The organism is Halopseudomonas salina (assembly GCF_008641105.1).
Genome location: NZ_VTTI01000001.1, coordinates 656,898 through 752,206 on the forward strand (window position 1 = coordinate 656,898; position 95,309 = coordinate 752,206).

Genomic DNA, 95,309 nt, shown 5'->3' on the forward strand with positions numbered 1-95,309 from the left:
GGTCGATTTCCAGACCATAACCGGTGACCTTGCGGTGGTCGGACAGATAACGCAGGAGCTCACCGTCACCGCAGCCCAGATCCAACAGACGACTGCCAGGCTTGATCCATTCCTGGATGATTTCCAGGTCCGCGCGCATAGTCATCAAGCCACCTCGATCTGGTTCATATAGGCCTTGAAGGCCTGGACGTAGCGGGGGATCGGCAGCAGGAAGGCGTCGTGTCCCTGGGCTGCTTCGATTTCCAGATAACTGACCTGCTTGCCCGCTGCAAAAAGAGCGTCCACCAGCTCACGGGAGCGGGCAGGTGAGAAGCGCCAGTCAGTCGTGAACGACATCACCATGCAGCGTGCCTTGATGCCTTCGAGACTGCTGGCCAGATTGCCGGAGTGGGCACCCGCCGGGTCGAAGTAGTCCAGCGCCTTGGTCATCAATAGGTAGGTATTGGCGTCAAAGCGCTCGGAAAACTCCTGGCCCTGATAACGCAGATAGCTTTCTACCTGGAATTCGACACTGGTGAAATCGTAGTTGAGCACGTCGGTACGCAGCTCACGGCCGAATTTCTCGCCCATGGAATCATCCGACAGATAGGTGATGTGCCCGACCATGCGGGCCAGCATCAGACCGCGCTTGGGGATCACGCCGAAGGCTGCGTAGTCGCCATTATGAAAATCTGGATCATTGATGATCGCCTGGCGCGCGACTTCATTGAAGGCGATGTTCTGCGCAGAGAGCTTGGGCGCAGTGGCAATCGCCAGACAGTGTCGAATGCGGTCGGGGTAGCTGATGGCCCACTGTAGGGCCTGCATGCCACCGAGGCTGCCGCCCACGACGGCAGCCCAGCACGCAATCCCCAGTCGGTCGGCGAGCAGTGCCTGGCTGTGGACCCAGTCTTCGACGGTGAGCACCGGAAAATGCGCGCCGTAGGATTTACCCGTGGCTGGGTCGATGCTTGAGGGGCCGGTTGAGCCATGGCAGCCGCCCAGGTTATTCAGGCTGACGACAAAGAAGCGGTTGGTGTCGATCGCCTTTCCAGGTCCGATACACGCATCCCACCATCCGGGCTTGCGTTCGTCTACCTTGTGAAAGCCCGCTGCGTGATGGTGGCCGGACAGCGCGTGGCAGATGAGCACTGCGTTGCTGTGGTTGGCGTTCAGCTCCCCATAGGTCTCATATACCAGTTCGAACTGGTTCAACGCCTTGCCGCAAGCCAATTGCAACGGCTCGGAAAACGCCTGGCGCTGAGGTGTCACCAGACCGACAGAATCGGCGGGGAATCTGGACATGGATATACTGTTCCTGTGTGGTCAGGCGGTAGCCCGCTGCGGCCTCGCCAACAGACGAGGCGCCAGTCTAAAGAGCGTCGGAGTCCGGCGCAATATCTGCGCTGCAGCCCGGCAAGCGTGGCTTGCGCTGTGGTTGCCGGGAGCTTTATGGATGGTGCTGTCGGCCAGGCGCTGTGGTTACAACGCCAGGGTCAGGCCTCTGGGCATACCGGTGGCAGCTGCGATGTTGGCAATCACCAGCATGTCGATCAGACGCAGAGCAATAAAGGCAAAGATGGGCGACAGGTCCAGACCGCCCATCGACGGCAGTATCGCACGCACGGGGGTCAGCACCGGTTCGCACAACTGATGCACCAGGATAGCCGCAGGGTTGCCGCTTTGTGGCGCGACCCAGGACAGAATTACACTGATGATCAGGGCGAAGAAGAATATCTTCAGAAACAGCGCAGTCACGGCGATCAGGGACCAGACCAGAATCTGCAGAATGTTCGGCAGGGCCGCGCCCATCAACTTGATGATGATGGTCATCAGGATCATTTGCAGGATCAGGGCCAGCACCAGGGAGGCGAAATCAATCCCCCCGTAGCCTGGAATCACCCGACGCAGGGGCATCAGCAGCGGCTTGGTGGCCGTGACGATGAACTGCGAAATCGGGTTATAGAAGTCGGCCTTGACCAGTTGCAGAATGAAGCGCATCAGGACGATGACCAGGTACAGGCTGCCCAGAGTTTGCACCAGGTAGATCGCGGCCATATTCAGGTTGTTCATGTGGCCTCCTCAGGCGAGTTCTTTGGTCATTTCAGCGCCGCGGGCGGCAGCGGCTCGCATCGCGCGCTCAACGATAGCGGGCAGATCGTCGCTGGCAAAGCTGTTGATCGCCTGTTCGGTGGTGCCGCCGGGGGAGCAGACGCGGCGGCGCAGCTCGGCGGCGTCTACATCGCTGTGCACGGCCATATCGGCCGCGCCCAGGGCGGTAAAGAGCGTCAGGCGTTCAGCCGTATCGCGGGGCAGGCCGAGCTTTTCGCCGGCGGCGGTCATGGCCTCCATCATGTAGAAGAAGTATGCAGGGCCGCTACCGGACACCGCGGTGACAGCATCGATCAGCTCTTCCTGATCCAGCCACAGGCTGATACCCACGGCGTTGAGAATATTCTCCGCCTGCTCCTTTTGAGCCTCGGTAACTGAGGCGTTGGCGAACAGACCGCTCACGCCCTGGCGCCGTAGCGAGGGGGTGTTGGGCATGCAGCGTACGATCGCCGTGCCCTCACCCAGCCATTGCTCCAGGCTGGCGCAACTGATGCCGGCGGCGATCGAGACGATCAATTGGCCGGTTTTGCGCTCGCGGGGCAGGTCGCGGCATACCGCCTGCATGACCTGAGGCTTGACCGCCAGCACCAGTACATCGCACTCGTTGGCGAGCACCGCGTTATCCAGACTGGTGCCAATCCCGAACTGCTTGACCAGGCGTTCGCACTGCTCGGCGGTGCGGTCGCTGGCAATGATCTGCGCGGGCTTTATGTTCTGCTGCAGCATGCCGCCGATCAGGCTGGTAGCCATGTTGCCTGCGCCGATAAAACCAATAATGGGGGCGGTCATGGGGTGTCCTCTGTCTTGGTGTGGGTGGCGGGTGGTGTGGCAGGGTCGTCAGTCTTCTCGCGTTGCCCGAACAGCGCAGTGCCTACGCGCACCATGGTGGCACCTTCCTGCACAGCTTCGCCTAGGTCGTCACTCATGCCCATGGACAATGTATCGAGCTGCATAGGCAGGCTCTGCAGGCATTCATGCAGCGCTCGCAGGGGCTGGCGCCGTGATTCGCTGTCCTCTGCGGGTGCCGGGATGGCCATGAGGCCGCGCAGTTTCAAACGCGGCAATGCCGCTACTGCGGTAGCCAGTTCGGCAACGTCTTCGGGCAGTACGCCCGACTTGCTCGGCTCACGGCTGATATTCACCTGCAGGCAGATGTTCAGCGGCCCGAGTTCCGCCGGGCGTTGCTCGGACAGGCGTTTGGCAATCTTTAACCGATCGACACCGTGCACCCAGTCGAAATGCTCGGCTATCGGTCGCGTCTTGTTCGACTGAATCGGGCCGATAAAGTGCCAGGTAAGGGGGAGTTCGGATAGCGCCTCGATTTTCTCCAGGGCTTCCTGTAGATAATTTTCGCCGAAGTCCCGCAAACCCGCGGCACAGGCGTCACGTACTGCGCTGGCAGGCCGTGTCTTGCTGACCGCAATGAGGGTGATTTCGGAGGGATCGCGGGCAGCACTGACTGCCGAGCGCGCAATACGTTCACGAACGTTTGCAATATTCTCTGCTATCGTAGACATTACCAAGATAACTACCTAGCCAATATCGGAAAAGACCTTCAGGCATTCTACATGCTTGCCGGTTGCAATGGGGAACCCAATGGATATAACCGAGCTGTTAGCCTTCAGCGCCAAGCAGGGCGCGTCGGACTTGCACCTGTCGGCAGGATTGCCGCCCATGATTCGAGTCGATGGCGATGTGCGTCGTATCAACGTACCGGCAATGGACCACAAGATGGTGCATGGCCTTATCTACGACATCATGAACGACAAGCAGCGCAAGGATTTCGAAGAATTCCTGGAGACTGACTTTTCCTTCGAGGTGCCTGGTGTGGCCCGCTTTCGGGTCAACGCATTCAATCAGAACCGGGGTGCCGGTGCGGTATTCCGTACCATTCCGTCCAAGGTTCTGAGTATGGAAGATCTTGGCATGGGCGACGTGTTCAAGAAGATCTCCGATGTGCCGCGTGGCCTGGTACTGGTGACCGGCCCGACCGGCTCGGGCAAGTCCACTACCCTGGCGGCGATGCTCGACTACTTGAACTGCACCAAATATCAGCACGTGCTGACCATCGAGGACCCGATCGAATTCGTTCACGAATCGAAGAAGTGCCTGGTCAACCAGCGTGAAGTACACCGCGACACTCTCGGCTTTGCCGAAGCTCTGCGCTCGGCGCTACGCGAAGACCCGGACATCATTCTGGTCGGCGAGATGCGCGACCTGGAAACCATACGCCTGGCCCTGACTGCTGCAGAAACCGGTCACCTGGTGTTCGGTACCCTGCACACGACCTCGGCAGCCAAGACCATCGACCGTGTTGTCGACGTATTCCCTGCAGAAGAGAAATCCATGGTCCGCTCGATGCTTTCCGAGTCGCTGACCGCGGTAATCTCGCAGACCCTTTTGAAGAAGATCGGCGGTGGTCGTGTGGCTGCCCATGAAATCATGATCGGCACGCCAGCTATTCGTAACCTGATTCGCGAGGACAAGGTGGCGCAGATGTACTCGGCGATCCAGACCGGTGGCAATCTGGGTATGCAGACACTGGACATGTGCCTCAAGGGCCTGGCTGCGAAGGGTATCATCACTAAGGAAAGCGCCAGAGAGAAGGCCAAATCGGCCGACTCTATCTGATCTAGAAGAGAGGCATCATGGAGTTCGAGAAACTGTTACGGCTGATGGTCGAGAAAGGCGCCTCGGACCTTTTCATCACCGCGGGCGTAGCCCCCAGTATGAAGATGCACGGCAAAATCCTGCCCGTGACCAAGACCGCGCTATCTCCGGAGCAGACCCGCGAGACCGTGCTGGGCGTGATGACCGAGGCCCAGCGCAGGGAGTTTGCCGAGAACCGTGAATGCAACTTCGCGATCAGCGCCCGTGGTATCGGCCGCTTCCGGGTCAGTGCGTTTTACCAGCGCAACCTGGTGGGGATGGTGCTACGCCGTATCGAGATCAATATCCCGACAATGGAAGAGCTGCGGCTGCCGGAGATTCTCAAGAAGCTGTCCATGACCAAGCGGGGTCTGGTGATGTTTGTCGGCGCCACGGGTACTGGTAAGTCCACGTCACTGGCGTCGATGATTGGTTACCGTAACAAGAATTCCAGCGGCCACATCATCACCATCGAAGACCCGATCGAATTTATTCACCAGCACCAGAACTGCATCGTGACCCAGCGCGAGGTGGGCATCGATACCGACTCCTTCGAGGTGGCGCTGAAAAATACTCTGCGTCAGGCTCCCGATGTGATCCTGATTGGTGAGGTGCGGACCAGGGAAACCATGGACCACGCGGTGGCGTTCGCCGAAACCGGTCACCTCTGTCTGGCTACCCTGCACGCGAACAACGCCAACCAGGCGCTGGACCGTATCATTCACTTCTTCCCTACCGAAATGCATCAGCAGGTGTGGATGGATCTGTCGCTCAACCTGAAAGCGATCGTTGCTCAGCAGTTGATTCCGACCCCTGACGGCAAGGGGCGTCGCGCGGCTATCGAAGTGCTGCTCAATACGCCCTTGGCTGCAGACATGATTCGCAAGGGTGAAGTGCACGAGCTCAAGCCGTTGATGGCGCGCTCCAACGAGCTGGGTATGCAGACTTTCGACCAGTCGCTTTACAAGCTCTACAGCCAGGGCGAGATCACCTATGAAGATGCGCTGGCCCACGCCGACTCGGCCAACGACCTGCGTCTGCTGATCAAGTTGGGCTCGGAAACCGATGGCAAGACGCTGATGATGGGTGGAAAGAACGATTTTGCTCTGGAAGGCAGCGACGAGGATCACAGGCGCTGAGCAAGGCTCAGTCAGTGCCTATCTCATCGGCGCGTGCCAGACGGTTACGCCCTGATCTTTTGGCGGTCAGCAGGGCCCAGTCAGCCTGGTTGATCGTGTCGGAGTAGGTGTCTGCATCCCTGTGGGACGCTACGCCAATACTTGCTGTGACGGTTATGGACTCATCACCAACGCGCATACGCAACGCCGCTATTGCTTCCCGAACCCGATCCAGCACCTGACAGGCGCTGGAGATATTGGTCTCGGGCAGGATAATCAGAAACTCTTCCCCGCCCCAGCGTCCGCACATATCCTGATCACGAATCTGTGCGTCCATGACCCGCGATACTTCCATCAGCACCTGGTCGCCCAGCTCATGACCGTGGTCGTCATTGACGCGCTTGAAGTAGTCTATATCGAGCATGGCGATGCTCAAGGGTCGGGCATAACGATGCGAACGATCAGTCTCCTCTTTCAGACGCTCGAGCAACAGTCGCCGATTGCCCAGGCCGGTAAGCGGGTCATGGGTGGATGCCTCGCGAAGGGCAAGGTTCAGGTCGTGCATCATCTTCTGGTAATGGTCGGAGATGCGTGCGACCTTGCTTAGCTGGCGCAATTGCTTGTCCAGCCGCTTGGTCAGATGCTTTTCATTTTCCTTGGTGAGGCTCTGATAGGCATCGGATATGCGGCTGATACGCTCGATGCGGCGTGCGAGATCCCTGTGTGCCGCCCACAATTCTTCGAGGGGCTGAAACAAGGGGTCGTCGCGCAGCGAATCGTTCTCCAGCAACTGCTCGATACGTTCTTCGAGGGGCTCGTCCGGCGCGCCCATGGTCAGGTGCCCAGAATGTTGAACGGAAAGCTGCAGTCTTCCTTGAACTCTTCGGCCAGCTCTGCGACGCGCTCATTGCGCTTGTCGTAGTGCCAATCAACGCTGACCGCCTTGCCTTCGGCGTGAGCGGCTTCCAGTACATCAAATATGTCCATCATGGCTTTGATGCTGCTGGTGTTGAGGTAAAGCAGTTGTAGATCGAGCTTCAATGCTCTATCTGCTTCACGCAGGAACGTCTCGATCCATTCCACTACCTGATTGAACAGCTCGTAGGAGTTTTCTGGATAGGAGTCGCCCTGCAGGTGCAGAATGCCGTTGACCCAGTCACTGCGGATCTCTGGGGTGGACTGGGTACCTGCAATGGAAAAATCAGTCATATCAGTCTGGCTCATGAGTCGTTCAGATAACGGCGCGCAAGCTGAAAAAGCTGCGGTCGTCGCTTATGGGCTGGAGGTGGGCACGCAGAGGCTGGCTGGCCTTGCGGGCGATGTCGATCAGGCCGAGGCCCGCGCCACTGGTTTTTTCTGCGTCGCGGGGCTTGCGCAACTGCTCCTTGTAGGCGGCCTTGAGCTGAGCCTTGTCCAGACCGGCAAGGCTGTCTACGGCCTCGAGCAGGCGCTGACCGTCACTCTCCAGAATGATATTGCCCGCCGATACCACGTAGTGCCCGTCGTTATCGCGTGAGACTACGACGGTCGCCCCCGATTCCTGCTCGCTCCAGCCATGGGTCCGCGTGTAGTGACTGATGTTCTGGGTCATCTCGATGTAAACCGCAAATACGTCCATGGCCGCCGAGGGATGGGCATGGTCAGCGGACAGATAATTGCGCAGGGCGTTGCCTATTTCCTCGATCAGGCTGCGGGAGATCGGCCCGTTGAAACACAGCATGATCTGCTGACTGTTGAAACGCTCGCGCATGGCGAATAGATCGATGGATTCCATTACAGCTCCTGTCAGCGGTCGTGACCGCTGGAGTTGACCGCACAGGGCGGGTTCAGTCGAAACGAAAGCTTAACATCGTGATGTCGTCGCGCTGAGGATACGTCCCCTGATAGGCGGCCAGCGTGTCGCTGAAAGCGCGACTCTGTTCCTGCAGGGGCAAACGGGCATGATCGCGTAGCATCTGGCCAAACCGGCTGTTGCCGAAGCCGAAGCCCTCATCGCCTCCCGCCTGATCAAGGAAACCATCCGTGCACAGGTAAAAGGTATTCTGGCCCAGCGCCACTTGCCGGTTGTGATACTCACCGATCTTTCTGTCGCCCAGGGCACGCTTGCCGCCAGGTACATGGTCTACCTGCACACCATCGCTGAAGTACAGGGCAATCTTCGCACCGGAGAAGGTCACCTGTCGCTGATCGAGGTCAATATACGCGAGTCCGACATCCATATTAGTGGCCAGCGATTTGCTTTCACCCGAATTGCCGAGCATGTTGCGCAGTATATGGTCGGTGCGCGTAAGTACCGCCGCGGGGTCATGCATTCCGCAGTCGGTAATTGCCTGGTCCAGTGCGGCGTGGGCGAGCATGGTCATCAGGGCCCCGGGAACGCCGTGGCCCGCGCAATCCACTACCCCCAGCAGGCAGCGTCGGCCCTCGCTGCGAAATACGTAAAAGTCGCCGCCTACTACATCCCGCGGGCGCCAGAGCACCGAGTGATGCTCCCCCAGTACGCTGAGTAGCTCGCGGTCGGGCAGAATCGAGCGCTGGATCAGGCTGGCATAGTCGATCGAGTCCCCGATCTTCTTTTGCGCAGTGGCCATTTCGCGGTTGGCGTCTTCAAGATCACTGGTCCGTTCCTGAACGCGCTGCTCCAGTTCCAGCGTGTGGCTTTTGACCTTGTTGGCCATGGTGCTGAAGGCGGCGCTGAGCTCGCCGATTTCGTCGTCACGAATGGGCGGCAGAGCTACATCGTAACGTCCGGACGCCATGGCCTGAGCGCTGTGCTTGAGTTGGCGCAGGGGGCGCATGACCAGGCGCTCTACGGCGAAGGCGAAAAGCAGAATAAGCACCACAACCAGTCCCACCAAGGCAGCCAGCAAGGGGGCCAGCCACTGGTTGTCGAGCACCTGGGCGCTGTCCAGATCGATGGCATTGACCACGAACCAACCCAGTTCAGGGATAAAGGTCAGAGCCAGCAGTTGGTCGGTGCCATTCAGGCCGACATTCAGGCTTTCGACACTGCCGGGGTTCTGCGTGGCACGGGCCATGGCGCCCCGCAGCAGGTCGGTCTGCACGCTGTCCTCGAGCATGCCGAACAGCCGGGCGTTCTCGCCGCTGGTGTCGTCTGCCCCGGAATTGAGGGCGATCAGAGATGAATCCTGGTGGGCCTGGATGGCGCCCTTGGCGTCGATAATCATCGGCGTGACGCCGGGCTGATCGCTGGCGATGAAATCGTTGATGAAGGTAGACAGGTCCAGGCCGGAGCCCGCGAGTCCAAGGACCTCGCCTGCGCTGTCGGTCACCAGAATATTGAACCAGACCTTGGTAGTCTGGAGTTCCCGGTTGTAATCGACATTGATGTTGTAAGTGTCGGTGTCGCGCAGACTGCTGAAGAACCAGCTGTCGGCGTCGTTGGTCTGATCGAGGAAGTAACGGGCCTGTTGGCTGGGAGGCTCTTCGTTGCTGTTGAAGTAATAGCCCTGGCTGCCGACGCTTCCGATGAAGTAGGCGTGATCGCGGAAATCCCCGCGGTAACCCTCGGCTTCACGGAAGAACAGGTCACGTTTGGCAGGATCGTCTTCGTCGGTGAGCCACTGGCGGGTGACCTCGGAGTCTGCCAGGCGCAATGACAGAGCAAGTTCGCGGGATATTGGAGCGCGAATCTTTTCTCGACTCAACAGTGTCGCGTTGCGGGCGTAGGCATCGGCGAAATGCTCGTGGATACCCTGCAACACCAGCCAGCCTATGAGGGCGGCGGGTACCAATGCCAGGAGGCAAACAAGCAACAACGCCAGAATCGACTTGCCACGTAGGCCGAAGGCTGCCATGAAAACTCCCTGTAAAATGCGCCCTTGTCAGGCCTGATAAACCAGTTTGCCATTGCATACGGTGTGGGTAATCTTACAGGGCACACCTTTGCCGATAAAGGGGCAATTGGCACCCTTGGATATCCAGTTGTGGCCCACCAGGCTTGCTTCGGCGGGGTCGAACAGCGTTACGTCGGCATGCGCGCCGATGCCCAGATGGCCGGCTGGCAGGCCCAGGGCGCTGGCCGGCCCACAGGTCAGACGCGACAGCAGTGCGGGTAATTCGAGTAACCCGTCAGCCACCAGTGTCATCGCCAGGGGCAACAGGACCTCAATGCTGCTGATCCCCGTCGCCGAGGCGGCGAAGGGCACCCGCTTGGCTTCCTGTTCGTGGGGCTGGTGATGTGAGGAAATGGCCTGTACCACGCCTTCCTGTACTGCCTGACGCAAGGCATGCCGGTCGCTGCTGCTGCGCAGTGGCGGCAGCACGTGGAGCAGGCTGGAGAAGCCTTCCAGGTCTTCATCGCAGAGCAATAACTGATACATCGCCACATCGGCGGTCACACGCAAGCCGCGCGCCCTGGCATCAGCCAGCATATTCATGGCGCGGGCACTGCTCAGTCCGCTGAAGTGCGCCTGCACGCCAGTCTGCTCGACCAGCAGCAGGTCACGGGCCAGGGCAATGGTTTCGGCGCTTTCGGGAATGCCCACCAATCCCATGCGGGTTGCGGTCGGACCCTCGTGGGCACTGCCGCCTTGGGCCATTTCCGCATCCTGGGACATGAATACAACCGGCACGTCGAAGCCGGCTGCATATTCCAGGGCGCGGCGCAGGATGCGATTGCTCTTCATCGGCGCCAGTCCCTGGGTGAAAGCTATGCAGCCAACGTCCCGCAGGGCCACCAGTTCGCTCAGATGCTCGCCATCCAGGCCGTGGGTCAGGGCGCCGAAGGGGAACACCCGTGCGTGGCCGGCACGTTCACTGCGCTCCAGAATCAGTTCGGCCACCGCAGGGGTGTCCAGTACGGGCCGGGTGTCAGGCAGGCAGCACAGACTGGTCACGCCGCCTGCTGCAGCGGCGCGGGTTTCGCTGTCGATGGTGCCCTTGCGGGTCTGGCCGGGCTCGCGCAGGCTGACGTTCAGATCGACCAGTCCGGGACTGGCGATCAGACCGCGGGCATCAATTGTCTGATGGGCTTGAAAACCCTCTGGGGCGGCTCCTATGGCGTGGATACGACCGTCGTCGATGTGCAGGTCGGTGATCTGGTCGAGCTGGTTGGCCGGATCGATGACCCGGGCACCTTCAATGGTCAGTCGCATGCTGGGCTTCCTGGTTGTACTGGCGCTGGGCGTTCTGTCCGGCCATGGCCATGGACATCACGGCCATTCGAACGGCAATGCCGTAAGTAACCTGATTGAGAATGACTGATTGGGCACCGTCGGCCACCTCGGATTCAATTTCAACGCCCCGGTTGATCGGCCCCGGGTGCATCACCAAGGCGTCTGGTTTGGCCAGCGCGAGGGTTTCGCGAGTCAGGCCGTAGAGGCGGTAGAATTCGCCCTCGCTGGGTAGCAGGCCACTTTGCATGCGCTCTTTTTGCAGGCGTAACATGATGACCACATCGACGTCGCGCAGGCCGACACGCAGGTCGTTGAACACCCGCACGCCGTACTGTTCGATGCCGGCGGGGAGCAGCGTACGTGGTGCGATCACCCGAATGTCGGGGCAGCCCAGTGTGTGCAGCGCCTGCATGTTCGAGCGTGCCACCCGTGAATGCAGAATGTCTCCCACGATGGCCACGGACAGGTTCTCGAAATTGCCCCGGTGACGGCGGATGGTCAGCATGTCGAGCATCGCCTGGGTCGGGTGCGAGTGGTTGCCGTCCCCGGCGTTGATGATGGCCACATCGGGACAGACCTGCTGGGCGATAAAATGCGCCGCGCCGGAGTCGCCGTGGCGCACCACAAACATGTCCGCCGCCATGGCCTCCAGGTTGCGCAGGGTGTCGTAGAGGGTCTCGCCCTTGCTGGTCGAAGATGTCTGGATGTTCAGGTTGAGCACGTCGGCAGACAGTCGCTTGGCCGCCAGCTCGAAGGTGGTGCGCGTGCGGGTGGAGTTCTCGAAGAATACATTGCACACGGTCTTGCCGCGCAACAGAGGTACCTTCTTGACGGCGCGCTCACCCACTTCAAGGAAGGAGTCGGCGGTATCCAGCAGCTCTGTGAGCAGTTCCCGCGACAGGCCTTCGATGCTCAGAAAATGGCGTAACTGGCCCTGATGGTTGAGTTGCAGATGACTGGGTATCGGGGTCATTGGGCTCTCTATTTGGCGACGGGGTTCAGGGTCAGTTGCAGGGGCTGCGGACCGGTCAGCTTCACGCGCTGACCTTCAGGCAGGGTCAGGCTGGTGCCCAGCACGTCTGCACGGATCGGCAATTGCCGCGCCTCAATGTCAATCAGGGCGACCAGTGTTACCGAAGCCGGGCGACCATAATCGAAGAGTTCGTTGAGGGCTGCGCGGATAGTGCGGCCGGTCATGAGCACATCGTCGACCAGCACCAGATGCCGGTCATCGACGCTGAAGGGCAGCTCCGAGGGACGTACTCGCGGTGGTAAGCCGTTCTGCTCGAAATCGTCACGATAGAAAGCAATGTCCAGTGTGCCGAGGGGGGCGTCGGGCAGACACTGATTGCGCAGGTGCTCGGCGATCCACACACCGCCAGTGTGAATACCCACAAAGGCGGGGTTCTGGAAATTGCGGTATGACAGATACTTGGTCAGGTCCGCGGCCATGCGTTCGAGCAACGGGGCCACATCGGGCAGGGCACTCATGACATCTCCTTGGGCAGGTTGCCAAGCCAGGTTTCCAGCAGCAGTGCGGCGGCCAGGCTGTCGACCGGATTGTCCCGGTAGCTGGCCGGCGTGCGGCCGCTGTCGCGCAGGCTCTGCTTGGCTTCAAAAGTGGTTAGGCGTTCGTCGATACAGTCTACGGGCAGATTGAATCGGCCATGCAGGCGGCGGGCAAACTTCTGGGCGCGTGCGCTCATCTCGCTGGGGGTGCCGTCCATATTCAGTGGCAGGCCGACCACCAGGGTATCGGGTTTCCATTCGCTGATCAGGCGCTCGATCTGGCTCCAGTCTGGCACGCCATCACGGGCTCGCAGGACGGCAATCGGTTCTGCCCGGCAGGTCAGGCTTTGGCCAACGGCCACTCCGATCTGGCGCGTGCCGTAGTCGAAGCCCATGGCGCGTTGCAAGGTACTCATCAGGCGTGACCAGCCTGGCTGGTCAGCAAATTCAGGTCGATGCCCAAGGTGCGGGCGGCTGCGGCGAGCCGTTGGTCGCTGGGGAGCTCGAACAGGATGTGATTGTCGGCAGGGCAACTGAGCCAGACGTTGTCGACGAGTTCCTGGTCGAGCTGCCCCGCGTCCCAGCCGGTGTAACCGAGCATGATCAGCACATCCTGTGGGCCGTGTCCGCGAGCCATATCCAGAAGAATGTCCCGCGAGGTAGTCAGCTGCAGCGTGCCCAGGTCCATGGTTGCCTCCCATTGTTCCGGGCCACGGTGCAATACGAATCCGCGCTCAGTCTGTACTGGGCCGCCGTTATACACGGGTACGCTACCCACTGCATCGGTCAGGTCGATCTCCGGCTGCAGCTGTTCGAGGATGTCCGCCAGGTTCAGGTCGCCCGGCTGGTTGATCACCAACCCCATGGCGCCATGCTCATCATGGTCGCAAAGGTAGATCAGGCTGTTGACGAAACGAGGATCAGCCATGTGGGGCATGGCGATCAGAAAGTGATGCTTGAGGTAGCTCGAGGTGATTTGGCTCATGCGCCTAGTATTGGGGTTTGGCTTGCAAGCTTCAAGCATCGGCGCTGTTAAGCGCGGGGTCAGAAGCTGGAAATTGTATCGCCAGGCTCGAAACGCCAGGTGCGGATGATTTCCAGTACATCCACATCCATCAGGTCGCCGGTGAATGGCGCGTAGGGTGCCGCCAACCTTACGATGCGTTGGGCCGCATTATCCAGCACCTGGTGGCCGGAGGACTCGAGGATCTGCACTTCGCGCAGGGTGCCATCGCGGTTGATCGAGACCAGCAGGCGCAGACTGCCGTAGATTCGCTCGCTGCGAGCCTGGGCCGGGTAGTTCTGGTTGCCGACGCGCTCCACCTTGCGCCGCCAGGCATCCTTGTAATAGGCGCCCTTGTCCTGCATGGTCGAAGCCGCATTGAGCCGATGAACCCGGGGCCGGTTGGCGTAGAGCTGCTTTTCTTCGGCGAGCTGCGCTTCGAGACTGGCGATTTCCGCCGACAGTTGGCTGCGATTGAAGCGCGGCAGCGACGGATTGACCTTTTCTTCCGGTGGCGGAACATCCCGAGCGGTAACGGCTTTTTCGGGCTGGCGCGTGCTGGTTGTGACAACCTGCTTCTCTACTATGGGAGCAGGTGGCGGGGCGCTGGCTTCCTGGGGCGGGGTGACGGTGTTGATTTCGGCGTCCTGGAAGACGGTTTCTTCCGTGGTGCTGGGCGCGGCCTTTTCATCCAGGGTTCCACTGCCTTCCTGATTGAGTTGCGCCAGATAGTCTGCCTTGTCGGGCACCTTCTCGCTGGGCTGGGTGGCCAGGGTGATCTCCAGTGTCTTGGACAATTCGCTGGGTGACGGCAGATCAAAGGTCACGCCCAGAATGACCAGGGCGTGCAACACTGCCGCGATAAACAATGCAAACCCCAGGCGGTCGCGGGAAGTCACCTCAACGGGTGCTGGGGCGGCAGATGGAGGAGTCGGTTTGGCGGCTTTTTTCATGCTGTCCGTGGCGGGCTGCGGCTGACGTTCCTGCGCAGTCTGCCGCGCATTCCGGAAAATGTCTACGCGACTGGCCGGGCCTCGAGCAGTTGCTGGATTTTATCCATCAGTTGGCCGCCTATATCTGTCTGATAGGCGTTGTCGATTTCGCGGATGCAGGTAGGGCTGGTGACGTTGATCTCGGTGAGGTAATCGCCGATCACATCCAGACCGACAAACAGCAGCCCGCGCTGGCGAAGGGAAGGGCCCACCTGTGTGGCTATCCAGCGATCGCGATCAGTCAGCGGGCGGGCCTCGCCGCGTCCGCCGGCAGCCAGATTGCCGCGGGTTTCGCCTTTCTGTGGAATGCGCGCCAGGCAATAGGGTACTGGTTCACCATCAATCATCAGGATGCGCTTGTCGCCGTCCTTGATCTCCGGCAAATATTTTTGCGCCATGATCTGCTGTTGGCCGTGGCGGGTCAGGGTTTCGATAATCACGCTGAGGTTGCTATCGCCCTCGCGAATGCGAAAAATCATTGATCCGCCCATTCCTTCCAGCGGTTTGAGAATCACGTCACGGTGCTCGGCGATAAAAGAGCGCAGAATATCACCGCGACGGCTGACCAGGTTGGGGGGCGCGCACTCGGGGAATTGGGTCGCAAAGAGTTTTTCGTTGCAGTCGCGCAGGCTGGCCGGGCGATTGACTACCAGCACGCCGGCTCGCTCCGCTGCTTCGAGAATGTGCGTTGCATACAGAAATTCATCATCAAAGGGCGGATCCTTGCGCATCAGGATGACGTCCAGATCGGCCAGCGGCGCATGGGTGGGCTCGCCAAGGTCGAACCAGTGTTCGGGATCGGCGTGCACGCGCAGTGGTCGCACATGCCCCATCGCCTGGCCGTTGGCCAGATAGAGGTCCTGTGGTTCGAGGTAAAACAGCTCCCAGTCACGCATCTGGGCGGCCAGCAGCATGGCCAGTGAACTGTCTTTCTTGTAACTGATCGCATGGATGGGATCCATAACGATGCCAAGGCGAATATGCATGGGGAGTCGGTCCGCTGAGTGGGGCATGGTGCGAAGGGAGTGTAACCTTGCGTAGCCTGCGGTGAAAGGTTGACTAATGCTGCGAGATGTCTCATATCTGACGCCTCGCATTAGAAAAACAGATATACCTTGTTGCCAAATAGATTGGCTACGGAAACTGTGATAAAAGTACGCAGAAAGGGACAGAGTGTTTTGGCGCCGCCATATTGACGTAGACGCCGACGACTCACCATTAATAACAAGGGCTGGTCAAATGGAAGAAAACTTCGAAAGCCTGAAAGTCATGGTCATTGACGACAGCAAAACCATTCGCAGAACCGCAGAAACCTTGCTCAAAAAGGTCGGTTGTACGGTTATCACAGCAGTAGATGGTTTTGATGCGTTGGCCAAGATTGCCGACAACAACCCGGATATCATCTTCGTCGACATCATGATGCCACGACTTGATGGCTATCAGACCTGTGCCCTGATCAAGAACAACAGCGCCTTCCGCGGTACGCCAGTAATCATGCTGTCCAGCAAGGATGGCCTGTTCGACAAGGCCAAGGGGCGCATCGTCGGCTCTGATCAATATCTGACCAAGCCCTTCAGCAAGGAAGAGCTTCTGGGTGCCATCCGCGCTCATGTTCCGCAATCCGACGACCTAGCAGGTGCTTCGGAGGCCTGAGCCTTCGCACCGTCAGCCATACCGGGGGAGCCATATGGCCCGAATACTTGTAGTAGATGATTCACCGACCGAGTTGTACAAGCTTACAGGCATGCTGGAAAAACACGGCTACGAAGTCTTGAAAGCAGAGAACGGTGCCGACGGCGTGGCACTGGCTCGTCAGGAAAAGCCTGATGCCGTATTGATGGATATTGTCATGCCGGGCCTCAACGGTTTTCAGGCGACCCGTCAATTGACCAAGGATGCCGAGACTGCGCATATCCCGGTGATCATCGTGACCACCAAGGATCAGGAAACTGACAAGGTGTGGGGCAAGCGTCAGGGCGCCAAAGATTACCTGACCAAGCCAGTCGAGGAAGCCACCCTTATCAAGACGTTGAAGTCCGTGCTGGGAGCCTGAGGGCTCCTGACACATGCCGCATAACAACCAGAACAGGCCCGGCATGGCAGAATCAATTCATCCTTTCGATACTCTCAGGCAGCTTGCGCAGCATTGCCGTAGTCAGGCCATGGGCCTGCCTGCGCAAGACGTTGTCAGTGAAACCTGGAGCGGTGTGGGCTTTCGGCTCGCCGGGCAAGCGATGGTCGCAGCCATGGGTGAGGTCGCCGAGATACTTCACGAGCCTCGCTACACCGCCCTTCCGCGGGTCAAGAGCTGGGTTCGTGGCGTTGCCAACGTACGTGGTCGGCTGCTGCCGATCATCGATCTGAGCCGTTTCTTTGGTGCCAGCGTCAGTGCTCCGCGCAAGCAGCGGCGGGTGCTGGTGCTTGACCGTGACGGACTTTTTGTTGGCCTGTTGGTCGACGAATTGCTAGGTATGCAACATTTTCCAGTAACCAGCTTTACCACCGATGTGCCTGCAACGGATGAAGGGTTTCGGCCCTTCGTGGTGGGAGCGTATGTCCAGGACCAGGTCTCCCTGGTTTTCAACTTCAGGGCATTGGCGCGGGATCAGGCGTTTCTCGACGTAGCGATTTGATCAGGGGGCGACCGGATATTCCGGTAACGCGACAGACAAGAGCAAAAACAAGAACCATGCGGTAGGCCAGGTAGGGGCCAGATGATGAAAAAGTTCGATACCCAGATTTTCTCCGCAATGCGAAGCAATCGCACGATTACCGGTCTGTTCGCGGCCCTGGTACTGTCGCTGCTCTTGCTGTTCGTCAACTTCCTGTATCTCAACATTCAGAGCGGCTACGACACGGAATACATCGGCCACGCCGGTGAGCTGCGGGTACTCTCCCAGCAGATTTCCAAGTCGGCCAGTGAAGCCGCCACGGGAACGCCCGAGGCTTTCGGTCTGCTGCTGGACGCCCGTAACGACTTCCAGCGCCGCTGGGACTTCCTGACTCTGGGGCGCTCCGAGACCGGGCTGCCTTCAGCGCCGGCCGTGCTCGATGAGCAGGTCGCGCAGGTTCAGGGTAACTGGAACCGGGTGCGTACCAACGCCGACGAAATCCTGGCCAGCCAGCGCACCGTGTTGTCCCTGAACGATGTAGCCCTGACCCTTTCCGACACCATTCCCCAGCTGCAGGTGGAATACGAGGAAGTGGTGGATCTGCTTATTGCCAACCAGGCGCCGGCCGACCAGGTGGCGGTCGCCCAGCGACAGTCTCTGCTTGGTGAGCGGATTCTGAACGCGGTAAACCGCGTACTCGCCGGTGAAGAGGACGCGGTAATGGCGGCCGACAGTTTCGGCCGTGACGCCAGTTTGTTTGGTCGCGTTCTGCTCGGCATGCTCGAGGGTAATGCCAGCATGGGTATCACCCGGGTGTCGGACCCTGAGCTGGTGGGGCGTCTTAACGAGATTGCCGATCTGTTCCGCTTCGTATCCGATTCAGTCGACGAGATTCTGCTGACATCGCCTGAGTTGTACCAGGTGAGTCTGGCGGCGAATCAGATCTTCGCCGACTCGCAGCTGCTGCTCGATAACGTGTCTGTACTGACACAGGGCTTTGAGGCGCGCAGCGATGCCCGCTGGATCAACACCCTGTTTGGTTACTTCCTGGGTATCGTGGCGTTGGGGTGTATTCTGTTGATCGGCCTGCAAATGACCCGTGAAACCCGCCGACGTCTGGCCGAGACTGCAGAAAAGAATGACAGGAACCAGGCGGCGATTTTGCGCTTGCTGGACGAAATCGCCGATCTCGCTGACGGTGACCTGACAGCTGAGGCCACGGTGAGTGAGGACTTTACCGGCGCCATCGCCGACTCGATCAACTATACCATCGACCAGTTGCGCGCACTTGTCGGCACAATCAACGACACCGCTCTGCAGGTATCGACCGCCGCCCAGGAAACCCAAGGAACAGCGATGCATCTGGCTGAGGCGTCCGAGCACCAGGCTCAGGAAATCGCCGGCGCCTCGGCAGCGGTGAACGAAATGGCCGTCTCGATTGACCAGGTATCGGCCAACGCCGCCGAGTCCTCCGCGGTAGCGGAGCGTTCGGTAGCCATCGCCAACAAGGGTAACGAGGTGGTGCAGAACACCATTACCGGCATGGATACCATTCGCGAGCAGATCCAGGACACCTCCAAGCGTATCAAGCGACTAGGTGAATCCTCCCAGGAAATTGGCGATATCGTCAGCCTGATCAACGACATTGCCGACCAGACCAACATTCTGGCTCTGAACGCCGCAATCCAGGCCTCCATGGCCGGTGATGCGGGCCGCGGCTTCGCGGTGGTAGCGGATGAAGTACAGCGACTGGCGGAACGTTCCTCGGCTGCGACCAAGCAGATCGAGGCTCTGGTGAAGACGATTCAGACCGACACAAACGAGGCAGTTATCTCGATGGAACAGACCACCTCCGAGGTAGTGCGCGGGGCTCGTCTGGCGCAGGACGCCGGTGTCGCACTGGAAGAAATCGAAAAGGTATCGACCAGTCTGGCAGCACTGATCCAGAACATCTCCAACGCGGCCCGTCAGCAGGCATCGTCTGCCGGTCACATTTCCAACACGATGAACGTGATCCAGGAAATCACTTCGCAGACATCCGCCGGTACCACAGCAACAGCTCGCAGCATTGGCGACCTGGCAGCCCAGGCCGAATCGATGCGCAAGTCGGTCGACGGCTTCACCCTGCCACAGCAACTTTGAGATGGAGGCGCGGGTAGCCTTCAGGCTATCTGCACCCCGCAATGAGCAAGGGATACACAGTGCAGAGAACGCCGAACTGGTCATTACAGCAACTGCCGGAGATGGATACGCAGCAATTCCATCAATGGCAGGCGTTGCTTGAGGCGCGGACCGGGGTTTGCGTCACCGACCAGCGTCGGGTTTTTCTGCAGACCAGTCTGGGCACGCGTATGCGCGAACTGGAGATCGAGGATTACCAGAGCTATTACGAGTACGTGACCCAGGGACCAGCCGGGGCAATCGAGTGGTCTGCCCTGATCGATCGTCTGACGGTGCGCGAGACCAGTTTCATGCGCCACCGTCCTTCCTTTGACCGTGTTCAGAGTCACCTCGAAGGACTTCTGGCCGCACGGGCAGCGGACCAACCGTTGCAACTGTGGAGTCTGGGCTGCGCCAGTGGCGAAGAAGCCTATTCCCTGGCGCTGATTACCGAGCAATGTCTGGTGGATGCTGCCGGCACGGTACCCGAGTATGCAATCTGGGCTACTGACATCAGTCTCAAGGCTCTGGAACAAGCGCGTGCTGCGCGTTATCCGGCCAGTCGAATGGGCGGCCTCACCGAGGCGGAAAAAAATCGCTGGATGCAGCCTGTCGACGGCGACAAGCTGGAAATCCTGCCGGCACTGCGTGACCGAATCTGCTTTACCAGGCTGAATATCCTGGAACTGGCCCAGGCCCCCATACGGGACCTGGATATCATATTCTGCCAGAACCTGCTCATCTACTTCCGACGCTGGCGCCGCCGCGACCTGCTCAACCTGTTGGCCAAAAAACTGGCGCCAGGTGGCATGCTGATCATCGGATTGGGTGAAATAGTGGACTGGAACAACCCCCTGCTCGAGCGGGTACCCGATGATCGGGTACAGGCGTACGTGCGGCGGGTTTCTCACGAAAGTCTGGAGTGACTATGGGTGATCGGCATGATTATGTCGCCCTTGACTGGGTAAAAGGGGAGATTTCCGAGACGCTGAATCAAGCGCGTCAAGCCCTTGAAGCTTTTGTCGAGAATCCCGGGGATTCAACCCGGCTGCGTTTCTGCCTGACCTATATCCATCAGGTTCACGGCACGCTCCAGATGGTCGAGTTCTATGGCGCGGCGTTGCTTGCCGAAGAGATGGAAAAGCTGGCCCAGGCCCTGATGCACGGGACTACCAGCCGTGAGGGCGAGGCCCTCGACGTGTTGATGCAGGCGATACTCCAACTGCCCACCTATCTGGACCGCGTGCAGTCTGGACGCCGTGATTTGCCCCTGGTGTTGTTGCCGCTCTTGAACGATATGCGCACTGCCCGTGGCGAAAACCTGTTGTCGGAGAACGCGCTCTTCACCCCGGATGTGGATACAGGCAGTCCGGCGGACGGCGCCGAGCGCCTCGACAACTTTGCAGCCGACGAAACAGTGCGGCAGTTGCGCAAACTGCGTCAGGCGATGCAGATAGCCCATGCCGGGATCATTCGAAATCAGGATATTGAGGCTAATGCCCGCCAGCTCGGTAAAGTATTTGCGCGTCTGCAAGGCCTTTGTCAGGGTTCTGCCCATGCCGATCTCTGGGCGGCCTATGCGGGCGTGGTCGAAGGCGTTGAGCATGGCACCATCGATGCGGGTGCCGCCATCAAGCAACTTTTACGTCAGGCTGATCGTGAAGTTCGACAATTGCTGGACCAGGGAGCGGCAGCGCTGGACACTCCGCCAGCTCCGGAATTATTGCGAAACCTCCTTTTTTACGTGGCGAAGAGCCCTGGTGGAAGCACGCGACTCGATGGCCTGAAGCAGCGCTACCAGCTCAAGGCCCTGCTCACCGAGGATGACATTGCCAACCAGGCAACGGGTTCTCGGTTGGTCGGTCCGGACCGCAGCGCCATGCAGTCGGTGGTAGAAGCTCTTGGGGAGGAGCTGCTGCAGGTAAAGGATAGTCTTGACCTGTTTGTACGCGGCGATCGCGCCCAGACCAGCGAGCTTGCGGCCCTGGTGCCGGCCATGAAGCAGATTGCTGATACCCTGGCGATGCTTGGTCTGGGCCAGCCCCGGAGAGTGCTGCTGGAGCAGATAGAGCTGGTCGGACAGTTGGCCGGGGGCATGTCGACTATTAACGACTCGTCACTGATGGATGTGGCGGGAGGTCTGCTCTATGTAGAGGCAAGCCTGCACGGCATTCTCGGGATGGAACGAGAGCGCAGTGACGGGGCCGGCGCATCGCAGGGCAACGACATGCAGCGTCTGGCTGCCGCCCAGGATATGGTCCTGGTGCACCGGCAGGTGGTGCAGGAAGCGCGTAATGCGCTGGAGCAGAGTCGCGAGGCTATCAATGCTTTCATCATCAGCCAGTGGGACCATTCTCAGCTTGAGCCCGTAGCTGGGCTGCTTAACAGCGTGCGTGGTGGCCTGGAGATGCTGCCATTGACGCAATGTGCAGCCATCATTGGCAATTGTCGGCGCTACGTGGTCGAGCAACTGCTCACCCCGAAAAAGATACCTGACTGGCCGGATCTTGATGCGCTGGCCGACGTGATAACCAGTGTGGATTACTACCTCGAGCGTCTCGCCGAGGACGACAGTGAGCGCGGTGACAATATTCTCGCGGTGGCGGCAGAGCGACTTGTCGAACTCGACTACGGTCTTGGAACGTTAAGGCCTGAAGCCGCGGCCGTGAGCGTCGAAACGCTGCCCGAAACTGCCGCTGCAGATGACGGGACTGATGCCGAGCAGTCTGACCTGGTTGTTGCAGAAACACTCGAAGCCCCTCCCGAAGAGCTGGATAGCATCGAAACCTCGCCAAGTCACGTGCCGCCTGGCATTGACGCCGCAGATCAGCCGCTGCCCGCTGACGAGGCTACCGACACAGCAGAGCCTGCCGGTGTCCAAGTGGCTGAAGAGGCCGAGGCCGAGGATGACGATTTCGATGCCGAACTGATCGAGATCTTTGTCGAAGAGGCTGGTGAAGTACTTGAGACGCTGACCGAATACACGCCGGTCTGGCAGGCGAACAATGATGACCAAAAGGCTCGGGCCGAGGTGCGCCGTGCTTTCCATACGCTCAAGGGCAGCGGGCGTATGGTCAAGGCCGGCATCATGGCGGAGCTTGCCTGGTCGGTCGAAAACATGCTCAACCGGGTCATTGATCGTAGCATTGACCTGACGCCTACGGTATTTGACGTCATCAATGCTGTCCGCGCCCTGATGCCTGAGTTGGTTGAGGACTTTGCTCTCAGCAAGCAGCAGGATCTGCCGGAGGTTTCCCGTCTCGCCAGTGTGGCCGATGCATTGTCACGTGGTGAGTCGGCGGAAGAAGCCATGTTGGCCGGGCAGGAACAGGCGGAGAGCCTTGAAGAGCCGGACGAGAGCTCGTTCGAAGAGCCTGTTGAACAGGCGTCGGAGGCTTTGAGTGATACGCCATCCGATGACGAAGTGCTCGCAGATGCTTTGCCGCTTGCCGACGTGGATCTGGAAATCGAGCCCGAGCCCGAGCCCGAAGCTGATCACAATCAGGAAGTGGACCCCATACCCGCGAGCTCAGCGGGAGAAGAGTGGGACTCCGAGGCTGCTGCAGAAACGGCACAGGGTGGGCCAGAGGATTCGGATCAGACTGCGCCCGCTTTGCAGGCGATTGCGCTCGAGCACGGCCTGGATCCGGTATTGCTGGAGATTTTCAACAATGAAACCCAGTCTCATATTGAACAGATAAATGCGTTTATCGACCAGTGTGAGCAGGGCCTGCCTCGTCCGGTTAGTGATGCATTGCAGCGCGCGTTACACACCCTCAAAGGCAGTGCGCACATGGCAGGCATTCAGCCAATTGCGGTGCTTGCCACGCCACTGGAAAAGCTCGCCAAGGACTTCAAGGCCAACCTGATTCCTGCCGACCATGCCCTGGTAGATCTGCTCAGCGCAGCGGTAACGCTTTTCGAAGCTGGTGTAGCCCAACTCGAGACCAGCCCTGAACAGTCCCTTGAGGGCACCGATGCATTTTTACAGCGCCTTGACGATGTGTGGCGTCAGGGTCTTGCTGCGCGTGACAGCAGTCGTACCGACCTCGATGAGGGTGCGGCCCACGTCGGTCTATTGTCGATATTCCTGACCGAAGGAATCGACCAGCTTCTGGACGTTACCGATACGCTGGAGCTCTGGGAGAATGGTCAGGGCCCTGCTATCGACAGTCGCGAGCTGTGCCAGAGTCTGCGCGCGCTGGGCGAAGTGGCTGGCGATGTGGATCTGGGCATGATCGAGTCGCTTTGCCAAAAGCTTGAAGATACACACGAAGCGCTGATGACCGGTCGGATCGAACTGGGTCAGCGTGAAGTTGATGCGCTATTGGCTGCACATGAGCGCTTGATTGGCATGATGGATCAGGTGGCGGCCCACCAGCATATTCCGCCGGCTGATGAAGAGATTGCGGCGTTGCAGGCTTTACTGCCCGGTGCGCCATACACCCAGAAGCAGGTTCCTGAAGCCTCCGTGCAACCGCGCGCCTCTGCTGCGCCGCAAGCCACCTGGAATCCGCAGGCCGCGGGCACCGATGCCGAGCTGGTGGACATCTTCCTTGAGGAAGCTCAGGAAATTATCGACAGCGCTTCAGCGAGCCTGCAGAAGTGGATCGCCGATCCGGCTAATACACTTGCGGTCGAGTCCCTACAGCGCGACCTGCATACGCTCAAGGGCGGCGCCCGTATGGCGGAGATCCCGCCGATTGGCGACCTCGCCCACGAACTGGAATTTCTCTACGAAGGCCTGGGCAATCAGCGCTACCAGCCCAGCTCCGGTCTCAATGACCTGTTACATGCCTGCCATGATGATCTTGCCAACATGGTTGAAGGCGTTATGGCCGGCCGCCCGATCAGCGACGGTTCGGCATTGATCGCTGCCATAAAGGGCTATCGTGCACGGCCCGACCAACCGCCTCAGTTACCCGGTCACGGTGAGGTGGCTGCGTCGCAGCCAGAGCCGGAATCGGCGCCCGAGCAAGGCGCTTCAACCGAGACGCCGACTACCGACCCGCTGTTGGGCATGTTCCTGGAAGAGGCCCGCGAACTTGTTGCGCCCTGTGGTGAGCTGCTTGAGCGCATACCGGAAGACCCCGCGGCCGCCGATGAACTGGTACGGCGAGTCCAGACGCTCAAGGGCAGCGCACGTATGGCTGGCCAGAATGCATTGGCCGAGCAGAGCAAGGCACTGGAAAGCGCCCTGCAGGGCGGCAGCACCCAGCAGGAACAGCTGAAAACGCAATTGCAGGGCCTGCATGAAGCTCTGGATACCCTGGGCGGCGGCGTTGAGCCCGGCCCGGCGGACTGGTCGATGCCCAATATGCCCGCCGTGGCCGCTTCTGCACCTGCGCCTGTGGATGCTCTGGGTGCGCCGCAGGAAGCACCGGCAGCGCCCCGCCAGACACTGGCAGCGGTAAAAGACATATTGCAACAGGCCATGGCGGCCAGCGAAACCAGCGACGAAGATCAGTCGGCCCGCATCAGTGGCCAGGAGACGGTAAAGGTCTCGGCCAAACTGCTTGAGGAGCTGGTCAACCTGGCAGGTGAGACATCGATTTTCCGCGGTCGTATCGAACAGCAGGTCAACGATCTGGCGCATACCCTGCAGGATGTCGACAGCACAATTGAGCGGGTTCGTGACCAGTTGCGGCGGCTCGATATGGAAACCCAGGCGCAGATTCTGTCGCGTCACCAGGAGGAAATCGAACAGGCATACGAGGACTTCGACCCATTGGAGATGGACCGCTACTCCCAGTTGCAGCAGCTCTCGCGCTCACTGTTCGAGTCCGCATCCGACCTTCTGGATCTGAAGGAAACCCTGGCAGCCAAGAGCCGTGATGCGGAAACGCTCCTGTTGCAACAGGCGCGCGTGAATACCGAGCTGCAGGAAGGTCTGATGCGTACGCGCATGGTGCCGTTCGAACGATTGCTGCCACGTATGCGACGGGTGGTGCGCCAGGTCGCCAGTGAAGTGGGCAAGCAGGTGAGTCTGGAGATCGGCAGCGCAGAAGGCGAAATGGATCGCAGCGTGCTCGAGCGCATGATCGGGCCGCTGGAACACATGCTGCGCAACGCCGTGGATCACGGCATCGAATTACCCGAGGTTCGCCAGGATAAAGGCAAGCCTGAGGTGGGCCGCATAACTCTGGATCTGCAGCGTCAGGGAGGAGAAATTGTTCTGCTGCTCTCTGATGATGGTGCGGGTATCAATCTCGACGCTGTACGACGCAAAGCTATCGAACGGGGTCTGATGGATGCGGATGCCGAATTGACCGATCAGGAGGTGCTGCAGTTCATCCTCGAGGCCGGCTTCTCGACGGCGGACAAGATTACCCAGATTTCCGGCCGCGGTGTGGGCATGGACGTGGTCAACTCGGAAGTCAAACAGCTCGGCGGTAGCATGAGCCTGGATAGTCGTTCGGGCAAAGGCAGCACCTTCACTATTCGCCTGCCCTTTACCGTGTCGGTCAACCGGGCACTTATGGTGTATTCCGGGGACGACCTGTACGCCATACCATTGAACACCATCGAGGGCATCGTGCGGGTATCCGGCTATGAGCTGGAAGCCTATTACGCCCCCGATGCACCGCCATTCGAGTACGCCGGCAAACAGTATGACCTGCGGTATCTCGGCGATCTGCTCGTCACGGGTCAGCAGCCGCGCCTAAGTGGGCACAGTCTTCCTCTGCCCGTCATCCTGGTGCGCGGTGCAGAGCATACCGTGGCCGTTCAGGTAGATGCGCTGGCCGGTTCCCGCGAGATCGTGGTAAAGAGTGTCGGCAAGCAATTTGCGGTAGTTCCGGGTATCGCCGGTGCAACCATTCTGGGTGACGGACGGGTGGTGGTGATTCTCGATCTCCTCGCGATCATTCGCGCCCGGCAGGCATTGCAATCTCAGCAACGTCTGGCCGCCGAACGTGCCCAGAGTATTGCCGAGAAAGAAGACGAGCGCGCTACGCTGGTCATGGTGGTCGACGATTCGATCACCGTGCGCAAGGTCACTACACGCTTGCTCGAACGTCATGGCATGGAAGTGGTCACCGCCAAGGACGGGATCGAAGCAATCGCCCGTCTCCAGGATGTGCATCCGGATATCATGCTGTTGGATATCGAGATGCCGCGTATGGACGGCTTTGAGGTAGCAACGCTGGTACGCCATGATGAGCGGCTCAAGGATCTGCCCATCGTGATGATCACCTCACGTACCGGCGAGAAGCACCGCGAGCGCGCGAAGACAATCGGTGTGAACGATTATCTGGGCAAACCCTATCAGGAAAGCCAATTGTTGGAAGCCATTGGCAAGCTGGTCAAGGTTCGTGATTGACCCAGTGGTGCCAGCTATCGCGCTACTGGCAGGTAAAATGCAAAAGCGCCAATTGCTGCAGGAAGTGCTCGAGGAGTTCGGTTATCGGGTGATTTTTGCCGGAGAGCCCGACGGTCTGGATTGCGATGCGCTGGAAGCCATCCAAGCCGATGCATGGCTCCTGGAGTTGGCAGATGAGTCGGATCTCGCCGACTGGCTACTGGAGCACAGCCCGGTACCGGTGCTACTGGGCGCCGGTGAAATTCCTCACCACGAGAGCGAGGACTATCCGCGCTGGAAGCGCCGGCTGGCGGCCAAGCTGTTGCCTCTGCTCGGGCCGCCCCCTGAGCGTCAGAGCCAGGAAGCTGTTGGTGTTCCTGCGCCGCCTGAGCTGCCGCCTGCCCGTTGTGTCTGGTTGCTGGCCGCCTCCCTTGGTGGTCCGGCTGCGGTGAAGCGCTTTCTTGACAGGCTGCCAGCGGATTTGCCGGTGGCGTTTGTTTATGCCCAACATATTGATGCGGGTTTTGAAACGCAGTTGCCTACGATCCTCGGCCGTCAGAACGCTTGGCGGGTGCTCAATTGCGTCAGCGGTGCACATCTGCACGACGGTGAAGTCCTGGTGGCGCCGATCAGGCGTAGCCTGGGTTTCGCACCCGAGGGGCAAGTCCGGCTCAGTGACACACCCTGGCCAGGCCCTTACCAGCCCTCTATCGAGACATTGCTCGATGCAGTTGCCGGCGTCTTTGCACCTGCCTGCGGGGCCATCATCTTCAGTGGTATGGGTGAGGATGGAGTTGATGCCTGTGGGCGGCTGCGAGATAAGGGAATTCAGGTTTGGACCCAGGATGCCGAGAGTGCCACCTGCTCCGTCATGCCCCAGGCAGTAGCTGACGCGGGCTACAGCAGCCGCCAGGGCTCGCCTGAGATGCTGGCTGATGCGCTGCGCTATTGGGTGGCACAAGAATGGCCGGTTGCGCTCTAGCGACGGCAAAACAGAATACCAGAGGACGCGCTATGACCGACGCATTGGAAAGCCTGAATGGACTTATCGTACCCCTCGCAGATCAGGCACTTCTGTTGCCCAACGTGGCAGTGGCCGAGCTGGTAGGGTTTCGTCTCAGCAGCGAACCCGAGAATGCGCCAGAGTGGTTTCTGGGTTGGACCACATGGCGGGACCAGCAGGTCCCGGTAGTTGATCCCTACGTTTTGCTTGGCCAGCAAACGGATGAAACCGGCCGACAGCCTCGCACGCTTATTCTCAACGCCATCGGCGAGCGCCCAGGTGTGCACTTTATCGCTATGCGCGTATGGAGTATCCCCCGTTCGCGCAAGATTACCCGCGGTGAAATTTCCGCGGCCGAGGCTAGCGTCCCCTATGTTCTGCAATCGGTCAGGCTTGGCGATGAGCAACAGGCCCTGTGTATTCCCGACCTGCTGAGTATCGAGCAGACGCTGGATTCTGCTGGCCTGCTCAGAGCCTGAAGCACGAGAGATTCAAACCGGAAAACTCAGGCGCGCCTCAGTGCCACCGCCGCTGCGGTTTAGCAGCTGCACTGTGGCGCCGTGGCTTTCGGCAATACGTTTAACGATGGCCAATCCCAGTCCGGTACCCTTGGTGGTTCGCGCACGATCGCCGCGAATAAAGGGCGTGAAAAGTGCTTCGCACTCGGTAGGATCAATTCCCGGTCCGCGGTCCAGAATTGACACTACCAGATAGGGCTGCGCCGCAGCGCGGGTGATGTAAGTACACACCTCGATACCTGAGCCGCCATGATACAGAGCATTGTCGATGAGATTGCCAATTACCCGTTTCATCGACAGGCGTCTGAGTTTGATTCGAGGCACCGGCTCAAGGCAGAGTCTTACTCGCTCTTCACCGGTATTCAGCGGTGCAACAACCTCGCGGATGATGTCGTTGATGTCTTCCGGTTCGGTCGCTTCGGTGCTGCCGTCGCGCATGAAGGACATGAATTGATCGAGGATTGCATCCATATCCTCGATATCGCGAATCATGCCATCGGTCAGGTCTGGATCAGCGCTGGAGAGCAGTTCCGTGGACAGGCGCATGCGGGTCAGGGGGGTTCGCAGATCATGGGATACACCGGCCAGCAGCATTGCCCGATCGCGGTTTGCTTCCTCTACGTCGTAAGCCATCTGGTTGAAGGCACGGTATACCTCGGCGATTTCCGCAGGGCAGTTGGTGTCCAGCAGACGCACGCTATGGCCCTTGCCGATCCGGCGGGCGGCACGCTCCAGGGTTTTCAACGGATTGTTCAACTGGCGAACAAAAACCCAGGCTGCGGCGGTCGATAGTAACCCTATCAGGCCAAGCCAGAGCACCACCATCCAGATTCGCTGACCGCGCAATGGGTGGGCGTAGAGGGGTACCTGAAGCCAGTTGTCGCCGTAACTGGGCTGATGCACCCACAATAACGGCTGGCCCTGGATGCGTACGCGCACCTGGGTCATGTCGCCCAACTCTTCACGTAATTGGCTGGTAAAGATACCCGAATAGGGCCAATGAACCTCGCCTTGGGGCACCATTCGGGAGGGTATCAGGCGCAGCCCTGTGACCTCCTCGATGTCCTCCCGCGCAGTTGGGTCGCTGGCCCAGTAAGAGGTGACCAGCATGGCCGTACCGTGGCTGTACTGCCGATCAACGAGTAGGTCCTCGTTGGCCAGCAGGTACAGCATGGTAAGAATCTTCGAGAACAGCGTAACCAGCAGCACCAGGGTGATAGTGCGGGCAAAGAAGCTGCGTGGCATCAAAGGATGCCAGCCGGGACCACCTTTCACGAAGGCTTGCCGTCCGGAACGAAGACGTAGCCAACACCCCAGACAGTCTGGATGTATCGTGGCTTGGATGGGTCGGGTTCGAGCATGCGGCGCAGGCGCGAGATTTGTACGTCGATTGATCGCTCCAGCGCATCCCACTCTCGGCCACGGGCCAGCTGCATGAGCTTGTCGCGGGTGAGCGGCTCGCGCGGGTGTTGTACCAGCGCCTTGAGCACGGCGAACTCGCCGGTAGTCAGCATGTGGACTTCTTCGCCACGGCGCAGTTCACGGGTAGCCAGGCTGAGAACAAACTCGCCGAAACTGACTTCCTCGTCTTCGCCGCCCGGAGCACCTGGCACCTGGGGAGCCTGGCGGCGCAACACAGCCTTTATACGGGCTACCAGTTCGCGGGGATTGAAGGGTTTGGGCAGATAATCATCCGCGCCCTGTTCCAGGCCGAGAATCCGGCTGGCTTCATCACCCTTGGCGGTGAGCATGATGATAGGAGTTTTATTTTCCTGATCGCGCAGGCGCTTACAGGCGGTAAGGCCATCTTCGCCGGGCAGCATAAGGTCAAGTACGATCAGAGAGTAGAGTTCACGGGCGAGGAGCCGGTCCATCTGCTCGGTATTTTCCACTGCCCGGACGCGATAACCCTGCTCGGTCAGGAAGCGTTCAAGCAAACGGCGCAGACGCACGTCGTCATCAACAATCAGGATTTTTTCACCTTCACTGGTCATACCGGCTCCACCCTTGTTCAGTTCGTAGCTATTGTGTCTGAACCCGCTTGTTCACGGGTTTGCGCATTGTTACAAGAGGTTTCTTTTGTACAAGTTTTTTGCCCCCTTGGCTCTGCTATCTGTCTTTTGTCGATCCGCCCCGCAAGCGAATCTGTCGGTTATACTGCCCGGCTTGTAAAACTGAACCGGAAATCGTGCCCATGGAATCTATCGCCTCACGCATCGCCACCGAACTCGCTGTTCGCTCCGAGCAGGTCGACGCGACCGTGAGATTGCTGGATGAAGGCGCCAGCGTACCCTTTATCGCCCGTTACCGTAAGGAAGTCACCGGTAGCCTGGATGACACCCAGTTGCGCTACCTTGAAGAGCGATTGCGCTACCTGCGTGAACTCGAGGACCGCCGCTCGACCATTCTTGCCAGTATTGGCGAGCAGGGCAAGTTGACTGCTGAGCTCGAGCGCGATATCCGCGGGGCTGACAGCAAGACCCGTCTGGAAGACCTCTACCTGCCTTATAAACCCAAGCGTCGGACCAAGGGCCAGATCGCCCTGGAGGCTGGTCTGGGACCGTTGGCCGAGAGCCTGTATGCCGATCCTTCCCTGACGCCTGAGCAAGAGGCGGCGGCCTTCGTCGATGCAGAAAAAGGCGTGGCTGACGTAAAAGCCGCCCTTGATGGTGCCAAGTATATTCTCATGGAACGCTTCAGCGAGCAGGCAAGTCTGCTCGAGCGGTTGCGCGGTGCACTGCGCCAGGACGGTCGGGTGGTCTCCAAACTGGTGGCTGGCAAGGAGCAGGAGGGCGCCAAGTTCCGCGATTACTTTGATTACTCAGAAGACCTGCGCAAGGTGCCTTCCCATCGTGCGTTGGCCATTTTGCGTGGGCGCAATGAAGGCATTCTCAGTATTGCCCTGGAGTTGGGTGAGCCTGATCAGCCCGCCGGTACTCCCCATCCCTGCGAAGGTATGATCGCCCAGGCGTTCGAGATTCGTGATCAGGGTCGCCCGGCGGACCGCTGGCTGGCCGAGGTAGTGCGCTGGACCTGGCGGGTCAAATTGTTGGGTCAACTGGAAACCGAGCTGCTGGGTGATCTGCGCGAAAGCGCAGAAGACGAGGCCATCCGCGTGTTTGCCAGCAATCTCAAGGATCTGCTGTTATCCGCTCCAGCCGGTCCACGTGTGACGCTGGCGCTGGACCCGGGTCTGCGTACCGGGGTCAAGGTGGTGGTCGTGGATGTCACTGGCAAGCTGGTGGATTACACCACCATATTCCCCCATGCACCGCGCAACCAGTGGCAGGAATCCCTCGCGGTGTTGGCTGGCCTGTGCGACAAGCACAACGTGACGCTGCTGGCGATTGGTAACGGTACCGCCTCGCGCGAGAGCGACAAGCTGGCGGGTGATCTGATCAAGCTATGCCCAAAACTGCCCATGCAGAAGATCATGGTGTCGGAAGCGGGTGCCTCGGTGTATTCGGCGTCCGAGCTGGCAGCCAAGGAGTTCCCGGAGCTTGACGTCACCTTTCGCGGCGCGGTGTCGATTGCCCGGCGCCTGCAGGATCCTCTGGCCGAGCTGGTCAAGATTGAGCCCAAGGCCATCGGGGTTGGCCAATATCAGCATGATGTCTCCCAGGTCAAGCTGGCTCGGAGCCTGAATGCAGTGGTGGAAGACTGTGTGAACGCCGTTGGCGTGGACCTCAATACCGCATCCGCACCGCTGCTGACCCGCGTCTCAGGCCTGAATCCGACCATTGCCCAGAACATCGTCGACTACCGTGACCAGCATGGCGCCTTTGGCAGTCGCCGAGAGTTGCTCAAGGTGGCCCGCCTGGGCGACAAGACCTTTGAACAGGCTGCAGGCTTTCTCCGGGTGATGAGCGGCGATAACCCCCTGGATGCCTCCGCGGTTCACCCCGAAGCCTATCCGCTGGTTGAGCGCATAGCCAGCGAGACCGGCCGTGATGTGCGTAGCCTGATTGGCGACTCGGCCTTCGTTCGCAAGCTCGATCCGAAGAACTTTACCGATGCCCACTTCGGTATTCCAACCATCAGCGATATCCTGCTCGAGCTGGACAAGCCGGGTCGTGACCCGCGTCCGGAGTTCAAGGCAGCTGCGTTTCAGGAAGGGGTCGAAACCATTCGCGACCTCACACCAGGCATGCAGCTCGAAGGGGTTGTCAGCAATGTTGCCAACTTCGGCGCTTTTGTGGATATCGGCGTGCACCAGGACGGTCTTGTGCATATTTCCATGCTCGCCCACCAGTTCGTCAAGGATCCCCGGGACGTGGTCAAAGCCGGCGATATCGTCCGCGTGAAAGTCATGGAAGTGGATATCCCGCGCCAGCGCATCAGCCTCAGCATGCGCATGGATGACGAGCCTGGCGCCGCGACCCAGGGCCGGACTGGTGACTCGGATCGACCGGGCAAGGCGCAGGGCGATCGTGCCAAAAACACTGGGCAGGGCCGTGGCCAGAGCGCTGGTGCTGGTGCGCAGCCAGCCGCCGGTGGTACCTTTGCCAACCTGTTTGCCAATGCCAAAGACCTGAAGAAGCGCTGAGAATGAGCCCACATCCCACATTGAATCGTATGAGCGCCTTTACCCGGATGCTCGGCCTTGAGTTCAAATCCATCGAGGTCGGCACCTGTACTCTGACGCTGCCGATCCGCGAGGATCATTTCAACTCTACCGAGCGGGTGCATGGCGGAGTTATCTTCTCGCTATTGGATTCGGCCATGGGCGCTGCTGCGTTCAGCGTACTGGAGCCCCACGAATCCACTGCTACAGTGGAGTGCAAGATCAACTACACCCGTGCGGTGGTCGGCGGTGAGCTGGAATGCATCGGCAAGGTTGTGCATGCCGGTACCCGTACCGTTGTGGTCGATGGCGAGATCCGTCAGGACGGCGCCCTGGTCGCCAAAGCCCTCGGCACCTTCGCGCGGATCTGATCCGGTATTCATCAGCATGCCATGCGCGCATTGCGCAGCGGCCCGTAAGGCTAAGGAGTGACAACCTTGTCACCAGCATTCAGCGACACCCTTGATCTGTTCTACACCACGGCTGGGCGCGAGGCCCTGCGCGGTTGCCGCCACGGTATCGAAAAGGAAAGTCTGCGCACAACCCCGGACGGCACGCTGGTGCACACGCCGCACCCGGTTGCCCTGGGCTCTGCACTGACGCACCCGAGCATCACCACCGACTATTCAGAGGCGCTGATCGAGCTGATTACGCCGGTCAATACCAGTCTGAAAGGGTTGTTTGACAGCCTCGATATGACCCACAGATTCGTTTATGCCCAACTGGGCGATGAGTTGCTGTGGACCGAGTCGATGCCCTGCCGCCTGCCCGCGGATGCCGATATTCCGATTGCCTGGTACGGCACTTCCAATGTTGGCATGCTCAAGAATGTCTACCGCCGTGGCTTGGCGATTCGCTATGGCAAGGCGATGCAGTGTATTGCTGGTATTCATTACAATTTCTCGTTGCCGTCCCAGCTTTGGGCGACACTCCAGCAGCGCGCGGGTGATCAGCGTTCGGCTCAGGATTATCAGTCCGACCGCTACATGGCGATGATCCGCAACTTCCGTCGTTATGCCTGGCTGTTGATGTACCTGTTCGGCGCTTCACCGGCGGTCTGCGCGACCTTCCTGCAGGGGCGTGACCACAAGCTGCAGAAGCTGGGCGACAACACACTTTACCTGCCCTATGCCACCAGCCTGCGCATGAGTGACCTGGGTTACAACAACAATGCCCAGTCCGGGTTGAACGTCTGCTATAACACCCTGGAAAGCTATATCCACAGTATGCAGGAAGCTATCGGTCTGCCCTTCGCGGCCTATGATCGCATGGGTACCCACGACAGCAACGGTCAATGGCAGCAGCTCAACACCAATCTGCTGCAGATCGAGAACGAGTTCTACAGCCCGATTCGTCCCAAGCGGGTAACCCACAGCGGCGAAAAGCCAGTGCATGCGCTGGCCTCGCGGGGGGTTGAGTATATTGAAGTGCGTTGCATGGATATTGATCCGTTTGTGCCGATGGGTGTCGAGCCGGCTACCGCCCGTTTTCTGGACAGTTTCCTGCTTTATTGCGCCCTGCAGGAAAGTCCCCCGCTCACCGAGGAAGGTTGCACAGAGACCGGCGAAAACTTTGCGCTGGCAGTCAAGCGCGGTCGTGAGCCCGGCCTGCAGCTGTCCGATAGTGGCGTGAGTCGCGAGCTGACTGCCTGGGGTGAGGAGCTGCTGGAGCGCATTGGTGAATGCGCAACCTTGCTCGATGGCGTGCATCAGAGTGAGGCTTATGGTGAAAGTCTGGCTGCGCAACGGGCCAAGCTGGTCGATCCGGCCCTGACTCCCTCGGCACGGGTGCTTGAGGCTATTGCTGGACACGGCAACAGTTTTTTCCGCTTTGCCCTGGAGCAATCCAAGGCGCATCAGGCGTACTTTGCGGCCCGGCCGCTGGATGAACAAACGCTCGCAGCCTATCAGGCAGAGGCGGCTGCCTCGCTGGCCGATCAGGCGGCAATCGAAGCAGCTGACACGGTGGATTTCGACAGTTTCGTCGCCAGCTACCTGAGTCAGGGTATCGACGATTAGTTGAGTGCCTTCACCTAGCCCGCTCTGGTTCGGTGAAGGCCGAGCAGCCTACTGGGTGACCAGGTTGGTAAACAGCAGATCGTCTACCAGGGGCGTGCCTTCTTCTTCCTCAAGCACTTCACGCACTGCAGCCAGCGCCTTGCTGCGCAGCGCCTCCTTGCCTTCCAGGGTCGCGACGCTCTCCAGCGTCTCGTGGGCAAACAGACTGACCAGCGCATTGCGGATCAACGGGTCGTGATATTCGATGCGCGGAACTGCTGTTGGATCGTTGGCCCGCAGTGCCACGTCGACCTTCATGTACTGGATCTTGGGCCCCGGGCCAACGGTACCGACAAAGGACGGCTTGAGCTCGACGTATTGGGCTGCTGCCACAGGGGTATCCTGAGCCTTGGCGGGCAGTGCCGCAAACAGGCTCAGCAGAAGGGGCAGGGCGAGGATCATGCGCATGGGATAGACTCCTTGTAATTGCCCACAGGATAGCCGAGCGCGGTCCGCCAGCCAACCGGCGCCGCAGCCGATCTTATGAATGGCAATCAATCAAGGGTATGGTCATTGACCCGGTTGCCCTGCTTGCGACTAGACTGTCTGAAAATCTGATAATGGAGTCATCATGAAAGCCGTATTGTGCAAAGAATTTGGTCCTGCCAGCTGCCTGGTACTGGAAGAAACCGCCGATCCCGTAGCCAAGGCCAATGAAGTGGTCCTGGACATCCATGCCGCAGGGGTCAACTTTCCCGACACGCTGATCATTGAGGGCAAGTACCAGATCAAACCACCGTTTCCGTTCTCCCCGGGTGGCGAAGCGGCTGGCGTGATCGCCAGCGTCGGCGAGAAGGTTCGCCATCTCCAGCCCGGCGACCGGGTCATGGGTCTGACCGGCTTCGGCAGTTTTGCTGAACAGATCGCAGTTGACGCGATGCGCGTATTGCCGATTCCCAAGGATATGGATTTTGTTACCGCGGCCGGTTTCAGCATGACCTACGGCACCTCGATGCACGCCCTCAAGCAGCGTGCCGACCTCAAGCCCGGCGAAACCCTTCTGGTACTCGGTGCTTCGGGTGGCGTAGGCCTGGCAGCCGTGGAAATCGGCAAGGCAATGGGTGCGCGCGTTATCGCCGCCGCCTCAAGCGCTGAAAAGCTCGAAGTGGCACGTGCTGCTGGCGCAGACGACCTGATCAACTACAGCGAAGTCAGCCTCAAGGACGCCGTAAAGGAACTCACCAAGGGGCAGGGCGCGGACGTAATCTATGATCCGGTCGGTGGTGATCTGTTCGACCAGGCCGTGCGCTCGATCAACTGGAAAGGCCGTTTGCTGGTAGTAGGCTTCGCCAGCGGCCGTATTCCGGAGTTTCCGGTTAACCTGGCGCTGCTCAAGGGATCTTCCATTGTCGGCGTATTCTGGGGTTCTTTCGCCGCACGTGAGCCACAGACCAATCTGGAAAACTTCCAGCAGTTGTTCGCCTGGTTCAGTGAGGGCAAGCTCAAGCCATTGGTCTCGGAAAAATTCCGCCTGGACCAGTATGAAGATGCGCTGAACATCCTGACCTCACGCAAGGCTGTGGGCAAGGTTGTGGTTCAGGTACGTTAAACCCAGCGGCAAGCTTCAAGTTTCAAGCTTCAAGCTTCAAGCTTCAAGCGGTTCAGTTTGATCGGGAAAATAGTGCTCTTGCCGAAAGAAATAAGTTGACTGGCATGGCGCACCGACCAGGCTGATCATGCTTGCAGCTTGCAGCTTGCAGCTTGCAGCTTGCAGCTTAGAAGGCGCCCTCATACCCCTGCTGCCGCCAGGCTTCGAATATCAGCACCGCAGCACTGTTCGACAGGTTCAGGCTGCGGCTGTCTGGCCGCATCGGAATGCGCAGCACCTGATCCTGCGGCAGGCTTTCGCGAACAGCTGCCGGCAGGCCCCGGCTCTCGGGACCGAACAGAAACAGATCCCCCGGCTTGAACGCCACCTCACTGAAATTACGCGTGCCCTTGGTGCTCAACGCAAACACCCGCTCCGGCTGCACGGCCGCTAAGCAGGCCTCCAGATTCCCATGGGTCCTGACCGCAGCAAACTCATGATAATCCAGGCCCGCTCGACGCAATCGCTTGTCATCCAGCTCGAAACCCAAAGGCTCGATCAGATGTAATTGACAGCCGGTATTGGCGCACAGGCGAATGATATTGCCGGTATTGGGCGGGATTTCCGGTTCGAGCAGGGCGATGTGGAACATGGCGGCGCGCGCTTTCAGAAGTGGGGAGCCGCGCAGTTTAGGGGGTGGCGCGCGCAGCGGCAAGCCACAAGCTGCAAGCTGCAAGTAGTCCGAGCAGATAGGCGAATTTGCTGTATCGGCAGAATTGGGTAGACAGGGATCAAATGGGCTTCACTCTGAATCGCTTGCAGCTTGCAGCTTGCAGCTTGCAGCTTGCAGCTTCTTTCCTTTCGCCCATAAAAAAAGGCAACTCCAGCCTGCCTGAACTGGAGTCACCCCAAATACACCCATAGTTACCTTTGCATCAAGCGTGCCAAGGCTTCCCCGGTGCTCGGTTACTCGGTTTCGTCCTCGTCGTGGCCGTCGATATTCATCCCCAGTTCCTTGATCTTGCGGGTCAGGGTATTGCGGCCCCAGCCCAGCAACTGCGCGGCGTCTCGGCGTCTGCCGGCAGTGTGCTTGAGAGCTGTTTCGATCATGATCCGCTCGAAGGCAGGGACGGCGGTTTCGAGTAGGCTGGTGACACCGCGGTCCAGCTCCTGGTCGGCCCAGATGCGCAAACTGTGCTCCCAATGGCCGTCGGCTGCACTGTCCTGGTGCTGATTGAGCATTTCCGGAGGCAGATCTTCAACTAACACCTCGCGGCTGGAGGCCATGACGGTGATCCAGCGGCAGGTGTTTTCCAGCTGACGCACGTTGCCCGGCCACGGCAGGCTGCGCAGGTAGTCGCGGGTTTGAGGCTTTAGTACCTTGGGTTCGACGGCTAGCTCCTTGGCGGCACGGGCGAGGAAGTGCTGGGCCAGAGCCGGGATGTCTTCGCGGCGCTCGGCGAGCTTGGGGATGTGAATGCGGATCACGTTCAGGCGGTGGAACAGATCCTCACGGAAGTTGCCGGCTTGTACCAGGTCCTCGAGATTCTGGTGGGTGGCAGCGATGATGCGCACGTCCACCTTGATCGGGACGTGGCCGCCCACGCGGTAGAACTCACCATCGGCCAGCACGCGCAGCAGACGGGTCTGGGTTTCCGCCGGCATGTCGCCAATTTCGTCGAGAAACAGGGTGCCGCCATCGGCCTGCTCGAAACGGCCGCGGCGTTGCACTGCCGCGCCGGTAAAGGCACCTTTTTCATGACCAAACAGCTCGGATTCCATCAGGTCCTTGGGAATTGCCGCCATGTTCAGCGCGATGAACGGGTTGCGTGACCGCGGGCTGTGGCGGTGCAGTGCGTGGGCTACCAGCTCTTTGCCAGTACCGGACTCACCATTGATCAGTACAGTGATATTGGAGTGGGACAGTCGGCCGATGGCACGGAAGACTTCCTGCATCGCTGGCGCTTCGCCGATTATCTCCGGCGTGCGTGCGGTGCTGAGGTCGGGCCCCTGGCCTTCCTGCTCGCGGCTATGGGCCAAGGCGCGGCGAACCAGCGCCACGGCTTCGTCCACGTCGAACGGTTTGGGCAGGTATTCGAAGGCACCACCCTGGTAGGAGGCAACTGCGCTGTCCAGGTCGGAGTGGGCGGTCATGATGATCACTGGCAGCTTCGGCAGTCTGTTTCTCAGCGTGGATAGTAACTCGAGACCGCTGGTCCCGGGCATGCGTATATCGCTGATCAATACGTCTGGTTGTTCGCGTTGCAGGCGGGCAAGAGCTGCGTCGGCATTGTCGAAACTGACGGACTCCATGCCCTCCTGCTGCAGCGCTTTTTCCAGCACCCAGCGTATCGAACGGTCGTCATCGACGATCCAGACGTTTTCAGTTCGGCTCATGGGTTTTGTCTCCGGGTACGGGTTCAAGTGGCAGGAACATGGTGAATACAGTGCGTCCAGGCTTGCTGTCGCATTCGATCAGGCCCTGGTGTTGACTGATGATGTTCTGGGTAATGGAAAGCCCCAGGCCGGTGCCCTCGGGGCGCCCGCTTACCATGGGGTAGAAAATGCTGTCGACAATGTCACGGGGGATGCCCGGGCCGTTGTCGATGACCTGCACCAGACAGACCAGGCGGTGGCGCACCTGTCCGATGGTGAACTGACGTAGGGCCCGGGTGCGCAGGGTAATGCGACCCTTTTTCAGCCCGCCCTGTTCAGCGATTGCCTGCATTGCGTTGCGCACTATATTGAGCAGGGCCTGGATCAGTTGCTCGCGGTCGGCCATTATTTCCGGAATGCTTGGATCGTAATCCCGGCGTAGCGTTAGTTCGTGTTGGGTCTCAGCCTCCACCAGGCTATAGACTCGCTCGGTGATCTCATGAATGTTCAGGGGCTGTAGTTTTGGCGGGCGATAGGGCCCGAGCATGCGATCAACCAGATTCCGCAGCCGGTCGGCCTCTTCAATGATCACATCGGTATAATCCTTGAGCGATTCTTCCGGCAATTGGCGGGCCAACAATTGGGCCGCGCCGCGTATGCCGCCCAGAGGGTTCTTGATCTCATGAGCCAGGCCGCGCACCAGAACCTTGGTGACCTCCTGCTTGGAGAGCTGGGCCTCCTCCTTGGTGATGCGCAGCAAGCGGTCGCGGGGATGCAGTTCCAGTAGTAGCCAATTTGTGGGAGCGTTGACAATGGGCGTTACTGAGTAGTCGACCATGAGACTCTGGCCGTTGTTCAGGTTCAGCTGTGCTTCGCGTTTGGTGAAGGGATCTCCGTCCGCCACCGCATGCTGCAGAGAGTCGATCGCTGCCTGATTATCATGGAAAAGCTCGCCGACCGGTTGTTGCGAAACACGCTGACCGCTGACCTCCAGCAGTATCTCAGCGGCTGGATTCATGTACCGCAGACAAAGGTGGTCATCCAGCAACAGCACAGCTGTGGTCAGGTTATCGAGTATCTGGCGTAAAAATCGATCAGGCAGCATATGAAGTCCCGTAGTTTGTGCAGACAAATGCAAGAAGCGAACCAATACGGGGCGTAAAACACGCCCTGGGTACTGGTTCGGCCGGCCGGACTATCCTGGGCCAGTACTTGTTTTGGTGCGAAGGCCTGTTCGTGAGCGCGCAAGTCGCTTGCATCGGGCTCTAGGGGCGTTCGATACACCGGCGTGGATGACCGGCGCGAGGGTGGTCGGCATGCGTCGATGATCAGTTAGCGCGATCAACGTCAGGATTCATGCACGAAATCCGGCGCACCAGCAATCAGTATGCACCAATATGGTGCGCCGTATTGACGCGGTTCAATCAGGGTGCTGTGCCGCCGGGTGCAGGAATCTGGGGAGCCTGGGGTGCGCTGTTTGGGCCGGTACGTCCGGGCTGCAGAATGGACGTGCGTTGAATATGTACGGTAATGCCCTGGCTGCGTTGTACTTCTTCGCCACGGGTGTTGGTTACTACAAGGGCAACATTGTGTGAGCCTCGGTCGAGTTCGCGCAGCGTCAGACGCTGGGTTGACTGCCCATTGCCGGCAACCGCCTCCTGTCGCATTTCGCCATCGACGTTGGCCCGCAATATGTGGCCGGGTGAGAGGGGTGGGTCAGTATTGATCGTCAGGGTGAGGTTGCCATCATTTGCACGTATGCCTTCGTCGTTCTTGGGACTGGCAATTTCGAGTGTGCGATAGCCACTATTCAGCTGGCCTTGGCGATCTTCATTGCGGTTCTGGGCACCTTGTCGGGCTTCCGGTGTCTGGGGCACTACCGACTCCAATGTATTGGTTGGCGGTAAATCAACCTGGCGGGAATCCGGGTGGGGCTGGTCGGAATAGATCTTGTTGCCCTGCGCGTCAGTCCAGGTATAGATCTGCGCGTTGGCGAAGCCGGCCAGCGAAGCGAGGAGGGCGCTCAGGGCCCAGCACAAATGAGTTCGCAGCATCGTTGTCACTCCTGTGATTCGAGGTCTCAGCCTTGCACCTGCGCGCTGATCTGGCAAGGTCCGGCGGACGGGCGAAAAAAAAGGGCGCCTGAAAGGCACCCTTTTTTCGACCGCAGCTACAACATCGGGTTCATACGCTGTAGTACAGATCGTACTCGAGGGGGTGAACGAAGGTGCGCACCTTGATTTCCTCGGCGGCTTTCAGTTCGATGTAGGCATCGATCAGGTCGTCGGTAAATACGCCGCCCTTGGTCAGATACTCACGGTCAGCGCTCAGGGACTCGAGTGCTTCTTTCAGGCTGCCACATACCTGCGGGATCTGGTTCGCCTCTTCAGGCGGCAGGTCATACAGGTTCTTGTCTGCAGCATCGCCAGGGTGGATCTTGTTCTGGATGCCGTCCAGACCAGCCATCAACAGTGCGGCGAAGCACAGGTAGGGGTTGGCAGCCGGATCAGGGAAGCGTGCTTCGATGCGACGCGCCTTGGGGCTTGAAACGTATGGAATACGGATCGAGGCCGAGCGGTTGCGGGCCGAGTAGGCAAGCATGACCGGCGCTTCAAAGCCAGGAACCAGACGCTTGTATGAGTTGGTAGCCGGGTTGGTGAACGCGTTCAGCGACTTGCCGTGCTTGATGATACCGCCGATGAAGAATAGGGCAGTGTCAGACAGGCCTGAGTAGCCTTCGCCAGCGAAGGTGTTCTTGCCATCCTTGGAGATGGACATGTGTACGTGCATACCGGAGCCGTTGTCGCCATACAGGGGCTTGGGCATGAAGGTAGCTGTCTTGCCGAAGGCATCGGCGACGTTGTGTACGCAGTACTTCAGGGTCTGTACTTCGTCAGCCTTGGCTACCAGTGTGTTGAACAACACGCCGATTTCATTCTGGCCGGCAGTGGCTACTTCGTGGTGATGGACTTCAATGGTCAGGCCCATCTCTTCCATCGCATTACACATGGCAGTTCGGACTTCATGATCGTGATCGACCGGTGGAACGGGGAAGTAACCACCCTTTACGGCGGGGCGGTGGCCCTTGTTACCGGTTTCGAAGTCGGCATCAGTGTTCCAGGAAGCCTGCTCAGAGATGATCTTGAACATGGAGCCGGAGATGTCCGATTTGAACTTTACTTCGTCGAACACAAAAAACTCGGGCTCTGGTCCAACAAATACGGTGTCACCGATACCAGTGGACTTCAGGTATTCCTCGGCGCGGCGAGCAATGCTGCGGGGATCACGCTCATACCCCTGCATGGTGGACGGCTCGATAATGTCGCAGACGATGATAACGGTTGGCTCTTCGGTGAAGGGGTCCAGTACCGCAGTGCTGTCGTCGGGCATCAGGATCATGTCGGAGGCTTCGATACCCTTCCAGCCGGAGATGGAGGAGCCATCGAACATCTTGCCTTCTTCGAAGAAGTCATCGTTCACATCACGGGCGGGCATGGTGACGTGCTGCTGTTTGCCTTTGGTATCGGTGAAGCGAAGATCAACCCACTTCGCGTCAAATTCTTTAATCAGTTTAACTGTCTTCGACATGGTTTCCTCCAGAAGGAATCATTAGCCAGGCATCTGACCCAGCGTTACAAAATTCGAGCGGAATACATCTACGCTCCGCTTGTGGTATTGAGGAGCAAAAGGTGTGCCATTTCAGAGCATGCCCTGAAACACCCGTTCCGTAAGCCTTGCATCAGTTGCTGCCGATTAATGCACCTAATAAGTGCGCCCTAAAATGGTGCGTATAAAGAGGCGACGATTCATTATGGTGCAATGCTGGCCAGTGTTTGATAACAACTGACCTACGAAATTCACACAGCGGCGCCTATGATGCTCTGCTTTACTGTTTCTTGCACTCGTCGACACGGAAAACTGCCGTTTCGTACAAAAAACATACACTGTCATGCGTGGGTCTGTATAATACCCCCCTCTTTTTTCAGTTAGCCGGGCTACGCCTGGCCACCCAGGATGTCCATAGTGATCGAGAATCTCCGCAACATCGCCATCATCGCCCACGTTGACCACGGTAAGACCACGCTGGTTGACAAGCTTCTGCGCCAGTCTGGCACCCTTGAGCGGAACGAGCTCGACACTGAGCGCTTGATGGACTCCAACGACCAGGAAAAAGAACGCGGCATTACTATTCTGGCCAAGAACACCGCCATCAACTGGCATGACCATCACATCAACATCGTTGATACCCCCGGCCACGCCGATTTCGGTGGTGAGGTAGAGCGCGTGATGTCGATGGTTGACTCGGTGCTGCTCCTGGTTGACGCGGTTGACGGCCCGATGCCGCAAACCCGCTTCGTGACCCAGAAAGCCTTCCAGGCTGGCCTGCGTCCGATCGTGGTCGTGAACAAGGTAGACCGCCCCGGTGCCCGTCCTGATTGGGTCGTAGATCAGATGTTTGATCTGTTCGACAACCTCGGTGCGACCGAAGAGCAGTTGGATTTCCCCATCGTGTTCGCTTCGGCGATCAATGGCATCGCCGGTCTGGCACATGATGATCTGGCCGAAGATCTGACACCCCTGTTTCAAGCTATCGTCGACAACGTGCCACCGCCGGCCGTTGACCGTGATGGTCCGTTCCAGATGCAGATCTCCGCACTGGACTACAACAGCTTCCTTGGCGTGATCGGTGTGGGTCGTATTGCCCGCGGCCGGGTCAAGGCAAACACCCCAGTGGTTGCCATTGACGTTGATGGCAAGCGCCGCAACGGTCGTATTCTCAAGCTGATGGGTCACCACGGCCTGCACCGCATTGACGTTGACGAAGCCGCCGCCGGCGATATCGTCTGCGTCAGCGGTTTTGACCAACTTTTCATCTCTGACACCCTGTGTGATCCGCTGAACGTTGAAGCCATGACCCCGCTGTCCGTTGACGAGCCGACCGTGAGCATGACCTTCCAGGTCAACGACTCCCCGTTCTGCGGCAAGGAAGGCAAGTTCGTCACCAGCCGGAACATCAAGGAGCGTCTGGACAAGGAGCTGCTGTACAACGTGGCTCTGCGTGTGGAAGAAGGCGACAGCGCTGACAAGTTCAAGGTGTCCGGTCGCGGCGAGCTGCACCTGTCCGTACTGATCGAAACCATGCGCCGTGAAGGGTTTGAAATGGCCGTAGGCCGTCCTGAAGTCATCATCCGTGAGATCGATGGCGAGAAGCAGGAGCCCTTCGAGAACGTCACCATCGACCTGGAAGAGCAACACCAGGGCGCGATGATGGAGCAGATGGGTCTGCGCAAGGGCGACCTGACCAACATGGTTCCGGATGGCAAGGGTCGTGTACGCCTGGAATACACTATCCCGGCACGTGGCCTGATCGGTTTCCGCAACCAGTTCCTGACCCTGACCTCCGGCTCGGGCATCATCACCAGCATCTTCAGCCACTACGGGCCGATCAAGTCCGGTGAAATGTTCGGTCGCCAGAACGGCGTACTGGTCTCCGTTGCTACCGGCAAGGCGCTGACCTACTCGCTGGAAACCCTGCAGGCACGTGGCAAGCTGTTCCTGGGTCATGGTGACGAGGTCTACGAAGGTATGTTGGTCGGCATCAACAGCCGTGACAACGACATGGGTGTTAACCCGACCAAGGGCAAGAAACTCGACAACATGCGCGCCTCGGGCAAGGACGAAACTATCGCCCTGGTCCCGCCGATTCGCTTCACCCTGGAGCAGGCGCTGGAGTTTATTGAAGACGACGAGCTGGCAGAAATCACGCCCAAGTCGATCCGTCTGCGCAAGAAGTTGCTCAGCGAGAACGAGCGTAAGCGCTCCAACAAGTAATCGGCTACATCTGTATTAAAAAACCCGCCCTTGTAGGCGGGTTTTTTATTGCTCTGATATCGGGGCGTCGGCTAATGGCTACTGCCGACCGTTTAACGCGCGTTTTGCACCTCGAACCCCTGAATGACCTGGTCGAGGTCATCTTCCATCAGTTCTCGCAAACGGGTTTCATACTGGTCTGCGGCCTCGGCCAGATCCACGACAATTTCCACTCGGCGGTTCAATGCGCGGGTTTCCGGCCATTCGTTGCTGGCTCGGGGCCGAGTGTCGGCATAACCCTGAACCTTGAGGCGTTGAGCTTCTACTGCGCCGGTTGCGAGCAGGGCATTGGCGACTGACGAGGCCCGCGCTGCGGATAGATCCCAGTTGGAGTTGAAGCGTGCGGTATTGATCGGTACGTCGTCGGTGTGGCCTTCGACGGTTATCTCACCCGGTAACTGACTGATGACTTCAGAAATTTTGAACAGAATATCCTCGAAGTCTTCAGTCATGACGGCCGAGCCCGATTGAAATGAGCCCCGCTCTTCGATCCGTATAATAACGCGCTTGCGGTCCTGTTCAAGCTGCAGGCGGCCTTCGGTCAGTTCCTGTTCCAATACATTCTTGATGGCTTCCAGGTTGACCTGAATTTGCTTCTCGGTTGTTGATGCGACCTGTTCCTGGAGGTCCGCCTCCATTTCTGCCCTCAGGGTGTCTATCTGCGGCAGTTCCTCGGTGGTTTGCTGCCGGACCTGATCTATCGGTGTGGGCTCGGGCTTGCCGGGTGAAAAGTTGTCGAAAATCGGACTGGTACCCATGGGGATCTCGAGTGCAGGCACGTCTCGCTGCACACCGAATGCCTTGCTCAATTCCCCGGCGATCTGCTTGAACTTCATGGCATCTATTTCAGAGAAAGACAGCAATAATACAAAGAAGCACATCAGCAGGGACATCAGGTCGGCGAAGGTCACGACCCAGGCGGGGATACCGGGTTTATCCTCTTCTTCTGGCAGCTCCATCAGGCTTCTCCGGGCTCGCCGGCGGTCTTGCCCCGCTTGTCGGGTGGGAGATAGCTGGCCAACAACTGTTCAACAATACGCGGGTTGGTGCCCTCCTGGATTGCCAGAACGGCGTCGATCCAGAGGCTCTGCATGCGCGCTTCCTCTGTCATTCGCAAGGACAGTTTATCGGCGATGGGATTACATATCATGGTGGCCAACATTGCGCCGTAAAGGGTTGTCAGCAGCGCTACTGCCATGGCAGGACCGATCGACTTGGGATCTTCCATATTCGACAACATCTGCACCAGGCCCACCAGGGTGCCGATCATGCCCATGGCGGGTCCTACATCGCCCAGAGCGGTAAACACTTTTGCGCCCCAGCGGTTGCGGTCCAGGGTTAACACCCGCTCCTTTTCGAGGATGGCTCTCACGGTTTCCTGCGGATGCCCATCAATCAACAGCTGAATGCCGCTTTTAAGAAAAGGGTTGTTGATTTCCTGGTCTTCGAGGGCCAGCAGGCCCTGCTTGCGAGCGACAGTCGAGAGGGCGACGAGCTCCGCAATACTGGCTTCGGTGTCGGGCAGGCGAAACTTGAAGGCTCGGCCGGCGACTTTGAATGCGCCGAAACACTGGGCAAAGCTGAACTTGGCCAGGACTACGAGCAGACTGCCGCCCAATACGATCAGTAGCGAGGGAACGTTCATAAATACCAGCGGGGATGCGCCAAGGGCAACAGCCGAGCCTATGATTCCCAGTGCGCCTAACAAGCCTACTAAAGTAGCTAAGTCCAAGAAAAACCTCCTTGTAGAAATAATGGCGCAGCAGTTGGGCGCAATGGCATGCGAATTCTAAGGCAATCACACCTTGCATTCCACAAACTAGCAGAGGGTAGCCCCCCTTTAGACCCCGATATAGACACATCCTGGAACAATATAGGGATCCTGTGGAGGCTGGCTTCCACTGTGCGGAATACATCGGTTCCGTCAGCGGCTCACTTCCGGGCGAAGAGAGACGGCCGGTGATCGCTGTGGATTTTTTCTTTCTGGCATTGGTTGGCAACTCTGAGGTTTTTCGGTTGGCAGTCACTCATGGGTATCGCAGTCTTGCCCACTGGTTACCCCCGTGATGAGTCGAGAGCCCGGGTGCAGCTTGATGCCCGGTCAGTGAAAAGGATGTCACCATGCGTCACATTATTCTGTTCTGCATCTGTTTTGTTGTATCAATCGTGGCATATGCCGCCATGGCGTCGGGTCCAGCCCATCAACCCATGCTGGCTGGCATTTATCCTGGCACCGCACCCGTTACTGAATACTGGGTCAGTGAAAAGCTTGACGGTGTGCGTGGTCATTGGGATGGCACGGCCCTCTGGACCCGAGGCGGCAATCGCATCAATGCGCCCATCTGGTTCACGCGGGGCTGGCCCGAGACGCCTATGGATGGCGAACTATGGATCAGCCGTGCACGATTTGATCAGGTCAGCGCCATAGTGCGCACCGCCGAACCGGATGAGACCGACTGGCAGAAGATCAATTTCATGGTATTCGATCTACCCGCGCACCGCGGAGAGTTCAGCCAGAGAGTGCTTGCCATGCGCCGCATCACAGCTTACGCCATACCATGGCTGCAACCGATCAGACAATTCAGGGTCGAGGGCGTCGAAGACCTGGATCGGCGCCTGGATAGACTGGTAGGAGCAGGAGGGGAAGGCTTGATGCTCCATCACCAGGAAGCTCTGTATTCAGCTGGACGCAGTCAGGGTCTGCTCAAGTACAAACTGCATGAAGATGCCGAGGCGCAAGTTGTGGGCTACACCAGAGGTCAGGGTAAATATGCCGGTATGGTGGGCGCGCTGGAAGTGGAAAGCGAGGACGGCAGGCGATTTCGTCTTGGCAGTGGGTTGAGCGACGATGACAGACTGCAACCGCCCCCTTTAGGTAGTTGGGTCACGTATCGTTTCAACGGGCTCACTTCAACCGGCCTACCGCGCTTTGCGCGGTTTGTACGTGTGCGCATGGAGTCCATTACGCCAGATTGAAGGTGGCGAGTTCGCCACGAGATCCAGCCACGGAACCGAATTGAAGAAATACGCTCCAATAAAGCAACGGAACTGCATTCATTCGGCAAGACATGGAGTAGTGCAGATTTCGGGAAGAGACGCAGTGGCATAACCACGGCGATATTTGCTTCACTCTTTTGAAGCGTTGGATAAGGAGCATGTTATGAGCCTGGAAATTAAATCGATTTTGCTGGGTATGGCCTTGCTGTTCGGTGTGGTTGGCTGCAACACCATGGAAGGCGCAGGAGAGGACATCGAAAGAGGTGGCGAAGCCATACAGGAAGGTGCTCGAGGCTGATTATTGCCTGGCGTCAGTGAAAGCTGGAACCGGTTGACTGGTCCCAGCTTTTTTTAAGTCTGCAGCATCCCGTCGAGCTCAATCAGCAAATAGATCAACGGTCCTGGAGATCTTCCAGCATCGCCAGAGCCACAGCTTCCGCAACCTTGATACCATCCACTCCGGCCGAGAGAATCCCCCCTGCATAGCCGGCTCCTTCCCCGGCAGGGTAAAGCCCTCGCGTATTAATGCTTTGCAGCGACAGGTTATCGCGCTTGATGCGTATCGGTGACGAGGTGCGGGTCTCGATGCCAGTCAGGATCGCATCCTGCCGATCAAAGCCACGAATCTGCTTGCCGAAAGCGGGTAGAGCCTCGCGTACGGCTTCGATCACATAGGCGGGCAGTGCCGAGGCCAGATCCCCCAGCAGAACACCGGGCTTGTAGGATGGCTCCACTTCGCCAAATTCAGTGGAGGCCTTACCGCGAATGAAATCTCCCACCAATTGCCCGGGTGCACAATAGTCATGACCGCCGAGCTCGAACGCGTGGGATTCCAGTTTTTCCTGCAATTCGACACCTGCCAGGGGGCCGCCAGGAAAGTCTGCTTCGGGCGTTATACCGACAACAATACCCGCGTTGGCATTGCGCTCATTGCGCGAATACTGGCTCATACCGTTGGTAACAACCCGGTTGGGTTCGGAAGTAGCCGCTACGACGGTACCTCCGGGGCACATGCAGAAGCTGTAAACCGCTCGGCCGTTTTTCGCATGGTGGACCAGCTTGTAGTCAGCTGCGCCGAGTTCCGGATGACCGGCGTATTTACCCAGGCGCGCTTTGTCGACCATCGATTGCGGATGCTCGATCCTGAAGCCTATTGCGAAGGGCTTGGCTTCGATATAGACGTCCCGCGCGTGGAGCATGCGGAAGGTATCACGGGCGCTGTGACCCAAGGCAAGTACAACGTAGCGGCTGCGTAGTTGCTCGCCATTTGCCAGTGTGACACCTTCGATCCGCCCATCCTCGATCAGAAAATCGGTGACCCGGCTATCGAAACGTACTTCACCACCCCGTTCACGAATCTCTTCGCGCATGGTCGAGACAACGCCGGTCAGCCTGAAGGTGCCTATGTGCGGCTTGCTGACGTACATGATCTCCGCCGGTGCACCGGCGCGCACAAACTCGTGCATGACTTTGCGGCCGTAGAACTTGGGATCCTTGATCTGGCTATACAATTTCCCATCGGAAAACAGCCCGGCGCCGCCCTCACCAAACTGCACATTGGACTCGGGAGTCAGCACCTTGTTGCGCCACAGTGCCCAGGTATCCTTGGTGCGCGTACGCACATCCTTGCCGCGTTCCAGCACGATGGGCTTGAAGCCCATCTGCGCCAGACTCAGTGCAGCAAACAGGCCGCAGGGCCCGAACCCAATTACCAGGGGGCGCTCGCTCAGGTTGGCTGGTGCCTGCGCCACCGGGTAATAAGCGGTATCCGGGGCGGGACGGACATTGCGGTCCTGGGCGAAGCGCGCCAGTACCTTCGCCTCGTCACGCACCTGGGCATCAATGATGTACACGAACGTAATTTCACTGTTCTTCTTGCGCGCATCGTAGCTGCGTTTGAATACGGTGAAATCGGTCAGGTCGGTATCGCCGAGGTTGAGCCGTGCAAGGACGGCCTTGCGCAGGGCGTCGACAGGATGGTCGAGGGGGAGCTGCAGTTCGTTGATACGGATCATGGTGGGTCCTGGCCGGTGTCTCCGGCAGAGGGCCAGAGCGACCGGTTGGCGTTGGCCAGCGGGTCGCCCGGGGAAATCAGTCTGGGCGCACATTGTAGCGGTGCACGCCCGGGCTGTCATGCGCTCCTGCGGCCAGCAGGACTACTGGTTGCTCTCCGGTTCCAGCTTGTCCTGTGTACGTGTCTGGAAGTCGCTGGCGTCGTGTCGCTCGTGCAGTTGCTCGCGCGGGTCACCCCAGGCCCGGTTAACCATGCGTCCGCGCTGGACCGCGTCGCGCTCCTCCAGCTCCTGAGTCCAGCGTAATACATTCTTGTAGGTGTGGGTCTGCAGGAATTCGGCGGCCTCGTAGACCTTGTTGGTTACCAGGGCGCCGTACCAGGGCCAGATGGCCATGTCTGCAATGCTGTACTGGTCACCGGTAATGAACTGGCGGCTGGCCAATTGGCGATCAAGCACGTCGAGCTGGCGTTTGACTTCCATCGCATAGCGATTGATCGGGTATTCGTACTTTTCCGGTGCGTAGGCATAAAAATGACCAAAACCACCGCCCAACATGGGTGCGCTGCCCATCTGCCAGAATAACCAGGACAGGCATTCAGCCCGCTCGGCGGGTTCGGTGGGCACAAAAGCGCCAAACTTCTCAGCCAGATACAACAGAATTGCGCCGGACTCGAATACGCGAATGGCCGGATCGCTGCTGCGATCGAGCAAGGCTGGAATCTTGGAGTTGGGGTTGACGCTGACAAACCCGCTGCTGAACTGGTCACCCTCGGTGATTCTAATCAGGTGGGCGTCATATTCGGCGCCTTCAAAGCCCTTTGCCAGCAGCTCCTCGAGCATGATGGTGACTTTAACCCCGTTGGGGGTAGCAAGCGAATACAGCTGGAGGGGATGTTTGCCAACGGGCAACTCTTTGTCATGTGTAGGGCCGGCAACCGGACGATTGATACTGGCGAACCTGCCGCCGCTTTCGGCGTCCCAGGTCCACACCCGTGGCGGTGTGTAAGTTGGATCAGTCATGTCTGTGGTCTCCTGCAGGGGCGGCGCGACCCGCGCGCGGTGCATTCATAGTAGGCCAGGTCAGACCCCGCACGCACAAACGAGTTGTATTGTGAATGTGCAGCGACAGGTGTCAGGATTGTTTCTCTACCCATTTGTCACCGAGCTTCTCGTACTTTTGCTTCACAGCTGACCAGGCCACCTTGTGAGCCACCGTTTCCCGGTCGTCGTCTCCCTTGCGCTCGCGTGGGTCTTCATATTGCTTCCAGGCGTTATCGAATGCTTCCTTGTAGATTTCCTGCGCATGCCTGGGCAGGCTGTTCCTCACGCTGTCGGGCAACTCCGAAATGCTGTCGTAGGGCATGTGACCTCCGTTTTTGCAATGCGCGAGCATGGCTTGGCTGTACCTGAAGCTTCGACCGCGCCGGAGGTGACATGTTTCCTGTAGTGCCGTAACTCAGTCCTGTATCTCGCTGATCTGCACCTGTGCATTGATGTCGGTGTAGTTGGGAATATCTTCGGCAAACTTTTTGGCGTTGGGTGCGAAGGCCTGCTGAAAGCTATCCAGGCTGTCGAAATACAAATTGGCTATGGCCACGAAAGGCGCCTGTGCACCGGGTGTCCCGCCCGCCACGCCTTTCTCTACTTCCGCCTTGAGACAGGCCGCGCCGAGCGCGCCGGTTACCATTGGCATATGTGAATGCAGGTAGTACTGCATGTCGAAACGGGCATTGGGGCTGTTGGGATACATCACGCTTGCCTTGATCATGGTACGTCTCCAGATGAGTATGTAATCAAGGTAGCTCAGGGCATGTCTGGAGGCGAACGGTAATTGCGTCAGCCAATGCGCTATTTACTGTATGAATCAGGTGGGATGCATTGCGCGGGTGCCTGGAAACATCTTGAAATGGCTAACCATAAGGTTAAAATATCTCCAGTTGACCATCAGGTGACAGAGCCTGATCGCAGCGCCACAGCATCCAGGAAGCACTACCGACATGAAGTCGCTGGCATCAAGAAGTAGTCAGTTGTTGTTGAAGGTCTTTCGGACAAGGAACGATTCCGGAACCTCGACAGGATCCGGGTCAGAAGAAACGGAGCACAACCCATGACTTTTCCCAAGCCGACACTACTTGCCACCCTCATCAGTACCGCCGTCGCCAGTACCACACTGCATGCCGCATCCTCGTTGGATATGGTCGTTGCCATTGATGAATCGGGCTCCATGTCCGGTGAGCACAATGCGTTTATCGGCACCTACGTAAAGAATCTCGATAGTCTGCTAAATGACCAGAACGTGACCCTCAACCAGTTTGGTCTGGTGGGTTTCGGCGCCAGCAGCAGTCAATCTGCAACCACCAACGAAGCAGGTCGAGAAACGGGCACGGCGCTGTATCGTCATTTCAATCTCAATAGTGGGGCCAGCCCGCTTTGGGGTAGCGCAGCCGAGTTTGATGCGATAACCCCCGAGCTCAGAACCAGTGGTGGCACAGAGGATGGCTACCGGGCTATCGATTACTTGTACCGGTATTTCCAGTTTCGTCCGACGGCAGGTTCATCGATCATGTTGATCACAGACGAAGACCGTGACAACGATACCTTTGACCTGGACTTGAACAACCTGCCCACGGGCATGACCGAGATCGACAAGAACTACATTCAGGATCAGCTCGCGCAATACAAAACCGTGGTCCATGCGGTAGTCAGCCAACGCTTCACGGACAAGGATGGCAACACGGCCATCGCTGTTGTGGGTAGCGATCCTGATACTGGCTATGCCTACGTGAAAGACAGTTCGGGCGTCATTACCAAGGTGCAGGGTTATATATTGGCGTCGGCCGACGGAACTACGGAAACGGATTACACCGAGTTGGCGCTGCTCAGTGGTGGCACCGCTATGGATATTGACGGGCTGCGCAGCGTCTACACCGATGCGGCTGCGCTGGCAGCGCTCAGTGGCGAGTTGGCCAAGCTGGTAGCGGACATTGCAGTGGGTCAGGTGCCTGTTGTGGGCATTGACTGTAATGCGGCCACAGGTATTGCTGCTCAGATATGTTCTGCTATCGCCGGCTCGAGCAATACCCAGCTCCAGCAGATTGGACAGCAGATCAATAATCCGCAGCAATATCGCCAGTTGAGTCAGTACCAGGTCAATCAGATGCTGCAGACCGCTGTTTCCAATGCGCGCAACGTGCGCAGAGTGGTACTCGGTCGCCTGGCCGATTTGCGTCGCAGCGGTATGGCCACCACCGACATCAATGTGATGGATTATTCCAATGGCAACATTGCCCTGTCTGCCGATATGACTGAGCAGTTGCAATATGCCCGGGGTGGCGCTGCCTCGGCGGATCGCGGTGACGTAGGTTACTTTATCCGCGGTATCTATACCCGCGGCGATTACGAAGACACTGCAGAGGCCAACGGTTTTGATTCCACCACCTACACCTTTGTGGCAGGTGTCGATAAATTTATCAGCGATGCAACGCAGATTGGTGCGGCCATCGCCTACGCGGCTTCCGATTCGGATTTTTCTGGTGCCCGCGGGGGGACAGAGGCTGATACCTACGGCATAACCGCCTATGCTTCCCATGAACTGGGTCAGGATTTTTATCTGGAAGGCAACCTGGGATTCAGTCGGGCGAACTTTGATACCGATCGCGATACCGGTTTCGGCATGGTCGAGGGCAAGACCAAAGGCGACATCTGGAACCTCTCTGCCGGGGTTATCAAGTCCTACCCGATGAATGCATTAGTGCTCGAACCCTTCGCCTACCTTCATTACACCGACGTATCTGTGGATGGCTTTACCGAAAAAGGTGGCGCGGCTGCGCTGCGGGTTGGGCACAGCAGCTTCGACTCCCTGGTCTCCGAGCTCGGCTTCACCGCAGCCTATCAGCTCAGCGATAGCGTTACCGGTGATTTGCGCCTGGCATGGGAACACGAGTTTGAGAACTCCGGCACGTCGGTAGCCTCATCCTTTGTGAGCGCCCCTGGCAATGTGTTTGACAGCAAGACGCCTTCACAGAGTTCCAACTATGGACGCGTGGGTCTGGGGCTAACTAAGGCAATGGCCTATGACCGCAGTATCGCTTTGCGCGGAGAGACTCTGGTAGGGCATGATCGCTACGATGAGTACTCCATTGAAGTACGCTTCCGTCAGAATTTCTGACCCTGGCTTAAGTGCAGCAGGTTTGCTTTGCGTGTGAGTAAGCGTGCGGTGAAGGGGCTGGCCGCCTTGCGGCCGGCCCTTTTTGCATTTCTTTCGAGCGCTGTGCTGTTGACAGGCTGTGCGTCGACATCCGGCGGCCCCGACGCCCAGGCAAGCCAATCTGGTTTGAATAATCTTGTACTCATGGGTGGCCCTTTCACCTTGCAGGCCTTTGACCGTGCAGGGCCTCAATCCCATGCTCATGTGTTCATAGAGGGTGATGGTCGGCCCTGGCGGGCCGGCGGCAGGGTGGTTTCCGAGGATCCTACCCCCAAGCGTCTGCTGGCGCTGGGATGGATGCGTGAGGTTCCGGGCCCGGTGCTTTATCTGGGTCGCCCCTGTTATTTCACAACGGAAGCAAACCCATCCTGCGATCCACTCCTGTGGACCTATGGCCGCTACTCGGAGCTTGTGGTGCAAAGCATGGCAGCAGGGCTGCAGGATTGGTTGCGCCATCGACCGCATATCACTTCGGTGACATTGGTTGGGCACTCAGGGGGCGGGGTGTTGGCCCTGTTGCTGGCTGAGGGTGTGCCGGTGGTGAATGAAGTGGTCGCCGTCTCGACCCCGGTAGATATTGATGTCTGGACCGGCATGCATCGCTATACACCCCTGTTTGCCTCTCTAAATCCCGCGCGGCAGCAAAGCTGGAGGAAGGGCGTGCTGCGTCGGTTGTACTTTGGTCAGAATGACCGCCAGGTCCCCCCAGAGGCTTTTATACGGGCTGCCCGGGATTTGCCGGGCGCCATGGTCAGGGTTGTGGAGGGTGCTGACCATGACTGCTGTGGGCCGTCAGTATGGCTTGCACCCAGGCAGTTGGATGCCGCTCACTCATCCCGGCCCGGAGGCTCTTGACCGGGCGTGTGATGCTTCCCATGCGCCCTGAACCAATAACGTTTCGCGATGCTGCCCAGTACCAGTAACACACCGAGTATGAAGAGGGGTAGGAGGGCTTTGAACTCCAATGCTTCTTCGGCCTGGGTAGCTGACACCATGCCATGCACTGTATGCGCGTAAACGGACCATTTGACGGTCAGGCCGAGAATCGCAGCACTGACGAAGGTGATCAGCCGCAACCTCAGCATGCCTGCTGCAAGATTGATCAGCGAGTGGGGGACCCCAGGCATTATTCTCAATGCGCACTGGGTCAATAAGTCGCTGCGCCTGGTCAGCAGTTGCAGTAACCGACTCGAAATGTCTTCGACATGCCACGCATGGCCCAGCCCCATACCCAGGCGGTAGGCTCCCAGAGCACCGCCAACACTGCCCAGCAATAACATGCAAACGCTCAATAACAGGGGGTGAAAGGGGGCAATTATCCAGAAGCAAAGGCTGCCGGGCAGACCGAAAGTCATCAGCGCGGCCATCAGCAGGACAACGCCGAGCATGGCCAGCGGGTGCCCCGAAACCCGCGCCCCCCATTCCCACAGTTCGGCAATGGTCAAGGGTGACAGCCAGCCCGCTATGAACAGTAGCGTAATGATACCGGCGACCAGGGTAGCTTTTTGACGACGGGAAAATCTGGGCACGTGGCTCCAAACTGCGGCTGAAAAAATTAACTATGACATATGACGACGCCATTACATTCTCAAGGTCGACCATTAATGCGGGGAGAGCTTGAATTTCTCAAGACGCCGGGCTTGAGTATGCCGAATACAGGGTTGAGCGGATGCGCTGGCCAGCCTCCCCGGCTATAGTGTCGCTTCTGCCGTCAGTTAACGGTTCAATGATAAAAAGGATATTGCGATGCTGGTTCTGGTGATAGGTCTGCTGGTGTTTCTTGGGGTGCATTCCACCCGCATGTTTGCTCCACAGTGGCGCGCGACAACCATCGACAAAAAGGGGCTGGGGCTGTGGAAGGGGCTGTATTCCGTTGTCGCCGTCATTGGTCTGATCATGATCATCTGGGGTTATGGTCAGGCACGACTGGACCCCGTCCTGTTATGGGTGCCACCTGTATGGACCCGCCATCTGGCCGCGCTGCTGACAATCCCCGCGTTTATTCTGCTGGTTGCTACTTACGTGCCCCACACCCATATCAAGGCGCGGGTCGGGCACCCGATGTTGTTAGGGGTCAAGTTCTGGGCTGTTGCCCACTTGCTGGCCAATGGCATGCTGGCTGACCTGTTGCTGTTTGGCGGATTCCTCGCCTGGGCAGTACCGCTCTACATTGTCTCGCGCAAGCGCGACCGCATGGCTGGTGTGCGTTATCCCAAGGGGCAGATCAGCCGGGACGCGATCACGGTAGTGGTTGGTCTGGCGCTCTGGGTCGTGTTTGCGTTGTGGCTGCATGGCATGTTGATTGGTGTGAAGCCATTTGGCGTCTGAGCCGGATGACATAATGTCTGCCGGGAAGTAATGTTGTATGGGTAATACGCCGGCTCACCTTGCTGGCGTTGTCACCCAGGAGTTGGCCCCGCGGGGCTGTCATTCAGGCCAGGAGCCTTCGCCATGCAGCTGTTGTACCCCGAGATCAAGCCCCACGCCCGGCACGAAATAACAGTACAGGCACCACATGTCCTGTACGCAGACGAGAGCGGTCAGCACGCTGAAGGGTTGCCCGTCGTGTTTATTCACGGAGGACCAGGCGCCGGGTGCGATAGCTTGAGCCGGCGCTTTTTCGATCCTTCAGTCTATCGGATCATTACCTTTGATCAGCGCGGTTCTGGACGTTCGACGCCCCATGCCAGTCTGGAAAACAACACCACGCAACATCTTATCGAGGACCTTGAGGTGCTGCGCGAGCATCTGGGGATCGAAAAGTGGGTGCTCTTTGGTGGTTCCTGGGGATCGACGCTGGCGCTGGCCTATGCCCAAGCCCATCCGGATCGGGTAATGGGCATGATCCTGCGGGGCATTTTCCTGTGCCGCGATCAGGATATTCAATGGTTTTATCAGAAGGGTGCGAGCCATATCTTCCCGGACTATTGGGAGGATTATGTTTCGATGATTCCAGAGGCCGAGCGCGGTGACATGGTAGCTGCCTACTACCGGCGGCTGACCGGAGACGACGAGATCTGTCGCATGCATGCTGCCAAGGCCTGGTCATTGTGGGAGGGCCGTTGCGCTACACTCAGGCCCAGTCCGCAGGTGGTGGACAGGTTCAGTGACGCACGGCGCGCCTACGCGATTGCACGCATCGAGTGTCATTACTTCGTCAATCACGCTTTCCTGGCACCGGATCAGTTACTGGATAACATGCACCGTATCGCCCACATTCCCGGAATTATCGTGCATGGCCGGTACGACATGGTCTGCCCGTTGGACAACGCTTACAGCCTGCATCACAAATGGCCCGGCAGTGAACTGCAGATTATCCGTGACGCCGGTCATGCGGCCTCGGAAACCGGCATCGCTGATGCGCTGGTCAGAGCCAGTGAAACCCTGTCGCGGCAGCTGCTGGGTCTTCCTCCGCGGGTGGAGTAGCGGGTGAAAGCCTTATTGCAGAGGGTCAGTAGCGCCCGTGTCGAAGTGGTCGGGGAAATCCTAGGGTCGATCGACAGGGGGTTGCTGGTGCTGGTGGGCGTGGAGCCCGAGGACAACCAGGCCGCGGCCGACAAGCTGCTTAAGAGACTGCTGGATTACCGGGTATTCAGCGATCCGGAAGGCCGTATGAATCTGTCGCTGCGGGACATTGATGGCGGGTTGCTGCTGGTGTCGCAGTTCACCCTGGCGGCTGATACCCGTAAGGGCCTGCGTCCGGGGTTCTCCACCGCCGCCCCCCCGGAGCAGGCGGCTGCGCTGTTCGATTATCTCCTCGAGCGCGCCCGGACTCAGCATGCGGTTGTCGCCAGCGGCCGCTTTGGAGCGGACATGCAGGTGCATCTGGTCAATGATGGTCCGGTTACTTTCCTCCTCGAGGTCTAACTGCTGGCGCTCAGTTTTTCCTCCACGAAGTCCAGGCGATCCTGGCCGAAAAACATCTCGCCATCGATAAAAATCGTAGGGGCACCAAACACGCCGCGACGCACGGCCTCTTCAGTTGTCTCCTTCAGCCCCTGCTTCACCTTCGGATCGCTGAGGCGTTCCATTAACTCTGAAGGATCAAAGTCCGCGGCTGCCAGAACCTTGCCTACCACTTCGGGTTGCCCCATATCCTGCTCGTCTACCCACATCGCGGTGAACACAGCGGTCAGATAAGGTTGCAGCTGATCTGTTTCGCGCAGGGCTTCGGCTCCACGCATCAGCTGCAGGGTGTTGATCGGGAAATAGGGATTGTGGTTTAGCGTGACGCCATAGCGGCGAGCAAAACGTTGGAAGTCGAGACGTGTATAGGCGCCCTTGGCTTCGATGCTGGCTGGGGACTGGTTACCTGTCGCCTGAAATACGCCGCCCAGTAACATGGGACGATAGACCAGGGTCGCGTCATGACGCTTGGCCAGGGCGGCAAGTTGTGTCCAGGCCAGATAACTGGCAGGACTGCCGACATCAAAGAAGAACTCGATCTGTTTGCTCATGTGGGTATCTCCAGTCAGGTGGTGCGGTCAGATGCTGGTCAAAAGGTTTCCATCCACGGGCGCAGATCCAGTTCATGGGTCCAGGCGTCGCGGGGCTGGCGATGCAGTTGCCAGTACTGCTCGGCTATATGCTCCGGGTCGAGAATGCCGTCCTGGTCCTTCAGTGCATAGCGCTCGGGAAAGGTATCGCGGATGAAAGCGGTGTCGATAGCTCCGTCGATGATCGGGTGAGCAACGTGGATCCCCTGTGGGCCCAGCTCCCTGGCCATGCTTTGAGCCAGTGCACGCAGGGCGAATTTGGCGCTGGCAAAGGCTGCGAACCCGCTTGATCCGCGTAATGACGCGGTGGCGCCAGTGAAGATGATCGTGCCCCGGCTGCGCGGTAGCATGACTCTGGCTGCTTCACGACCAGTCAGAAATCCGGCCAAGGCAGCCATTTCCCACACCTTGCGGTAAACGCGCTCGGTGGTTTCGGTAATCGAAAATCGTACATTGGCGCCGATGTTGAATACCACCACTTCGATCTGGCCGACATCGCTCTCGATATGCTCGAACAAGTCGACCATCTGTTCCTCGATGCGGGCGTCACAGCCGAAGGGGTGGGCAGTACCACCCGTGGCGCGGATTTCAGCCACCAGTGGGTCCAGTTGGTCCCGGTTGCGGCGGGTTACGCATAAGGTGTAGCCCTCACGGGCAAAGCGTTTGGCAACGGCGCTACCCGTAGCGTCGCCGGCGCCGATAATCAGCGCAACAGGTGATCTGGACATCGGTCTTTCCTCTTGGGTTCTTTTTTGGAACTAACTCTATAGTCAGTTTCTTTTTGGAACCTGTCAAGCTACTCTTGGTGTGACTGTTTTCGAGGATAGACCATGCGATGGGAAGAACTGGACCAGCAGCCATGTTCGCTGGCGCGCACCCTAGCGGTGATCGGCGACAAGTGGACGCTGCTCGTACTGCGTGATTGTTTTCTCGGTGTTCGCCGCTTTGACGAGTTTGAACAACGTCTGGGCATCACCCGACATCTGTTGGCGGGACGCCTGAAAAAGCTCGTGGAGCATGGTGTGTTGACCAAAGTGGCTTACCAGCAACGTCCGCTGCGTGAAGAGTATCGCCTGACCGAGAAAGGGCTGGATCTGCATCCGGCGATGCTTGCGCTGGTGTCCTGGGGGGATCGGCATATGGCGGACGAGCGGGGGGCTCCGGTGCTGCATGTCCACAAGGGTTGCGGCAAGGTGATGCACCCAGTAATTGTCTGTTCTGAATGCGGCGAAACGGTGGGCGCGCGGGATGTAAGAGTTGAGGCCGGTGCGGGTTGGGCGGAGGAAGCTCAACTACCCCGCCAGGCCTGATGACAGCTATGCAACCACATCGCTAATGGGCGTTCAGAAGAGTCTTCCAATCAGGGCTGTAACGGCGGTTTCGACTCGAAGGATTCGCTCGCCAAGCTGCACTGGTTGCAGTCCGGCCTCCAGCAGTTTGTCTAGCTCATAGGGAATCCAGCCGCCCTCTGGTCCTATGGCCAGGGTAACCTGGCGGGTAACCTGGTGGGGGCAGGGCGCGTAATCGCCAGGGTGTGCAACCAGCCCGAGGGAGCCAGCTGCGATTGCCGGAAGCTGATCCTCCACGAAGGGTTTGAACCGCTTTTCGATACGTACACGGGGCAGTACCGTGTCGCGTGCCTGCTCCAGACCCAGAATCAGGTTCTGCTCGATCTGCCCCGCTTGCAGAAAGGGGGTCTGCCAGAAGCTTTTTTCCACCCGGTAGCTGTTGAGCAGAACGATCTCGGGCACGCCGAGGGTCGCGCAATGTTGAAGAATACGCCGGAACATCTTGGGACGGGGCATGGCCAGCAGCAAGGTCAGGGCTAGCTTGGTCGGGGGCGGCTGGTGGAAGCTGACTTGCAGTTCCGCGCTTTTTTCATTCAGGCGTAGTATGCGCCCCTGGCCCATCAGTCCGCCGAGGCGGCCCACCCGGATACTGTCGCCCTCTTGCGCCTGGAGCACGTCTCTTATCTGCTGCAGGCGGCGATCACCTAGCAGTACCCGGTCATCGGAAAGAAAGTCGGCTTCCTGCACGAGGACCAGGTTCATGCTTCAGGTTGGTCTTCCGGGGGGTGCTCGGCCTGCGTACGCTTCTTGATGAGCATGCTGAAGAGAATGCCGAGCTCATAGAGCAGCCACATCGGGATTGCCAGCAGCGCCTGGGAGATCACATCGGGTGGAGTCAGAACCATACCGATAATGAAGCAGCCGACCACCACATAGGGCCGAATCTCCCTCAGCTTGGCTACGTCGACCACTCCGGCCAGAACCAGCAGAATGGTGGCAATCGGGATCTCGAAGGACAGGCCGAATGCCATGAACAGCGTCAGTACGAAATCCAGATACTTGTTGATATCGGTCATTACCGCCACGCCCGCCGGCGCGGTGCTGGTAAAAAAGCCGAACACGAGAGGGAAAACAACGAAATACGCGAACGCCATGCCTGAGTAGAAGAGCACGATGCTGGAGGCGAGCAGCGGGACCGCCAGGCGTTTTTCGTGTTTGTAGAGCCCTGGTGCGATGAAGCTCCAGAATTGATGGAGAATGAATGGCATGGCCAGAAAGAGCGCGCTCACCAGCGCCAGTTTGAATGGCGTGAGAAAAGGTGACGCCACGTCTGTGGCGATCATGCTGGTGCCTTCCGGGAGGAATACCCGCAGAGGCTCGGATATGAACGTGTAGAGATCGTTGGCAAAGTAGAACAGGCCAGCGAAAATCAGCAGCCAGATGCCGACAATGCGCAGCAGGCGGGAGCGCAACTCGGTTAAGTGCGCGACCAGGGGCATATCTTCGGCCAGTTGACTGGGTGTGCGTTTATCCGTCATTGCGAGGTTTTTGCTGGGTGGCGGCACTGGCGTCTACGTCTTTTTGGTCGGTGTTCTGGCCGGAGGGCTCAGCTGAAGTAGCAGTTTCCTCCTGTTCCGTGACAGCCGGATGACGGCTGGATTTGACGTTTGATGCGGGTGGGCTTGTCTCCTTGGCCTGTTTTTCAAGGTTGCCCATCACGCGCTCGTTGTGCAGTTGCTGACGTATCTCATCCGCCCCGATTTCGCGCTCCACCTGAGATTTTACGTCGGCAAAGCCACGCTTGATGCGGCCGATAGTCAGGCCAACCATGCGCACAGCGCCAGGCAGCCGCTCAGGTCCGAGCACCAGCAGGGCGATAATGCCGATAATCAGCAATTCGAAGAATCCAACGTCAAACATGGACGATCACTCTCCGGACCGTGTTTCCTGTTTTTTACGTTCGGATTCGGCATTGATGGTATCGCCGCTGCTCTTGTCCTGCACCGAAGGTTTTTCATCTTCCGTATTCACTGACTTGCGAAAGCCCTTGATCGCCTCGCCCAGATCGCTACCGACACTCTTCAATCGTTTTGTGCCGAAGAGCAGGATGACGATCACCAGAACGATCGCCAGTTGCCATATGCTGATGCCACCAAAACCCATTTTAAACCCCCAGGGCTATGCCCTAATTAGTTTGGCGAGATGCCTTTTCGGTTAGACCGGACAGATCAAAGCGTCGTTCCAGTTCTTTGAGAATATCGTCGGGACCCAGTCCCAGATGGCTGAGCATGACCATGCTGTGAAACCACAGGTCGGCCGTTTCGCCAATCAGTTCGGATTTGTCTTCACGGTGCTCGCAATCCTTGGCAGCGAGCAGCGTCTCAGTACACTCCTCACCGACCTTTTCAAGAATCTTGTTCAGCCCCTTGGCGTGCAGGCTGGCCACATAGGATTTGTCGCTGCTGGCCTGTTTGCGCTGCTCCAGGACCACCGCAAGACGACTTAGAGTGTCATTCATGTTTGTGCTCATAGATCTCATCGGGGTCTTTGAGAACGGGGTCTGCGATTTGCCATTCGTTGCCGCGCAGAACCCGGTAGAAGCAGCTTTCTCTTCCGGTGTGGCAGGCCATGCCGCCAATCTGCTCGACCATCAGGATGATGACGTCGGCGTCGCAGTCAAGCCGGAGTTCGTGCAGAACCTGAACGTGTCCGGATTCTTCGCCCTTGCGCCAGAGTTTTTGCCTTGACCGCGACCAGTATATCCCTCGGCCTTCAGAGGCAGTGAGCTGCAACGCCTCGCGATTCATCCAGGCAACCATCAGCACGCGCTGGGTGTGAATGTCCTGCGCAATGGCGGGTATCAGGCCATCAGGCCCCCACTTCACGGTATCTAGCCAATCGGTACTTTCAGTCTTGTCAGTCATACGCAGAAGTGTGCCAGTTAAGGGTCCGGTTGCGCCAGCAGTAAGTAAGCTAACCGCGGCCGAGTACCAGCCAGCCGCCAATGGCCAACAAAAGCCAGTTGCTTGGAGCTGCATCGCTCCACATGGCAGGATCGCCGCCCAACTGGCTTGCCCCCAGTAGCAGCAGTAGCAAGCCTGCCAGCCGCAAAACGGTATTGCCTTTTCGAACCACCACGGGCGGCTGGCGCTCGGCCAGGTTGTCCAGTGCATGACGGGCGCTGTGCAGCAATGCCGGTACCTGGTCCAGCTGTTGCTGCCAGTGCCGCAGTTGGTGCGCAGGCATTGCACGTTCGCGCATCCAGCGCTCGAGATAGGGTTGGCCGGTACTCCAGAGGTCCAGGTCGGGATACAGCTGACGTCCCAGCCCTTCGATATTGAGCAGCGTCTTCTGCAGCAGTACCAGCTGTGGCTGGACTTCCATATTGAAGCGTCGCGCGGTCTGGAACAGGCGCAGCAGCAGCTGACCAAAGGAGATGTCTTTCAGTGGGCGCTCGAAAATGGGCTCACAGACGCTGCGAATGGCGGCTTCGAATTCATTGACCCGGGTTTCGGCGGGTACCCAGCCGGAGTCGATATGCAACTGAGCCACCTGGCGGTAGTCGCGCTTGAAGAATGCCATCAGGTTGCGTGCCAGATAGTTCTGATCCTCCGGCGTCAGGCTGCCAACGATGCCGAAGTCAACAGCCAGGTACTGCGGCTCCCAGGGGTGACTGCGCGAGACAAAGATATTGCCGGGGTGCATGTCTGCATGGAAAAAGCTGTCACGGAAAACCTGGGTAAAGAATATCTCGACCCCTCGCTCCGCGAGCTTCTTCATGTCGGTGCGCTGGTCCAGCAGGCCAGCCATGTCAGTAACTGCCAAACCATTGATGCGTTCCATAACCAGGACCTTGTGCCTGCTCCAGTCCCAATAGATCCTGGGTATGTAGAGTAGCGGTGAGTCCTCGAAATTGCGCCTCAATTGGGAGGCGTTGGCGGCCTCGCGGTACAGGTCCAGCTCGTCAAAAATGGTGTTCTGGTAGTCGCTGACAACCTCGACCGGACGCAATCGCCGCCCTTCGACCCACACCCGTTGAAGTAGCTTGGCGGCCAGGAAAAGCCATTGCATGTCCTGGTGGATGGTCTGGCCGATGCCAGGACGGATGACCTTGACGACGACTTCACTGCCGTCATGCAGGCGTGCTGCATGTACCTGGGCGACCGAGGCAGAGGCCAGCGGCTCGTCGCTGAAGCTGCTGAACACCGAGTCAATTGATTGCCCGAGCTGTTCCTCGATGCGTTTGCGCGCCTGAGCGGCCGGGAAAGGCGGCACCTTGTCCTGCAGGCGTGCAAGTTCCAGGGCAATGTCGTCTGCCAGCAAGTCGCGCCGGGTAGACAGAATCTGACCGAACTTGACGAACACCGGGCCGAGGTCCTCGCATGCCAGACGCAGCCGGGCGCCACGGCTCAGGTCTTTGGGGGCGGGGCACAAGCGCCACGGGCCGATACGAAGCAACAAGCGCGCGAACCAGGGTAACGGAACGGCCCACAATAGCTGGTCCAGCCGATAACGAGTAAATATCCGGGCGATGCGAAAGAGGCGCAGCAGGGCAATCGAATTCATGCTTCGGGGGTTTCCGGGTGATGGTCGCTCAGCTGTTGTACCCGCGCTTCCAGGCGGTCCAGGTCCAGGCGTAGCTGATAAAGCTGGTCCGCGGAGACTTGCGCTTCAGCATTGCCGACGAGTTGGCCACTCTCTTCAGTCAGGTATTCAGCCAGGCTGCGTCCCAGCGTCTGTCTGGCTCCGCCGCCCCATTCCCAGCTTTTGCGCGCAACCTGTGCAACAGCATGGGCCGGCACAGGCCCAAGCCAGCGAGAGAGCTCTGCTTCACCGTCCAGCTGCAGATCCGCCATGGCGTTTTGCAGGCTGACTAGCACCTGGCTATCGCCGCTGAGATGTAATTCCGGATCCTGTAGCAAAGGTTGTCGCTGATTGCTGATCAGCAATTTCGCGAGCAGGCTGCTGGGGGCGCTCAGAGTGCAGTCAGGCTCGTGGGTACTGTCTGTGGTCAGGCCGATACCGTTAGAACCTGGCTGCAGATACAACTGCCAATCCGGATTTCGCCCCTGTACCAGAACGGTCTTGTTCTGCAGTGCCGCCAGGCGACTCGCCGTGAGCGGATCCCGCTCCAGCGCCAGTCTCAAGCTGCGCTCAGCCGCACCCAGCATGGCGCGGGTCAGCATCAGGGCTTGATTCCCCGGTGCAGTGCCACCACGCCACCGGTCATGTTGTGGTAAGTCACGCGCGCAAAGCCGGCTTCTTCCATCATCGCCTTGAGCGTTTCCTGATCCGGATGCATGCGGATCGACTCGGCCAGATAGCGATAGCTCTCGGAATCGTTGGTGACCAGCTTCCCCATCAGCGGTAGCAGGGTGAAGGAATATTGGTCATAGGCCTTGGACAGTAACTTATTACCCGGTTTGGAGAACTCCAGAACCAGGAGCCGACCGCCGGGCTTGAGCACACGCAGCATCGAGGCTATCGCACGATCCTTGTGGGTAACATTACGCAGCCCGAAGGCGATGGTGATGCAGTCAAAATGATTGTCCGGGAAGGGTAGCGCTTCGGCGTCGGCCTGCACAAAGCGCACATTGCCGGCAATGCCCTGATCCAGCAAACGGTCACGCCCGACCTTGAGCATGGAGTCGTTGATGTCGGCAAGTACCACCTCGCCCGCGGTGCCCACCAGTTTGGAAAATTTGCGGGTGAGATCACCCGTGCCGCCAGCGATATCCAATACCCGGTTACCCGGCCGTACACCCGAGAGCTCGATGGTGAAGCGCTTCCACAAACGGTGGACGCCGCCGGACATCAGATCGTTCATCAGATCGTAACGCGCCGCTACGGAATGGAATACATCAGCGACACGCGCGGCCTTCTCGGATTCGTCGACAGTCTGGTAGCCGAAGTGCGTCGTGCGATCTGTTTTGTGTTCGTCTGTCATGGACTCATCTGCCTGGCAAATCAGCTTCTATTCTAACCACTTTTTCGGTTTGAGCGGGGGTTTTCAGGTGGACAGGCTGTCGCAGTAGCAGGATGACGCTGGACCGGCTTTGCGGCATGCTATGGCACCTGACCTAAACAAGAGAGAACACCCATGGCGACTGTTGATATCACCCGCGAACACAATCTGGGCAAGGAAGAAGCGCGTGCGCGTGCCCAGAAGATGGCCGACAAGCTGGCACAAAAGCTGGATGCGAAATGTACCTGGGAAGGCGACAACCTGAGTTTCAAGCGCAGTGGCGCTGATGGTTGTATCGAGGTGCGAGAAGACCTGGTAAGGGTGACGGTCAAGCTCGGCATGATGCTCACGCCCATGGCTGGCATGGTCAAGGGTGAGATCGAAAAGTCACTGGACAAGTATCTGAGCTGATCGGGTGCTTTTAGTATGTGTTTTCTAATTCTTACGGGTAGTTTGACTCTCAAGGATCGATAACCGGTCCACTTTTGATCCATTTGAGGAGTTACTACCATGGCCAAATCCACAGCCAAGAAAGTTGAAGAAAACACCGCATCAGTCGCCGGCGACATGAAGAACTACGCTCACCAGATCTGGTTGGCGGGCCTGGGTGCCTATGCCAAGGCAGGCAAGGAAGGCGCGGATTACTTCAAGAAGCTGGTAACCGAAGGCGAAGCAGTCGAGAAGCAGGGCAAGGAACTGGTCTCAAGCCAGGTCGAGTCAGCCACCAGCCGTGTCAACAGCAAGGTTGAGAGCATTCGCGAGCGTTTTCAGACCCGCACTGGCACCAGCTTGAACAAGGTTGAGGAAGTATTCGACGAGCGCGTAGCTTCGGCACTGAGCCGTATGGGTATCCCCAGCAAGAAGGACGTTGACCAGTTGTCTGCTAAGCTGGATGATCTGACAGCTGCAATCAAGTCGATGGAAAGCAAGTAAGGTCACAGAGGAGTCACTCCATGGCGGGCAAGAAAAAGCAGGAAAAGGATACTGGCTGGATCAGCGATATAGAAAGCTATTCGCGGCAGATCTGGTTGGCTGGACTGGGCGCTTATGCCAAGGTCGGTAAGGAGGGTGTCAAGCTCTTCGATACGCTGATCAAGGATGGCGAGCAGGCTGAAAAAGCGGCCAAGGCCGAAATCGACAAGCAGGTCGAGTCCGTCAAGGGCAAGACCACCAAAGGCAAGAAGGATTCTGTCGATGCTGCCAAGTCCAAGGTCGACAAGGCTCGGGGCAAGGTGTCCGGTCGCTGGGATGAGCTTGAAGCTGCCTTTGACAAGCGTCTGAACAGTGCTGTTTCCCGTCTGGGAGTGCCTTCGCGCGATGAAGTAAAAGCGCTGAATGCCAAGGTCGACGAACTGACCAAACTGATCAGCCAGATGAGTAACGCCAGGACGCCGGCGAAGGTGGCACCGAAAGCTGCGCCCAAGCCAGCTACTCGTGCGGCTGCCAAGCCAAAACCGGCAGCGAAGGCTGCGGCTAAACCTGTTGCCAAGAGCGCGCCAGTCAAGCCCAAGGCGCCTGCGGCAGCAAAGGCTCCGGCTAAGCCGAAGGCGCTGGCCAAACCAAAAGCGCCGGCCAAACCAAAAGCAGCTTCAGAGTCTGGTACTGCAGCCAAGCCTCAGGCAGCTCCAGGCAAGACAGCTGTAACTGCTCCGGCGGCACCTGCAGCGGCCAGCCCGGCAACGGCGGCTGACAAGCCAACCAACAGCTAACACCTGCTGGTTGACAGAAACCCGATCCGCGCAAGCGGGTCGGGTTTTTTATTATTCAAAGAACGAGAATTAGTATGTTTTTTCTAAAATGACTAGATAGTCTTTTAATGAGGCTGCGGTTCCGCAGCAAGCTGAAGTCTTTTTTCAACAGGGAGTAATGATCATGGCTAATGCTAAGACAGGCAATGTGCTGGAGTCGGGCGCACACTTTTTCAACGAGGTCGTCGACGGCATGAAGACTCAGACGCGCCAATTCTGGCTGGCTGGCCTGGGTGCCTACGCCAAAGCCGGCAAGGATGGCATGGAGTACTTCAAGAGCCTTGTTGCAGAGGGTGAAGTGCTGGAAAAACAGGGTAAAGAGCTTATTTCCGAGCAGACCGATAACGCTAACGAGAAGCTGGCCGAGCTGAAATCGCGTTTCGAGGATGTAACCGGTGGGCGTTTCCAAAAGGTATCCAGCACGCTTGAAGAGCGCCGGGCAGATTTTCTCAGTCGCTTCGGTATTCCCAGCAGCCATGAAATTGAAAAGCTGTCCGCCAAGCTCGATGAGGTATCCAGTTCATTGAAGAAGACGCAAGCGCGCTGATTGTCGTTAGCTCTTGCATCTGCTGAACCCGGCCGTGGCCGGGTTTTTTGTGGGCAGGACGTGGGTCAGTTGTAGCGTTGTATCAGACTGCTCATCCAATGCCGCGTATCTGTTTCGAGGTAGGGCAGCAGCAAACCGAGTACCTGCTGGACGGCCTGAGTTGGCTCATCGTCCTCGCGTTGGCTGACGCGTTGGTAATCAAGCCAGAACAGTACGGTTTGGCATAGTGCATCGAGCAGCCGCTCCAGGGCCTGTGCATCACAGAGCAAGCGTTGCTGCTCATGCAGGTCGAGCAATAGGCGCTTCAGTGTCGAGCGCAACGCGTCCACCCACTGGCGCATACTGCGAGCGATGACGGTATAGCGGCCTATAAGGTTCGACAGATCCTGGAACAGAAAGCGGTAGGCGATGATCGATTCAAACAGCAGGTGCAGAAACAACCAATAATCCTCAGGCTCCAACGGGCCTGCGCGGGACTCCAGATGAAGAAGGCCGTGTGTCTGGTCGAGGAAGTCTGCGAGCAACTCCTCCAGTAATGCCTCCTTGCCGCGGAAATGGTAGTAGAGATTGCCGGGACTGATATCCAGCTCAGTGGCGATATCCAGCGTAGTAACGTTGGGTTCACCGTGCTCGTTGAATAGCTCCAGGGCACACTGCAGGATTCGCTCACGGGTTTTCATTCAGGGCCTCACGATTTGTGCACATAGCGACCTGGTGCTGCCTGCAACGGTGGGAAGTCGGGATTGCCCAGTATGGCAGGGGCGGGAACAAGCGGGCCGCTATGCGCCTTGGTCCAGTCACTCCAATGGCTCCGCCAACTCCCCTGAAGGGGGGCATGTTGGTGCAGCCAGCTGGTTATAGGGCTGTTGTCAGTCACCGTTCCGGCCCGGAACCAGGCGCCGGGATGATCCAGTGGGTTGACCAGGCTCTGGATATGGCCGCTATGACTCTGTACGAAGGTTTTCTCGCCGCCCATACGCCGCATGGGAAAGCTGTTGGCGCAAGGTACGATATGGTCATGCTGTGCGCCCAGGTGCCAGCTGGGGGTGGAGACTGCGCGCAGATCGATTGCCTGACCCTGAACGACGAGACTGCCCGGCCGGGCAAAGGGGTCGCGCTCGAAATAATCCAGAAAGTCTTCCACCAGCCTGGCGGGTAGCCGGGTACAGTCCTGGCTCCAGGACAGAACGTCTCGCGGTCGAGGATCCTGTCCCAGCGCATAGCGCTCCACGGCCTGAGCCCAGACGAACTCTTCCGGTCTCTGCCAGGAGAAAGCCCTGGCTATATCGCTGGCCGGCAGGAAGCCATGGTGCCAGAGTCTGCTGCGCAACCGCTGGCGCGCAGCGGGTCCGAGCATCCGCAACAGGCCGGTGTCCATGCGTGCATCGATGGGCGTTACCAGGTAGCTGGCACTGCAGATCCGTTTACTTTGTCCGCGACTTTGCAGCACGCCCTGCATCAGGAGGGCGAGAAGTCCCCCGGCACAAACGCCCATCAGGTTTACCGGGCCGTTACCGGTTAACTGGCTGACCACCCGCAAGGCTTGATCGCAGGCACTGACGTACTGGTTGAACCCCCAATTTCTATGTTCGGGGTCCGGGTTGCGCCAGCTGATCATGAAAACCTGCAGCCCCTGATCCAGAGCATGGCGAACCAGGCTGGAGCTTTCGGTCAGGTCCAGCAGATAAAAGCGGTTTAGTGGCGGGGGGACCATCAACAGCGCTCTTTGGTGAGCTTGCGCAGTGGTTGGCTGGTACTGAAGCAATTCGAACAGCGGTTCGCGCATGATGACCTGGCCGGGGGTGGACGCGAGGTCGCGGCCAACCAGGAAGGCATCATCGGCGCACAGTGGAGCTGCAGGACGCCGGAGCACCAGGTCTGTAAGCAGGTTGCGCGTTCCCCGGCACAGGCTGGCGCCGCGCGTATGCCGTAATCGGTCAATGAACACGGGATTGGCCGGGGAGTTGCTGGGCGCTAGCGTGGCACTGAGCATGTCTCCCAGTTGCCGAAGGCGAGCGCGGTCTGGCTCGGGAATATCCAGATCGTCGAGCCACTGCCGGTAATGCACCTGCCAGCCAAGCCAGCCTTGCAATGTGCGACGTAAAACCGGATTGGTTTGCCAGGCGCAATGATCGAATCGTCGATCCCGTGGCGGGACAGGCAACGCGCTGTTGCCCTGTACCGCTTTGGCCAATTGAACAGCGAAATGACCCAGGTAGCGCGCGTGATGCGAAGTTTGATCCGGCAACGTCCGCAAGACGGCAAGCAGACTGTCGGCGAGGTCGCCAGCCAGCGCTGCTGCTGCGTTGTGGGCACTGCTTTCAGGCATCCAGCGTTCCTTGTCCAGATACAGAGGGGATGACTTGCAGTGTACCCATCTACGGCGTCACATGTCTCCTGTTGCGCCTGCTCTCTCTAGTGCTTGGCTAGCGGTTCGGCACGAGGGCGGATAACCGCCGGCTGCCGCTCCTCGGCCAGAAAACGCATAATGATCGGAGCGACCGACGCAGCACGGGTAATCAGGAACAGGTGGCCGTCATCAATCACGTGGAGTTCGGCGTTGGGGATTCGCCACGCAATCATTCGCATGTTGACCAGAGGGATGATTGGGTCGTCATCACCGGCCATTACCAGCGTTGGCTGACGGATCTTGTGCAGCCAGTGGATGCTGGTCCAGCCTAGCCCCGCCGCCAGCTGCCAGTAGTAACCTACCTTGCCGGACGAGCGCACCTTGGACGCGTGGCCGCGGGCCAGATCCGGATCTCGCCTGAAGGCGCCACCATAGATGTCGGGTGCAATCTTGACTACGTGGGAAGGCTGAATATACCGCCGTGGGCTGGCCATTTTCAGCAGCACATGAGGCCTGCCCGGTACCATGAAAAAACCTGGCGAGGTGGCGGCCAGAATCAGCTTCTTGCACCGCTCTGGATAATCGTGGGCAAACTGCTGGGCCAGGGCACCACCCCAGGAAACGCCAATCACATTGACCTGGCCGTAATCGAGATAATCGAGCATGCGTGCTGCCAGCTTGGCCAGGCCCGGAAAACGGAATGGCGTTCCGGGCGTGGAGGAGCCGCCGACGCCAGGTGCATCAAACACGATGACTTCGAGGTCGGGATCCAGTGCCTTGACGAAGGGAAACACCAGTTCGAGGTTTGCCCCAATGCCATTGAATACCAATAAGGGTGGCAGGTTACTGCTACCCGGGCGAACGGCCGTTCGCAGGAACTGACCGTTCAGCTCGATAGTGCGAAATACAAAATTCTGAGGCATGTATCGTTCTCGTTTGCACGCTCCTAGCGTTCGTGGACGTAGGTCCCGGGAGCCGCTTCCATCGGCGCATAATCTGCATTACCCAACGCTGCAGGGGCGGGTTTGATCTTGCCGCCCCGAGCATGCAACCAGTCACGCCAGTAGGCCCACCAGGAGTCAGCCTGCTTGGTGGCGGTCTCCAGCCATTGCTTCGGATCTTCTGGCATATGGGTATTGGTAAAGAAACGGGACTTGGGGTTGCCAGGTGGATTCAGGATGCTTTGTATATGACCACTGGAAGATAAAACAAATTCACATTTTCCACCCAATAATTGGGCAGACTTGTAACAGGCGTCCCAGGGGGTGATGTGGTCGTTGAGTCCGGCAATGCAGAAAAAATCGGCCTTGACCTGTTTCAGGTCGATAGGCGTGCCGCATACTTCCAGTGCCTTGGCCCGGGTCAGGGGGTTGGTCTTGAACATCTCCAGAAACTCGCCGTGCAGCGCCGCTGGCAGACGGGTAGTGTCGTTGTTCCAGAACAGGATATCGAAAACCGGCGGCTCATTACCCAGCAGGTAGTTGTTCACCCAGTAGTTCCAGATCAGATCGTTGGGCCGCATCCAGGCAAAAACCTTGGCCATGTCCCGGCCTTCGAGTACGCCGTTCTGATAGGACATGCGCCGCGCCGCCTCAATCGAGCGCTCATCGGCAAAGAGCGCCACCTGAGTCTTGATGCCGGTGTCCAGTACGCTGACTAGCAGTGTGAAGGCGTGAACCTTCTTTTCTTTGAGGGCGGCATAGTGTCCCAGCAAGGAGGCGGTGGTAATACCGCCGGAGCATGCGCCGAGCATGCTCAGATCCTTGCTTCCGGTGATTTCTAGTACGATGTCGATGGCCTCTTTCAAAGCCTCGATATAGGTAGACAAGCCCCATTCGCGCTGCGCCTTGGTCGGGTTGCGCCAGCTGATCACAAAGGTCTGCATGTGGTTGGCGGTGAGGTACCGAGCGAGACTCTTTTCCGGTGACAGATCGAATACGTAGAATTTGTTGATTTGTGGTGGCACTACCAGCACCGGGCGCTCGTAGACTTCTTCTGTCAGTGGCTTGTACTGAATCAGTTCCAGCACTTCATTGCGAAAGACCACCGAACCCTTGGTGACGGCGAGATTCTTGCCGACTTCAAAGGCGTTCATGTTGACCTGGCTGGGCATGCCGCCGTTATTGGCGATATCCTGAGCCATGTGCGTCAGCCCGTCGAGAATACTTTTTCCGCCGGTCTCGAAGAAGCGCTTCACTGCTGCCGGGTTGAGGGCGGTATTGGTTGGTGCCATGGCTTCTGTCAGCAAAGAAATCACGAACTTCGCTCGCGATACATCCTGTTCGGGCAGATTGGAGGAGGTGATCCACTCGTTTAGCTCGGTGCGCCAGGCCAGATAGCTCTGCATGTAGCGACGATAAAGCGGATTCTGGCTCCAGGTAGGGTCCAGAAAGCGCTTGTCGTCTGCGCTTGGGGTGATTTCGGAGCGGCCAATCATTACCTTGGTGACCGCCACGGATAACTTGCCTATGTGCCTCAGGCTGTGCACCGGCTGTTTGACGGTTTGCCGCATGACCTGTCTGGCTGTGCTGATGATGTCGCGTGTCGGCGCGCCGATTACCGGGTTGGGTCCGAGAATATTCTCGCTGGCTCTCTTTCCGAGCTCTTCATTCTTGTTCTGGGCCATCGGGTAAAGCTCCGTAGTAGCAGTTTCAGCCTGGGCTGAAGGGTCAGGAATACGGTGGGGCAGCCGGGCGGATATGTTCAGGCTGCCTAAAGTGTGTTCGTCTGAGACAAGTTAGCATGGCCTGATGCTGCTGTTAAAAGGATTTTATTTGGCAATTCAGGCAGGACGGCTATGGAGCCGAAAAGGGCAAGGGCGGGCAGGGCACCCATTTCAGGGAATAAAACGGACCGCACTGGTGTGCGGATCGCGACTGGCTCCGGCCTTTTCCAGCTGGTCCAGGTAGAACTGCCAACGGCTTTCCTGATTGACCGCAAGTTCGTGAAGATAGTCCCAGGTGTACAGGCCGCTGTCGTGGCCATCGTCAAAGATCAGTTTTAACGCATAACGACCGGCCTGCTCGATGCCGGCCAGACTCACATGCTGCTTTCCTGTCTGTAACACCGGCTTGCCATGGCCACGCACCTCGGCGGAGGGGGAGTAGACCCGCAGATATTCGGCCGGCAGCGCGTACTCCTTGCCGTCGGCATACGCCAGGCGCAGGCTGCGCGAGGCTTTCTGCAGCTTGATAGAGGTGGGGATGGGTGCGGGCATGGGAGGCCTTTTAGCTTCAAGCGGCAAGCTTCAAGCGACAAGTCGAACAGCAGCTTGTGCGGTGCACACGGTCTGCTTGTGGCTTGCAGCTTGTCGCTTGCGGCTCATGTTAGAGAATATACCGCGACAGATCCTCGTTGACCGCCAGCTCGCCCAGATGCTTGTCCACGTAGGCGGCATCGATCACTATTGCCGAGCCGTCCTGCTTGGACGCAAGGTCTCCTGCATTGAAGGAGATCTCTTCCAGCAATCGTTCCAGCACCGTGTGCAGGCGGCGTGCGCCGATGTTTTCAGTTTTTTCGTTCACCTGCCAGGCAATTTCTGCAAGCCGGGTTATGGCATCGTCGGCAAACTCAATGGTCAGACCTTCGGTATGCATCAACGCACGATATTGTTCGGTCAGAGACGCATCAGGCTCAGTGAGAATGCGTTCGAAGTCGCCCGGCGTCAGGGACTTGAGTTCAACCCGGATGGGTAGACGACCCTGCAGTTCGGGAATCAGATCCGAGGGTTTGGTGAGGTGAAACGCGCCAGACGCAATGAACAGGATATGGTCGGTCTTGACCATGCCGAACTTGGTATTCACCGTACAACCTTCGATCAGCGGCAGCAGGTCGCGCTGAACGCCCTCACGTGAGACATCGGCACCGCTGCCGCTGTCTGCGCGTTTGCTGACCTTGTCGATTTCGTCGAGAAACACGATGCCGTTCTGCTCGACCGCTTCTATGGCTTTGGACTTCAGCTCTTCCTCATTGACCAGGCGCGCGGCTTCCTCGTCGCGAATCAATTTGAATGCTTCCTTGACGGTCAGCTTGCGCGTTTTACGCTTGTCCTTGCCGAAGCTGGAGAACATGTTCTGCAACTGGCTGGTCATTTCTTCCATGCCCGGCGGGGTCATGATCTCAACGCCGACAGGAGTGTCAGCCACGTCGATCTCGATTTCCTTGTCATCCAGCTGGCCTTCGCGCAGCCGCTTGCGAAACAGCTGGCGGGTACTGTTATCTTCCCTTGCTGGCTGGTCGCTGGCACCCTGCCGGGCTGGCGGCAGAAGCGCATCTAGAATCCGTTCTTCGGCTGCATCCTCGGCGCGGTGCCCCATCTTGGCCATTTCCTGCACCCGCAGCATCTTCAGCGCTGCATCAACCAGGTCGCGAATAATCGACTCAACGTCACGGCCGACGTAACCGACCTCGGTAAACTTGGTAGCTTCCACCTTGATGAACGGAGCCTGGGCGAGCTTGGCCAGGCGCCGGGCGATTTCGGTTTTGCCGACACCGGTCGGGCCGATCATCAGAATGTTTTTTGGGGTCACCTCGTTACGCAATGCATCGGGCAGCTGCTGACGCCGCCACCGATTACGCAGGGCGATGGCGACGGCTCGCTTGGCGTCCTGCTGGCCGATGATGTGGCGGTCCAGTTCATGGACAATCTCGCGTGGGGTCATGGACATGCTTGTGATTCCGGCCGCCTCAGGTATTGGCGTCCAGCTCCTCGATTGTCTGGTTGTGGTTGGTATAGATGCAGATTTCACCGGCAATGTTCAAGCTCGATTCGACTATTTCGCGGGCCGACAGCTCGGTATGCCGTAGCAGGGCGGTGGCAGCAGACTGGGCGAAGGGGCCGCCGGAGCCGATGGCGATCAACCCTTCTTCGGGTTCAATCACATCGCCGTTACCGGTGATGATCAGGGATGCATCCTTGTTGGCTACGGCCAGCAGGGCTTCGAGACGGCGCAGTGCGCGGTCGGTGCGCCAGTCCTTGGCCAGCTCTACCGCAGCACGTACCAGGTTGCCCTGGTGTTTTTCCAGCTGGGCTTCGAAGCGCTCGAAGAGCGTAAAGGCATCGGCGGTGCCGCCGGCAAACCCGGCGATGACCTGGTCCTTGTAAAGCCGGCGTACTTTGCGGGCGTTGCCCTTCATGACGGTATTGCCCAGGGAAACCTGGCCATCGCCGCCAATCACGACCTTGCCGTGTCGACGAACTGAAACGATTGTAGTCACGCGCAACTCCTGGTTGGCTGGTCTGAGTGAAGCAGCAGGGCACGCCTGAACACGCCCCTTTCAATCTATCTTGGGGCGCCCATGACTATTTCAAGTTTCGATTCTGGCTAGTACTGCCGGAACAGCCCCGAACAGGGCTGCTATCAGGGCTTGGCGTCGCGCTGCTGCAGTAACAGATTGTCGAATCCGTTTCCGGTCAGGACCTGCTGAGCCTGGCTCAGCTTGGTGCGGTCGGTATAGGGGCCCACCTGCACGCGGTACCAGACATCACCGCTATCGAGCCGTGCGTCTTCCAGCCGCACATCCAGACCCAGCAGTAGAATCTGAGCCCGGACCCTATCAGCCTCGGACTGCTTGCGAAAGGAACCCGCTTGCAGAAAGAAACGGGTGCCGGTTTCCGTGGTCGTTTCGGTTGAGCTCTGCGTAGTGCCTTCGTCTGCGGGAGGTTCCGGTGTCACAGCGCCCTGTGGCACTATGACTTCCGACTCGGGCAGCAACGTATAAAAGTCGTAGCGTGGCTCCTCGCTTGCCTTGCTGCTCTGGCTCGGGGGCGGCGGTGGTGGCGTCTTGTCACGTTTGACGGTCTCGCTTCCAGGCTCTAACTGCAACAGAAAGGCCACGAACAGACCAATGGCCAGTCCGCTGACCAGCCAGAGCCAGCCTGGAACCGGGCGTCGAGGTGCGGGCTGCTGACGGCTTGCGCCGCGTCTGGGGGCTTTGCGTGCTTTGGCCATACTGCTTACATGCGCTCCAGGGTGTCGATGCCGAGCAGGTTGAGTCCCTGCTGCAGAGTCCGGCCGGTCAAGGCTGCCAGCCTTAGGCGGCTATCGCGGTCGGCGGGTTTTTCAGCCGCCAGAATCGGGCACAGCTCGTAGAAACTGGAGAACCGGCCAGCCAGTTCATACAGGTAGTGGCAGAGTACATGAGGCGTGCCCTCCCGGGCGACATAATCCAGTGTCTGGGCGAACTGTGACAGGTGTGCACCGAGTTCGACCTCGGCCGGTTCCTGGAGTTGCATTGCACCCAGGTCGTCAACGTGCTCCATGCTGCGTTCGAGCTTGCGGAACACACTGGCGACACGGGTGTAGGCATACATCAGGTATGGCGCAGTATTGCCTTCAAAGCTCAACATTTGCTCGAAGTTGAAGTTGTAGTCACTGCTGCGGTGTTTGGACAGGTCGGCGTATTTTACCGCCCCAATGCCTACCGCGTGGCCAATCTGTCTCAGCTCGTTTTCAGCCAGCTCGGGATTCTTTTGTGCGACCAACTGGTGTGCCCGCTCCTCTGCTTCGTCGAGCAGATCCGTAAGCTTGATTGTGCCCCCGGAGCGCGTCTTGAAGGGCCGCCCATCGGGGCCGTTCATGGTGCCAAAACCCATGTGCTCAAGCTGCATGCTCTCGGGTACAAAACCGGCCAGGCGGGCAACTGCAAATACCTGCTGAAAATGCAGGGCCTGGCGCTGGTCGACGAAGTACAGCACGCGATCAGCTCCAAGCGCGCTATGGCGGTATCGCATGGCGGCCAGGTCTGACGTCGCATACAGGTAACCGCCGCCGGCCTTCTGGATAATCACTGGTAGGGGATTGCCCTCGGCGTTCTTGAACTGCTCGAGGAATACACACTGGGCGCCCTGACTTTCCGTTAGTAGACCTGTGGTGCGAAGCTGGTCCACTACGCTGGCAAGCTGATCGTTGTAGGCGCTCTCGCCGCGCACATCAGCGGTACGCAGACTGACGCCGAGGCGTTCGTATACGGCCTGGCAGTGCCCCAGCGAGATGCGATTGAATCTCTCCCATAGCGCCAGGCATTGTGGGTCGCCGGCCTGCAGCTGGACAACGCGCTCACGGGCACGGTCAGCGAATTCGGGGCTTTCATCAAAGCGCTGCTTGGCCTGGCGATAGAAGTTTTCCAGATCAGCCAGCTCGGCCTCTGCGTCTACGCTGTGTTCTTCCAGGTAGGCCAGTAGCATGCCGAACTGGGTGCCCCAGTCGCCTACGTGGTTCTGGCGCACCACCTCGTGTCCAAGGTATTCGAGAACCCGGGTCACAGCGTCGCCAATGATCGTCGAGCGTAAATGACCGACGTGCATTTCCTTTGCCAGGTTGGGTGATGAGTAATCCACTACGACGCGTTGTACCGGGTGGGCTGCCGGTACGCCGAGCCGCTCATGTTGCAGGGCTTCATCCAATCGGGCGGCGAGCCATTGCTTGCTCTGGAAAATATTGATAAATCCCGGGCCGGCGATGCCGATCTCTGCAACGGCCTCGTGTTCGGGCATGGCAGCGACGATCTTTTCGGCCAGATCCCTGGGCTTCATTCTCGCAGGCTTGGCCAGGGTCATGGCCAGATTGCTGGCAAAGTCGCCGTGTGCCTTGTCTCGAGCTATCTCGACCTGGATCGAGGGGATCAGGTCGGCGGGCAGTACGCCCTCATTCTGCAGGCGAGTGACGGCGCTGGCGAGCAACTGACTGATAAGGTTCTTCATAAGCGATCGGGTATCCGGCATGTGCCTGTGGAAAGCCGGCCATTATCCGCGTTCGACCGGGGATTGCCAAATCTGTGTTGGCCGCGTGGCCGCGGGAACAATCCTAGAACATGTCCAACGGATCGACATCAATCGACCAGCGCACCTTGCGGCCCAGGCTGTGGCTCTCCAGGCTTATCAGCCAGTGATGTAACAATTGGTGCAATGCGGAGCGATGGGGCGCCTGTACCAGCAACTGGGCGCGGTAACGCCCGGCGCGTCGTTCCATCGGTGATGCGACCGGACCGAGCAGGTCGACTTTCTCAAGGGCCAGATCAACGCACAGCTGCTCGGCAAGCTCGCAGGCTGATTCAAGAAACTCATTGGCGATAGCCGCGTTATTGGCCTCGGCGCGCAGCAGTGCGATAAAGCTGCAGGGAGGCAGCCCGGCCTTTTCCCGGCCATTCAGTTCGTTCTGGGCTATGGTGGCATAGCCATGCTCGGTCAGATCGATCAGCAACTGATGTTCGGCCATGTGGGTCTGGATCAATACCTGCCCGGGCTTTTCCGCCCGACCGGCGCGCCCGGCCACCTGGGTGATCATCTGGGCCATGCGCTCGGGGCCGCGAAAGTCCGAAGAGAACAGCCCGCCATCGGCATCCAGGATGGCGACCAGTGTGACGTCTGGAAAGTGGTGCCCCTTTGCCAGCATTTGAGTGCCGACGAGCAGACAGGGCTGGCCGGTCTGGATGCGCGCCAGCATGTCCTGCATAGCCTTCTTACGTGACATGCTTTCGCGATCAATACGCAGCACCGGAAACTCCGGAAAACAGCTGACCAGATGTTCCTCGGTCCGCTCGGTACCTGCGCCGATGGAGCGCAGCTCGGTGCTCTGGCATTTTGGACATTCCGTATCAACTGGCCGTTGGCTGTCGCAGTGGTGGCAATGCAGCCTTGGCGGCGACTGATGCACCGTCATGCGCGCATCGCAACGGGTACATTCAGCCATCCAGCCGCAGTCGTGGCACATCAGCGTGGGTGCGAAACCGCGGCGGTTGATAAATACCAGCACCTGGTTGCCCTTGCTCAAATGCTCGCCAATGGCTTCGATCATCGGACGACACAGTCCTGCCTCCAGCTTGCGGCTGCGGATGTCGATGCATTGAAAGGTGGGCGGCTTTGCATTGCCAGCGCGTTCCGTGAGGCGCAAGTGCTGGTAGCGTCCGCGTCTGACGTTATAGAGGCTTTCCAGTGAGGGTGTGGCAGACCCGAGAATGATTGGGGTTTTCTCCAGATATGCGCGATAAACCGCCAGGTCACGGGCGTTATAGCGCAGCCCTTCCTGTTGCTTGAAAGACAGGTCATGCTCTTCGTCGACAATGATCAGGCCGGGCCGTGCCAGGGGGGTGAATATCGCCGAGCGGGTACCGATCACGATACCGGCTTCTCCATCCCGGGCTGCGACCCATGCATCCAGGCGCTCGCGGTCGTTGAGGCCAGAGTGCAGGATCACCACCGGCACACTGAAGCGGCGTTGAAAGCGCTCCAGGGTTTGAGGCGTGAGGCCGATCTCGGGAATCAGCACCAGCACCTGACGGCCTTCGCCCAGGCAGTGCTCTATGGCCTGAAGATAAATTTCGGTCTTGCCGCTGCCAGTGACCCCGTCGAGGAGCCATGCGGTGAAACCTGACTGTGCCTTTATAGCGTCCAACGCGGCGACTTGTTGCGAGTTGGGTGTCAGCCGGGGCTCGCGTAATAGCGGAAGCGGCTCATTGGTGTGGTGATGAGATTGGCTGATACGTTGAACCAGGCCTTTTTTCTCCAGCGCTTCCAGTGTGTCGCGGCTCAGCCCCCACTGTGCGGTCAGTGCGTGGGAGAGACCATGGGGGTGCTTGGCCAGCAGCTGCACGGCTTGTTTCTGTTTGGCAGCGCGGCTGATCGCCGGATGCTCGGGATAGGCCCCGGGTAGCAGCTGCCAGAGGCGATCCTGGCGTGCAATGGCTGGCTCGCCCTGGCGCAAGAGTGTGGGCAGGGCGCAACTCAGGGTGTCGCCGAGTCCGTGCTGGTAGTAGCTGGCGGTCCAGCAGCACAGCTGCCATAGGGTTTCGGGCAGTAGTGGCTCAAGGTCGATCAGTTCGACGGCACGCTTTAATCGCGCGGGGGGGACGTCCGAGGCATCGCTCAACGAGGCAATGACGCCCACCATCTGACGCTGGCCGAAGGGCACACGAATGCGCTGGCCTGGACGCAGGTCTTTTGCGTGCGCCCCGCCGGGCGCGCGGTAATCGAAGAGTCGTCGCAGTGGCGAGGGCAGTGCGACCTGCAGTATGGGACCGGACACATTCGCTCCTTGGTTAGCCAGGCATGTTAGCATTACGGGCTGATTCGCATGAGACTTGCGTTGGCGTCCGTTTCTGGTATTATCGCTGGCCTATTTTAAGGTCTCTGCGCATTGGCGTCGGAACCGGCAGACAACCACAGTGCGGTGCCAGATCAAGTCGATCGGGTGGCGGCACACCTACCGAGGAAATATCCATGAAAGCTGATTTGCATCCTACTTACCAGGAAATCGAAGCTACCTGCAGCTGCGGCAACGTGATCAAGACCCGTTCCACACTGCAAAGCGGTATTCACCTGGACGTCTGCTCCGAGTGCCACCCCTTCTACACCGGCAAGCAGAAGATCCTCGACACCGGTGGCCGGATCGAGCGCTTCAAGCAGCGTTTCGGCGCCGTCAGCTCCAAGTAACATCAGTTTGTCTGGCCGCTCGAAAGTGCTGGCTATAAGACAAGCGAACAGAAAGGCGCTCCTCTGGAGCGCCTTTTTTGTTGCCTGGCTGTTTGCTCCCGCTGTGCAGGCAGATCCCTGCGCGCCGATTGGCAGAGGCAGCGAAGTAAGCAGCCGCTTTGTGATTGACGGCGATACGTTAGAGCTGACTGACGGCCGTCGCGTGCGCTTGATCGGCATCGACACTCCCGAGATGGGTCGACGTGGCGAGCCGGCCGAGCCCTTTGCCCAGGCGGCGAAAAAACGCTTGCAGCAACTGGTCGAGGCTTCCGGGCTACGGATGTACACGGGTGAGGAGCCAAGTGATCGCTACGGTCGGATTCTGGCTCATCTCCATGCGGCCGACGGTAGCAATATCGAAGCACAGATGTTGAAGGAGGGCCTGGGCTTTGCTCTGGTGGTCCCGCCCAATGACGCAATGGCTGACTGCCATGGCCTGGCTGAGCGACAAGCTCGCAGCCTTGATCGCGGGATCTGGAGTCGCTCACCGGTCATCCGCGCCTCGGCATTGGAGGAGGGAGGGTTTACCATTATCAAGGGGCGTGTTGAGTCGGCTTCCGAAGGCGGTGGCCATCTATGGCTGGATCTTGACGGGCCGGTTACCCTGCGCATCGGTCGGGACGAGCGCGAGGCCTTTGACGCCAACCTCATTGAAGGCTCCCCCCGTCGCTGGGTTGGTCGCCATGTGGAGGCACGCGGCTGGGTAGTGGATCGCCAGCGTAAAGGGCAATCGCCAAAAACGTATAAAAGGTTCATGCTGCCAGTGCGCCATCCCTTCATGCTGGAGATCGACTGATGCGTTCGACATGCTTCCTTGTTTTGGCTTTTACACTTGTGCTTTTTCAGGGTTGTGCGGTCAATCCGGTTACCGGCAAGCAGGACTTCGTGATGATGTCCGAGAATCAGGAGCTGGCGATGGGCCGTCAGGCCAATGCGCAAATCAGTCAGCAGATGCCCATGGTGGATAATCCCGCGCTGCAGGCTTATGTGCAAAACATTGGCGAAGAGCTGGCGCGCAACAGTCACCGCAGTAACCTCGAGTACCGTTTTCAGGTCGTTGACTCTGCGGATATCAATGCGTTTGCCTTGCCAGGCGGGTTTGTCTATATGAACCGTGGGCTGATGGCCTATATGAACTCTGAAGCCGAGCTGGCCGCTGTACTGGGGCACGAAATCGGTCATGTGACAGCCCGTCATGGCGTGCGTCAGCAGAGCATGGCCATGGGGTCGAGCTTGCTGGGCCAACTGGTTACAATTGGTACGGGGATCCCTGCCGCAGGTGACCTCAGCAATATGCTCGGCAGCGCTCTGGTCTCGGGCTATGGCCGCGACATGGAGCTGGAAGCGGACGGCCTGGGCGCCGAATATCTGGCCCGATCAGGCTATCGACCGGACGCCGTACTGGAGGTCATAGGAGTACTCAAGGATCAGGACACCTATGCCAGACAACAAGCCGAAGCACGGGGCAAGAAGGTTGAAAGTTACCACGGCCTTTTTGCCAGTCACCCCACCCACGATCAACGGTTGCAACAGGTGGTAGGGCAGGCCCAGGCATTATCCACTGGCGACAGCCAGCGCATCGGGCGCGACGTTTACCTCAAGGCGATCGAGGGAATGGTCTACGGTGACAGCGAAGCGCAGGGCGTCGTCCGTGATCAACGCTTTTATCATGTGCCATTGAATATGCGGCTTGACTACCCCTCGGGCTGGACTGTTCTCAACCGCCCGGATGTGGTTATCGGTCATACGTCTGATGAAAGTGCGTTCATTGCAATGACGCTTGAGACTGCGAATGCAGGATCGGATGTTAGCGAGCTGCTGCGCCAGCGTGCGGGAGGCCAACAACGGCTCGTTCAGGAGGAGAGGTTTTCCGGTTCCGGTTATCAGGGGGTCATGGCTATTCTGCCGGGTCAGAGCCCCCGCCGCGTGGGGGCGATCCTGCGCAAAGACCAGTTGTTTCTGTTCATCGGAGCGGTCCGTGGGCAGACCCGGCTGGAAAGCCACGATAGCGGATTTGTCAGCGTTATCCGCAGTTTTTCCGGGCTGAGTGCAGCTGACCGCAAGAAGGCCGCGCCGTTGCATATTCGCCTGGTGCGTACGGGCAAGGGTGATACCTATGCGCGCCTGGCACGTAACAGCCCGCTGGGCGATGAAGCAGAAGCGCGTTTACGCCTGCTAAACGGGCACTGGCCGGACGGGCAGCCAGAGGCAGGGCAGTGGCTCAAAGTTGTAAGATAATGTCCTTGACATTGATGCGGTGAATGATCTTGTTCAGACAGGTCCTTTTCTGTATTCTCGTCGACCCCGCATAAGCAACTTGACCGGAATATTGAACATGTCTGATTTGAGAACCGATGCACTCGACTATCATGCCAACCCACGTCCGGGCAAGCTGAGCGTCGAGCTGACAAAGCCTACCGCCACTGCCCGTGATCTCGCGCTTGCCTACAGCCCGGGTGTTGCAGAGCCGGTACGCGAAATCGCCAAGGACCCTCTCAATGCCTTCAAATACACCGGCAAGGGTAACCTGGTAGCTGTAATTTCCGATGGCACAGCCATTCTCGGCCTGGGTAACCTGGGTCCGTTGGCCAGCAAGCCGGTAATGGAAGGCAAGGGCGTGCTGTTCAAGCGTTTCGCCGGTATCGATGTTTTCGACATCGAAGTCGAATCCGAAAGCCCCCAGGCCTTCATCGATACAGTACGTCGCATCTCCTGCACCTTTGGCGGTATCAACCTTGAGGATATCAAGGCGCCAGAGTGCTTCGAGATTGAACGCGCGCTTGTCGAGCAGTGCAACATCCCGGTCTTTCACGATGATCAGCACGGCACCGCGATTGTGACTGCCGCGGCGATGATCAATGCGTTGGAGTTGGCTGACAAGAAGCTCGAAGATGCCAAGATCGTCTGCCTGGGTGCTGGCGCTGCGGCCATTGCCTGCATGAAGCTGTTGGTCAGCATGGGCTGCAAGGTCGAGAACATTTATATGCTCGATCGCAAAGGCGTGATCCACGCGGGCCGTGATGACCTGAACGAATACAAGGCCATCTTCGCTACCGAAACTGAGAAGCGCACTCTGGCCGACGCCATGAAGGGTGCCGATGTGTTCGTTGGCCTTTCCGGTCCGAACCTGCTCAAGCCGGCAGAGCTCAAGCTGATGGCGGAAAATCCCATCGTCTTCGCCTGCTCCAACCCTGATCCGGAAATCGATCCCGAGCTGGCCCATGCTTCGCGTCCGGACGTGATCATGGCTACCGGTCGGTCGGATTATCCTAACCAGGTCAACAACGTACTGGGCTTCCCCTTCATCTTCCGTGGTGCACTGGACGTACGTGCTACCCGTATCAACGAAGAAATGAAGATTGCTGCTGTTCACGCCATCCGCAAGCTGGCCAAGGAGCCGGTGCCGGAGTACGTTTCCGCAGCGTACGGCGGTATCAAGCTGGAGTTTGGTCGTGAATACATCATTCCCAAGCCAATGGATGTGCGCCTGATCGAGGAAGTGCCGGCTGCTGTCGCCCAGGCCGCCATTGATTCGGGTGTGGCTACACTGCCCTATCCAGCGCACTACCCGCTCAAGTCGGTAGAAGACTGCAAGTAAAGAGTCTGTGTAAGAAAAAACCCGCCCAGGCGGGTTTTTTTGTGTCAGCTGATAGTGTCCGGTGCCTCCAGGGTAATTTCTATCCCATCCTTTTGGGCAGCCAGATCTGCGATAAGCAGGCAGCCTGGCGGGCGATCCGGACTCTGTAGCAGCGCATGCGCCACCTCCGGCTCCAGCCACTGACGAAAGCAGCGGGCCATGGCGCGAGCTCCATAGCGACGATCAAAGCCCTGCTCGCCCAGCCAGCTCTTCAATCCGGGCCTGGCGACAAGTTGCACCTGGTGTCGGGCGAGCCGATTATTCAGTCGCTCCAGTGCGAGCTCGACCAGGACAGTCACTTGGTCATCGGTCAGTCGCTGATAAATCAATTGTTGATCAATCCGATTAAGAAACTCCGGAGCGAAGGCTTTTTCCAGGGCCAGCTTCTGCTGTTTATGCTCCTGCTGTGCCCGCCAGTTTTCCGGTAACCAGCGGCGCCAGCTGTTTTGCTGGCGCTGCTGCCAGTTCCAGATTGCCTGCGCGCCAATATTACTGGTCATGAAAATCAGGCTATTGCGGAAATCCAGTGTGGTAGTGCCGGAGCTGAGTCGCAGCTGACCGTTGTCAAAGATGTTCATCAATGCGCGAGTTACTGGTTCGCTGGCTTTCTCCAATTCATCGAATAGCACGATGCCCGGTTTGCCAAAACTGCCTTCAATTGCCTCTCGATCAAATAGGGTGTTGCCCTCCTTGCTACCGACATAACCCGGCGGTGCCCCGGTTAATGAGGCAGCGTAATGTTCCTGGGCCAGGGTGTTCATATCAATTCTGCACAGAGCATCTGCCCGGCCGTGAATGGCCTCTGCGAGCAGGCGTACTGTTTCGGTTTTGCCCACCCCGGTCGGTCCCATGAGCAACATGACGGCCAGTGGCTTGCGGGGGTCGCCCAATTCAGCCTTGGTCAGAGCCAGGCTCGCCGCTATCGCATCCAGCGCAGCATCCTGTCCGGTAATCCGCGAGCGTAACTGCTGCATGACCTTGTCCAGATCGAACAGGAATCGCGATTGACGCACGGGCGGCGCGTTGCCGCCCGTGCGCTGGTTGTGCTCGAGCACTTCATTGATAAAGGGCATTACCGACTCCACTCGTCAGCATCATGCGCCGGCTTCCTTGTCCTTACCCGGATGCGGTAGCTCGCCGACCGGGCAGTCTTTGACGCCGATGGTGCTGCGAGTCATCTTCTCGACATCGTCGCGCGCCTTTTCTGCGTCCAGAACCCAGGTGCGATAGAAGTCGAATGGGCAATCAGCCACACCACGGTCGCCGTCTCCGGAGTTATACACGCCGGTGTAGCCGCGGTGCAGAAGCTTGAACAGGTGATTCTGTGACTGATCATTGGCCCGTGCATCGCGGATCTGCGATACCGAGAGCTGAGCGTACTGGATCCCCATGTCCTCTTCGCCACATTCACCCAGGGTGCGGCCGTCAAAGCCGATAATCGCAGAGTGACCAAAGTAGGAATACACGCCGTCAAAACCGCTGGCATTGGCAACCGCCACATAGCAGTTGTTGGCCCAGGCCATGGACTTGGCCATCATTACCTGTTGTTCCTTGGCGGGGTACATATAGCCCTGGCAACGCACAATCAGTTCGGCGCCTTTCATTGCACAATCTCGCCAGATTTCCGGATAATTACCGTCATCACAGATAATCAGGCTGATTTTCATGCCCTTGGGGCCTTCCGACACATAGGTGCGGTCGCCGGGATACCAGCCTTCGATCGGGCACCAAGGAATGCACTTGCGGTATTTCTGCACGATCTCACCCTGATCATTAATCAGCACCAGGGTGTTATAGGGTGCCTTGTGCGGATGTTCCTCGTGTTGCTCGCCTGTGAGTGAAAAAATACCCCAGGTTTTAGCCTGCTTGCAGGCTTCACTGAATATGCGTGTTTCGTCACCTGGAATGGTCGCCGCGGTGGCCATCATCTCATCGTTGTCGTACATGATGCCCATGGTGCTGTATTCGGGAAACACCACCAGATCCATGCCGGGCAGGCCCTTTTTCATGCCGATGATCATATCCGCGATGTTGCGAGCGTTAGCCAGCACCTCTTCACGACTATGCAACCGTGGCATCTTGTAATTGACTACCGCGACACCCACGGTATCCGGGCTGCTGGAAATATCTCCATGACGCATTGGTTAATCCTCCGCTTGCTTGGGTTGGGAAGGTCAGTTGAGGTCAATCCCCAGTTTGCTGACCCGATAACGCAATTGTCTGAGGCTCAGGTTGAGTCGTCTGGCCGCCTCGGACTGGTTGTTATTGGTGTCTACCAGCGTCGCGCGAATCTGCGCGGCTTCATCCTGGTTGACCCAGTTATAGGAACGCCCATAGGGCCGTTGTCCGGGTCCGCTTGGTTGGTATGCTGTTGTTTCGGCTGTTCCGCTGATGCCAGGCTTCTCGCCGCTGGCATGCTGGGGAAGATTGATTGCACTTTCAGACGAGAGGCTGTGCTTGATTTTTGCGCCGCTTAGCGAGTCCTGGTCACTGGTCAAAGCCGTGCGCTCGAGGACGTTCTGCAATTGCCGGATATTGCCCGGCCAGTCAAAACGCTCGAGAACCTCGAAGGCATTCGCTTCCAGGCTCCAGTTACGTTCGTAGTGGTGATTGAGCTCGTTGAGAAAATGCAGCGCCAACTGGCGTATGTCTTCCTGGCGTTCACGCAGCGGCGGTAATTGCACGGGCACGACATGCAGGCGGTAGAACAGATCCAGACGAAACCGTCCCTGGTTGACGGATTCCTGCAGGTTGACGTGGGTGGCAGTAATCACGCGAAAGTCTACGGAGATGGCGCTGTCGCTACCTACTGGATCGACCTTTTTCTCCTGTAGTACGCGCAGCAACTTGGCTTGCAGTGCCAGTGGCATATCGCCGATCTCATCCAGAAACAGTGTGCCACCATCTGCCTGGACGATCTTGCCTTGCTTGTTCTGCGAGGCGCCGGTGAACGCACCTTTTGCATGACCAAAAAGTTCTGATTCGAGCAGGTCGGCGGGTATGGCGGCGCAATTGATGCAGATGAAGGGCTTCTCGCGGCGGTCGCTTTGCTGGTGCGTCATCCGCGCGAATTTTTCCTTACCAGTACCAGACTCGCCGAGCAGCATTACCGGCGCATCACTGCGAGCAACCTGAATAGTTGCACGCACAGCGTCCATCAGGGCCGGGCTGGTACCCAGGATACCGTGGGCCAGACTCTGCTTGAGCATGGCTTCGATCGCGATGCTGTGGCGCAGGTGCTGGTTTTCCTTGACCAGGTGAGCGGTTTGATCCACGACAAACTGGTGAATGCGCAGTACCTGCCCCACCATTGAGGCAGCGATACGCATCAGGCTGATGTCACCATCAAATGGTCTTTCATGCAGGCCTTCGCGCTGAACCGACAGCACACCGATCGGTCTTCCCGACTCTAGGATAGGCACTGCGATAAAGGTCATCCGTCCACCGGTATGGTTCGACAGCTCCGCAACCCGGTAGATGAATAGGGGCTCCTTGTTAACATCCGGGACCAGGCCGATCGAGCCGGTGCGCATGACGTAGCCGGTCACACCCTGATTGATATTGAGAGTAAATCGACCGGCTTTGAGATCCTCTGGGGATAATCCGTAGGAATAGCGCACCTCCATGGTGTTGGTCGCCGCCACGGGCAGGCTGACTCTTCCACAGTTGAGGCCATACAGCTGCGAAAGCAGACGAAGGATCCCCTGTATGGTTCGAGGAGCATCCAGTGGCTTTTCCAACAACTTGGCCATTTCCAGAATCACGACCAGTTCACGCTTCATCTGCTGGGCTGTCCCATCGGGCATGGTTATCACGGAATGCAGGCTCCTTGGATCGGGGACGAACTGGCCCCCTGTGGCCTGCGTCTTGGGCGTGCACCGGCTAGCTTGCGTTTAGCTCAGTGACTGATCATCCACGGACGTCGCGGACCACTCTGTTGCTTCAGGGGTGGTGGCTGCCCTTCGGCGCGAGGCTGATGGGTGCATTTACCTGAGCTGCAACAACTGTGCCCGTGGCCATGGCTGACTTTTGGTTGATGGGCGCTGCGCTCATTGGTTTCGTGAGCTGTACGCTGCTGGCGACTGAGTACCTGCAGCCGCGGCGCGCTTATCAGGCGCTGCATGGTCTGCCCGCAGGCGGGGCAGTCACGAGGGAGATTGCGTTCGGCACTGGGTAGCAAGGCTTCAAAAGCGCCACATTGGGGGCAGTCGAAATCGTATAGGGGCATAATGTGCTCTCTAACTGTGCGCTCAAGGGGGTGGCCGCCGCACCAAAATGGATACGACGGCCTGACCGAATCACTTATTCCATTTCGAGGTCGGTACTTCCGGGCTATTGACCGAGATCGTCGGGCCATCTGCGTTTGGCATGATGTCGAAGTCGAATATTTCGGTGGGAATCCACAGGGTGGCGCATACGTTGGGCACATCGACAATGCCACTGATGTGACCCTGGACAGGTGCAGTACCTAGCAATGAATAGGCCTGGGCGCCGCTGAAGCCGAATTTCTTCATATATTCGATGGCGTTCAGGCAGGCCTGGCGGTAGGCCACGTGGGCATCGAGATAATGTTGCTTGCCACTTTCATCAACAGAAATACCCTCGAATATCAGGTGCTTCTTGTAGCTTGGTGCCATGTCGCTGGGCTGGAAAATGGGGTTTTTCACGCCGTATTTCTTCACGCCATCCTTGATCAGATTGACCCGGATGTGGATCCAGCCAGCCATTTCAATGGCGCCACAGAAAGTGATCTCACCGTCGCCCTGGGAGAAGTGCAGATCGCCCATCGACAGTCCGCCACCTTTGACATAAACCGGGAAGAACACACGTGACCCCTTGGTCAGGTCCTTGATGTCGCAGTTCCCGCCGTGCTCCCGAGGTGGCACGGTGCGGGCGCCTTCGTTGGCAATCTTTGCGGCTACATCGCCTGTGGCGCGACCGGTATGGGCAGTGGGTGCGTAGGGCGGGTTGGCGAGACCTGGCACGCGATCCGGGTCGGTATCGATAAGGGCCTGTTCGCGTTTGTTCCATTCATCAAGCAATTCCTGGGAAGGCAAACAACCAATCAGGCCGGGGTGCATCAGGCCGATGAACTCCACACCGGGAATATGCCTGGACTTGGTGTAGATGCCATTGAAGTCCCAGATGGTCTTGCGCGCTTCCGGGTAGTGCTCTGTCAGGAACCCACCGCCGTTTTCCTTGGCAAATACGCCGTTGAAGCCCCACATCTGGTCGGCAAAGGCTCCCAGGTCGAGGATATCCACGACCATCAGGTCGCCGGGTTCTGCACCTTCTACTGCAACCGGGCCGCTAAGGTAGTGCACCTTGCTCAGGTCCACGTCGCGCACGTCATCGGCACTGTCGTTATTGGCAATCTGCCCGCCGGTCCAGTCCATGCACTCGATTATGAAGTCGTCACCTGGCTTGACTGTCGCTACCATCGGCACATCGGGATGCCAGCGGTTATGGATGGTGTCGTGCTCCTTCGGGCTCTTGCTCAGATCGATCTTGATCAATGTCTCGGCCATGACTGTGAATCCTCTGTGTGGGTGATGGCAATCGCGGCCAGATTCTGGCCAGTCATGATCCCAGAGCAGATGACGTGCCAGCTTTGTCATTAAAAGTAAAAATCGTTAATAATCAATGCGATATAAAGCAATAGTCAATTAATGTCAGCTTCTGGCTGCCACTGGATGTGACAATGTCAGATCTATCGGCTGGACATTGTCATGACAATGTCAGGTCCCGTTGGCGTGGGTAGATGAAGTCCAGCCCTGCGCTTTACGGCTCCCTAATCTGGTAGCGCGCATAGGTTGCTGATATTTATGGATTTATATCCATCAGCTAATAATTTTATGGATGACCTTGGCATGCTGGCACAAGGGTTGCTCAGGGTGTGTTGACAGGTAGACAAACCGTTCAGCGGATTTGCTTGCCGGTTTTACCCACATCTAGGAGATTCACCCTATGCAAGAATCGATACGCAAGATGCCAGCCTGGAAGCGCCACATGCTGGCGCTGGCGCTGGGCACGGGTTTGGGCGTGACCGGGATTGCCGGCGCTGCCGATTATCCGACCGATAAGGTTAATACCACCGGCCTGGCGGTTACCGATGACACTGTCAAGGTCGGTATCCTGCACTCCATTACTGGCACCATGGCCATCAGCGAAACGGGTTCGGTCGAAGCAGAAATGCTGGCCATCGAGCAGATCAACGCGATGGGCGGCGTTCTAGGCCGCCAGATCGAGATCGTGCAGGAAGATGGCGCCAGTGACTGGCCCACCTTTGCCGAGAAGTCCCGCAAGCTGCTGACACAGGACAAAGTAGCCGCCGTTTTCGGATGCTGGACATCGGCTTCACGCAAAGCAGTTCTGCCTGTATTCGAGAAAGAAAACGGGATGCTCTATTACCCGACGTTCTACGAAGGGCTTGAGCAATCCAAGAACGTAATCTACACAGGCCAGGAAGCAACCCAACAGATTCTTGCCGGCCTGGACTGGATAGCTGAAGAGAAAGACGCCAAGACGTTCTACCTGGTCGGCTCTGACTATATCTGGCCACGTACTTCCAACAAGATCGCCCGCAAGCACATCGAAAATGTACTGGGTGGCACCGTGGTTGGCGAGGAGTACTACCCACTGGGCAACACCAACTTCGGTTCGCTGATCAACAAGATCCGCCTGAAGAAGCCTGACGTGGTGTACTCCAGCATCGTCGGGGGTTCCAACGTTGCCTGGTGGAAGCAGTTGAATGCGGCTGGTATCACCGCTGACCGTCAGACCATCATGACCATCTCCGTAACCGAAGACGAAGTATTGGGCATTGGTGGCGAGAACATGGTGGGGTTCTATTCCTCCATGAAGTATTTCCAGTCGCTGGAAAACGACAACAACTCCGAATTTGTGAAGGCGTTCAAGGCTCGCTGGGGTGAAGACAGCGTGATTGGTGACGTTACTCAGGCTGCCTATCTCGGTCCCTGGCTGTGGAAAGCGGCTGTAGAAAAGGCCGGCAGCTTTGACGTCGATGCTGTTTCAGCAGCTTCACCGGACATCGAACTGACCAGCGCGCCTGAAGGCTACGTGAAGATTCACGGCAACAATCACCTCTGGAGCAAGCTGCGCGTCGGCGAATGGCAGGCAGACGGTCAAGCCAAGGTGGTTTACGAGTCTGAGCTGATCGAGCCAAACCCCTTCCCCGAAGGTTATCAATAAGTCCCTCCCATTAGCGTAAGTCAATATCGGTGCGGTCCTTGTTGACCGCACCGTTTCGAATCGAGGAGAGAGAACATGGGCGGATATTCCTCGCAGGAACTCACGGCCATTTTTGTCATGCAGGGGTTCAGTGGGCTTAGCCTGTTCTGTGTTTTCCTGCTGATGGCACTGGGTCTGGCGATTATTTTTGGACAGATGGGTGTTATCAATATGGCTCACGGGGAGTTCTTGACCCTGGGCGCCTATATCACCTGGTTGGTGTCTGTACTAGGCACCGAAATCTGGCCATGGATGGAGCACATCTATTTCCCCATTGCCATTCTGGCGGCTTTTACGGGGACATTCATTCTTGGCTACTTCGTCGAACGGCTCATGATTTGCCGATTATACAAGCGCCCACTGGATACGCTGCTGGCAACCTGGGGCTTGGGGCTGATCATGCAGCAGGCTTTTCGCTCCGGTTTCGGTCCGCGGGAAGTGAGCGTCAATCTTCCTCCGTGGTTGATGGGCTCCTGGGCTCCCACCGATATCATCGATATCCCGGTTAATGGCATGTTCGTGATGGTCGTCACCTTCTTCATTACCCTCGGGGTTGCCTTGCTACTGTACAAGTCACGCTGGGGCATAAAGGTGCGCGCTACTACTCAGAACCGTGCCATGGCCAATGCGGCGGGCATCAATACCCAGCGGGTGGACCGTTTCACTTTCGCACTGGGTTGCGGAATTGCCGGTGTTGCTGGAGCCGCTTTCACCACGATTGCTTCAACCGGCCCGACTACGGGGTCACTGTACATCGTCGACACCTTCCTGGTTGTGGTCTTCGGTGGTGCTGCAAGCATTCTGGGTACCGTGGTCTCAGCATTCGGCATCGCTCAGTCGCAATCGATTATGGAGTTTTTCCTCAGCGGTTCCATGGCCAAGGTTATCACTCTCACGGTCGTGGTCGGCATTCTGATGGTTCGTCCCCAGGGGCTCTTTGCAAGCAAGGTACGCCGGTGATCGGCGTGCCCGCTGGAGGTTATTGATATGCACAGATGGATAGCGGCATTTGGGGGAGGTCAACGGCTGCTGCAGCTGCTGGCGTTGGCGGTCTTACTGCTGGTCATTCTGCCCCTGACCCTGGATATATTCAGGCTCAATCTGTTGGGCAAGTATCTGACCTACGCCTTTGTTGCTGTGGGTCTGGTGCTGTGTTGGGGCTACGGGGGCATTCTGAGTCTGGGGCAGGGTATCTTTTTTGGTGTTGGCGGGTATTGCATGGCGATGTTCCTGAAGCTGGAATCGTCGGCTCCGGAATTCACATCGATACAGAGCACACCGGGTATTCCTGATTTCATGGACTGGAACCAGATCACCGAGTTGCCCTTGATGTGGTTACCGTTTCACAGCCTTACCCTGACCATTATTCTTATGCTTACCGTACCCGCTCTGATTGCCTTCTTTATTGGCTTTGCCATGTTCAAGCGTCGGGTAGGCGGGGTGTATTTCGCAATCATCACGCAGGCTATTGCCTCAATTGCGACCATTCTTATCGTCGGTCAGCAGGGTTATACCGGAGGTATCAATGGCATTACTGACCTGAGAACGCTGCTGGGCTGGGATATCCGATCCGATAGTGCGCGCTACATATTGTATTTCGTCTGCTGCGTCGCGCTGATCATTTGCCTTTTGATCGGTCAGTTCGTATTGGAAAGCCGTTTCGGCAAGCTGCTGATCGCCATGCGCGACCAGGAAGACCGAGTGCGTTTTTCCGGCTACGACGTAGCCAATATAAAGATCTTTGTATTTGCACTGGCAGCGGTATTTTCGGCTATCGGTGGCGCCATGTTTGCTTTGCAGGTGGGCTTCATGTCGCCTTCCTTCGTAGGCACGGTAGCCTCAATCGAGATGGTGATCTTTTGTGCCGTGGGCGGCAGGCTGTCGCTGATAGGCGCAGTATATGGCGCTCTGTTGGTCAATCTGGCCAAGACAATGCTGTCAGAAACCTTCCCACAGCTCTGGATCGTCTTCATGGGTGCGCTGTTCATTGGCGTGGTTCTCCTCTTCCCTCAGGGACTGGCCGGAATCTATAACGACTTCGTCAGGCCGCATTTGTCGCGACTGTTTGGGCGCTCGCAAAGAAAGGCAAGTGAGCCGGGTACTGGTCAGGAGGCACAGTCATGACTTCACCGATATTGTTGGCAATAGAAGATCTCACGGTTTCCTTTGATGGTTTCAAGGCAGTTGATGGTCTCAACCTTTATGTGGAGCGCAACGAGGTACGTGTTGTCATCGGGCCCAACGGTGCTGGGAAGACAACCTTGCTGGATCTGATATGCGGTAAGACACGTGCCTCTTCAGGCTCGATCATGTTCAAGAATACCGAGTTGACCAAGCTGGCGGAGAACCAGATCGTCAAGGCGGGCGTGGGGAGGAAGTTTCAGACTCCTTCGATCTATGAAAATCTGACTGTGCGCGAGAATCTTCAGCTGTCCTACCCCGGCGGGCGTACCGTCTTTGGCAGCCTGTTCTTCAAGACAACCGAGCACGTCACACAGCGCGTCTGTGAAGTGGCGGCGGATATTTTCCTAGAGGAGCGGCTGGATGTCAGTGCGGGCCTTTTGAGTCATGGGCAGAAGCAGTGGCTGGAAATAGGGATGCTTCTTATCCAGGATCCCGAGCTGCTCATGCTTGATGAGCCAGTAGCGGGTATGAGTGTGCCGGAGCGTGAGGCGACGGCTGACCTGTTACGGCGTATCAGCAATAACCGATCGGTGATCGTGATCGAGCATGATATGGATTTCGTAAAGGACATCGCCAACAAGGTCACTGTATTGCACCAGGGCAAGCTGCTTGCCGAGGGTAAAATGGATGATGTGCAGAAAAACGAAAAGGTCATCGAGGTCTACCTGGGCCACTAACAGAAGGAATCGAACATGCTGACTGTTCGCGATTTGCACGTAAGTTACGGAATGAGCGAAGTCATCCATGGTATTTCGCTGGATGTCGGAGCTAATGAAACGGTCGCAGTAATGGGTCGCAACGGCATGGGCAAGACGACGCTGTTCAAATCCCTTATCGGAATGCATCCGAGTAACAGTGGAAGTATCACCTTCAATGGCAAGGAGCTGAGCAATGCCCAGTCCTACCAGCGTGTGGCTAGTGGTATCGCATATGTGCCGCAGGGACGAATGGTATTTCCGACGTTGACAGTAGAGGAAAATATCATGGCTGGGCTGGAGGCCTCGGGGCGCAAGAAAGTACCGGGGGACATATATGAATTGTTTCCAGTGCTTCTTGAGATGCGTAGCCGCAAGGCGGGTAATCTTTCCGGTGGGCAGCAGCAGCAACTGGCTATTGGAAGAGCATTGGCTGCTGATCCCAAGATCCTGCTGCTTGATGAACCGACCGAGGGTATTCAGCCCTCTATCATCAAGCAGCTGGCAAGCACGCTTAACGACATCAAGCACGCGCGCAAAATCAGTATCGTGGTTTCCGAACAGGTGCTCAGCTTCGCTTTGGCGGTGGCTGACCGGATGCTGGTGATGGACAAGGGCGTCATCGTACATGAGGCAAGTGGCGACCAGATTGACCGGGCGCACATCAGCCGTTACCTCTCCGTGTGACCAGCGTGGTCGTACCCTCCACCCGTGAAAACGGGTGGAGGGTTTTTTTATGCCAGGTAAACGCAAAGAAGCCTTGACGGAAAAATCCCAGCCCCTATAATGCGCGTCTGCCCAGTCAGGGCGCTTTGTATAAAGCGCTTTACAATCAATAAGTTAGCGATAATTTAGGGGTTGACAGGGTAGATTGTTTTTTAATGATACGGCGACCACCGAGACAGCAGCACGATCGCTGATTCGGGTAAGTCAGAGAGATCTGAAAAGTTTCAAGGAAGCGGTTGACGGGG

At 58.2% G+C, this 95,309-nt stretch carries 92 protein-coding genes and 1 pseudogene (1 of these 93 only partly in view); 36 read left to right on the forward strand and 57 right to left on the reverse strand.

All coding sequences use genetic code 11. The features are described 5' to 3' along the window. The 5 genes from metW to FZF01_RS03030 form a co-directional block, all read right to left on the reverse strand. On the reverse strand, window positions 1-139 hold the 5' end (the start) of the coding sequence (gene metW / locus FZF01_RS03010; protein ID WP_150276738.1) for a methionine biosynthesis protein MetW. 452 nt of this gene lie to the left of the window's left edge; the window shows 139 of its 591 coding nt (coding positions 1-139); the start codon lies at window positions 137-139; the stop codon falls past the left edge of the window. Between the two features lie 5 nt (window positions 140-144). After that, on the reverse strand, window positions 145-1,284 hold the full coding sequence (gene metX / locus FZF01_RS03015) for a homoserine O-succinyltransferase MetX (protein ID WP_150276601.1): 1,140 nt from the start codon (window positions 1,282-1,284) through the stop codon (window positions 145-147). Window positions 1,285-1,461: 177 nt separating this feature from the next. After that, window positions 1,462-2,052: a YggT family protein gene (locus tag FZF01_RS03020; protein ID WP_150276602.1), complete on the reverse strand. Its 591-nt coding sequence runs from the start codon at window positions 2,050-2,052 to the stop codon at window positions 1,462-1,464. A gap of 9 nt (window positions 2,053-2,061) precedes the next feature. Then, complete coding sequence (gene proC, locus FZF01_RS03025; RefSeq protein ID WP_150276603.1) at window positions 2,062-2,880, reverse strand: pyrroline-5-carboxylate reductase; 819 nt, start codon at window positions 2,878-2,880, stop codon at window positions 2,062-2,064. Beyond that, window positions 2,877-3,608, reverse strand: a complete 732-nt coding sequence (locus tag FZF01_RS03030) for a YggS family pyridoxal phosphate-dependent enzyme (protein WP_150276604.1) — start codon at window positions 3,606-3,608, stop codon at window positions 2,877-2,879. The genes proC and FZF01_RS03030 overlap by 4 nt, the downstream gene beginning before the upstream one ends. Before the next feature lie 79 nt (window positions 3,609-3,687). Here FZF01_RS03030 and FZF01_RS03035 point away from each other — a divergent pair, with 79 nt between their 5' ends. After that, entirely contained in the window at window positions 3,688-4,722 is a 1,035-nt protein-coding gene (locus FZF01_RS03035; protein ID WP_150276605.1) for a type IV pilus twitching motility protein PilT, read from the forward strand. A gap of 17 nt (window positions 4,723-4,739) precedes the next feature. Next, complete coding sequence (locus tag FZF01_RS03040; protein ID WP_150276606.1) at window positions 4,740-5,879, forward strand: PilT/PilU family type 4a pilus ATPase; 1,140 nt, start codon at window positions 4,740-4,742, stop codon at window positions 5,877-5,879. A 7-nt stretch (window positions 5,880-5,886) separates the two neighbouring features. Here the strand turns inward: FZF01_RS03040 and siaD are convergent, their stop codons facing one another. The 11 genes from siaD to gshB all read right to left on the reverse strand — a co-directional run bounded on the left by siaD (window position 5,887) and on the right by gshB (window position 15,486). Then, complete coding sequence (gene siaD, locus FZF01_RS03045) at window positions 5,887-6,690, reverse strand: biofilm regulation diguanylate cyclase SiaD (RefSeq protein WP_150276607.1); 804 nt, start codon at window positions 6,688-6,690, stop codon at window positions 5,887-5,889. Window positions 6,691-6,692: 2 nt separating this feature from the next. Further along, the gene (siaC, locus tag FZF01_RS03050) at window positions 6,693-7,067 is read right to left on the reverse strand and encodes a biofilm regulation phosphoprotein SiaC (protein WP_150276608.1); all 375 of its coding nucleotides are present in this window, start codon (window positions 7,065-7,067) and stop codon (window positions 6,693-6,695) included. A gap of 22 nt (window positions 7,068-7,089) precedes the next feature. Continuing rightward, on the reverse strand, window positions 7,090-7,632 hold the full coding sequence (gene siaB, locus FZF01_RS03055) for a biofilm regulation protein kinase SiaB (protein ID WP_150276609.1): 543 nt from the start codon (window positions 7,630-7,632) through the stop codon (window positions 7,090-7,092). A gap of 52 nt (window positions 7,633-7,684) precedes the next feature. Further along, entirely contained in the window at window positions 7,685-9,676 is a 1,992-nt protein-coding gene (gene siaA / locus FZF01_RS03060; protein ID WP_150276610.1) for a biofilm regulation protein phosphatase SiaA, read from the reverse strand. A gap of 27 nt (window positions 9,677-9,703) precedes the next feature. Next, window positions 9,704-10,975 carry a dihydroorotase gene (locus tag FZF01_RS03065; RefSeq protein WP_150276611.1) on the reverse strand — a complete coding sequence of 424 codons (1,272 nt, stop codon included), beginning with the start codon at window positions 10,973-10,975 and terminating at the stop codon, window positions 9,704-9,706. Further along, a complete protein-coding gene (locus FZF01_RS03070) occupies window positions 10,959-11,969 on the reverse strand; it encodes an aspartate carbamoyltransferase catalytic subunit (protein ID WP_150276612.1) in 1,011 nt (336 codons plus the stop codon). Before FZF01_RS03070 ends, FZF01_RS03065 begins: the two co-directional genes overlap by 17 nt. 8 nt (window positions 11,970-11,977) lie before the next feature. Next, window positions 11,978-12,487 carry a bifunctional pyr operon transcriptional regulator/uracil phosphoribosyltransferase PyrR gene (gene pyrR / locus FZF01_RS03075; protein ID WP_150276613.1) on the reverse strand — a complete coding sequence of 170 codons (510 nt, stop codon included), beginning with the start codon at window positions 12,485-12,487 and terminating at the stop codon, window positions 11,978-11,980. Continuing rightward, window positions 12,484-12,921 (reverse strand): Holliday junction resolvase RuvX, encoded by a 438-nt coding sequence (gene ruvX / locus FZF01_RS03080; RefSeq protein WP_150276614.1) that lies wholly within the window; start codon window positions 12,919-12,921, stop codon window positions 12,484-12,486. Before ruvX ends, pyrR begins: the two co-directional genes overlap by 4 nt. Then, window positions 12,921-13,490, reverse strand: coding sequence for a YqgE/AlgH family protein (locus FZF01_RS03085; RefSeq protein WP_150276615.1), 570 nt, complete (start codon window positions 13,488-13,490; stop codon window positions 12,921-12,923). Before FZF01_RS03085 ends, ruvX begins: the two co-directional genes overlap by 1 nt. 59 nt (window positions 13,491-13,549) lie before the next feature. After that, window positions 13,550-14,461, reverse strand: coding sequence for an energy transducer TonB (locus tag FZF01_RS03090; RefSeq protein WP_150276616.1), 912 nt, complete (start codon window positions 14,459-14,461; stop codon window positions 13,550-13,552). Window positions 14,462-14,523: 62 nt separating this feature from the next. Beyond that, window positions 14,524-15,486: a glutathione synthase gene (gene gshB, locus FZF01_RS03095; RefSeq protein ID WP_150276617.1), complete on the reverse strand. Its 963-nt coding sequence runs from the start codon at window positions 15,484-15,486 to the stop codon at window positions 14,524-14,526. Window positions 15,487-15,739: 253 nt separating this feature from the next. Between gshB and FZF01_RS03100 the strand changes: the two genes are divergently transcribed. The 8 genes from FZF01_RS03100 (at window position 15,740) to FZF01_RS03135 (ending at window position 28,054) form a co-directional block, all read left to right on the forward strand. Then, window positions 15,740-16,153, forward strand: a complete 414-nt coding sequence (locus FZF01_RS03100) for a response regulator (protein ID WP_150276618.1) — start codon at window positions 15,740-15,742, stop codon at window positions 16,151-16,153. 34 nt (window positions 16,154-16,187) lie between these two features. Beyond that, entirely contained in the window at window positions 16,188-16,553 is a 366-nt protein-coding gene (gene pilH / locus FZF01_RS03105) for a twitching motility response regulator PilH (RefSeq protein ID WP_150276619.1), read from the forward strand. Window positions 16,554-16,596: 43 nt separating this feature from the next. After that, a complete protein-coding gene (locus tag FZF01_RS03110) occupies window positions 16,597-17,133 on the forward strand; it encodes a chemotaxis protein CheW (protein WP_150276620.1) in 537 nt (178 codons plus the stop codon). A gap of 84 nt (window positions 17,134-17,217) precedes the next feature. Then, window positions 17,218-19,254, forward strand: coding sequence for a methyl-accepting chemotaxis protein (locus FZF01_RS03115; protein ID WP_150276739.1), 2,037 nt, complete (start codon window positions 17,218-17,220; stop codon window positions 19,252-19,254). Between the two features lie 41 nt (window positions 19,255-19,295). After that, window positions 19,296-20,198, forward strand: a complete 903-nt coding sequence (locus tag FZF01_RS03120; RefSeq protein WP_188434352.1) for a CheR family methyltransferase — start codon at window positions 19,296-19,298, stop codon at window positions 20,196-20,198. A 2-nt stretch (window positions 20,199-20,200) separates the two neighbouring features. Continuing rightward, window positions 20,201-26,593: an Hpt domain-containing protein gene (locus tag FZF01_RS03125; protein ID WP_150276621.1), complete on the forward strand. Its 6,393-nt coding sequence runs from the start codon at window positions 20,201-20,203 to the stop codon at window positions 26,591-26,593. Further along, on the forward strand, window positions 26,586-27,554 hold the full coding sequence (locus FZF01_RS03130) for a chemotaxis protein CheB (RefSeq protein ID WP_223825365.1): 969 nt from the start codon (window positions 26,586-26,588) through the stop codon (window positions 27,552-27,554). Before FZF01_RS03125 ends, FZF01_RS03130 begins: the two co-directional genes overlap by 8 nt. 32 nt (window positions 27,555-27,586) lie before the next feature. Further along, window positions 27,587-28,054: a chemotaxis protein CheW gene (locus tag FZF01_RS03135; RefSeq protein ID WP_188434353.1), complete on the forward strand. Its 468-nt coding sequence runs from the start codon at window positions 27,587-27,589 to the stop codon at window positions 28,052-28,054. A gap of 12 nt (window positions 28,055-28,066) precedes the next feature. On the opposite strand, the gene FZF01_RS03140 is transcribed toward FZF01_RS03135, so the two are convergent. Then, window positions 28,067-29,338, reverse strand: a complete 1,272-nt coding sequence (locus FZF01_RS03140; RefSeq protein WP_150276623.1) for an ATP-binding protein — start codon at window positions 29,336-29,338, stop codon at window positions 28,067-28,069. 26 nt (window positions 29,339-29,364) lie between these two features. Beyond that, window positions 29,365-30,087 carry an osmolarity response regulator transcription factor OmpR gene (gene ompR / locus FZF01_RS03145; RefSeq protein WP_150276624.1) on the reverse strand — a complete coding sequence of 241 codons (723 nt, stop codon included), beginning with the start codon at window positions 30,085-30,087 and terminating at the stop codon, window positions 29,365-29,367. A gap of 200 nt (window positions 30,088-30,287) precedes the next feature. Here ompR and FZF01_RS03150 point away from each other — a divergent pair. The 3 genes and pseudogenes from FZF01_RS03150 to gshA all read left to right on the forward strand — a co-directional run. Beyond that, window positions 30,288-32,466, forward strand: a pseudogene (locus FZF01_RS03150) (Tex family protein); the annotation flags it as partial. Between the two features lie 175 nt (window positions 32,467-32,641). Continuing rightward, on the forward strand, window positions 32,642-33,028 hold the full coding sequence (locus FZF01_RS03155) for a PaaI family thioesterase (RefSeq protein WP_150276626.1): 387 nt from the start codon (window positions 32,642-32,644) through the stop codon (window positions 33,026-33,028). A 66-nt stretch (window positions 33,029-33,094) separates the two neighbouring features. Continuing rightward, on the forward strand, window positions 33,095-34,675 hold the full coding sequence (gshA, locus tag FZF01_RS03160) for a glutamate--cysteine ligase (protein ID WP_150276627.1): 1,581 nt from the start codon (window positions 33,095-33,097) through the stop codon (window positions 34,673-34,675). A 48-nt stretch (window positions 34,676-34,723) separates the two neighbouring features. Here gshA and FZF01_RS03165 read toward each other — a convergent pair whose 3' ends face one another. After that, the gene (locus FZF01_RS03165; RefSeq protein ID WP_150276628.1) at window positions 34,724-35,122 is read right to left on the reverse strand and encodes a flagellar basal body-associated FliL family protein; all 399 of its coding nucleotides are present in this window, start codon (window positions 35,120-35,122) and stop codon (window positions 34,724-34,726) included. Window positions 35,123-35,285: 163 nt separating this feature from the next. On the opposite strand from FZF01_RS03165, the gene FZF01_RS03170 reads away from it, so the two are divergent. Next, window positions 35,286-36,263: an NADPH:quinone oxidoreductase family protein gene (locus FZF01_RS03170; RefSeq protein WP_150276629.1), complete on the forward strand. Its 978-nt coding sequence runs from the start codon at window positions 35,286-35,288 to the stop codon at window positions 36,261-36,263. Between the two features lie 166 nt (window positions 36,264-36,429). Here the strand turns inward: FZF01_RS03170 and trmL are convergent, their stop codons facing one another. The 5 genes from trmL to glnA all read right to left on the reverse strand — a co-directional run bounded on the left by trmL (window position 36,430) and on the right by glnA (window position 42,206). After that, on the reverse strand, window positions 36,430-36,894 hold the full coding sequence (gene trmL / locus FZF01_RS03175; RefSeq protein ID WP_150276630.1) for a tRNA (uridine(34)/cytosine(34)/5-carboxymethylaminomethyluridine(34)-2'-O)-methyltransferase TrmL: 465 nt from the start codon (window positions 36,892-36,894) through the stop codon (window positions 36,430-36,432). Window positions 36,895-37,208: 314 nt separating this feature from the next. Continuing rightward, complete coding sequence (ntrC, locus tag FZF01_RS03180; RefSeq protein ID WP_150276631.1) at window positions 37,209-38,639, reverse strand: nitrogen regulation protein NR(I); 1,431 nt, start codon at window positions 38,637-38,639, stop codon at window positions 37,209-37,211. Further along, entirely contained in the window at window positions 38,626-39,723 is a 1,098-nt protein-coding gene (gene glnL, locus FZF01_RS03185) for a nitrogen regulation protein NR(II) (RefSeq protein WP_150276632.1), read from the reverse strand. Before glnL ends, ntrC begins: the two co-directional genes overlap by 14 nt. A gap of 319 nt (window positions 39,724-40,042) precedes the next feature. Then, a complete protein-coding gene (locus FZF01_RS03190; protein ID WP_150276633.1) occupies window positions 40,043-40,672 on the reverse strand; it encodes a DUF4124 domain-containing protein in 630 nt (209 codons plus the stop codon). 130 nt (window positions 40,673-40,802) lie between these two features. Beyond that, the gene (gene glnA, locus FZF01_RS03195; RefSeq protein WP_150276634.1) at window positions 40,803-42,206 is read right to left on the reverse strand and encodes a glutamate--ammonia ligase; all 1,404 of its coding nucleotides are present in this window, start codon (window positions 42,204-42,206) and stop codon (window positions 40,803-40,805) included. 435 nt (window positions 42,207-42,641) lie between these two features. Here glnA and typA point away from each other — a divergent pair, with 435 nt between their 5' ends. Beyond that, complete coding sequence (gene typA, locus FZF01_RS03200) at window positions 42,642-44,450, forward strand: translational GTPase TypA (RefSeq protein ID WP_150276635.1); 1,809 nt, start codon at window positions 42,642-42,644, stop codon at window positions 44,448-44,450. 92 nt (window positions 44,451-44,542) lie between these two features. Here typA and FZF01_RS03205 read toward each other — a convergent pair whose 3' ends face one another. Together FZF01_RS03205 and pomA are read right to left on the reverse strand one after the other, a co-directional pair. After that, window positions 44,543-45,448, reverse strand: a complete 906-nt coding sequence (locus tag FZF01_RS03205) for a flagellar motor protein MotB (protein ID WP_150276636.1) — start codon at window positions 45,446-45,448, stop codon at window positions 44,543-44,545. Further along, the gene (pomA, locus tag FZF01_RS03210) at window positions 45,448-46,221 is read right to left on the reverse strand and encodes a flagellar motor protein PomA (RefSeq protein ID WP_150276637.1); all 774 of its coding nucleotides are present in this window, start codon (window positions 46,219-46,221) and stop codon (window positions 45,448-45,450) included. Before pomA ends, FZF01_RS03205 begins: the two co-directional genes overlap by 1 nt. A 389-nt stretch (window positions 46,222-46,610) precedes the next feature. Between pomA and FZF01_RS03215 the strand changes: the two genes are divergently transcribed. Then, window positions 46,611-47,465, forward strand: a complete 855-nt coding sequence (locus tag FZF01_RS03215; protein WP_150276638.1) for a DNA ligase — start codon at window positions 46,611-46,613, stop codon at window positions 47,463-47,465. A 184-nt stretch (window positions 47,466-47,649) separates the two neighbouring features. Then, on the forward strand, window positions 47,650-47,784 hold the full coding sequence (locus tag FZF01_RS03220) for an entericidin A/B family lipoprotein (protein ID WP_150276639.1): 135 nt from the start codon (window positions 47,650-47,652) through the stop codon (window positions 47,782-47,784). Window positions 47,785-47,878: 94 nt separating this feature from the next. On the opposite strand, the gene FZF01_RS03225 is transcribed toward FZF01_RS03220, so the two are convergent. From FZF01_RS03225 to FZF01_RS03240, 4 genes are all read right to left on the reverse strand, one after another. Further along, window positions 47,879-49,501: an NAD(P)/FAD-dependent oxidoreductase gene (locus tag FZF01_RS03225; protein ID WP_150276640.1), complete on the reverse strand. Its 1,623-nt coding sequence runs from the start codon at window positions 49,499-49,501 to the stop codon at window positions 47,879-47,881. Between the two features lie 141 nt (window positions 49,502-49,642). Continuing rightward, entirely contained in the window at window positions 49,643-50,521 is an 879-nt protein-coding gene (gene yghU, locus FZF01_RS03230) for a glutathione-dependent disulfide-bond oxidoreductase (protein WP_150276641.1), read from the reverse strand. A gap of 112 nt (window positions 50,522-50,633) precedes the next feature. Beyond that, complete coding sequence (locus tag FZF01_RS03235) at window positions 50,634-50,864, reverse strand: ChaB family protein (RefSeq protein ID WP_150276642.1); 231 nt, start codon at window positions 50,862-50,864, stop codon at window positions 50,634-50,636. Between the two features lie 93 nt (window positions 50,865-50,957). Continuing rightward, on the reverse strand, window positions 50,958-51,269 hold the full coding sequence (locus tag FZF01_RS03240; protein ID WP_150276643.1) for an EthD family reductase: 312 nt from the start codon (window positions 51,267-51,269) through the stop codon (window positions 50,958-50,960). A gap of 339 nt (window positions 51,270-51,608) precedes the next feature. On the opposite strand from FZF01_RS03240, the gene FZF01_RS03245 reads away from it, so the two are divergent. Together FZF01_RS03245 and FZF01_RS03250 are read left to right on the forward strand one after the other, a co-directional pair. Beyond that, window positions 51,609-53,669 (forward strand): autotransporter family protein, encoded by a 2,061-nt coding sequence (locus FZF01_RS03245; protein WP_150276644.1) that lies wholly within the window; start codon window positions 51,609-51,611, stop codon window positions 53,667-53,669. Between the two features lie 33 nt (window positions 53,670-53,702). Beyond that, a complete protein-coding gene (locus FZF01_RS03250) occupies window positions 53,703-54,563 on the forward strand; it encodes a PGAP1-like alpha/beta domain-containing protein (protein WP_150276645.1) in 861 nt (286 codons plus the stop codon). On the opposite strand, the gene FZF01_RS03255 is transcribed toward FZF01_RS03250, so the two are convergent. Continuing rightward, complete coding sequence (locus FZF01_RS03255; protein ID WP_150276646.1) at window positions 54,536-55,237, reverse strand: TVP38/TMEM64 family protein; 702 nt, start codon at window positions 55,235-55,237, stop codon at window positions 54,536-54,538. The genes FZF01_RS03250 and FZF01_RS03255 overlap by 28 nt on opposite strands. 217 nt (window positions 55,238-55,454) lie before the next feature. Here FZF01_RS03255 and FZF01_RS03260 point away from each other — a divergent pair, with 217 nt between their 5' ends. From FZF01_RS03260 to dtd, 3 genes are all read left to right on the forward strand, one after another. Then, window positions 55,455-56,036, forward strand: coding sequence for an NnrU family protein (locus tag FZF01_RS03260; RefSeq protein WP_150276647.1), 582 nt, complete (start codon window positions 55,455-55,457; stop codon window positions 56,034-56,036). Between the two features lie 123 nt (window positions 56,037-56,159). Continuing rightward, window positions 56,160-57,134, forward strand: a complete 975-nt coding sequence (gene pip, locus FZF01_RS03265; RefSeq protein ID WP_150276648.1) for a prolyl aminopeptidase — start codon at window positions 56,160-56,162, stop codon at window positions 57,132-57,134. 3 nt (window positions 57,135-57,137) lie between these two features. After that, the gene (gene dtd, locus FZF01_RS03270; RefSeq protein WP_150276649.1) at window positions 57,138-57,575 is read left to right on the forward strand and encodes a D-aminoacyl-tRNA deacylase; all 438 of its coding nucleotides are present in this window, start codon (window positions 57,138-57,140) and stop codon (window positions 57,573-57,575) included. Here dtd and FZF01_RS03275 read toward each other — a convergent pair. Both FZF01_RS03275 and FZF01_RS03280 read right to left on the reverse strand, forming a co-directional pair. Beyond that, complete coding sequence (locus tag FZF01_RS03275) at window positions 57,572-58,165, reverse strand: 2-hydroxychromene-2-carboxylate isomerase (protein ID WP_150276650.1); 594 nt, start codon at window positions 58,163-58,165, stop codon at window positions 57,572-57,574. The genes dtd and FZF01_RS03275 overlap by 4 nt on opposite strands. A 38-nt stretch (window positions 58,166-58,203) precedes the next feature. Continuing rightward, a complete protein-coding gene (locus tag FZF01_RS03280) occupies window positions 58,204-58,932 on the reverse strand; it encodes an SDR family oxidoreductase (RefSeq protein ID WP_150276651.1) in 729 nt (242 codons plus the stop codon). Window positions 58,933-59,034: 102 nt separating this feature from the next. Here FZF01_RS03280 and FZF01_RS03285 point away from each other — a divergent pair, with 102 nt between their 5' ends. Then, a complete protein-coding gene (locus FZF01_RS03285) occupies window positions 59,035-59,514 on the forward strand; it encodes a winged helix-turn-helix transcriptional regulator (RefSeq protein ID WP_150276652.1) in 480 nt (159 codons plus the stop codon). Between the two features lie 33 nt (window positions 59,515-59,547). On the opposite strand, the gene FZF01_RS03290 is transcribed toward FZF01_RS03285, so the two are convergent. Genes FZF01_RS03290 through ubiE form a run of 9 tightly spaced genes read right to left on the reverse strand, consistent with a single transcriptional unit; the run spans window position 59,548 to window position 65,440 of the window. Continuing rightward, entirely contained in the window at window positions 59,548-60,255 is a 708-nt protein-coding gene (locus tag FZF01_RS03290) for a 16S rRNA (uracil(1498)-N(3))-methyltransferase (RefSeq protein WP_150276653.1), read from the reverse strand. Then, window positions 60,252-61,031 (reverse strand): twin-arginine translocase subunit TatC, encoded by a 780-nt coding sequence (tatC, locus tag FZF01_RS03295; protein WP_195809120.1) that lies wholly within the window; start codon window positions 61,029-61,031, stop codon window positions 60,252-60,254. The genes FZF01_RS03290 and tatC overlap by 4 nt, the downstream gene beginning before the upstream one ends. Next, the gene (gene tatB / locus FZF01_RS03300; RefSeq protein ID WP_150276654.1) at window positions 61,021-61,413 is read right to left on the reverse strand and encodes a Sec-independent protein translocase protein TatB; all 393 of its coding nucleotides are present in this window, start codon (window positions 61,411-61,413) and stop codon (window positions 61,021-61,023) included. Before tatB ends, tatC begins: the two co-directional genes overlap by 11 nt. A gap of 6 nt (window positions 61,414-61,419) precedes the next feature. Further along, window positions 61,420-61,656 carry a twin-arginine translocase TatA/TatE family subunit gene (gene tatA, locus FZF01_RS03305; protein WP_150276655.1) on the reverse strand — a complete coding sequence of 79 codons (237 nt, stop codon included), beginning with the start codon at window positions 61,654-61,656 and terminating at the stop codon, window positions 61,420-61,422. 22 nt (window positions 61,657-61,678) lie between these two features. Further along, on the reverse strand, window positions 61,679-62,011 hold the full coding sequence (locus FZF01_RS03310; RefSeq protein WP_150276656.1) for a phosphoribosyl-ATP diphosphatase: 333 nt from the start codon (window positions 62,009-62,011) through the stop codon (window positions 61,679-61,681). Further along, the gene (hisI, locus tag FZF01_RS03315) at window positions 62,004-62,417 is read right to left on the reverse strand and encodes a phosphoribosyl-AMP cyclohydrolase (RefSeq protein ID WP_150276657.1); all 414 of its coding nucleotides are present in this window, start codon (window positions 62,415-62,417) and stop codon (window positions 62,004-62,006) included. The genes FZF01_RS03310 and hisI overlap by 8 nt, the downstream gene beginning before the upstream one ends. 49 nt (window positions 62,418-62,466) lie before the next feature. Beyond that, the gene (ubiB, locus tag FZF01_RS03320; RefSeq protein WP_150276658.1) at window positions 62,467-64,059 is read right to left on the reverse strand and encodes a ubiquinone biosynthesis regulatory protein kinase UbiB; all 1,593 of its coding nucleotides are present in this window, start codon (window positions 64,057-64,059) and stop codon (window positions 62,467-62,469) included. Further along, window positions 64,056-64,679, reverse strand: a complete 624-nt coding sequence (locus FZF01_RS03325) for a ubiquinone biosynthesis accessory factor UbiJ (RefSeq protein ID WP_150276659.1) — start codon at window positions 64,677-64,679, stop codon at window positions 64,056-64,058. Before FZF01_RS03325 ends, ubiB begins: the two co-directional genes overlap by 4 nt. Beyond that, complete coding sequence (gene ubiE, locus FZF01_RS03330; protein WP_150276660.1) at window positions 64,679-65,440, reverse strand: bifunctional demethylmenaquinone methyltransferase/2-methoxy-6-polyprenyl-1,4-benzoquinol methylase UbiE; 762 nt, start codon at window positions 65,438-65,440, stop codon at window positions 64,679-64,681. The genes FZF01_RS03325 and ubiE overlap by 1 nt, the downstream gene beginning before the upstream one ends. 153 nt (window positions 65,441-65,593) lie before the next feature. On the opposite strand from ubiE, the gene FZF01_RS03335 reads away from it, so the two are divergent. From FZF01_RS03335 to FZF01_RS03350, 4 genes are all read left to right on the forward strand, one after another. After that, window positions 65,594-65,869 (forward strand): polyhydroxyalkanoic acid system family protein, encoded by a 276-nt coding sequence (locus FZF01_RS03335; protein ID WP_150276661.1) that lies wholly within the window; start codon window positions 65,594-65,596, stop codon window positions 65,867-65,869. 99 nt (window positions 65,870-65,968) lie between these two features. After that, window positions 65,969-66,391, forward strand: coding sequence for a phasin family protein (locus tag FZF01_RS03340; RefSeq protein WP_150276662.1), 423 nt, complete (start codon window positions 65,969-65,971; stop codon window positions 66,389-66,391). 20 nt (window positions 66,392-66,411) lie between these two features. Next, window positions 66,412-67,167 (forward strand): phasin family protein, encoded by a 756-nt coding sequence (locus FZF01_RS03345; RefSeq protein ID WP_150276663.1) that lies wholly within the window; start codon window positions 66,412-66,414, stop codon window positions 67,165-67,167. Window positions 67,168-67,330: 163 nt separating this feature from the next. Next, window positions 67,331-67,753: a phasin family protein gene (locus FZF01_RS03350; protein ID WP_188434354.1), complete on the forward strand. Its 423-nt coding sequence runs from the start codon at window positions 67,331-67,333 to the stop codon at window positions 67,751-67,753. A gap of 65 nt (window positions 67,754-67,818) precedes the next feature. On the opposite strand, the gene FZF01_RS03355 is transcribed toward FZF01_RS03350, so the two are convergent. From FZF01_RS03355 to FZF01_RS03400, 10 genes are all read right to left on the reverse strand, one after another. Further along, a complete protein-coding gene (locus FZF01_RS03355; protein ID WP_150276665.1) occupies window positions 67,819-68,433 on the reverse strand; it encodes a TetR/AcrR family transcriptional regulator in 615 nt (204 codons plus the stop codon). 8 nt (window positions 68,434-68,441) lie between these two features. Continuing rightward, a complete protein-coding gene (locus FZF01_RS03360) occupies window positions 68,442-70,082 on the reverse strand; it encodes a PHA/PHB synthase family protein (RefSeq protein WP_150276666.1) in 1,641 nt (546 codons plus the stop codon). 86 nt (window positions 70,083-70,168) lie between these two features. Then, window positions 70,169-71,026: a poly(3-hydroxyalkanoate) depolymerase gene (phaZ, locus tag FZF01_RS03365; RefSeq protein ID WP_150276667.1), complete on the reverse strand. Its 858-nt coding sequence runs from the start codon at window positions 71,024-71,026 to the stop codon at window positions 70,169-70,171. Window positions 71,027-71,049: 23 nt separating this feature from the next. Next, window positions 71,050-72,729 carry a class II poly(R)-hydroxyalkanoic acid synthase gene (phaC, locus tag FZF01_RS03370; protein ID WP_150276668.1) on the reverse strand — a complete coding sequence of 560 codons (1,680 nt, stop codon included), beginning with the start codon at window positions 72,727-72,729 and terminating at the stop codon, window positions 71,050-71,052. 210 nt (window positions 72,730-72,939) lie between these two features. Next, window positions 72,940-73,320 (reverse strand): gamma-butyrobetaine hydroxylase-like domain-containing protein, encoded by a 381-nt coding sequence (locus FZF01_RS03375; RefSeq protein WP_150276669.1) that lies wholly within the window; start codon window positions 73,318-73,320, stop codon window positions 72,940-72,942. A gap of 109 nt (window positions 73,321-73,429) precedes the next feature. Further along, on the reverse strand, window positions 73,430-74,770 hold the full coding sequence (gene hslU / locus FZF01_RS03380; protein ID WP_150276670.1) for an ATP-dependent protease ATPase subunit HslU: 1,341 nt from the start codon (window positions 74,768-74,770) through the stop codon (window positions 73,430-73,432). Between the two features lie 19 nt (window positions 74,771-74,789). Beyond that, on the reverse strand, window positions 74,790-75,320 hold the full coding sequence (gene hslV, locus FZF01_RS03385; protein WP_150276671.1) for an ATP-dependent protease subunit HslV: 531 nt from the start codon (window positions 75,318-75,320) through the stop codon (window positions 74,790-74,792). Window positions 75,321-75,463: 143 nt separating this feature from the next. After that, window positions 75,464-76,054: an SPOR domain-containing protein gene (locus FZF01_RS03390; RefSeq protein ID WP_150276672.1), complete on the reverse strand. Its 591-nt coding sequence runs from the start codon at window positions 76,052-76,054 to the stop codon at window positions 75,464-75,466. Between the two features lie 5 nt (window positions 76,055-76,059). Further along, complete coding sequence (gene argS, locus FZF01_RS03395) at window positions 76,060-77,805, reverse strand: arginine--tRNA ligase (protein ID WP_150276673.1); 1,746 nt, start codon at window positions 77,803-77,805, stop codon at window positions 76,060-76,062. Window positions 77,806-77,908: 103 nt separating this feature from the next. Continuing rightward, window positions 77,909-80,125, reverse strand: coding sequence for a primosomal protein N' (locus FZF01_RS03400; RefSeq protein ID WP_150276674.1), 2,217 nt, complete (start codon window positions 80,123-80,125; stop codon window positions 77,909-77,911). 194 nt (window positions 80,126-80,319) lie between these two features. Here FZF01_RS03400 and rpmE point away from each other — a divergent pair, with 194 nt between their 5' ends. The 4 genes from rpmE to FZF01_RS03420 all read left to right on the forward strand — a co-directional run bounded on the left by rpmE (window position 80,320) and on the right by FZF01_RS03420 (window position 84,169). Continuing rightward, a complete protein-coding gene (gene rpmE / locus FZF01_RS03405) occupies window positions 80,320-80,532 on the forward strand; it encodes a 50S ribosomal protein L31 (RefSeq protein WP_150276675.1) in 213 nt (70 codons plus the stop codon). Between the two features lie 160 nt (window positions 80,533-80,692). Beyond that, the gene (locus tag FZF01_RS03410) at window positions 80,693-81,367 is read left to right on the forward strand and encodes a thermonuclease family protein (protein WP_223825366.1); all 675 of its coding nucleotides are present in this window, start codon (window positions 80,693-80,695) and stop codon (window positions 81,365-81,367) included. Further along, complete coding sequence (locus FZF01_RS03415; protein ID WP_150276676.1) at window positions 81,367-82,809, forward strand: M48 family metalloprotease; 1,443 nt, start codon at window positions 81,367-81,369, stop codon at window positions 82,807-82,809. Before FZF01_RS03410 ends, FZF01_RS03415 begins: the two co-directional genes overlap by 1 nt. A gap of 97 nt (window positions 82,810-82,906) precedes the next feature. Beyond that, window positions 82,907-84,169: a malic enzyme-like NAD(P)-binding protein gene (locus FZF01_RS03420; protein ID WP_150276677.1), complete on the forward strand. Its 1,263-nt coding sequence runs from the start codon at window positions 82,907-82,909 to the stop codon at window positions 84,167-84,169. Window positions 84,170-84,213: 44 nt separating this feature from the next. On the opposite strand, the gene FZF01_RS03425 is transcribed toward FZF01_RS03420, so the two are convergent. From FZF01_RS03425 to fmdA, 5 genes are all read right to left on the reverse strand, one after another. Further along, entirely contained in the window at window positions 84,214-85,281 is a 1,068-nt protein-coding gene (locus FZF01_RS03425) for an AAA family ATPase (protein WP_150276678.1), read from the reverse strand. A gap of 21 nt (window positions 85,282-85,302) precedes the next feature. After that, window positions 85,303-86,349, reverse strand: a complete 1,047-nt coding sequence (locus FZF01_RS03430) for an aliphatic amidase (RefSeq protein ID WP_150276679.1) — start codon at window positions 86,347-86,349, stop codon at window positions 85,303-85,305. Between the two features lie 33 nt (window positions 86,350-86,382). Then, a complete protein-coding gene (locus tag FZF01_RS03435; RefSeq protein WP_150276744.1) occupies window positions 86,383-88,014 on the reverse strand; it encodes a sigma-54-dependent Fis family transcriptional regulator in 1,632 nt (543 codons plus the stop codon). 92 nt (window positions 88,015-88,106) lie between these two features. After that, a complete protein-coding gene (locus FZF01_RS03440; protein ID WP_150276680.1) occupies window positions 88,107-88,436 on the reverse strand; it encodes an FmdB family zinc ribbon protein in 330 nt (109 codons plus the stop codon). A 70-nt stretch (window positions 88,437-88,506) separates the two neighbouring features. Further along, a complete protein-coding gene (gene fmdA / locus FZF01_RS03445; protein WP_150276681.1) occupies window positions 88,507-89,736 on the reverse strand; it encodes a formamidase in 1,230 nt (409 codons plus the stop codon). Window positions 89,737-90,175: 439 nt separating this feature from the next. Between fmdA and urtA the strand changes: the two genes are divergently transcribed. The 5 genes from urtA to urtE all read left to right on the forward strand — a co-directional run bounded on the left by urtA (window position 90,176) and on the right by urtE (window position 95,025). Next, window positions 90,176-91,420 carry an urea ABC transporter substrate-binding protein gene (gene urtA, locus FZF01_RS03450; RefSeq protein WP_150276682.1) on the forward strand — a complete coding sequence of 415 codons (1,245 nt, stop codon included), beginning with the start codon at window positions 90,176-90,178 and terminating at the stop codon, window positions 91,418-91,420. A gap of 75 nt (window positions 91,421-91,495) precedes the next feature. Beyond that, window positions 91,496-92,419, forward strand: a complete 924-nt coding sequence (urtB, locus tag FZF01_RS03455; RefSeq protein ID WP_150276683.1) for an urea ABC transporter permease subunit UrtB — start codon at window positions 91,496-91,498, stop codon at window positions 92,417-92,419. 27 nt (window positions 92,420-92,446) lie between these two features. After that, the gene (gene urtC / locus FZF01_RS03460; RefSeq protein WP_150276684.1) at window positions 92,447-93,583 is read left to right on the forward strand and encodes an urea ABC transporter permease subunit UrtC; all 1,137 of its coding nucleotides are present in this window, start codon (window positions 92,447-92,449) and stop codon (window positions 93,581-93,583) included. Further along, window positions 93,580-94,320 (forward strand): urea ABC transporter ATP-binding protein UrtD, encoded by a 741-nt coding sequence (gene urtD, locus FZF01_RS03465; RefSeq protein ID WP_150276685.1) that lies wholly within the window; start codon window positions 93,580-93,582, stop codon window positions 94,318-94,320. The genes urtC and urtD overlap by 4 nt, the downstream gene beginning before the upstream one ends. Window positions 94,321-94,335: 15 nt before the next feature. Further along, window positions 94,336-95,025, forward strand: coding sequence for an urea ABC transporter ATP-binding subunit UrtE (gene urtE, locus FZF01_RS03470; RefSeq protein ID WP_150276686.1), 690 nt, complete (start codon window positions 94,336-94,338; stop codon window positions 95,023-95,025). Window positions 95,026-95,309: the final 284 nt, after the last annotated feature.

Excerpts from the sequence above, each read along its gene's own strand:
- argS (WP_150276673.1), bottom strand. The coding sequence starts at position 77,805 with ATGAAGAACCTTATCAGTCAGTTGCTCGCCAGCGCCGTCACTCGCCTG.
- urtA (WP_150276682.1), top strand. The coding sequence starts at position 90,176 with ATGCAAGAATCGATACGCAAGATGCCAGCCTGGAAGCGCCACATGCTG.
- ompR (WP_150276624.1), bottom strand. The coding sequence starts at position 30,087 with ATGACCAGTGAAGGTGAAAAAATCCTGATTGTTGATGACGACGTGCGT.
- yghU (WP_150276641.1), bottom strand. The coding sequence starts at position 50,521 with ATGACTGATCCAACTTACACACCGCCACGGGTGTGGACCTGGGACGCC.
- FZF01_RS03350 (WP_188434354.1), top strand. The coding sequence starts at position 67,331 with ATGGCTAATGCTAAGACAGGCAATGTGCTGGAGTCGGGCGCACACTTT.
- FZF01_RS03065 (WP_150276611.1), bottom strand. The coding sequence starts at position 10,975 with ATGCGACTGACCATTGAAGGTGCCCGGGTCATCGATCCGGCCAACCAG.
- FZF01_RS03285 (WP_150276652.1), top strand. The coding sequence starts at position 59,035 with ATGCGATGGGAAGAACTGGACCAGCAGCCATGTTCGCTGGCGCGCACC.
- trmL (WP_150276630.1), bottom strand. The coding sequence starts at position 36,894 with ATGTTCCACATCGCCCTGCTCGAACCGGAAATCCCGCCCAATACCGGC.
- glnL (WP_150276632.1), bottom strand. The coding sequence starts at position 39,723 with ATGCTGCCTGATCGATTTTTACGCCAGATACTCGATAACCTGACCACA.
- FZF01_RS03070 (WP_150276612.1), bottom strand. The coding sequence starts at position 11,969 with ATGACCCCGATACCCAGTCATCTGCAACTCAACCATCAGGGCCAGTTA.
- FZF01_RS03115 (WP_150276739.1), top strand. The coding sequence starts at position 17,218 with ATGAAAAAGTTCGATACCCAGATTTTCTCCGCAATGCGAAGCAATCGC.
- FZF01_RS03275 (WP_150276650.1), bottom strand. The coding sequence starts at position 58,165 with ATGAGCAAACAGATCGAGTTCTTCTTTGATGTCGGCAGTCCTGCCAGT.
- proC (WP_150276603.1), bottom strand. The coding sequence starts at position 2,880 with ATGACCGCCCCCATTATTGGTTTTATCGGCGCAGGCAACATGGCTACC.
- hslU (WP_150276670.1), bottom strand. The coding sequence starts at position 74,770 with ATGTCCATGACCCCACGCGAGATTGTCCATGAACTGGACCGCCACATC.
- urtD (WP_150276685.1), top strand. The coding sequence starts at position 93,580 with ATGACTTCACCGATATTGTTGGCAATAGAAGATCTCACGGTTTCCTTT.
- FZF01_RS03420 (WP_150276677.1), top strand. The coding sequence starts at position 82,907 with ATGTCTGATTTGAGAACCGATGCACTCGACTATCATGCCAACCCACGT.
- siaA (WP_150276610.1), bottom strand. The coding sequence starts at position 9,676 with ATGGCAGCCTTCGGCCTACGTGGCAAGTCGATTCTGGCGTTGTTGCTT.
- FZF01_RS03215 (WP_150276638.1), top strand. The coding sequence starts at position 46,611 with ATGCGTCACATTATTCTGTTCTGCATCTGTTTTGTTGTATCAATCGTG.
- FZF01_RS03345 (WP_150276663.1), top strand. The coding sequence starts at position 66,412 with ATGGCGGGCAAGAAAAAGCAGGAAAAGGATACTGGCTGGATCAGCGAT.
- ruvX (WP_150276614.1), bottom strand. The coding sequence starts at position 12,921 with ATGAGTACCTTGCAACGCGCCATGGGCTTCGACTACGGCACGCGCCAG.
- FZF01_RS03220 (WP_150276639.1), top strand. The coding sequence starts at position 47,650 with ATGAGCCTGGAAATTAAATCGATTTTGCTGGGTATGGCCTTGCTGTTC.
- FZF01_RS03390 (WP_150276672.1), bottom strand. The coding sequence starts at position 76,054 with ATGGCCAAAGCACGCAAAGCCCCCAGACGCGGCGCAAGCCGTCAGCAG.
- FZF01_RS03030 (WP_150276604.1), bottom strand. The coding sequence starts at position 3,608 with ATGTCTACGATAGCAGAGAATATTGCAAACGTTCGTGAACGTATTGCG.
- phaC (WP_150276668.1), bottom strand. The coding sequence starts at position 72,729 with ATGGCCCAGAACAAGAATGAAGAGCTCGGAAAGAGAGCCAGCGAGAAT.
- FZF01_RS03290 (WP_150276653.1), bottom strand. The coding sequence starts at position 60,255 with ATGAACCTGGTCCTCGTGCAGGAAGCCGACTTTCTTTCCGATGACCGG.
- FZF01_RS03310 (WP_150276656.1), bottom strand. The coding sequence starts at position 62,011 with ATGAATGACACTCTAAGTCGTCTTGCGGTGGTCCTGGAGCAGCGCAAA.
- FZF01_RS03415 (WP_150276676.1), top strand. The coding sequence starts at position 81,367 with ATGCGTTCGACATGCTTCCTTGTTTTGGCTTTTACACTTGTGCTTTTT.
- FZF01_RS03375 (WP_150276669.1), bottom strand. The coding sequence starts at position 73,320 with ATGCCCGCACCCATCCCCACCTCTATCAAGCTGCAGAAAGCCTCGCGC.
- FZF01_RS03435 (WP_150276744.1), bottom strand. The coding sequence starts at position 88,014 with ATGCCCGATGGGACAGCCCAGCAGATGAAGCGTGAACTGGTCGTGATT.
- FZF01_RS03280 (WP_150276651.1), bottom strand. The coding sequence starts at position 58,932 with ATGTCCAGATCACCTGTTGCGCTGATTATCGGCGCCGGCGACGCTACG.
- FZF01_RS03020 (WP_150276602.1), bottom strand. The coding sequence starts at position 2,052 with ATGAACAACCTGAATATGGCCGCGATCTACCTGGTGCAAACTCTGGGC.
- FZF01_RS03120 (WP_188434352.1), top strand. The coding sequence starts at position 19,296 with ATGAGCAAGGGATACACAGTGCAGAGAACGCCGAACTGGTCATTACAG.
- FZF01_RS03430 (WP_150276679.1), bottom strand. The coding sequence starts at position 86,349 with ATGCGTCATGGAGATATTTCCAGCAGCCCGGATACCGTGGGTGTCGCG.
- FZF01_RS03425 (WP_150276678.1), bottom strand. The coding sequence starts at position 85,281 with ATGCCCTTTATCAATGAAGTGCTCGAGCACAACCAGCGCACGGGCGGC.
- FZF01_RS03260 (WP_150276647.1), top strand. The coding sequence starts at position 55,455 with ATGCTGGTTCTGGTGATAGGTCTGCTGGTGTTTCTTGGGGTGCATTCC.
- rpmE (WP_150276675.1), top strand. The coding sequence starts at position 80,320 with ATGAAAGCTGATTTGCATCCTACTTACCAGGAAATCGAAGCTACCTGC.
- ntrC (WP_150276631.1), bottom strand. The coding sequence starts at position 38,639 with ATGAGCCGAACTGAAAACGTCTGGATCGTCGATGACGACCGTTCGATA.
- FZF01_RS03190 (WP_150276633.1), bottom strand. The coding sequence starts at position 40,672 with ATGCTGCGAACTCATTTGTGCTGGGCCCTGAGCGCCCTCCTCGCTTCG.
- pyrR (WP_150276613.1), bottom strand. The coding sequence starts at position 12,487 with ATGAGTGCCCTGCCCGATGTGGCCCCGTTGCTCGAACGCATGGCCGCG.
- FZF01_RS03155 (WP_150276626.1), top strand. The coding sequence starts at position 32,642 with ATGAGCCCACATCCCACATTGAATCGTATGAGCGCCTTTACCCGGATG.
- FZF01_RS03100 (WP_150276618.1), top strand. The coding sequence starts at position 15,740 with ATGGAAGAAAACTTCGAAAGCCTGAAAGTCATGGTCATTGACGACAGC.
- FZF01_RS03225 (WP_150276640.1), bottom strand. The coding sequence starts at position 49,501 with ATGATCCGTATCAACGAACTGCAGCTCCCCCTCGACCATCCTGTCGAC.
- pilH (WP_150276619.1), top strand. The coding sequence starts at position 16,188 with ATGGCCCGAATACTTGTAGTAGATGATTCACCGACCGAGTTGTACAAG.
- FZF01_RS03235 (WP_150276642.1), bottom strand. The coding sequence starts at position 50,864 with ATGCCCTACGACAGCATTTCGGAGTTGCCCGACAGCGTGAGGAACAGC.
- FZF01_RS03040 (WP_150276606.1), top strand. The coding sequence starts at position 4,740 with ATGGAGTTCGAGAAACTGTTACGGCTGATGGTCGAGAAAGGCGCCTCG.
- urtB (WP_150276683.1), top strand. The coding sequence starts at position 91,496 with ATGGGCGGATATTCCTCGCAGGAACTCACGGCCATTTTTGTCATGCAG.
- FZF01_RS03085 (WP_150276615.1), bottom strand. The coding sequence starts at position 13,490 with ATGAGCCAAATCACCTCGAGCTACCTCAAGCATCACTTTCTGATCGCC.
- siaC (WP_150276608.1), bottom strand. The coding sequence starts at position 7,067 with ATGACTGATTTTTCCATTGCAGGTACCCAGTCCACCCCAGAGATCCGC.
- FZF01_RS03335 (WP_150276661.1), top strand. The coding sequence starts at position 65,594 with ATGGCGACTGTTGATATCACCCGCGAACACAATCTGGGCAAGGAAGAA.
- metX (WP_150276601.1), bottom strand. The coding sequence starts at position 1,284 with ATGTCCAGATTCCCCGCCGATTCTGTCGGTCTGGTGACACCTCAGCGC.
- tatA (WP_150276655.1), bottom strand. The coding sequence starts at position 61,656 with ATGGGTTTTGGTGGCATCAGCATATGGCAACTGGCGATCGTTCTGGTG.
- FZF01_RS03360 (WP_150276666.1), bottom strand. The coding sequence starts at position 70,082 with ATGCCTGAAAGCAGTGCCCACAACGCAGCAGCAGCGCTGGCTGGCGAC.
- FZF01_RS03035 (WP_150276605.1), top strand. The coding sequence starts at position 3,688 with ATGGATATAACCGAGCTGTTAGCCTTCAGCGCCAAGCAGGGCGCGTCG.
- FZF01_RS03240 (WP_150276643.1), bottom strand. The coding sequence starts at position 51,269 with ATGATCAAGGCAAGCGTGATGTATCCCAACAGCCCCAATGCCCGTTTC.
- tatB (WP_150276654.1), bottom strand. The coding sequence starts at position 61,413 with ATGTTTGACGTTGGATTCTTCGAATTGCTGATTATCGGCATTATCGCC.
- pip (WP_150276648.1), top strand. The coding sequence starts at position 56,160 with ATGCAGCTGTTGTACCCCGAGATCAAGCCCCACGCCCGGCACGAAATA.
- FZF01_RS03340 (WP_150276662.1), top strand. The coding sequence starts at position 65,969 with ATGGCCAAATCCACAGCCAAGAAAGTTGAAGAAAACACCGCATCAGTC.
- FZF01_RS03205 (WP_150276636.1), bottom strand. The coding sequence starts at position 45,448 with ATGGAGCTGCCAGAAGAAGAGGATAAACCCGGTATCCCCGCCTGGGTC.
- FZF01_RS03165 (WP_150276628.1), bottom strand. The coding sequence starts at position 35,122 with ATGCGCATGATCCTCGCCCTGCCCCTTCTGCTGAGCCTGTTTGCGGCA.
- FZF01_RS03140 (WP_150276623.1), bottom strand. The coding sequence starts at position 29,338 with ATGCCACGCAGCTTCTTTGCCCGCACTATCACCCTGGTGCTGCTGGTT.
- ubiE (WP_150276660.1), bottom strand. The coding sequence starts at position 65,440 with ATGACAGACGAACACAAAACAGATCGCACGACGCACTTCGGCTACCAG.
- FZF01_RS03135 (WP_188434353.1), top strand. The coding sequence starts at position 27,587 with ATGACCGACGCATTGGAAAGCCTGAATGGACTTATCGTACCCCTCGCA.
- tatC (WP_195809120.1), bottom strand. The coding sequence starts at position 61,031 with ATGACGGATAAACGCACACCCAGTCAACTGGCCGAAGATATGCCCCTG.
- gshB (WP_150276617.1), bottom strand. The coding sequence starts at position 15,486 with ATGCATATTCGCCTTGGCATCGTTATGGATCCCATCCATGCGATCAGT.
- hisI (WP_150276657.1), bottom strand. The coding sequence starts at position 62,417 with ATGACTGACAAGACTGAAAGTACCGATTGGCTAGATACCGTGAAGTGG.
- glnA (WP_150276634.1), bottom strand. The coding sequence starts at position 42,206 with ATGTCGAAGACAGTTAAACTGATTAAAGAATTTGACGCGAAGTGGGTT.
- FZF01_RS03325 (WP_150276659.1), bottom strand. The coding sequence starts at position 64,679 with ATGCTGACCCGCGCCATGCTGGGTGCGGCTGAGCGCAGCTTGAGACTG.
- FZF01_RS03110 (WP_150276620.1), top strand. The coding sequence starts at position 16,597 with ATGGCAGAATCAATTCATCCTTTCGATACTCTCAGGCAGCTTGCGCAG.
- ubiB (WP_150276658.1), bottom strand. The coding sequence starts at position 64,059 with ATGAATTCGATTGCCCTGCTGCGCCTCTTTCGCATCGCCCGGATATTT.
- urtC (WP_150276684.1), top strand. The coding sequence starts at position 92,447 with ATGCACAGATGGATAGCGGCATTTGGGGGAGGTCAACGGCTGCTGCAG.
- FZF01_RS03355 (WP_150276665.1), bottom strand. The coding sequence starts at position 68,433 with ATGAAAACCCGTGAGCGAATCCTGCAGTGTGCCCTGGAGCTATTCAAC.
- siaB (WP_150276609.1), bottom strand. The coding sequence starts at position 7,632 with ATGGAATCCATCGATCTATTCGCCATGCGCGAGCGTTTCAACAGTCAG.
- phaZ (WP_150276667.1), bottom strand. The coding sequence starts at position 71,026 with ATGCCTCAGAATTTTGTATTTCGCACTATCGAGCTGAACGGTCAGTTC.
- siaD (WP_150276607.1), bottom strand. The coding sequence starts at position 6,690 with ATGGGCGCGCCGGACGAGCCCCTCGAAGAACGTATCGAGCAGTTGCTG.
- urtE (WP_150276686.1), top strand. The coding sequence starts at position 94,336 with ATGCTGACTGTTCGCGATTTGCACGTAAGTTACGGAATGAGCGAAGTC.
- FZF01_RS03440 (WP_150276680.1), bottom strand. The coding sequence starts at position 88,436 with ATGCCCCTATACGATTTCGACTGCCCCCAATGTGGCGCTTTTGAAGCC.
- FZF01_RS03245 (WP_150276644.1), top strand. The coding sequence starts at position 51,609 with ATGACTTTTCCCAAGCCGACACTACTTGCCACCCTCATCAGTACCGCC.
- FZF01_RS03125 (WP_150276621.1), top strand. The coding sequence starts at position 20,201 with ATGGGTGATCGGCATGATTATGTCGCCCTTGACTGGGTAAAAGGGGAG.
- FZF01_RS03170 (WP_150276629.1), top strand. The coding sequence starts at position 35,286 with ATGAAAGCCGTATTGTGCAAAGAATTTGGTCCTGCCAGCTGCCTGGTA.
- fmdA (WP_150276681.1), bottom strand. The coding sequence starts at position 89,736 with ATGGCCGAGACATTGATCAAGATCGATCTGAGCAAGAGCCCGAAGGAG.
- FZF01_RS03090 (WP_150276616.1), bottom strand. The coding sequence starts at position 14,461 with ATGAAAAAAGCCGCCAAACCGACTCCTCCATCTGCCGCCCCAGCACCC.